107 protein-coding genes, 2 pseudogenes, 1 CRISPR repeat array and 2 other annotated features (2 of these 112 running past the window's edge) are annotated in these 115,343 nt (G+C 39.9%); of the genes and pseudogenes, 70 read left to right on the top strand and 39 right to left on the bottom strand.

What is annotated here, in order from left to right:
- Window positions 1-164, bottom strand: the start of a protein-coding gene (locus tag AC6UD2_RS01800) for a MerR family transcriptional regulator (protein ID WP_500697832.1). It extends 667 nt beyond the left edge of the window; the window shows 164 of its 831 coding nt (coding positions 1-164); it begins with the start codon at window positions 162-164; its stop codon lies beyond the left edge, outside the window.
- A 172-nt stretch (window positions 165-336) separates the two neighbouring features.
- On the opposite strand from AC6UD2_RS01800, the gene AC6UD2_RS01795 reads away from it, so the two are divergent.
- The 5 genes from AC6UD2_RS01795 to AC6UD2_RS01775 all read left to right on the top strand — a co-directional run bounded on the left by AC6UD2_RS01795 (window position 337) and on the right by AC6UD2_RS01775 (window position 5,908).
- Window positions 337-2,874, top strand: coding sequence for an AAA family ATPase (locus AC6UD2_RS01795; RefSeq protein ID WP_500697831.1), 2,538 nt, complete (start codon window positions 337-339; stop codon window positions 2,872-2,874).
- 17 nt (window positions 2,875-2,891) lie between these two features.
- Complete coding sequence (locus tag AC6UD2_RS01790; protein ID WP_500697830.1) at window positions 2,892-3,446, top strand: DapH/DapD/GlmU-related protein; 555 nt, start codon at window positions 2,892-2,894, stop codon at window positions 3,444-3,446.
- A 50-nt stretch (window positions 3,447-3,496) separates the two neighbouring features.
- A complete protein-coding gene (gene hdcB, locus AC6UD2_RS01785) occupies window positions 3,497-4,018 on the top strand; it encodes a histidine decarboxylase maturation protein HdcB (RefSeq protein WP_500697829.1) in 522 nt (173 codons plus the stop codon).
- Between the two features lie 10 nt (window positions 4,019-4,028).
- Window positions 4,029-4,568 (top strand): GNAT family N-acetyltransferase, encoded by a 540-nt coding sequence (locus tag AC6UD2_RS01780; RefSeq protein ID WP_500697828.1) that lies wholly within the window; start codon window positions 4,029-4,031, stop codon window positions 4,566-4,568.
- Between the two features lie 155 nt (window positions 4,569-4,723).
- Complete coding sequence (locus tag AC6UD2_RS01775; RefSeq protein ID WP_500697827.1) at window positions 4,724-5,908, top strand: aminotransferase-like domain-containing protein; 1,185 nt, start codon at window positions 4,724-4,726, stop codon at window positions 5,906-5,908.
- Between the two features lie 45 nt (window positions 5,909-5,953).
- On the opposite strand, the gene AC6UD2_RS01770 is transcribed toward AC6UD2_RS01775, so the two are convergent.
- A complete protein-coding gene (locus AC6UD2_RS01770) occupies window positions 5,954-8,008 on the bottom strand; it encodes an LTA synthase family protein (RefSeq protein WP_500697826.1) in 2,055 nt (684 codons plus the stop codon).
- Window positions 8,009-8,166: 158 nt separating this feature from the next.
- On the opposite strand from AC6UD2_RS01770, the gene AC6UD2_RS01765 reads away from it, so the two are divergent.
- Both AC6UD2_RS01765 and AC6UD2_RS01760 read left to right on the top strand, forming a co-directional pair.
- Entirely contained in the window at window positions 8,167-8,424 is a 258-nt protein-coding gene (locus tag AC6UD2_RS01765) for an AbrB/MazE/SpoVT family DNA-binding domain-containing protein (RefSeq protein WP_500697825.1), read from the top strand.
- 70 nt (window positions 8,425-8,494) lie between these two features.
- Window positions 8,495-8,854 (top strand): type II toxin-antitoxin system PemK/MazF family toxin, encoded by a 360-nt coding sequence (locus AC6UD2_RS01760; RefSeq protein WP_500697824.1) that lies wholly within the window; start codon window positions 8,495-8,497, stop codon window positions 8,852-8,854.
- An 82-nt stretch (window positions 8,855-8,936) separates the two neighbouring features.
- Here AC6UD2_RS01760 and AC6UD2_RS01755 read toward each other — a convergent pair whose 3' ends face one another.
- Window positions 8,937-9,884: an NAD(P)H-dependent flavin oxidoreductase gene (locus AC6UD2_RS01755; protein ID WP_500697823.1), complete on the bottom strand. Its 948-nt coding sequence runs from the start codon at window positions 9,882-9,884 to the stop codon at window positions 8,937-8,939.
- Between the two features lie 223 nt (window positions 9,885-10,107).
- Between AC6UD2_RS01755 and AC6UD2_RS01750 the strand changes: the two genes are divergently transcribed.
- Window positions 10,108-11,022, top strand: a complete 915-nt coding sequence (locus tag AC6UD2_RS01750) for an alpha/beta hydrolase (RefSeq protein WP_500697822.1) — start codon at window positions 10,108-10,110, stop codon at window positions 11,020-11,022.
- Between the two features lie 95 nt (window positions 11,023-11,117).
- Window positions 11,118-11,978 carry a MetQ/NlpA family ABC transporter substrate-binding protein gene (locus tag AC6UD2_RS01745; RefSeq protein ID WP_500697821.1) on the top strand — a complete coding sequence of 287 codons (861 nt, stop codon included), beginning with the start codon at window positions 11,118-11,120 and terminating at the stop codon, window positions 11,976-11,978.
- Between the two features lie 349 nt (window positions 11,979-12,327).
- Here the strand turns inward: AC6UD2_RS01745 and AC6UD2_RS01740 are convergent, their stop codons facing one another.
- From AC6UD2_RS01740 to guaB, 5 genes are all read right to left on the bottom strand, one after another.
- On the bottom strand, window positions 12,328-13,326 hold the full coding sequence (locus AC6UD2_RS01740) for a LacI family DNA-binding transcriptional regulator (RefSeq protein ID WP_500697820.1): 999 nt from the start codon (window positions 13,324-13,326) through the stop codon (window positions 12,328-12,330).
- Between the two features lie 1,104 nt (window positions 13,327-14,430).
- Window positions 14,431-16,317, bottom strand: a complete 1,887-nt coding sequence (locus AC6UD2_RS01735) for an acyltransferase family protein (protein ID WP_500697819.1) — start codon at window positions 16,315-16,317, stop codon at window positions 14,431-14,433.
- 103 nt (window positions 16,318-16,420) lie between these two features.
- The gene (locus tag AC6UD2_RS01730) at window positions 16,421-17,200 is read right to left on the bottom strand and encodes a hypothetical protein (RefSeq protein ID WP_500697818.1); all 780 of its coding nucleotides are present in this window, start codon (window positions 17,198-17,200) and stop codon (window positions 16,421-16,423) included.
- 122 nt (window positions 17,201-17,322) lie between these two features.
- Window positions 17,323-18,882 carry a glutamine-hydrolyzing GMP synthase gene (gene guaA / locus AC6UD2_RS01725; RefSeq protein WP_500697817.1) on the bottom strand — a complete coding sequence of 520 codons (1,560 nt, stop codon included), beginning with the start codon at window positions 18,880-18,882 and terminating at the stop codon, window positions 17,323-17,325.
- A 10-nt stretch (window positions 18,883-18,892) separates the two neighbouring features.
- Window positions 18,893-20,035: an IMP dehydrogenase gene (guaB, locus tag AC6UD2_RS01720; protein WP_500697816.1), complete on the bottom strand. Its 1,143-nt coding sequence runs from the start codon at window positions 20,033-20,035 to the stop codon at window positions 18,893-18,895.
- A gap of 236 nt (window positions 20,036-20,271) precedes the next feature.
- On the opposite strand from guaB, the gene hisS reads away from it, so the two are divergent.
- The 3 genes from hisS (at window position 20,272) to AC6UD2_RS01705 (ending at window position 23,792) form a co-directional block, all read left to right on the top strand.
- The gene (gene hisS / locus AC6UD2_RS01715) at window positions 20,272-21,462 is read left to right on the top strand and encodes a histidine--tRNA ligase (RefSeq protein ID WP_500697815.1); all 1,191 of its coding nucleotides are present in this window, start codon (window positions 20,272-20,274) and stop codon (window positions 21,460-21,462) included.
- 63 nt (window positions 21,463-21,525) lie between these two features.
- Window positions 21,526-22,986 carry an amino acid permease gene (locus AC6UD2_RS01710; protein ID WP_500697814.1) on the top strand — a complete coding sequence of 487 codons (1,461 nt, stop codon included), beginning with the start codon at window positions 21,526-21,528 and terminating at the stop codon, window positions 22,984-22,986.
- A 152-nt stretch (window positions 22,987-23,138) separates the two neighbouring features.
- Window positions 23,139-23,792, top strand: a complete 654-nt coding sequence (locus AC6UD2_RS01705; protein WP_500697813.1) for a VTT domain-containing protein — start codon at window positions 23,139-23,141, stop codon at window positions 23,790-23,792.
- A 50-nt stretch (window positions 23,793-23,842) separates the two neighbouring features.
- Here AC6UD2_RS01705 and xylB read toward each other — a convergent pair.
- Window positions 23,843-25,338, bottom strand: a pseudogene (gene xylB, locus AC6UD2_RS01700) (xylulokinase).
- A gap of 146 nt (window positions 25,339-25,484) precedes the next feature.
- Complete coding sequence (locus tag AC6UD2_RS01695) at window positions 25,485-27,041, bottom strand: ClC family H(+)/Cl(-) exchange transporter (protein ID WP_500697930.1); 1,557 nt, start codon at window positions 27,039-27,041, stop codon at window positions 25,485-25,487.
- 103 nt (window positions 27,042-27,144) lie between these two features.
- On the opposite strand from AC6UD2_RS01695, the gene AC6UD2_RS01690 reads away from it, so the two are divergent.
- A complete protein-coding gene (locus AC6UD2_RS01690) occupies window positions 27,145-27,618 on the top strand; it encodes a hypothetical protein (protein ID WP_500697812.1) in 474 nt (157 codons plus the stop codon).
- Window positions 27,619-27,784: 166 nt separating this feature from the next.
- Entirely contained in the window at window positions 27,785-28,702 is a 918-nt protein-coding gene (locus AC6UD2_RS01685; RefSeq protein WP_500697811.1) for an alpha/beta hydrolase, read from the top strand.
- A 296-nt stretch (window positions 28,703-28,998) separates the two neighbouring features.
- Here the strand turns inward: AC6UD2_RS01685 and AC6UD2_RS01680 are convergent, their stop codons facing one another.
- On the bottom strand, window positions 28,999-29,784 hold the full coding sequence (locus AC6UD2_RS01680; protein WP_039143757.1) for a glucose 1-dehydrogenase: 786 nt from the start codon (window positions 29,782-29,784) through the stop codon (window positions 28,999-29,001).
- Window positions 29,785-30,012: 228 nt separating this feature from the next.
- Between AC6UD2_RS01680 and AC6UD2_RS01675 the strand changes: the two genes are divergently transcribed.
- The 11 genes from AC6UD2_RS01675 (at window position 30,013) to AC6UD2_RS01625 (ending at window position 40,449) form a co-directional block, all read left to right on the top strand.
- Window positions 30,013-30,363: an iron-sulfur cluster biosynthesis family protein gene (locus AC6UD2_RS01675; protein ID WP_039143318.1), complete on the top strand. Its 351-nt coding sequence runs from the start codon at window positions 30,013-30,015 to the stop codon at window positions 30,361-30,363.
- Window positions 30,364-30,492: 129 nt separating this feature from the next.
- Window positions 30,493-30,726 (top strand) — a binding site (T-box leader).
- Between the two features lie 38 nt (window positions 30,727-30,764).
- Entirely contained in the window at window positions 30,765-31,613 is an 849-nt protein-coding gene (locus AC6UD2_RS01670) for a MetQ/NlpA family ABC transporter substrate-binding protein (RefSeq protein ID WP_500697810.1), read from the top strand.
- Window positions 31,614-31,719: 106 nt separating this feature from the next.
- Entirely contained in the window at window positions 31,720-32,700 is a 981-nt protein-coding gene (locus AC6UD2_RS01665) for a LacI family DNA-binding transcriptional regulator (protein ID WP_500697809.1), read from the top strand.
- A 171-nt stretch (window positions 32,701-32,871) separates the two neighbouring features.
- Window positions 32,872-33,618 (top strand): sugar phosphate isomerase/epimerase family protein, encoded by a 747-nt coding sequence (locus AC6UD2_RS01660; protein ID WP_500697808.1) that lies wholly within the window; start codon window positions 32,872-32,874, stop codon window positions 33,616-33,618.
- Window positions 33,619-34,905: a Na+/H+ antiporter NhaC family protein gene (locus AC6UD2_RS01655; RefSeq protein WP_500697807.1), complete on the top strand. Its 1,287-nt coding sequence runs from the start codon at window positions 33,619-33,621 to the stop codon at window positions 34,903-34,905.
- A 24-nt stretch (window positions 34,906-34,929) separates the two neighbouring features.
- Window positions 34,930-35,895 (top strand): sugar kinase, encoded by a 966-nt coding sequence (locus AC6UD2_RS01650; protein WP_500697806.1) that lies wholly within the window; start codon window positions 34,930-34,932, stop codon window positions 35,893-35,895.
- 15 nt (window positions 35,896-35,910) lie between these two features.
- Window positions 35,911-36,846, top strand: a complete 936-nt coding sequence (locus AC6UD2_RS01645; RefSeq protein WP_500697805.1) for a phosphoglycerate dehydrogenase — start codon at window positions 35,911-35,913, stop codon at window positions 36,844-36,846.
- A 134-nt stretch (window positions 36,847-36,980) separates the two neighbouring features.
- Window positions 36,981-38,384 carry an APC family permease gene (locus AC6UD2_RS01640; RefSeq protein WP_500697804.1) on the top strand — a complete coding sequence of 468 codons (1,404 nt, stop codon included), beginning with the start codon at window positions 36,981-36,983 and terminating at the stop codon, window positions 38,382-38,384.
- 107 nt (window positions 38,385-38,491) lie between these two features.
- A complete protein-coding gene (locus tag AC6UD2_RS01635; protein ID WP_010022377.1) occupies window positions 38,492-39,265 on the top strand; it encodes a (S)-acetoin forming diacetyl reductase in 774 nt (257 codons plus the stop codon).
- Between the two features lie 65 nt (window positions 39,266-39,330).
- On the top strand, window positions 39,331-39,780 hold the full coding sequence (locus AC6UD2_RS01630) for a zinc-ribbon domain-containing protein (protein ID WP_500697803.1): 450 nt from the start codon (window positions 39,331-39,333) through the stop codon (window positions 39,778-39,780).
- A 51-nt stretch (window positions 39,781-39,831) separates the two neighbouring features.
- A complete protein-coding gene (locus tag AC6UD2_RS01625; protein WP_500697802.1) occupies window positions 39,832-40,449 on the top strand; it encodes a DUF805 domain-containing protein in 618 nt (205 codons plus the stop codon).
- A gap of 45 nt (window positions 40,450-40,494) precedes the next feature.
- On the opposite strand, the gene AC6UD2_RS01620 is transcribed toward AC6UD2_RS01625, so the two are convergent.
- From AC6UD2_RS01620 to AC6UD2_RS01590, 7 genes are all read right to left on the bottom strand, one after another.
- A complete protein-coding gene (locus AC6UD2_RS01620) occupies window positions 40,495-41,172 on the bottom strand; it encodes a zinc-ribbon domain-containing protein (protein ID WP_500697801.1) in 678 nt (225 codons plus the stop codon).
- 6 nt (window positions 41,173-41,178) lie between these two features.
- Entirely contained in the window at window positions 41,179-41,568 is a 390-nt protein-coding gene (locus AC6UD2_RS01615; RefSeq protein ID WP_500697800.1) for a zinc-ribbon domain-containing protein, read from the bottom strand.
- Window positions 41,569-41,711: 143 nt separating this feature from the next.
- Window positions 41,712-42,626, bottom strand: a complete 915-nt coding sequence (locus AC6UD2_RS01610; protein ID WP_500697799.1) for an ABC transporter ATP-binding protein — start codon at window positions 42,624-42,626, stop codon at window positions 41,712-41,714.
- Window positions 42,619-43,668 carry an ABC transporter ATP-binding protein gene (locus AC6UD2_RS01605; protein WP_010022387.1) on the bottom strand — a complete coding sequence of 350 codons (1,050 nt, stop codon included), beginning with the start codon at window positions 43,666-43,668 and terminating at the stop codon, window positions 42,619-42,621. Before AC6UD2_RS01605 ends, AC6UD2_RS01610 begins: the two co-directional genes overlap by 8 nt.
- Window positions 43,669-43,682: 14 nt before the next feature.
- Window positions 43,683-44,711, bottom strand: a complete 1,029-nt coding sequence (locus AC6UD2_RS01600) for an ABC transporter permease (RefSeq protein ID WP_010022388.1) — start codon at window positions 44,709-44,711, stop codon at window positions 43,683-43,685.
- Complete coding sequence (gene opp3b / locus AC6UD2_RS01595; protein WP_010022390.1) at window positions 44,711-45,643, bottom strand: oligopeptide ABC transporter permease; 933 nt, start codon at window positions 45,641-45,643, stop codon at window positions 44,711-44,713. The genes AC6UD2_RS01600 and opp3b overlap by 1 nt, the downstream gene beginning before the upstream one ends.
- 16 nt (window positions 45,644-45,659) lie before the next feature.
- On the bottom strand, window positions 45,660-47,300 hold the full coding sequence (locus AC6UD2_RS01590) for a peptide ABC transporter substrate-binding protein (protein ID WP_500697929.1): 1,641 nt from the start codon (window positions 47,298-47,300) through the stop codon (window positions 45,660-45,662).
- 281 nt (window positions 47,301-47,581) lie between these two features.
- Here AC6UD2_RS01590 and AC6UD2_RS01585 point away from each other — a divergent pair, with 281 nt between their 5' ends.
- The 6 genes from AC6UD2_RS01585 (at window position 47,582) to AC6UD2_RS01560 (ending at window position 53,691) form a co-directional block, all read left to right on the top strand.
- Window positions 47,582-48,931 carry a C1 family peptidase gene (locus AC6UD2_RS01585; protein WP_500697798.1) on the top strand — a complete coding sequence of 450 codons (1,350 nt, stop codon included), beginning with the start codon at window positions 47,582-47,584 and terminating at the stop codon, window positions 48,929-48,931.
- A 57-nt stretch (window positions 48,932-48,988) separates the two neighbouring features.
- Window positions 48,989-49,245 (top strand) — a binding site (T-box leader).
- A 75-nt stretch (window positions 49,246-49,320) separates the two neighbouring features.
- A complete protein-coding gene (locus tag AC6UD2_RS01580) occupies window positions 49,321-50,160 on the top strand; it encodes a MetQ/NlpA family ABC transporter substrate-binding protein (protein ID WP_082619296.1) in 840 nt (279 codons plus the stop codon).
- Window positions 50,161-50,169: 9 nt separating this feature from the next.
- A complete protein-coding gene (locus tag AC6UD2_RS01575) occupies window positions 50,170-51,225 on the top strand; it encodes a methionine ABC transporter ATP-binding protein (RefSeq protein ID WP_500697797.1) in 1,056 nt (351 codons plus the stop codon).
- Entirely contained in the window at window positions 51,225-51,929 is a 705-nt protein-coding gene (locus AC6UD2_RS01570) for a methionine ABC transporter permease (RefSeq protein WP_010022396.1), read from the top strand. Before AC6UD2_RS01575 ends, AC6UD2_RS01570 begins: the two co-directional genes overlap by 1 nt.
- 31 nt (window positions 51,930-51,960) lie before the next feature.
- Entirely contained in the window at window positions 51,961-53,109 is a 1,149-nt protein-coding gene (locus tag AC6UD2_RS01565; RefSeq protein ID WP_500697796.1) for an ArgE/DapE family deacylase, read from the top strand.
- 105 nt (window positions 53,110-53,214) lie between these two features.
- Window positions 53,215-53,691 (top strand): hypothetical protein, encoded by a 477-nt coding sequence (locus AC6UD2_RS01560; protein WP_500697795.1) that lies wholly within the window; start codon window positions 53,215-53,217, stop codon window positions 53,689-53,691.
- A gap of 99 nt (window positions 53,692-53,790) precedes the next feature.
- Here the strand turns inward: AC6UD2_RS01560 and AC6UD2_RS01555 are convergent, their stop codons facing one another.
- The 7 genes from AC6UD2_RS01555 to greA all read right to left on the bottom strand — a co-directional run bounded on the left by AC6UD2_RS01555 (window position 53,791) and on the right by greA (window position 61,615).
- A complete protein-coding gene (locus tag AC6UD2_RS01555; RefSeq protein WP_500695421.1) occupies window positions 53,791-53,937 on the bottom strand; it encodes a hypothetical protein in 147 nt (48 codons plus the stop codon).
- Between the two features lie 68 nt (window positions 53,938-54,005).
- Window positions 54,006-54,674, bottom strand: a complete 669-nt coding sequence (locus tag AC6UD2_RS01550) for a type II toxin-antitoxin system death-on-curing family toxin (RefSeq protein ID WP_500697794.1) — start codon at window positions 54,672-54,674, stop codon at window positions 54,006-54,008.
- A gap of 88 nt (window positions 54,675-54,762) precedes the next feature.
- Complete coding sequence (locus tag AC6UD2_RS01545; RefSeq protein ID WP_039143288.1) at window positions 54,763-55,851, bottom strand: baeRF3 domain-containing protein; 1,089 nt, start codon at window positions 55,849-55,851, stop codon at window positions 54,763-54,765.
- Between the two features lie 81 nt (window positions 55,852-55,932).
- On the bottom strand, window positions 55,933-56,592 hold the full coding sequence (locus AC6UD2_RS01540) for a TVP38/TMEM64 family protein (protein ID WP_500697793.1): 660 nt from the start codon (window positions 56,590-56,592) through the stop codon (window positions 55,933-55,935).
- A gap of 132 nt (window positions 56,593-56,724) precedes the next feature.
- Window positions 56,725-58,641: an acyltransferase family protein gene (locus AC6UD2_RS01535; protein ID WP_500697792.1), complete on the bottom strand. Its 1,917-nt coding sequence runs from the start codon at window positions 58,639-58,641 to the stop codon at window positions 56,725-56,727.
- 176 nt (window positions 58,642-58,817) lie between these two features.
- A complete protein-coding gene (locus AC6UD2_RS01530) occupies window positions 58,818-60,959 on the bottom strand; it encodes an ATP-dependent Clp protease ATP-binding subunit (RefSeq protein WP_039143281.1) in 2,142 nt (713 codons plus the stop codon).
- 158 nt (window positions 60,960-61,117) lie between these two features.
- On the bottom strand, window positions 61,118-61,615 hold the full coding sequence (gene greA, locus AC6UD2_RS01525) for a transcription elongation factor GreA (RefSeq protein ID WP_500697928.1): 498 nt from the start codon (window positions 61,613-61,615) through the stop codon (window positions 61,118-61,120).
- A gap of 149 nt (window positions 61,616-61,764) precedes the next feature.
- On the opposite strand from greA, the gene AC6UD2_RS01520 reads away from it, so the two are divergent.
- The 18 genes from AC6UD2_RS01520 (at window position 61,765) to AC6UD2_RS01435 (ending at window position 80,491) form a co-directional block, all read left to right on the top strand.
- A complete protein-coding gene (locus AC6UD2_RS01520; RefSeq protein ID WP_156112326.1) occupies window positions 61,765-62,742 on the top strand; it encodes an LCP family protein in 978 nt (325 codons plus the stop codon).
- Window positions 62,743-62,842: 100 nt separating this feature from the next.
- Entirely contained in the window at window positions 62,843-63,517 is a 675-nt protein-coding gene (locus AC6UD2_RS01515; RefSeq protein WP_500697791.1) for a sugar transferase, read from the top strand.
- A 4-nt stretch (window positions 63,518-63,521) separates the two neighbouring features.
- Window positions 63,522-64,307: a DUF4422 domain-containing protein gene (locus AC6UD2_RS01510; RefSeq protein ID WP_500697790.1), complete on the top strand. Its 786-nt coding sequence runs from the start codon at window positions 63,522-63,524 to the stop codon at window positions 64,305-64,307.
- A 15-nt stretch (window positions 64,308-64,322) separates the two neighbouring features.
- Window positions 64,323-65,285 (top strand): glycosyltransferase family 2 protein, encoded by a 963-nt coding sequence (locus AC6UD2_RS01505; RefSeq protein ID WP_500697789.1) that lies wholly within the window; start codon window positions 64,323-64,325, stop codon window positions 65,283-65,285.
- 27 nt (window positions 65,286-65,312) lie between these two features.
- Window positions 65,313-66,134: a GT-D fold domain-containing glycosyltransferase gene (locus tag AC6UD2_RS01500; protein WP_500697788.1), complete on the top strand. Its 822-nt coding sequence runs from the start codon at window positions 65,313-65,315 to the stop codon at window positions 66,132-66,134.
- Window positions 66,135-66,178: 44 nt separating this feature from the next.
- Entirely contained in the window at window positions 66,179-67,489 is a 1,311-nt protein-coding gene (locus AC6UD2_RS01495; protein ID WP_500697787.1) for a hypothetical protein, read from the top strand.
- Between the two features lies 1 nt (window position 67,490).
- A complete protein-coding gene (gene glf / locus AC6UD2_RS01490; RefSeq protein WP_039143267.1) occupies window positions 67,491-68,609 on the top strand; it encodes a UDP-galactopyranose mutase in 1,119 nt (372 codons plus the stop codon).
- A 2-nt stretch (window positions 68,610-68,611) separates the two neighbouring features.
- Window positions 68,612-70,036 (top strand): flippase, encoded by a 1,425-nt coding sequence (locus AC6UD2_RS01485; RefSeq protein WP_500697786.1) that lies wholly within the window; start codon window positions 68,612-68,614, stop codon window positions 70,034-70,036.
- A 27-nt stretch (window positions 70,037-70,063) separates the two neighbouring features.
- The gene (locus AC6UD2_RS01480) at window positions 70,064-71,188 is read left to right on the top strand and encodes a glycosyltransferase family 4 protein (protein ID WP_500697785.1); all 1,125 of its coding nucleotides are present in this window, start codon (window positions 70,064-70,066) and stop codon (window positions 71,186-71,188) included.
- A gap of 29 nt (window positions 71,189-71,217) precedes the next feature.
- Window positions 71,218-72,249 (top strand): glycosyltransferase, encoded by a 1,032-nt coding sequence (locus AC6UD2_RS01475; RefSeq protein ID WP_500697784.1) that lies wholly within the window; start codon window positions 71,218-71,220, stop codon window positions 72,247-72,249.
- An 82-nt stretch (window positions 72,250-72,331) separates the two neighbouring features.
- Window positions 72,332-73,165, top strand: coding sequence for an SDR family oxidoreductase (locus AC6UD2_RS01470; RefSeq protein ID WP_500697783.1), 834 nt, complete (start codon window positions 72,332-72,334; stop codon window positions 73,163-73,165).
- 108 nt (window positions 73,166-73,273) lie between these two features.
- Entirely contained in the window at window positions 73,274-73,717 is a 444-nt protein-coding gene (locus AC6UD2_RS01465; protein WP_500697782.1) for an aggregation-promoting factor C-terminal-like domain-containing protein, read from the top strand.
- A gap of 111 nt (window positions 73,718-73,828) precedes the next feature.
- Window positions 73,829-74,587, top strand: a complete 759-nt coding sequence (locus AC6UD2_RS01460; RefSeq protein WP_010022420.1) for an NADP-dependent (R)-specific alcohol dehydrogenase — start codon at window positions 73,829-73,831, stop codon at window positions 74,585-74,587.
- Window positions 74,588-74,863: 276 nt separating this feature from the next.
- Window positions 74,864-75,856 (top strand): NAD(P)-dependent oxidoreductase, encoded by a 993-nt coding sequence (locus AC6UD2_RS01455; RefSeq protein ID WP_500697781.1) that lies wholly within the window; start codon window positions 74,864-74,866, stop codon window positions 75,854-75,856.
- 11 nt (window positions 75,857-75,867) lie between these two features.
- Window positions 75,868-76,857, top strand: a complete 990-nt coding sequence (locus tag AC6UD2_RS01450; protein ID WP_500697780.1) for an NAD(P)-dependent oxidoreductase — start codon at window positions 75,868-75,870, stop codon at window positions 76,855-76,857.
- Window positions 76,858-76,875: 18 nt separating this feature from the next.
- Window positions 76,876-77,481, top strand: a complete 606-nt coding sequence (locus AC6UD2_RS01445) for a nitroreductase family protein (protein ID WP_010022425.1) — start codon at window positions 76,876-76,878, stop codon at window positions 77,479-77,481.
- Between the two features lie 179 nt (window positions 77,482-77,660).
- Window positions 77,661-79,325, top strand: a complete 1,665-nt coding sequence (locus tag AC6UD2_RS01440) for a YfhO family protein (RefSeq protein WP_500697779.1) — start codon at window positions 77,661-77,663, stop codon at window positions 79,323-79,325.
- A gap of 119 nt (window positions 79,326-79,444) precedes the next feature.
- Window positions 79,445-80,491, top strand: a complete 1,047-nt coding sequence (locus AC6UD2_RS01435) for an acyltransferase (protein ID WP_500697778.1) — start codon at window positions 79,445-79,447, stop codon at window positions 80,489-80,491.
- 112 nt (window positions 80,492-80,603) lie between these two features.
- On the opposite strand, the gene AC6UD2_RS01430 is transcribed toward AC6UD2_RS01435, so the two are convergent.
- Window positions 80,604-81,731 carry a DUF3290 family protein gene (locus AC6UD2_RS01430; protein WP_500697777.1) on the bottom strand — a complete coding sequence of 376 codons (1,128 nt, stop codon included), beginning with the start codon at window positions 81,729-81,731 and terminating at the stop codon, window positions 80,604-80,606.
- A gap of 357 nt (window positions 81,732-82,088) precedes the next feature.
- Between AC6UD2_RS01430 and AC6UD2_RS01425 the strand changes: the two genes are divergently transcribed.
- Complete coding sequence (locus AC6UD2_RS01425; protein WP_010022434.1) at window positions 82,089-82,337, top strand: hypothetical protein; 249 nt, start codon at window positions 82,089-82,091, stop codon at window positions 82,335-82,337.
- Between the two features lie 104 nt (window positions 82,338-82,441).
- A complete protein-coding gene (locus tag AC6UD2_RS01420; RefSeq protein ID WP_500697776.1) occupies window positions 82,442-84,277 on the top strand; it encodes a putative glycosyltransferase family protein in 1,836 nt (611 codons plus the stop codon).
- A 53-nt stretch (window positions 84,278-84,330) separates the two neighbouring features.
- Here the strand turns inward: AC6UD2_RS01420 and AC6UD2_RS01415 are convergent, their stop codons facing one another.
- Window positions 84,331-85,377, bottom strand: a complete 1,047-nt coding sequence (locus AC6UD2_RS01415) for a zinc-binding alcohol dehydrogenase family protein (RefSeq protein WP_500697775.1) — start codon at window positions 85,375-85,377, stop codon at window positions 84,331-84,333.
- Window positions 85,378-85,518: 141 nt separating this feature from the next.
- Here AC6UD2_RS01415 and AC6UD2_RS01410 point away from each other — a divergent pair, with 141 nt between their 5' ends.
- The 14 genes and pseudogenes from AC6UD2_RS01410 to AC6UD2_RS01345 all read left to right on the top strand — a co-directional run bounded on the left by AC6UD2_RS01410 (window position 85,519) and on the right by AC6UD2_RS01345 (window position 100,572).
- Window positions 85,519-86,016 (top strand): MGMT family protein, encoded by a 498-nt coding sequence (locus tag AC6UD2_RS01410; protein WP_039143236.1) that lies wholly within the window; start codon window positions 85,519-85,521, stop codon window positions 86,014-86,016.
- 127 nt (window positions 86,017-86,143) lie between these two features.
- The gene (locus tag AC6UD2_RS01405) at window positions 86,144-86,902 is read left to right on the top strand and encodes a hypothetical protein (RefSeq protein ID WP_259739907.1); all 759 of its coding nucleotides are present in this window, start codon (window positions 86,144-86,146) and stop codon (window positions 86,900-86,902) included.
- Window positions 86,903-87,167: 265 nt separating this feature from the next.
- Entirely contained in the window at window positions 87,168-87,752 is a 585-nt protein-coding gene (locus AC6UD2_RS01400; protein WP_500697774.1) for a PBECR4 domain-containing protein, read from the top strand.
- A gap of 104 nt (window positions 87,753-87,856) precedes the next feature.
- Window positions 87,857-91,927, top strand: a pseudogene (gene cas9 / locus AC6UD2_RS01395) (type II CRISPR RNA-guided endonuclease Cas9).
- A gap of 193 nt (window positions 91,928-92,120) precedes the next feature.
- Complete coding sequence (cas1, locus tag AC6UD2_RS01390) at window positions 92,121-93,026, top strand: type II CRISPR-associated endonuclease Cas1 (protein WP_500697773.1); 906 nt, start codon at window positions 92,121-92,123, stop codon at window positions 93,024-93,026.
- The gene (cas2, locus tag AC6UD2_RS01385) at window positions 93,004-93,309 is read left to right on the top strand and encodes a CRISPR-associated endonuclease Cas2 (protein ID WP_500697772.1); all 306 of its coding nucleotides are present in this window, start codon (window positions 93,004-93,006) and stop codon (window positions 93,307-93,309) included. The genes cas1 and cas2 overlap by 23 nt, the downstream gene beginning before the upstream one ends.
- Entirely contained in the window at window positions 93,309-93,974 is a 666-nt protein-coding gene (gene csn2 / locus AC6UD2_RS01380; RefSeq protein ID WP_500697771.1) for a type II-A CRISPR-associated protein Csn2, read from the top strand. The genes cas2 and csn2 overlap by 1 nt, the downstream gene beginning before the upstream one ends.
- A 30-nt stretch (window positions 93,975-94,004) precedes the next feature.
- Window positions 94,005-94,568: a CRISPR direct-repeat array (repeat unit 36 nt; unit sequence GTTTTAGAAGTACGTCATTCTAATGAGATTAAGAAC).
- Window positions 94,569-94,586: 18 nt separating this feature from the next.
- Entirely contained in the window at window positions 94,587-95,003 is a 417-nt protein-coding gene (locus tag AC6UD2_RS01375) for a hypothetical protein (RefSeq protein WP_500697770.1), read from the top strand.
- A 50-nt stretch (window positions 95,004-95,053) separates the two neighbouring features.
- Window positions 95,054-95,236 carry a hypothetical protein gene (locus AC6UD2_RS01370; RefSeq protein ID WP_500697769.1) on the top strand — a complete coding sequence of 61 codons (183 nt, stop codon included), beginning with the start codon at window positions 95,054-95,056 and terminating at the stop codon, window positions 95,234-95,236.
- 153 nt (window positions 95,237-95,389) lie between these two features.
- Window positions 95,390-96,904: an FGGY-family carbohydrate kinase gene (locus AC6UD2_RS01365; RefSeq protein ID WP_500697768.1), complete on the top strand. Its 1,515-nt coding sequence runs from the start codon at window positions 95,390-95,392 to the stop codon at window positions 96,902-96,904.
- Between the two features lie 124 nt (window positions 96,905-97,028).
- Entirely contained in the window at window positions 97,029-98,069 is a 1,041-nt protein-coding gene (locus AC6UD2_RS01360) for a ketopantoate reductase family protein (protein ID WP_500697767.1), read from the top strand.
- Between the two features lie 177 nt (window positions 98,070-98,246).
- Entirely contained in the window at window positions 98,247-99,317 is a 1,071-nt protein-coding gene (locus tag AC6UD2_RS01355) for a ketopantoate reductase family protein (RefSeq protein ID WP_500697766.1), read from the top strand.
- A gap of 213 nt (window positions 99,318-99,530) precedes the next feature.
- The gene (locus AC6UD2_RS01350) at window positions 99,531-100,268 is read left to right on the top strand and encodes an acetoacetate decarboxylase (RefSeq protein WP_500697765.1); all 738 of its coding nucleotides are present in this window, start codon (window positions 99,531-99,533) and stop codon (window positions 100,266-100,268) included.
- A gap of 106 nt (window positions 100,269-100,374) precedes the next feature.
- Window positions 100,375-100,572: a hypothetical protein gene (locus AC6UD2_RS01345; protein ID WP_147299372.1), complete on the top strand. Its 198-nt coding sequence runs from the start codon at window positions 100,375-100,377 to the stop codon at window positions 100,570-100,572.
- Between the two features lie 69 nt (window positions 100,573-100,641).
- Here the strand turns inward: AC6UD2_RS01345 and AC6UD2_RS01340 are convergent, their stop codons facing one another.
- Window positions 100,642-101,973 carry a replication-associated recombination protein A gene (locus tag AC6UD2_RS01340; protein ID WP_500697927.1) on the bottom strand — a complete coding sequence of 444 codons (1,332 nt, stop codon included), beginning with the start codon at window positions 101,971-101,973 and terminating at the stop codon, window positions 100,642-100,644.
- A 125-nt stretch (window positions 101,974-102,098) separates the two neighbouring features.
- Entirely contained in the window at window positions 102,099-103,043 is a 945-nt protein-coding gene (locus AC6UD2_RS01335; RefSeq protein WP_500697764.1) for an NAD(P)H-binding protein, read from the bottom strand.
- Between the two features lie 146 nt (window positions 103,044-103,189).
- Between AC6UD2_RS01335 and AC6UD2_RS01330 the strand changes: the two genes are divergently transcribed.
- Window positions 103,190-103,363 (top strand): hypothetical protein, encoded by a 174-nt coding sequence (locus AC6UD2_RS01330; protein WP_156112319.1) that lies wholly within the window; start codon window positions 103,190-103,192, stop codon window positions 103,361-103,363.
- A gap of 47 nt (window positions 103,364-103,410) precedes the next feature.
- Here the strand turns inward: AC6UD2_RS01330 and AC6UD2_RS01325 are convergent, their stop codons facing one another.
- A complete protein-coding gene (locus AC6UD2_RS01325; RefSeq protein WP_500697763.1) occupies window positions 103,411-103,932 on the bottom strand; it encodes an HdeD family acid-resistance protein in 522 nt (173 codons plus the stop codon).
- Between the two features lie 318 nt (window positions 103,933-104,250).
- On the opposite strand from AC6UD2_RS01325, the gene AC6UD2_RS01320 reads away from it, so the two are divergent.
- The 4 genes from AC6UD2_RS01320 to AC6UD2_RS01305 all read left to right on the top strand — a co-directional run bounded on the left by AC6UD2_RS01320 (window position 104,251) and on the right by AC6UD2_RS01305 (window position 109,238).
- Window positions 104,251-106,911, top strand: coding sequence for a YfhO family protein (locus AC6UD2_RS01320; protein ID WP_500697762.1), 2,661 nt, complete (start codon window positions 104,251-104,253; stop codon window positions 106,909-106,911).
- 82 nt (window positions 106,912-106,993) lie between these two features.
- Entirely contained in the window at window positions 106,994-107,650 is a 657-nt protein-coding gene (locus AC6UD2_RS01315; RefSeq protein WP_010022459.1) for a histidine phosphatase family protein, read from the top strand.
- A gap of 117 nt (window positions 107,651-107,767) precedes the next feature.
- Window positions 107,768-108,883, top strand: coding sequence for a glycerol dehydrogenase (locus AC6UD2_RS01310; protein WP_500697761.1), 1,116 nt, complete (start codon window positions 107,768-107,770; stop codon window positions 108,881-108,883).
- The gene (locus tag AC6UD2_RS01305) at window positions 108,849-109,238 is read left to right on the top strand and encodes an MmcQ/YjbR family DNA-binding protein (protein ID WP_500697760.1); all 390 of its coding nucleotides are present in this window, start codon (window positions 108,849-108,851) and stop codon (window positions 109,236-109,238) included. Before AC6UD2_RS01310 ends, AC6UD2_RS01305 begins: the two co-directional genes overlap by 35 nt.
- Here the strand turns inward: AC6UD2_RS01305 and AC6UD2_RS01300 are convergent.
- The 9 genes from AC6UD2_RS01300 to AC6UD2_RS01260 all read right to left on the bottom strand — a co-directional run.
- Complete coding sequence (locus AC6UD2_RS01300; protein ID WP_500697759.1) at window positions 109,222-110,004, bottom strand: energy-coupling factor transporter transmembrane component T family protein; 783 nt, start codon at window positions 110,002-110,004, stop codon at window positions 109,222-109,224. The two genes, AC6UD2_RS01305 and AC6UD2_RS01300, sit on opposite strands and share 17 nt — an antisense overlap.
- Entirely contained in the window at window positions 109,997-110,548 is a 552-nt protein-coding gene (locus tag AC6UD2_RS01295; RefSeq protein WP_500697758.1) for a biotin transporter BioY, read from the bottom strand. Before AC6UD2_RS01295 ends, AC6UD2_RS01300 begins: the two co-directional genes overlap by 8 nt.
- Before the next feature lie 464 nt (window positions 110,549-111,012).
- Window positions 111,013-111,360, bottom strand: coding sequence for a type II toxin-antitoxin system PemK/MazF family toxin (locus tag AC6UD2_RS01290; protein WP_039143182.1), 348 nt, complete (start codon window positions 111,358-111,360; stop codon window positions 111,013-111,015).
- Entirely contained in the window at window positions 111,360-111,626 is a 267-nt protein-coding gene (locus AC6UD2_RS01285; protein WP_039143179.1) for an AbrB/MazE/SpoVT family DNA-binding domain-containing protein, read from the bottom strand. The genes AC6UD2_RS01290 and AC6UD2_RS01285 overlap by 1 nt, the downstream gene beginning before the upstream one ends.
- A gap of 67 nt (window positions 111,627-111,693) precedes the next feature.
- Window positions 111,694-112,338 carry an amino acid ABC transporter permease gene (locus AC6UD2_RS01280; RefSeq protein ID WP_010022470.1) on the bottom strand — a complete coding sequence of 215 codons (645 nt, stop codon included), beginning with the start codon at window positions 112,336-112,338 and terminating at the stop codon, window positions 111,694-111,696.
- Window positions 112,335-112,985, bottom strand: a complete 651-nt coding sequence (locus AC6UD2_RS01275; protein ID WP_039143175.1) for an amino acid ABC transporter permease — start codon at window positions 112,983-112,985, stop codon at window positions 112,335-112,337. The genes AC6UD2_RS01280 and AC6UD2_RS01275 overlap by 4 nt, the downstream gene beginning before the upstream one ends.
- Window positions 112,982-113,845 (bottom strand): transporter substrate-binding domain-containing protein, encoded by an 864-nt coding sequence (locus tag AC6UD2_RS01270; RefSeq protein ID WP_039143173.1) that lies wholly within the window; start codon window positions 113,843-113,845, stop codon window positions 112,982-112,984. The genes AC6UD2_RS01275 and AC6UD2_RS01270 overlap by 4 nt, the downstream gene beginning before the upstream one ends.
- 17 nt (window positions 113,846-113,862) lie before the next feature.
- Complete coding sequence (locus AC6UD2_RS01265) at window positions 113,863-114,603, bottom strand: amino acid ABC transporter ATP-binding protein (protein WP_039143170.1); 741 nt, start codon at window positions 114,601-114,603, stop codon at window positions 113,863-113,865.
- 200 nt (window positions 114,604-114,803) lie between these two features.
- Window positions 114,804-115,343: the 3' portion of a DUF2075 domain-containing protein gene (locus tag AC6UD2_RS01260; RefSeq protein WP_500697757.1), read on the bottom strand. The gene runs 684 nt beyond the window's last position; the window shows 540 of its 1,224 coding nt (coding positions 685-1,224); the start codon falls outside the window, past its right edge — the gene reads right to left on this strand; the stop codon is at window positions 114,804-114,806.

Below are 115,343 nucleotides of genomic sequence, written 5' to 3'. Positions count from 1 at the left end.
CGGAGTCCCAGAATCAGCAGGAGGTCATATAGTTGCTGGTAATCGTAGTAACGATATCCAGCTTTCGTGCGATGGGCTGGTTTGAAAACGTCTTGTTGATCGTAGAAAATTAAGGTGCGACGGGTTGTGTTGGCTAGATCAGCCATCTTGCTTATTTTTAACATTAGAATTCCTCCCATTGATGAGCGATGTGTTCTTAATGTCATCATACAATTAATTATCAAGTAAAAAAATGTTTGATTAATTATGATGCAGAAACATCGCCGTTTAATTTATCATTGACTGTAACGTTTCGTTACAGTTTAGAATAACGACAGAGGATCGGAGGTAATTATAATGAAAACAAATAATGAGCAAGTTAATCACATTGAGGTTCGTGGTGGTAATGTACATAATTTAAAGAATATTGACGTTGATATTCCGTTAAACCAATTCGTGGTCATTTCAGGCCCTTCAGGATCAGGGAAAAGTTCTCTTGCAATGGGGATTCTGTACGCCGAAGGATCACGACGCTACTTAGAAGCATTGTCGACCTATACCAGACGGAGGATTAGTCAAAGTAAAAGATCGAACGTACGGGAAGTGCGGCACATTCCATCTGCCATTGCCCTACGTCAACGACCAAACGTACCCTCAGAAAGGTCAACTGTAGGCTCAATGAGTGAGATTTTTAACGTTGTAAGGTTGATTTTTTCCCGTTTAGGATCAACTGTGTGTCCTAACGGTCATCGCGTTCAACCCAGTCTTAAAATCGCACAATCCATGGATTTGCCGGGTGGACCTGACAGCAAGATGGGAATGATTACTTGTCCAACCTGCGGAGTGCAATTCATGGCAAAGTCAGCTGAGGATTTTGCGTTTAATGCTGGCGGTGCATGTAAGAGGTGTCACGGAACTGGACAAGTACGAGAACTGGATGAGACCAAGCTAATTGGGGATGAAAATCTCAGTCTAAAAGACGGGGCGGTTGCATCTTGGCATCTTCCTGGTAGGAATTTCATGCCAACGGTGGCAGCTAGTTTGGGCGTTCGGACCGATGTTCCCTACAAAGATTTAACTGATCACGAAAAAGACATTGTTTTGCATGGGAAGAAAAAACAATATCCAGTTGATTTTAGAACTTCAACAGGACGAGTCTTTCATACTGACAATACCCTTTATGAGAATGCGTATGAAGCTGTTTATGATTCATTAAAAAAATCCAAAAGTGATCGAGCAATGAATAAAATCAACGAATTTTTTCATTTTTCGGTTTGCCCAGTCTGTCATGGGACTCGTTTGGATCCTAGTTTGTTGACGCAAATTGTCGGCGATTTAAACATTGCTCAGGTGTCAGATCTTTCACTTGGAAAATTATCTGATTGGGAGAAGCAAACGAAACAGGAGTTACCTGATGAGATGCAGAACATGGCGAATGTCTTGTTTAAGAATTTAGCTGATACCTTACAACCATTGTTAGAACTAGGTCTCGATTACTTAACCCTAGCTCGAAACGGGAATAGCTTATCAACTGGTGAATTACAGCGTATTCAGTTAGCGAAGACCCTCAGGACCGAAACAACGGGGGTGTTGTATGTCTTGGATGAACCGTCCATTGGACTACATCCAGCTAACATCAAGGGCTTAATTAACGTGTTTAAAAAATTGATTAAACAAGGCAATTCATTAGTGGTGGTTGACCACGAAGTTGATATTATTGAAGCAGCTGACTGGGTCATTGAAGTGGGACCTGGATCTGGTGACGCTGGAGGAAGAATCATTACCGAAGGGACGCCACACGACCTGATTGATGATCCTAAATCATTGATTGGTCCCTTTATGGCGGGTAAAGCTGACATAATGCATGAGAAGGTGCCAACCATGAAATCTTCTGATGAACTTACCACTCATTTGAAAGTTGGAAGATATTTTAACCTTCACGATGTTGATGTCACGATTCCAGGAAATGAAATTACGGCAGTTACTGGGTTCTCAGGTGCTGGGAAGACAAGTTTGATTTTAGACAGTCTCGTACCAGCAATTAGTGCTCATAATCATCACCAAGAATTACCTCGTCAGATTGAAGAATTAGACACTAATTTGACAAATGTAGTTAGTGTGGACGCCAAACCAGTTGGGAAAAATTCTCGGTCTAGTTTAGCTACCTATACTTCGATTATGGATAATTTAAGACGAATGTTTGCGCACCTACCGGAATCCAAGAAGCGGGGATATGGGATGGCGTACTTCTCTTACAATAATAAGCAGGGAACCTGCGAACACTGTGGTGGAGTGGGAATGATTTCACTCGACATTCAATATTTACCTGAGATGGAAGAAGTTTGTCCCTACTGTCATGGTTCCCGCTATAACCAAGCGATTCAACAGATTCATTGGCATGGCTACAGTATTGTGGACATCTTAAACATGTCAGTGAAAGAAGCCCTAGAGGTGTTTAAGGGAGTTCCTAAGATTGAAAAACAGTTGCGACTACTTGATGAGATCGGTTTGAACTATCTGAAGTTAGGGGAAAGTACCCCCAGCTTATCTGGTGGGGAAGCTCAGCGTTTAAAGTTAGTTAATCATCTCAATAAATCGCAAGACAAGACCCTGTTTGTCTTTGATGAACCATCCGTTGGGTTACATCCCCAAGATATTCAAACACTGCTGGGTGTTATTAATAAATTAAAGAAGAGTGGGGCCACCATAATTATTATTACCCATGATTTGGATCTGATGACAAATGCGGACTATTTGATTGATTTGGGGCCAAAGGGTGGTACAAATGGTGGTCAATTGATGGCTAGTGGAGCACCTAAAAAGCTAATTCAAAATCCAGTTAGTTCCACGCTTAAGTACTTGCAAAATCACTTTGTGAAATTTGGGTTAGCTTAGTTGATAGGAGAAAATTAATGGATATTTTAGAAAGATTGTTAAAGGGTGCTCACGTATCTGCTGCTGATCCTGGATTTGAGAAGGTTTCAGCTATTATTGATAAGAATTCATTGCTGGAACAAGATTTAAATTGTAATCGGCATACACATGCTGAACAGCATCAGTTGTTAGAAAAGATTATGCAACAAAAGATTGATCCGACTACTCAAGTTTCACTGCCGTTCCATACGGATTTTGGTCCTCATATTTTTTTGGGAAAGAATTGTTTTATTAATAAAAACTCGATGTTTGTTGACCTTGGTGGCGTTTATTTTGGTAATCATATTTTAGTTGGACCGAACGTTACCTTTACGTCTTTGAACCATACCCTTGATCCAACGCACCGTTGGGACGTTAACAGTGCATCCGTTCACATTGAAGATAATGTCTGGATTGGCGCCGATGTGACCATTTTGCCGGGAGTAACGGTCTGTAAAAATGCTGTTATTGGTGCTGGTTCTGTTGTGACTAAGGACGTAAAAGCGAACACGGTCGTGGTAGGAAGCCCAGCTCATTTCTTAAAAGCGATATAATGGATTTGATGATAAAATCACGTTTGATCTAGAAAGAAAGGTAAAGGAAAATGCACGCCAAATTAAGTAAATTTCATGGACTGCAAAAGACACTTGGATCTCAATTCAATCAGTATCTTACGACTAACCTCCCAAAGGAAAAAGTAAGGGGATTATTGGTTGATAAGAATGGAACCAAGACATCCGTTTTAATCATTACGAAGACCGAGTTGCTTATTTTTCAAGATGGGAATCAAACTTTTTCTCACCGGTCCTACCCACGTAACATGATTGAGACCATGACTTTTGTGAGTGGGGTTCCCAACGGCGCCCTTAAATTTCAGATTAGAAATCAAAAGTTTAATTACCAAAACATTGTGTACGGTCGGGTCTATGACTTTACCCAGTCCGTTTTAAAGCGTGGACTTACTGCTGCTAAATATGACAACACGATTCGTGGCGAAAGCAATTATCTCACTAACGCCGACCATGGTAAGGAAGTGGATCGGTTGCGAGTGGCCATGCAAAATGGAAAACTGAGTCGTTATGAGTATGACGACCTAAACGGTTCCATTTCTAAGGCTGGTAAGTAGAAGTAGATTGATGTTTCCATATCAAGTTGATCAAGAAATTTCATTACGGCTTCCGGATCAAGCGGGAGATGCCCAACACCTGTATCAGTTGGTTAATAATTCCCGTACTACGATCGCAAGGTGGTTGCCGTGGGCTAATTCGATGAGATCAGTAAAGTCCGAGCAGCAGTTTTTGACACAAGCCTTGGCACATTATCGTGCTGGAGATTCGGTTAACTTATTGATAATTTATCGGGATCATATTGCTGGGATGATTAGTTTTAATTCGTTTGATGTTAACCAAAAGCAGGGTGAAATGGGATACTGGCTTGGCAATCAGTACACTGGAAATGGGATTGTGCATCGAGCCGTCCTTTCCATGTGTCAAATTGGATTTTATAACTATCATTTGAATCAAATTCATATCAAAGCTGTGGTTGACAACGATCGTAGTAATCAGGTTGCCAAACGAGCTGGTTTTCATCTAAATCAGGTAATTCAAAATGGCATTTTAATCAACGGTGTGGGTTATCAAACCAATGATTGGATCATGAAAAAAAGTGAATTATAAAGTAAGCTCATCAGTCTATCAGGTCTGATGGGCTTTTTGACGTCTTAAAAACGGACTCAGGAAAACGGAAGTATTATAATTGGACTAATGTAATGCTTTAATTACAGTGAAAATTAAATTAATGATGATGTTATTAACAAAGTGAGGTGCTTCAAATGAAATTTAGATACGCAAACGGGGTTCCTGAACACGTCAGCACGGTCACATCGAATCTTTTTAAAGCTGGTTCGGATCCTAAGGTGATTTCTTTTGGCGGTGGGATGCCCGCTCCAGAACTATTTCCAGTTGATGAAATTAGGGCCGCTGCCAACAAGGTTTTCGATCAGTATGGACAAGTGGTTTTACAGTACTCCCAGTCGCTTGGATACGAAAAATTAAGAAAACAGATCGTGGACATCATGAAGGAGCGCCACGTTGATACGGCGGTTAGTAACGTGGGAATTGTGACAGGGTCGGAACAGGCCATTGACATTGTTTCACGGATGTTGATTAACCCTGGCAATGTGGTTCTGACTGAGGATCCCACCTATCTCTCAGCGATTGATGTTTTTAAGTCGTATGGGGCTAAAATAGTTGGCATTCCCATGGACGAAGACGGGATGAAAACGGATGAGTTAGAAAAATTAATTCAAAAATATCCGACCGCCAAGTTTATTTATACGATTCCCAACTTTCAAAACCCAACTGGAAGAACCATGAGTGAAGTACGACGTAAAAAATTGGTCCAGATTGGGGAAAAGGCCGGAATTCCTATTTTGGAAGACGATCCGTATGGGGCCATCCGTTACGCTGGTGAGTATTTGCCGCCACTCAAGCACTTTGATCACGATGGTGGCGTTATTTATCTGAGTTCATTTTCTAAGATTCTGGCGCCGGGATTACGGCTAGGTTGGTTAGTGGCAGCACAAAATTTCATGGATAAATTTATCCTGTTTAAGCAAAATGCCGATCTTCACACCGATAATCTGACGCAGTACATCGTCTCCCAGTATCTGAGTGACGTTGACATTCACGAGCACATTAAAAAGATTACTGATACCTATGAACACCGGGCTAACCTAATGATGCAACAAATTGATAAGTATTTTCCTAAAAACGTTCGCCACAGTAAGCCTGAAGGTGGCATGTTTATCTGGGTGGAAGTTCCAGGAGTAAATACGGAAGAATTATATCAGACGTGTCTCAACAATAACGTGGTTTTTGTTCCCGGATCCGCTTTTTATGCTGATGATGCCCAACCGGGGACGTTCCGACTTAATTTCTCAAACATGAATGATGAAGAGATTAGAGAAGGGATCAAACGAATGGGAAAGGCTATTTCCGAAGTCGTTGGTCAATAAAACTAAAATAGCACCTAACTCATGCGAGTTAGATGCTATTTTTATTTATCTTTTATCCAATGAAGCTAAACTCGTGGATTTCTGTCCTAACTGCTTCTCGAGTTGTTTTTCCTTGTTAAATTCGTTGTTGTAATTGTAATCTTTAGGATTAACCGGCTTAAACCCTTTCGGATGATAGAAGCGCAGGAGATTTTCCTTGTTCAGTTTATCCGACAGTTCTAGTTCGGTGTTAACCTGCTTTTGGTTTTTGTTGATCTGTTCCTGTTGTGGTTTGGTGGGATGAAGCGGACGCTTGGTTCTATTATCGTAGACCGTTCCGTTAGCTGACGTGTACTGCGGTGAAACCCAGTCACGGTTTCTAAAGGCCACGACCTGATCGTGTTGTTTTGAGAAGAGATCGGTTCCAAACTGAACGTACGGTTTGGAGTTAACACCCAAGAGGTGCAAGATCGTTGGCAAAACGTCGATTTCACCGCCATACGTGTGATGGATCTTCCCACCGGTCGTTCCCGGCATGTTGATCATGAAAGGAACCCTTTGAATCTGGCTATGATAGTAAGAGTTCCAGTCGTTTGGCTTTACCCCTAACAGTGGTGCCAAGCTCCGTTCGTCCTGATCCATTAGGCCGTAGTGGTCACCGTAAATCACGATCATCGAGTTCTTATCGAGTCCCGTTTGGTGGAGATAGTCATAGAATTCTTTGACGGACTGATCGAGGTAGTGGGCGGTCACAAAGTAGTTGTTGACCTCTGGATTATCGGTGTTGGCGGTCTTAAACCGCATCTGTTTCTGATCCTTTTCGTCCAGAACGTACGGTAAGTGATTGGTAACAGTCAGATACTTGGCGTAGAACGGTTGTTGGAGATTTTCCAAGTATTTGTTGGAATCTTGAAAGAGGAGTTTGTCCTTTAATCCCATGCCTTCGGTTCGATCACCCTTTAAGCTGTAGTCCTTAGAACTAAAGAAGTACTGGAAACCAAGACGCTTGTACGTATTATTGCGGTTATAGAAGTTGGCGTCGTTACCGTGGAAAACGGCGGAGGTGTAGTTTTGCTGCTGCTTCAGGATGGCAGGAGCAGCTTGAAACGTGTTGGAATTTCCGTACTGTGAGAAGAGCGAGCCTTCCGGCAGACCGTACGTACTAGTTTCCAGCATGTTTTCTGCGTCAGCCGTTCTTCCTTGTCCGACCTGATGATAGAAGTTATCAAATGAATTGGTCGATTGACTGTGGTAAATCTTGTTTAGAAATGGCGTAACTTCTTTGCCATTGATCTTCTTGTCGATCAAAAACTGTTGGAAGCTTTCCAGATGAATGATAATCACGTTTTTACCACGAGCTGAACCGTACATTGCTGGATTGGGAGCGGCATAGTGACTATTAGTAAACTTGAGGATGTCATTAAGATCAGATTTCTTAGCGGTAGACCGAGCAATGTTGGTCTGAATCGATTTGGTCCAGTCATAGACAGTGTAGTTATCGATCCCGATATATTTGACGATGTCATTCTGCTTGCTTTGCGTACTTGATTGAGCAAACAAATTGGGATTATCAATGTGAGTTAGCACAAGATTGAGAATTAAAAAGAGAAATCCGATGCCAGTTGTAAGGAAGCTCCACCTTAGTTTTAAGGGATGCCGGTCGATTTTGATAACCCGAAACAGTAGTAATAGAATCACAATTACTAGGTCCAACCAGTAGAACGCATCCCACTTATTAATCAGGGCGGTGGCACTCGTAATTAACCCACCATTTAAGTTAGAATGGCCAGTTGTCATTGTGTCGGCGGTCATGAAGCCAAGGAAGCCTCGGAAATACACGATGTTTATGTATAGTAAGACGGTGTTTAAGAAATCAATGAAGATGATAAACGGATAAAACAGTTTCGCGGGCTTTAGGTACAGCGCCAAACTGAGGGTAATAATAATCGCGGCGAGCGGATTTATTAGTAAAATAATGTTGTGTTGCATCCGACTAGCGGGAATCAGGTAAAAGACGTGATAGTATGCGTAAACCGTTTTAAACCAGAACAGCGCGACAAGTAAGATGAAGAAGCCAATCCGAGTGTTGAAGACGTGAAGAATTTTTTTGATGATTTTCAAATTTAGACGTTCCTTTATGTATTAAAAATTATGTAAGTTATTGCACAATTAATATCTTATCATACTGAGAAGTTTTGCGACTGTTTACGTTGCTTTTGTATACACATAAGTATATACTTTAATTGCTGTAAGAATCCAATAAATGGAGGCTTGTAAATATGAATGAGACCAAGATCGTAAAATGGGGTAATTCTCAGGGAATTCGAATTCCGAAAAAAATGTTGAAAGAAATTGGCATTGATAATCCTGATAATCAAAAAGTTAAAATGGAAGTTAATAAGCAAAAGAACGAAATTTTTATTAAAAAAGAGGGGCATGAGTCCAGATTAATGAAAAAGTATGGCTACCTTATGGATCAACCTAAAGACGGTGAAGTTGATTGGGGCCACGACGTAAGAAATGAAATTATTCCGTAAAACTAGTGCCTGAGGTGGTACGTGATATCGACACCATAGGGCACTAATACTTGTGAAAGAAGGAGTTTGAGTGACCAATTCTAATGATTCAAATTTTCAGGATGGTGACGTAGTTTGGGTGAATTTTTCTCCCACTAATGGCCATGAACAACAAGGACGGCGTCCAGCTGTAGTAGTTTCAATTGGTGACTTGGAAAGGTTGGCCGGAGTAGTTTGGGTAGTTCCCATCACATCGACCAATAAAAAAAGGCTGTCAGTACCAATCAATGCGAACATCGGCAATCATGGTATCGATGGTCAGGTATTAGTGGGACAAATCAGATCGATTGATCCACTATCGCCACGTAGAGACGTTGAAAGGGTTGGTCAATGTCCACCAGATACCCTTACTGAAATTCATCAAAGTATCGATATGATCCTTCATCAGTGAGTTAGGTTATGAGAATTTTTAAGTAATACAAAAAAGACTTCAAATGACTTTTAACAAGCCAATTTGAAGTCCTTTTTATTATTTAATTTTCAAAATCTTGCATCATTTCATCCACCACTTCTTTGACACTCTTAATGTCATGGATGTCGTTGATTCCAACGTCGATGGAGATCACCCCATCATCCAGTTTGCCGTCAAGCATGGCGGGTCGAACCCCACCAGCCTCACGAGTTTGTTGATAGGTATCCTTAACACCGTTGTTAAATTCCTTGGCCCATTTATCAGCCATTGGGTTCTTGATGGAACGTTGGTTAGGTGAAACAAGGACAACGTCATCAACCGTGGAGTCGATGATCTTTTGTTTAGCGGCGTATGAAGTCCGGTTTTCGTCGGTTACGATAAACCGCGTTCCGACGTAGACACCCTGAGCACCGAGGGCAAAGGCAGCTCGCACACCACGAACGTCCATGATGCCACCAGCGCCAACAACGGGGATGGAAACGGCGTCCACAATTCGTGGAATGGTAGTGAAAGTGCCAAGTCCAGTGGTTGGGATAATGCCTCCCTCGTCGTAACCAGTGGCAATTAAGATGTCGACACCGAGGGTCTCGGCCTTCTTTGCTCCTTCAACCGACGGATTGAGTTCCCGAAAGATCAAGGTACTCCCAGAATCCTTGATTTCCTTAAATAACTTTGGATTAATGGCTCCAGATAAAATGAAGATTCGAACTCCAGCATCGAAAGCGGCCTTAAAGGTCTTGTCAGGATAAGCAAAGTCGTCTTCACTGTTTACGATCATGTTAACCGCGAACGGTTTGTCAGTGAGCTTCTTAGCCTCCGCAATCTGCTTCTTCAGCATTTCGGTGGCGTCTTGATCAGGACGTGTTTTACCAGCATTGGGGCCAAGTGTTCCCATTCCACCAGCGTTTGAGACGGCAGCTACGAACTTGGCGTCGGTCAACCAGTTTAATGAAGCTTGAATAATGGGATATTTAATTCCTAAAATTTTAGTAATTGGACTTGTTTTCAATTGAATGACTCCTTACTTATTATTAGTTAGTTACACATACATATTTTAGTAGAAAATGCATTAGAAGCAAACTAAAACGATTTGTGATTGATTGAATGACAGTTGAATTAATCTGTAACTTCCATTAAAGCTTGCAATGACCGTGGTTACGTTCCCTTCAAAAATCATTAGTCATTTGGTGAAGTGAAATCCTTATAATGAGCAGTATGTTAAAAGGGGCGAAATGATGAAAAAAGGAAAATTAAAGCGGTGGCACAAGGTTGTCATCGCACTTGTAATTATCGTTATTATCTTAATTTTTGTGGGAACCTACTTTCTATTTAACTTCGCGTTCAAGCGGGGTGGATACAGTACCCAGGTCGGCGAGAAGGTGAATACCACTTGGATCAAAAAACAAAATCCGCAGGTTTGGCACCAGACTAACAAGAGTGGGTTGAAGCTAACGGCGTACTACTTGCCCGCTAAAACAACCACCAATAAAACGATGATCGTGGTTCATGGCTACGGGAGTACGGGACACAAGATGAATAACTACATTCGGATGTTCCACGATGATGGTTACAACGTGTTGGCACCGGATGATGAATCGTTTGGTTGCAGTCAGGGAGAATACGCTGGCTATGGCTGGAAGGATCGTTCTGACATCGTGACCTGGATGAACATGATCAACCAGAAAATACCAACTGGTCGGTTGGGAATGTTTGGGATTAGCATGGGCGCCGCGGCCGTGTTGTTCACGTTGCCAAAAGCTCCCCATAATGTTGACTTTGCGATTGCCGACTGTGGCTACAATAGCATCTACGACGAGTTAAAATACGAACTCGGCACGTTGTTCCATCTGCCAACCTTCCCGATCCTGCCGATTGCTAGGATCTACGGTAACATCTTCGCCAAGTATGATTTTTACGCTGCCAATACGAAACAGACGCTAGCTCACAACAAAATTCCGCTCTTCATCATCCATGGAAATGCGGACAAGTTTGTTCCCGTAAAAGACGCGTACATTAACTACCAAAATGATCATGGTCCGAAGCGGTTGTGGATTGTGAAACATGCGACGCATGCGGATTCCTTCAACAAAGAAGGCCATGTGTACGTGAAAAAGACCAGGGCGTTTTCGGAACAGTACTTTAAGTAGGATTTGGAAATAAAAAAAATCAAAGTAATTAATTGATTTAACGCTAAGAATGTGTTTGAGTGATGATAATTAATGAAGTATAGAGGAGGTCAGGGATGAGAAAAATATGGAAATGGATCGTTGGGATTGCGGTTGTTCTGGTCGTCGTCGGACTTGGTGCATATCAGTTTGGGTACAAACCCGCTCAGTCGCCCAAAACCGTCACACTAGGCTCATATGGTCCTGATACTCAGGTATGGGAATACATTGCCAAACTACCTGAAACCAAGAAAGCCGGAATTAATTTACAGGTCAAAGACTTTTCTGATGGTGTAAGTCTAAACAAGGCTACCGTTGAGGGTCAGGTTGACGTAAATGCCTTTCAGATGGAAAGTTACTTGAAATACTTTAATCAAAATAACAAGAAGGGCAAACTAGCAGTTCTAGGGACCACTTATCTTGAACCAATGGGACTCTATTCTCACCGGTATAAGTCCGTCAATGCGATTCCCGATAAGTCGACGATTGCGATTTCTAGTAATCCGGCCAACACGGCTCGTAGTTTAAAACTCCTCCAGAGTGCTGGTTTGATTAAGTTGGGTGGAGAACCTAAGAATGGGCTTTATCAACCCAGAAACGTGACGGATAATCGCAAGGATTTGAAATTCCGTGAGGTTGATGACCACACGGGTCCACGTTTGCTGAATGATAAAACCGTTGCGGCCGTCGTCATTGGCAACACTATGGCACTTCAAAGTAACCTGAACGTGAAAAAGGATGCCATTTATCATGAACAACTGAATGAGGACACCAAGGGCAATATTAATGTGATTGCTACGAACGCTAAGAACAAGAATGATCCTAACTACAAGAAGTTAGTGAAGTTATATCACAGTAAGCCGGCACAGAAATACATTAAAGAGAAGTTTCATGGAACCAAAATTGATGTAAATAAACCAGCCAGTTATTTTAACTAGCAGGGTTAAACGGGACTAAAGAGAGGTTAAGTGCTCTTTGGTCCTTTTTTTGTGGTTAAAAAATACGAATAATTACAAGAAGTTTCGTAAACGGTTAACTAGTGATGAAATATAAGTTAAACATTGAAAATGGTGCGTTATTTTCACAAGTATGCCACAGAAGATGTGAAGAAAGGCGTATTTTCCGTGTTATTCTTTAGACACTCCAAAACATATTGCTTTCACAACGCTTTTCTTACTTCTGGAGACACATAGCTTCACACTCCCCAAAATGCCACTTAGTAATAAGTGGCATTTTTGTTTGGAAAATAAAAACCGATTAAGTGACTAACTTAATCGGTCTTAAATGTTATTCAAACGTAGCATGAACCATGTAGCGCTTTTTATTTAGATCCACTCGCTTGTTGATGATATCGTACATCAGTTGAGCGGAGTATTTTCCCATTTTGTACGCATCCGTTCGGATACATTTGGTGCGTGGGTTAATTAAATTAACGATTTTAGAACTCACAAAGCCCGTGATATTTGGAATTTTTTCTTTATCAATCACGTTGTTTCGCAGTAATCGTGGCAGGAGGTGCAGTAACCATTGTTCCGTCAGGCAGAAGATTAAACTGTTGGGCTGGCGCTTTAACTCTCTCACGATCTCATGGTAGGCCTGATTTAAGGACGTCTTGGAGTGACCCGGTTTGACAATGGTGATATCAGGTTCGGGGTACACGTATTTAATTCCCGCAATTCGTTCCCGAACTACCTTCATTTCACTTTCAGCGTTGGTAACCAGAATTAACTTCTGAATGCCTAGGTTATTTTTAAAAAAGGAGCCAGCTTTTTGGGCAATCTCAAAGTTGTTGGCAACGATGTTGTAGAAGAAGCCGTCATTAATCGATTTGTCGGCTAGGATGACCGGAAAGCGTGGCTTTAGTAGTTCGGCAATGTCCTTAATGTGTTCGTTGACAGGATGAATGATCGCGCCCCTGATCAAGCTCGTATCCAGAGAGAGAAAGAGGTCCCGCTCGTTTTTGTATTTACTGGCGGAATTGATTAGTAACGGAATGTACTTATACTTTGATAATTGGTCTTGAATCCCCTCAAACATCCGAATCGAGAAGGGATCTTCAATATCAGAGACACCTACCGCAATGATACTCCCACTGTCATTTTGGCGACTGAGTCGACGAGCCATTGAGTTCGGCACATACCCGAGATGACTAATGGATCTTTTGATCCGATTCGCCGTATTCTTGGACATCGAATTCAAATGGTTATTTAAGAACCGTGAAACGGTTGCTGTCGACACATTGGCATGCCTGGCAACGTCAGTAATGGTGACACGTTTCTTGTTCATTTTTCACTTCCTCAATTTATTTCATAAATGATTACATAAAAATATCATATCCAATAAAATTATAAAAAGCAAAATGTTATTACATAATACTTAGATTAATCATAAGAATTTGGAGAAAATTGAGTAAGCGGTTAACCACTTACGTATTTAGGTATTGGATAGTGAAAACGGCTCATTTTCATTGTTACAGGTTAAAAGTGGGACAAATGGCGGTCTAGCGCAGTTAAGAGGCATTCTTGCTTGTAGAATTTCTGAAATTTCTTATTGGTTTACAACTTGACCGCCGTGTATCGCTGAAGGTGCAATGTTAACGAGAGAAACGAGGAGGTTGACTTGTGAAATTTATATGGGATTTTAAATAATTTGGGCAAACGGTTAACTATAGGCGGAGTAGTAATTTACTGCGCAAAAAGGGTCTGATTTGTGAAAATAAATTGTAAAATGGGACCGTACTAGCGATTTCATTCTCTATAATTATAGATAAATCAACCAAGAGAAGGTGTAAGCGATGGGCAGAGGATAGCTTCATGAAACGTTAAAAGTTCCATGAATTCAGCAACGAACTAGAGAAAATAGACGGTTATTCTTATAAGAAAACCGTGAATATTCATTATGTAGCTTCCAAAAAAATAATTAAAAGATCAATACTTTAAAACAAACTAGTTCCTAAATGTGGTTACAAGTGTGAGGGATAAAACATAAATAAGTAGACAAACATATAAAAAGATCCTGGCGGTTTCTTTAATATCGAGTTAATTAATTTTAAGGGTGGGCTTTTTGGCGTTAATGCTTGTACGCATGACTAGTGAGTAAGTAAAACTCGTGATGGTTTCCTCACTGCAAGGGGATGGAGGGAAATAAAACAATTTGACGAAGATCATCATTATCAAATTGCTTCTTTAAAAGCAAATCTCATTCATAAAAACACTCCCAGAAAATTGTGAGATTTGTCAGTAAAAATTTCAAACGCATTGACAGTTTAGTTAATAACGTTGGTATGCAGAGGAGAAACAATCCGAGTACTAGTACGTAATGGTTTAAAGTATGAGAACTTAAAAGAGGGACCTTGTCATGACAAGGTCCCTCTTTTTTACTGATAATATTTTATTTAATGGCGTGTTTTAAAACGTTCTGGGCCACAAAGGTGGCATACTTTGGAGCTCCTTGATTATTTGGATGAGCTTGGTCCGAATACAACCAGCTTGGATGTTGATTGATGTAATCGTTCCAGTCAATAATGTATAGATTCTTATATTTCTTTTGCGAGTCCTTTAGCATGGCGTTTACTGAGTTTTGCCATGTTTCGGTTGGAATGTGAACGTTAATCCAGAAGACATTTCGTTTTGGTCCGGCAATATCCATGATTTGTTTCATGGTTTCTGGAGAAATATTCCCGTTCGTTCCAAGTCCGATGACGACGTTTTTCCCTAGTAATCCCTGATTAGCTAAACTCTTAATGTCAGGAACCGCTGCAGCGGGTTGACGTGAAACTTGAGCGTCAATGTAAAAACGGGGAAAAATCTTCTGTAAATCATCGTGTCCAGCTAACATAACGGAGTCACCAACTGCAGTCCCAGAGAGGTTCTGTGCCTCCTTCACCTGGGCAGCCGTTAAGCCATTCTTTTCTAATTGACTTTGATCCTTGTTTGAACTTTTAACTTTTTTGCCACTCTTAATATCTTTAGCAAGATTCTTATTGTTTTCTTTTTCAGTTTTAGCATTTTTCTGAATTCGATTAGCAAGCTCCGTATGGTTAGCTTGCTTAGGATTAACGGTCGTTGACTGGAGGATTCCCACGCCACCAATGATGGCCAAAACGCCTAGAATAATCTCACGAATCCTAGTGTGACTCATGAAACGATATAGTTCACTAAAAAGTTGTTTGTAGTCGTATTTACCGAAGGGAACTTCCACAAAGCGATACGATAATTCTGAGATTCCAACGATCAGTAAAATTTCGACAACGGCGTATAGCAACTGATGGTCAGCTACGTTTTTAAATTTATCTTCAAAAAAGATAAAGACGGGCAGTTGATAAACATAGATTTCATAGCTCCGTGATCCGATCCAGTCAAAGATTGGATTAGTCATGAGCCAGTTCCATTTTCCGATATTGGATAGGATGGCCCACATGATCAGGACCGTAAAGAGTGAAAATAGAACCATTCCACCGCGATAGAGGAATTTGGACTGAGCGCCAACGGTAAAAATGAGCCAGACCATACCAACAACACCGACCAGTCCAACAATGTCGAAGAAAATCTTTTGTCCCTGATCAGAGTTTTTAACCGTTCGACTGCTAGGCCAGATAACGGCGAGGGCAGCTCCCAATAGAATTGAGAACATCCGGGTATCAGTTCCATAATAGACACGGCTTGGATCAGTTCCAGGCTTGAATAGTACGGCCATGAGGATGGCCGACAAGATTGATAATCCAATGGCAACGAAAAAGACGCTCTTTTTGTTTAAACGACCATGTTTGTTTTTATTGAAAAGGTACAAAAGGATGACGATAATTAAGGGCCAAATTAGGTAAAATTGACCTTCAATTGCTAACGTCCACAAGTGGGTGAACGGTGATTCTGATCCTGCAAAATTCTGAAAGTATGACTGTCCGTTAGCAATTTCATACCAGTTATAGACGTACGCAAGGTTAGTAACCACGCTCTGCCATAGGTTTGCTAACAAATTTCGTTGAAATAAAGTGATGTAAGTTGCCGTTGCAAATAACATTACGATCAACGTCGGGTATAGACGTTTTAATCTTTTGTACCAAAAGTGACCGTAACGAAAGTGACCAGTTGATTGATATTCATTAATTAAATGGTCGGTAACTAAGTATCCTGATAGTGTTAAGAATACTGGAACCCCTAAATATCCACCACTGAAAATATTTTGATTAAGATGGTAGAGAATTACGCAGATAACTGCTAGGGCTCTCAGTCCTGTAAACCCAGTAATAAAACGATTCTTTGAAGTATTTGTTTCCATAATTAAAATTCCCTACTAATTAATAATTATTAAATTCCGACCAAAAAAGACTGCCAAACAACATTATTTGACAGTCTTTTCACTTATGGTTCATTAAGTTAATTTAGTGTCTAAAATGATGTGCTTTTCTTACGCGATACCAGACAAACGCACCAATGCCGACAATTAAAATGACAATTATGCCACCGATCATCCATGGGGTATGATCCCTTTTAGCTGATTTTTTTGTTCGATCGTCTTTTTTAGCTTGTTTGTCTTGCTTACTTTGCTTCTGATTGTTTTGCTGCTTTTGGGATTCTTGCTTGGCTTGATTCTTTGAGTTATCTTGCTTTTTATTTTGTTGATTAGGTTGGTTCTGATTGACTTTCTTGTCAGTAGAATCGGCTTTGCCTTGGTTAGCGTTACCCAGCTTTTCGCTATTATCATCTCCATTGGTTTTGGCTCTGTCATTTGCGTTACCAGTCTGGGGATCGGATTTGGCATTGTTTGCCGGTGTTGTGGCATTTCCGCCTTGCCAATTACCTGTCTGGCCTGCTTGATTGAGTGGTTGATAAGCAATTGTGACCGTCATTGACTGGCCACCAGCTGGGTAGGTGTTGCCACCATTATCAGCTCGGTTACTTCCAGCGACATATCCGGGGATGTTAGGAACATCATTGGATAAATCAAGCATACTGTTGGGAGCACCGTAAATGACTTTACTAGAACGGATTGGTTGTCCGGTTAGGGCGTTGACGTATTGAACAACAACACGTCCTTGAGCGGTACTCTCCGAAACGTTTGGATCAGCATGAACCGAGTTTGGATGGCTTATAAAGAATCCACCACTAAATAGAGTAGTACCAACTAAAAGTGAAAGGGCAATTTTCTTAATGTTCATCATAACCATCCTCGCTATGTATTTTGTTATAAAACCCAGAAGCCATTATACAACAAAATGGGGGGGTAACTAGAGCGAATAAAAAAAATCATTTCCAAAATAAATGGAAATGATTCTTTTGATTTTTATTGATACTCAATCGTTGCCGGTGGCTTACCCGTAATGTCGTAAAGAACCCGATTGATTCCGGGTACTTCATCGACGATTCGTGATGAGACCTTGCTTAAGACATCCCACGGAATTTCCGCAAATTCCGCAGTCATCCCGTCAACTGAGTTAACGGCACGAATATTAATAGCCTCATCGTAGGTTCGTTCGTCACCCATGACACCAACCGTCCGAATCCCAGGTAGGGCAGTGAAGTACTGCCAAACTTTCTTGTCAAGACCGGCTTTTTTAAACTCATCACGCAGGATTGCATCGGAGTCCCGCACTTTCTTTAATCGTTCAGGAGTCACATCACCGATAATTCTGATTGCAAGACCTGGACCTGGGAAGGGTTGACGCCAAACCATTTCGTCTGGCATGCCAAGCTTCTCACCAATTTCGCGAACTTCATCTTTGAACAACTTGTTTAAGGGCTCGATTAATTTGAATTTAAGGTCCTTAGGAAGGCCACCAACGTTATGGTGGGATTTGATCGTCTGGGCGGTGTCAGTTCCTGATTCAATGACATCCGTGTATAACGTTCCCTGAGCTAAGAAATCAACGTCCTTGAACTTGCGAGCTTCCTTTGAGAAGGTGTCGACAAAGTCTTTACCGATGATCTTACGTTTCTTTTCGGGATCAGTCACACCCTTTAGCTGTGATAAAAATTCGTCACTTGCATCGACAAAATCAATGTTTAAACCGAATTCATCTCCCAAAGTGTGTAAGACCTGTTGAGCTTCATTTTTACGTAACAGACCGTGATCCACGAAAACGGAGATCAATTGATCACCAATGGCACGGTGTAACAGAACGGCAACCACACTGGAATCAACTCCACCGGAGAGACCCAGCAGGACCTGCTTGTCGCCGACTTCTTCCTTAATGTTCTCAATGGCATCATCAATGAAGTCATCCATGGACCAGTTGTCCTTAGCATGAGCAATGTCAAAGACAAAGTTGTGCAGCATCTGATTGCCCTGCTTGGTTAGGTTAACTTCGGGATGAAATTGGACGGCGTAGATTCCCTTGTCGGGATCTTCCATGGCTGAAATGGCACACTGCTCACTAGTAGCGGTCACCTTAAAACCGTCTGGAACCTTGGTAACGAAGTCCCCATGGCTCATTAAAACGGTTTGATCAGCATCAAGGCCCTTGAAAGTTCCAGAATCATTACTGGTAACTTTGATTTCAGTGGGACCGTACTGACTGTCGTCGGCGGTCGTTGTTTCGCCACCCTTTAAATCGTGGGCGAGTAGTTGCATTCCGTAACAGATTCCCAGAATTGGAATTCCCATGTTCAAGATCTCAGGATCGACGTCTAGGGCATCTTTGCCGTTCACACTGTTGGGTCCACCAGAAAAGATGATTCCCTTTGGGGCGATCGCCCTTACTTCTTTGGCAGTGATGGTGTGTGGTTTTAGTTCTGAATAAACCCCCATGTCACGAATGCGACGGGTGATTAGTTGGTTGTATTGACTACCAAAGTCGAGAACTAAAATCTCATCATAATCACGTTTTTTTGTACCAGTTGCCATCAAATTCCTCCTACTTATCGATTGAATAGTTTGGTGCGGATTTGGTGATTTGCACATCGTGTGGATGTGATTCGCGTAGTCCTGCATTAGTAATTCTAACAAATTGAGCGTTATTAATTAAGTCGGAAATAGTGTGGGAACCGGTGTAGCCCATTCCAGAACGTAATCCTCCAGCAATCTGGAAGAGGACGGTTGAGACGTCCCCTTTATAAGGAGTTTGCCCCTCAATTCCTTCTGGAACGAGTTTCTTTTCTTCTTTAACCTTACCTTGGAAGTAACGGTCAGATGAGCCATTTTCCATGGCTGCAAGAGATCCCATACCACGATAGGCTTTGTACTTTTTACCGTCGGCACCCGTGTAAACGTCACCAGGGGCTTCGGTAGTCCCCGCTAGCATACTGCCAAGCATGACGGCACTACCACCAGCGGCGAGCGCTTTGACGATGTCACCGGTGTACTGCATTCCACCATCAACGATGATTTGTTTACCGTAATCAGCAGCGACTTGAGCAGCGTCGAAAGCAGCGGTGATTTGAGGAACCCCAACGCCAGCCACAATGCGAGTGGTACAGATTGAGCCAGGACCAATCCCGACCTTAGCAATGTCAACCCCAGCGTCAAAGAGGGCTTTAGCCCCCGCACCGGTAGCGATATTTCCAGCAATCAAGGTTTTGTCTGGGAACTTGCTTCTGATTTCAGCAATTTTATCTAGGACACCCTTGGAGTGACCGTGGGCGGTATCGATGATGACGGCATCTGCGCCAGCATCAAATAATAATTGAGTTCGATCGAAGGTATCATTGGTTACCCCAACGGCCCCCGCTACTAATAAATGACCATCGTCATCCACTGCAGCGTTGTCGCCGGTAACCTCAGCAGTTTTAACCGTTTTAACTTCGGCCGCTTGATCTTTTGCGCTCATGTTCTTGTGAACTACTCCTAGTCCACCATTTTGAGCCATCGCGATTGCCAAAGGTGCCTCTGTGACAGTATCCATACTTGCACTTAGAACGGGTAGGTTAAGCTTTAAGTTCTTGCCTAAAGTCGTTCTTAAGTCAACTTGGTTTGGTAATACGTCACTTGCTGCAGGAATTAGAAGAACATCATCAAATGTTAATCCTTGTTTCCCGAATTTATAATTCCAATCCTTCATCGTACTCCTCCTATTGTTCAGTTTTTTATAAATTATTAATAGAATACCATAAAAAACGTTGGACTATCAATGATAACTCGAACAATTTTTATTTGGTTAACGTTAATCATATGTAGTTGTCAGCTGGTTGATTTATTTGAGGGGACAAGACATGCTAATTCAATAATGGTAAAATCTACGTATATATCTTTAGCATGGTTTTAAATGAAGTAATTTAATAGAAAGATGGGAAAATTATGGACGACAAATTTAAGAAAGTTAGAGGGATGTCAGACATTTTGCCTGACGAGACCAGTATTTGGCAACGAATTGAAGACACCGCACGCGACGTCTTTTCCAGATACGACTTTCATGAGATGCGAACCCCACTAGTTGAGAAGACCCCAGTCTTTACAAGGACTTCTGGTGATAGTTCGGATATCGTGACAAAACAGATGTATAGTTTTCAGGATAAAAGTGGGCGTGATATCTCACTTCGACCTGAAGGAACCGCTGGAGTGGTACGTTCGTTTGTTGAAAACAAGCTCTTTGGACCTGAACATCCAAAGCCCGTCAAGGTTTACTATATGGGCGCCATGTTTCGTTATGAACGTCCGGGTGCTACCCACAACCGTGAGTTTCATCAGATTGGTTGTGAATCGATTGGGGCCACAAGTCCACAAATTGACGCTGAGACGATTGCGTTAGCCCTCGACATTTTCAAGGGTGTTGATATTAACGATTTAAAGGTTGAGATTAACACCCTGGGTGACGAAGTGAGCCGCAAGCGTTATCATGATGTTTTAGTTGATTATTTCTCACAGTATGAGGATCAACTTAGTGACGATTCGAAACGGCGTTTACAACAGAACCCTCTGCGAATCCTTGACAGTAAGGACAAGGGCGACCAGAAGTTGGTGGCTGATGCCCCGAAACTGGAAGACAGTCTGACCGACGAATCGAGGCAGTATTTCACTGACGTCTTGTCCGCTTTGGATGCCCTAGACATCCCGTACACCGTTGACGATCGGTTAGTTCGTGGTCTAGATTACTACACGGACACGGTCTTTGAAATCATGGCAAAGGATCCTAGTTTTGGTGATGATTACACCACCATCTGTGCCGGTGGTCGTTACAACCACATGGTGGAAGAATTCGGGGGACCCGAAAATACCGGTGGCGTTGGGTTTGCCTTTGGCGAAGAACGATTGGCAACGATCGTAAATTCTAACGACGACAGTAATGCCATTGATTACTTCATTGCGACCGACGTTAAAAATAAGGACAGTAAAGCCAAGAATCAGATCCTTGATGAGGCACTTAAGAAGGCGGAGGAGTTACGAAATGACGGCAACTCCGTTGAGGTTAATTTCCAGAGTCGCAGCATGAAGAGTCAGATTAAAGAGGCTAAAAAATTAAATAGTAAGAACATTATAAGACTTGAGTAATTAGAAACGAGGGCGAATTTGATCGCCTTTTTCTTTTAACTCCATATTGAAAGAAGTGAGGATTTGAGTAATAAAAAAGAAAAGATCGGGACGGTCGGTCTGACGGCGTTCGTATTATCCGCGATGGTTGGTGGTGGAATCTATGATCTGCCACAGAACATGGCGCTCCATGCCGGAGCAATTGCCCAAATCATCGCTTGGGCCCTGTCAGGACTGATTATCTGGTTCATCGTACGTTCGTTTATGACACTATCAGAAGTTCGGCCCCAATTTACCACTGGGCTATACCATTATGCCCACGCTGGTTTTGGGAACTTTACCGCGTTCTTTGTAAGCTGGGGTTATTGGATCTGTCAGTCGTTTGCCGTGGCAGCGTACTCGGTGCTACTGATGTCGACGTTAAACGCGTTTTGGCCCGGGACGTTTACCGGTGGAAATAACTGGATCTCTATTTTAGGTGGAACGATTGTGTTGTGGCTGATGACCTACCTGATCCTGAAAGGGATTCGGGTTACTAGTCACGTGGACGTCTTTGGGACAATCTGTATGTTGACGATTGTGGCCATCTTCATCATTACCATGATCGTGGTCTTTAATTGGCATGCTTTTACCACGAATATGTTTGCTGCTCAAACATTGCCGAAGGTCAACGATAAAGCCATGGGCGGTCTCTTTTCCCAGGTTCGAAACGCCATGATGACCACCATGTGGGTCTTCTCTGGAGTTGAGGGTGCAGTGGTTCTTTCAAGTAACGCCAAGAGTCAAAAGGACGTTCGTCAAGCCACCAAGTATGGTTTCTTGATTTGTTTGGTACTGTACGCCTTGGTATCAATCCTGCCACTTGGCTTACGGAGTTATGGTCAGATTGCGAACCTGCAGAGTCCTTCAACCGGGGCTTTGATGCAGATCGTTTTGGGACCTCTAGGACGATTAATCATCACCTTTGGGGTAATCGTGGCCGTCTTATCAAGTTGGTTAACGTGGGTCTTGGTCTTATCCGAAATGCCACGGGCGGCTTCAATGGACGGAACCTTCCCGAAGTTCTTTAGAAAGATGGGAAAGAACAACGTTCCGATTCACTCATTGTTCATGACGGTCTTAGTCATTCAGTTGATCATCATCTTTACCCACTTTGCGGGCAGAGCCTTCAACTTTACGTTGACAATCGTTGGAACGATGACGGTTCCACCATACTTGATTTCGATGATGTACCTGTTCAAGATCAGTCGAAATGAGAAGACGTTTAATCCGACTGGCAACAAGATTTCCGTCTCAAGAAAGAGTGCCTACTTCGTTTCCGCACTCGCAATCCTTGGAACCCTATTTATGGGATATGCCGCTGGGCTTGAGTACATGACAATTGCCTTTGTGATCTATGCAATTGGGATTCCGTTGTTTATGTATGCTAGAAAGCAGTACGCACCCAACCAGCCAATCTTTGGGAAGTACGAACGTTACTTTGCCATTGGAATTTTGATTGTGGCCGTTATCGGTGTGATTTTGCTGATTCAACCAAAACTATAAAACTAAATTTAAAGGACGATTGATTTAATTCAATCGTCCTTTTTCTATTCATTAATTTTAGTTTAAATGACGTACGTAAAGCCGCATATAACTATCCTTGTTTTGAACGTTTTGGTAAGATTATAAAATAACTAATTAAGTGGGGATTAAAGATGAGTTTTTTAATTGATTTCGTGCTTCACATTGACCACCACCTGGTTACCCTTGTTAACGTGTTTGGTAATTGGACTTATTTAATATTGTTTGCGGTCATTTTCATTGAGACCGGAACCGTGATTATGCCGTTCTTACCGGGCGATTCGCTTTTGTTTGCTGCAGCGGCATTAGCGGCCGCCAGTACCAATGATCTAAACATCTGGATCTTCGTGATTCTGTTTTTCCTAGCTTCGGCACTGGGCGACTCGCTTGATTTCTTTTTGGGTCGGAAAGTTGGAATGGCAATTACTGACAACAAGTATCTCAGCCGTTTTATTAAGCCGAAGGACTTCGAAAAAGCCCATCATTTCTTTGATAAATATGGATCGTGGGCAATCTTGCTGGGACGATTCATGCCAATTGTACGGACGTTTGTCCCGTTTGTAGCCGCCAGCAGTGACTATAGCTACCAAAAGTTCGTTAAATATAATGTGAGTGCCTGTTTCGCGTGGGTTGTACTTTGTTGCGGTGGCGGATATTTCTTTGGCAACATTCCATTCGTGAAAGAGCACTTCTCGGCGGTAATCCTGACGATTATCTTGATTACGTTGTTACCTGCCATCATTGGTGTCATTAAAACTCGTTTCACTAGTAAAAAGGACGAAGCCTAGGGCTTCGTCCTTTTATTTTCCAATCTAATGAGTCAGGGACTGAACTTGAATTAACGGAAATCCTGCAGTTCGTGACTAATTTTTTTGGTTTGAGGATAAATTTGTTGATAGATTTTGAAAAGTTGAGCATATTTATCAGCGTTAGCCTGGATTGGTTCGTAAGTCTTGCCGAACTTGATGAACTGATCAGCACAGGCAGGGAAACCGGTGAACCAACCGAGCCCAACGGCTGCGATCATGGCCGCTCCGATTCCAGGTCCTTGTTCGTTCTTTAGTGTTGTGACTGGCTTATCGAAGATGTCAGCTTGGATTTGCGTCCAGACCGCACTTTTAGCTCCGCCACCAATGGAAGTGACGTGGTCAATCGTGCACCCATTTCGTCATAAATGGTTAAAATGTCTTTCAGACTGAAGGTAATGCCTTCCATGACCGCACGGGTGAAGTCGCGTTGTACCTGGGTCCGATCGATGCCGACGAAGCTTCCTCGAATCTGAGAGTCAGCGTGGGGCATTCGTTCTCCGGCAATGTAGGGTGTAAACAGGAGACCGTTTGCCCCGATCGGTGAATTGCCAGCCTCATCGGTCATTTCGGTGAAGTCTTCATCTGGGACAAAGGTATTTTTGTACCAGGTAAGGGAATCGCCGGCAGCCAGCGTGACACCCATAGAGTAGTAGGTGTTTGGAATCGAGTGATCTTCCATTTGAAGGCGTCCACCGTAATCGGTAGAGAGATCAACTTCGTGATGGAGAACCACCCCAGAAGTTCCCACACTGACCAGGGCGTTATTCGGCGACATGATGCCCGCACCAACGGCTCCAGCGGAGTTGTCAGCGGCACCGCCGTAAACTTTGGTAATGGTCGACATGTCGGCTTCGTCGGCAAAGTCTGGGATGACGTTTCCAGCGTAATCAATGGACTGGATTAGTGGTGGGAGAATCTTTTCGGGAATTCCCAGGGCCTGACAGATTTCTAAACTCCATTTGTTGTCGTGGATGTCTAGAAGGGTGGTTCCGGTGGCGTCGGAGAAATCAACTGCGATGTTTCCGGTCATCTTAAAGCGCAGGTAGTCCTTTGGTAGTAAAAAGGTTTTCACTTTGGCCCAGTTCTCGGGTTCGTTTTCCTTGACCCAGAGTAGTTTGGTGATTGTAAAGCCCTCTAGTGGTTGATTACCCGTGATTTCAACGAACCGTTTGCCCAGTTTATCTTCAATTTCTTTTCGTTGTTTGGTGGTTCGGGTATCATTCCACAAAATGGCGGGACGAATGACCTGATTATTTTTATCTAATAAGACGAGGCCATGCATCTGACCCGAAAAACTAGCTCCGCTGATGGAGACCGGATCCACATTATCATCATTGACTAATTTTCTGATGGCAGCGATCGTGCCGTTAACCCAATCGTTGGGGTTTTGTTCACTCCAACCTGGTTGCGGTTGTGGATTGGGATACGACGTTGATTCTTGTCCCACAATGTCACCCAGTTTGTTGACCGCTGTGACTTTAACCGATCCCGTTCCGAGGTCGATTCCTAAAACGTTCTTTTCCATGTGTGCACCAACTTTCGTAAATGTTCTTGTAGTTGCTTCATTAATTTAAGATTAGCAGGTTATGTAATCGTTTTCAATGAATATTCATTTAATGTGAAAGAAACAAAAAAACAACCAATCGGATGATTAGTTGTTAAAAGAAATTATTATTCATCAATCTCCATCGCCATCTTTACCAGCTGTTTCTTAACTGGTCCCACGGCATCCCGATGTGCTAGGACAATCAAAGTGTCGCCGGCTTTAATCTTGGTGTTGCCATTGGGAATAATGTGCAGATTACCACGACTGATCGTGATGAGAATGGAGTTTTCTGGCCATTTTACGTTTTTGACCAGTTTATTTTCAATTGAACTAAATTCGTAGACGGGTACCTGAATCCTGTCCGTCTTGCTGTCAGCATTGAAGTACGTCTTGATAGCAGTCAGCCGTTCGGCCAAGGCTTGATAGATTGGTTGTCCACCCATCATATCGACCACGACGTAGGAAACCAAGACCACGAGCGCTAACGCCATGAAGTTCTTGGTGTTACCCACGAGTTCGGTAATCAGCATGATTGAAGTGAACGGAGCCTTACTAACGGCCGCAAAATAACCGGCCATCCCAAAAATCAGAAGATTATTAACGTATCCAGCTCCCAGCAGTCCTGATTGTGACATGAAGCCACCATATGCGGCTCCAATTAGTGATCCGACGGCAAGGACCGGCATGAAGAAGCCACCTGGAATCCCAGCACCATACGTAATCAAACCAAAGACGAATCGAATGATTAGGAAGACAAAGATGGCGGTCAATGGAACGTTATGAGTGGCCACCGTCATGATGACCCGACTACCACTTCCAATCGTGGTCGGGAAGAACATTCCAATGGGAATGACCATTAAGATCGGGATGGCACACATGAAATACCAAGGAATGATTTTAATTTTGGCGAACCATTTGGGAAGATCCAGCAGGCCTAAATTATAGACGTAACCTAGCACACCTAGAATAATTCCCAGAATGATCAGCTGCCAGTAGTTCTGGAGCTGAAAAATGTGACTATAGAAAATGGGAAGGATGGGTTTTAGCCCAAAGACTTTCAACGAAACAAAGTTCGCACAGATTGACCCAGTCAGTGACGAGAGCCAGACGGCTAGTGAAAAGTTCCGGTAGACACCTTCCATGACGAAGAACGTCCCGGCTAGTGGAGCACTAAAAGTTGCCGAAAGTCCGGCGGCAGCTCCAGTCGCAATCATGAGCCGACGTTCAGAACCGACTTCCTTGAATCCCTGAGCGACTCCTTGACCGATTGCACCACCTAATTGAACGGATGGACCCTCGCGACCGACGAAGATCCCGGTTCCAACGGTTAGAACTCCGGTAATGAACTTACGCCAAAGAACCGAGATCCAGTTGGTTTCGATGTTTCCGGCTAGTTGAGCTTCTACCTGGGGAATTCCGGAACCTTTAACGTCGGGGTCACCCTTCATGATGAGTCCCGTGACGATTGAGATCAGTAAGAAGAAAGGAATCACGAACCATAGGAGGTTAAGGTTGTGGTCAAGACCATGATAAATGAGTAGAGACCATTTGAGCGCCACTTGGATTAGGTAACGAAAGGACGCAATGACGGCTCCCGTTAGGATTCCAATGATGGTCGCAAAGAGGACGTATCTTAAATCTGAAAAATCGATGTGATGTGTGCGTTTTGCCAAACTTTTCATCTCCATTAAGCAATTACATTAATTGTATCACGATTATTTTTACCAAATGGATTCGATTTTCATGTAAAATGAAAGTATGAAGATAAATTAGATGGAGGAATTTATGAAGAAATCAGATGTTGTTCAAAAGTTAGACTTCTTGTATGTTCTAACGCTTATAATTGCGATCGTTGAAACAGTCTTGTTATTCCCAATCCTTGGTGGAATCATTATCGTAAGTATGCTTTGGGTTCCATTACTAGTCTTGCTGGGACTTTACATTACCTGTTTTATCATCAGCTCCCAGATGGTGAGTTCTTTAGATGATGGCAAGGTTCGTTCTGATATGTTAAGCATCAAGCCCAAATTCATCGTTGGGATTATCCTGTCGGTAGTAGCGGTGATTCCAATTGTAGGATGGGTTTCACATATCATCATGGCAATCATTATGTGGCAAGTCTTCACTAATATTAGTACGCTCAAGACTGATTTAATCGATAATGATGAGTCTAATGGGGAATGGAAAGACGTTACTCCTGATTCTGAGAAAGAACAGTCGGGAAATCATGGTTTGGATGATCGTAACGCAAATAAATAGATAAAATAGAGCGTTCTTATTGTTAAAATAAAGACGCTCTATTTATTTACATTAATTTTTCACTAAACATCATATTTTTTGTGTCATTGTATTTTACATACATTAAGATAGTAAGTAGACGTGACAATTTATTTTAAAAGTCTTAATTAGAGAGGGGAAAGAGCCAATGAAAAGAATACTAAAGTGGACCGGAGTGACGGCTTTTTTCTTTGTCATTTTTACAATTATCCTAGATTTGGCCTTGGGTTATCTCCTGTTCAACTTTGCCTTTGGAAAAACTGGCTTAGCTAGTTTATACAATGAAAACGCGGGAACACCTGATACCGAATGGTTTAGTGATAACAACACCCAAATCTTACACGAAAAGGCGGACGATGGTACCAATTTGGTAGCCAGGTACGTTCCATCAGAAAAGCCATCTAATAAGACAATGATCGTGGTTCATGGCTACGGTAGTAACAGTGAAGAGATGGAAGCTTTCATTAAGATTTTCCATGCGGACGGCTACAACGTCCTAGCGCCTGACAATCAGTCGTTTGGTGGAAGTGGTGGAAAATACATCGGTTATGGGGTTAAAGACGCCACTAACCTTGAGAAATGGGCCCGAGTGGTGAATTCTGACCATCCTGGTGGTGAACTAGGATTGTTTGGAACCAGTATGGGGGCTTCGGCGGTAATGTATTCACTGCCAAAGATGCCTAGTAACGTCAAGTTTGCGATTGAAGACAGTGGTTACGCTAGTGTCGAAGGCGAACTTGGTGGTCAACTAAAGCGATTATTCAACATTCCCAGTTTTCCGCTCGTTCCGACCGTCAATCTTTACGTTAAAACGTTGGCAAAGTACAACATGAATGACGGAAACACCAAGAAGACCTTGAAACACAACCAGATTCCACTGTTTATCATTCACGGGGATGCCGACAAGTTCGTGCCAGTTAAAAATGCTTATGAAAACTACCGAAATGATGCCGGGCCGAAGCAGATTTGGATCATTAGGGGTGCTGGTCACATTGAAAGCCGAAGTCAGGATCCGGATACGTATACGCAAAAAGTCACGGATTTTGCCCAACAGTATTTTAAGTAGTCAAAATTGTTGATATGATTGATAAGTTAAGCCAGTAAAACTTAGGAGATGGATTTTAATCAAAGCCAAAATCAGGTTGACATTTGCATACTTACTCGTAATTCTAGTGATCGCTGCTTATTTTATCTTTGATCAAAAGGAGCGGCTGGTTCTCTTTTTAGAGGGAACTGGCTTACTTGCTTCATGTGTCTTGTTTGGATGGCATGGAATTAATGAGTTAATTAGAAGAATTTTCAAAGTGTTTTAAGCCAATAAAAAAGGAATGTGATTTAATCACATTCCTTTTTGATTTAATTTTAACCATTACCATTTTGAAATGATGGGTATAATGTCATACCACCATCAACGTAAAGGGAAACACCGGTTACGTAGCTAGCTTGATCGGAAGCTAACCAAACTGCAGCAGCGGCAACTTCTGAAGGTTTACCAATTCGGTGCATTGGAACCATGTTAACCGTTGACTCATAAGTCTTTGGATCAGCGAATTTCTTAGCGTTGATTGGGGTGTTAATCGCACCTGGACAAATTGAGTTAACACGAATGTTTTGTTTAGCGAACTCCATTGCGGTAGTTTCGGTGAACAACTTAACGCCACCCTTGCTTGCTGCATAGCTAGCAAATGTAGGCCATGGAATTTGTTGATGAACTGATGAAGTTTGAACGATACTACCTTTTTTGTTTTTCTTTAAGAAGTAGTTCAAAGCGGCCTTAGTTCCTAAGAAAGTTCCGGTTAAATCAACGTTGACAACTGCTTCCCATTGTTCCAATGGAATTTCGTTAGTTGGAGTCTTTTTCTCCATTCCAGCGTTGTTAAACCAGACGTCTAAGTCACCAAAAGCGTCAACGGCTGCCTTTACTAATGATTCAGCACCAGCATCGTCACCAATGTCACCTTGTTTTGTGATAGCATGACCACCATTTTTTTCAACGGCTTCAACAACTTGGTTAGCTGCTTCTTCGTTTTTGTGGTAGTTAATTACCACATTCATGTGTTCTTGACCTAAACGTTCAGCAATTGCGGCACCGATTCCGGAGTCTCCTCCAGTAATAACGGCTGTCTTGCCTTCAAGATCTTTGTACATAACCATAACAATACACCTCTGCTTTTCCTAATCCTGTTGAGCGGATTAAACTTATCTTGTGATTACATAATACCCCATTAAATCACGAATATAAAGTGAAAAAGCTTATTGGCTTTTTAAAATTAAATTGTGTACATTATACTTGCACTATTGATAATTTCTGTTAGTATTGATAGTGAAGATTTGAAGAGATTCATTTCTGAACCATTTAACTAGGAGGTTATGAATATGAAATTAACAATTACTGATGACGCAATGGCCTACATGAAGAAGAGATTAGCAGGTGCTAACGCATATCTGTTGGCCGCAAATGACGGGTCAAATAACTTCTCTGAAGGTGCTGGTGGTGCTTGCACTGTTGGAGACGCATTTCAAGTTGTTGGTGTTTCAAAGGCACCAAGCGACTACGATGTAAAGCTCGAAAACAACCAAGACGCTGACGTTTTAACCAGCAAGAATGACATGACATTCTTCGGACCAGGTCTAAAGCTTGATTTCAAGAATAACTTCTTGCAGTTAAAGGATGACGGCGAAATGATTGATGGCCAAGTTACTACCAACAATCAAGTCGATAAATAATAAAACAGATTAATAAGTCATAGAATCGAAGGTCAAACTTCGGTTCTTTTTTATTACCAAACTTTCGTAAACTTATTGACAACTTCTAAGAAAAAATGTAGAGTAACGACAACCAAAAAACAATAAACTAAACAAACGGAAAAGTTGAGTAGACGGCAGAAGCTCTCAGAGAGTCTCAGGTAGGTGCGATGAGATGAGTTGACGTTGTCGAAGATGGACTTGGAGTTTTTCATCAGTGAATAATTAGCTGGTGACGGATTTACCACCGATATCAAGGTCAAGTTATTGATTGATAACTTGTAAGATAATGGTCGTGAGACGATTATGAACTAAGGTGGTACCGCGAAAGCATTCGTCCTTTGATAGGATGAATGCTTTTTTTGTTTGGTAAAATGGGAGGAATGAAAATGAGAAGATGGGTTAAATATGTAGTTTGGATCGGAATTGTCTTGTTGATTGGAGTGGCCGGGTACTTCAGCTTTTTCCACCAGTCTGAAGCCGAAGCCAACACCATCAACGTTGGGATCATGGCTGGTTCTAAGCAGGAACAGGCGATCTGGAACGAAGTAGCTAAGACCGCGAAGGATAAGTACGGACTAAACGTGAAGTTTCAGACGTTTACCGATTATTCTCAACCCAACAACGCGTTAACCAATGGTGACATTGACGTGAACGCCTACCAAAACTATCCGTTCTTGGATAACTGGAATGAGGTGCATCACACTGACATCGTGCCGGTCGGTGACACCGTCATTGAACCCATGAGAATTTATTCTAATCAGTTTAAGTCTGTTAATGACATTTCAAACGGAACTTCAATTGCCGTTCCAAATGATACCAATAACGAGTCGCGGGCACTCCACGTCCTTCAGAGTGCTGGTTTGATTAAGTTAAATCCGAAAAAGACCTTCACCACGGTCAAGGACATCACCAGTAACCCCAAGAATCTGAAGATCAAGGAAGTGGATGCTTCTCAGACTCCACGCCTGCTGAATTCAACCGGAGCCTCCGTGGTCAACGGGAACTTTGCTGAAAGTTCTAACTTGAGTCCCAAGAAGGCCATCTATACTCCACCATTTACCAAAGATTCACATAAGTGGGTTAACTTCATTGCGTCAACGAAAAAGAATAAGAACGATAAACAGATTAAGAAACTAGTTAAGGCCTACCAGACTGAGAAGACTGCCAAGTTAATTAAGAAGGAATCGGGAATTAACCAACAGGCGGCTTGGAACTTAAAATTCAAATAACAATGTGGGAATCCATCAATTGATTTGATGGGTTCTTTTTCGTCTGTGGAAACAGGAGTTCAAAGAATGGTAAAATAAAGAAAAATGATTGATTGGAGGTGTCCAGATGGTTTCAGTAGCTACAATGAGAGACGTTGCTTCAGAGGCAGGAGTGTCAACCGCAACTATTTCACGTTATTTAAACGGGAAGACGAATCACATGTCAAGTGCCACTGCCAAGCGGGTCACCGAAGCAATTAAGAAATTGAACTACGTGCCAAACGAGTCCGCCAGACAACTGATTACGAAGCAGAGTCGCTTAGTGGCCGTGGTTGCGGCAGATGTTGACGACTATTTTTCGACCGAAATCTTTAAGGGAGTTAATTCAGTTCTAAAGAAAAATAATTTCATCGCGGTTTTAATGGATTCAGATAGTGACGAACAGCGCGAACTTGGAACGCTTTCTTCACTTAATCAGCAGATGTTTGGCGGAGTGATTATTCAGCCCTTAAGTAACGACTTGAAGGCTTTTAAAAAGGTGATTCCGCAAAACATTCCGGTGGTTATGCTTGATCGCCAGGTGGAAAATAGCCCATGGCCGAGTGTGGTTACCAATAACTACACGATTAGTAAAAAAGCAGCACAATACTTTAAGGACCAGGGATTAAACCATGTTTTTGTGATCACGAACAACGTCAAGAACGTTTCAACGCGTGAGGAACGGTTAAGTGGGATCAAGGCCGTTTTTCATGAAAACGTTCAAATTATCGAGCCCGGTGATAGTGAAGATTCGTTTAACGAAGCATATGCAAAGCTTAAACGTTCGGTAGCCGCAACCCATGGTGGTTTAATCTTTGCGTTAAAGGAACGATGGTTGCTTAAATTTCTACCAAAATTAATCCGAGATGGCGTGATTCGAAAATCGGATGGAGTACATATGACGGGATTCTCTGATACATCATTAACTGACAATATTGATCCAGGAATCAAAGTTATTAATCAGGATCCTTATCAGATTGGGGTTAGTGCGGCTCAAATTCTAATCGAGGGAGTCGACAGTGCCACACAACCGATCGCCAAAAAGATTGAAATCCCGGCACAATTTTAAGGGAAGCTTACAGGCTAGCTATTTTAGCTAGCCTTTTTTATAGTGTTTTGGAAAACGATTACATATTTATTTAAAAATATCACAAAATAGTATTGACTGGATTTATGTAAGCGATTACCATAGTTATAAATATGAAAGCGTTAACAAAGAAACCAAAGGAGTGCAATACTGATGAAATTGTTTTTAAATACATGGATCTTTGTAAATGACATTGATGCTGGAATGCGTCAGAGTGAGCTGTTTGCTCGTGTTAAAGACATGGGAGCCGACGGAATTGAAGTTCGCCGTGAGTATATCAAAGATTTTCCGCAGGAACTTGATGACATTCATCAAGCTAGTAGGCAGACTGGTTTACTGGTGAACTACAGCGTCCCCGATGAGATCTTCTTAAAGGATGGGTCCATCAATCCCAAGTTAAAACAATATTTTGATGAAGGACAACGGATGGGAATTACCAAGATTAAGTTTAACGTTGGTAATTTTAGAAAGTTCGATGGCGACCTAACCCATGCGTTTGACGGATTACCACTCGATCAAATCCAATTAAACGTGGAAAACGACCAGACAGAAGTAAGTGGCAAGATTGCCAACATTAAGCATTTTTTGAATCAAGCGAAAAAGAATGATTTGCCGATTAAATATGTTTATGACCTAGGGAATTGGGCGTTTACACATCAAAGTGCTGATTACGCTGCCGATTGTTTGGGTAGTTATACCGATTACATTCATTTAAAGAACGTTAATCAGTTTGATGAGGATGACCTTCAGACGGCTGATGACCTCAACGATGGGATGTTTGATTGGAAAAACATTCTCAAAGAATTGCCACCAAAGACCGACCTAGCTTTGGAATTTCCAATGCAAGATGACGAACATGTGAAACGTCAGGTCCAGTTACTTAAGGATGAGGTGATGTAATTGATAAATACGATAATTGCGATTTTGTTGTTAATTACGTTTGCTGGTTTTATTTTTTACATTATTAAAGGTGGCGACCTTACAATCGGGTTCTTTGTCATGGCGATTCTCTGGACCGTCATTGGCCTGATTCCATATCATACCGCCATAACCGCCGTCTTCTCGACGCCAGCTTTGAAATACGGATCCACCATCATTTACATTGTCTTTGGTTCGTGGTTCGGTCGGGTCCTTGTTGAAAGTGGGATTGCTCCCTCCATTTCACAAAAGACCAATAAGGTGGGTAAATCACATCCCTTACTGGCTGCCATCCTGATCGTACTAGTGACCGCGCTCTTGTTTGTGAGTTCTTACGGAGTGGGTTCTGTAATTGCTATTGGTGTCATTTTACTGCCAATCCTGCTTTCGTTGGGGATTCCACGAGACGTTGCCTTGACGACTTTTGCCCTATCCATTGGATCGGCGATGTATGTCAACGTTGTCCTATTTAATCAGATCAAAGCTTTCTTTCCCAAGGCGCAGTATAACTTGCACTACTTTGAGTTTGGTTGGGCTGCCATGGCGGTTCAGCTGATCGCGGTCATCTTGTTCTTGGTCATGAAACGTCACACTTTCAATCCTAAGAATGCTGAAGCCAACTTAAAGGAAATCGGGGCAACCGATCCAGGCGATGTGAATAAGATTCCGTACATTGCCTATGCCATCCCAGTTGTTCCAGTTATCTTGAACATGGCACTTGGTTGGGATGCAATCCCAGCCTTGATTCTCTCAAGTATCTTGGCCATGCTAGTAACTGGGAAGATGAATGGCTACAAGAAGTTTAAAAAGTTTCTAAACACTACCATTAAACAATCCATTAATGATATTTCTGGGTTAATCATGTTCTTAATGGCGCTAGTAATGTTCGCTGGTGCTGCACAATTAAACGCTGGTCGTTTCAAGGGCATCTTCAGTGCCATCTTGCCTAACAGTCATTTACTGTTAGCACTTGGAATTGGAATCTTAGCACCATTGGCCTTGTTTAGAGGACCCTTACAGGTGTGGGGAGCTGGTGCCGCAACGGCAGCCGTCTTATCTGCCACTGGCATGTTTAACGACATGTTCCTCTTACCTCTCATGTACGTTCCAACTCTAATGGCGGTCTCAACCGACATTACCCAATCGTGGAACGTCTGGGGCCTTGATTACATGAAGGTTCGTCCTCAACAATTATTGAAACTAGGAGTTCCAATCATGTGGATCGTTTCCATTATTAATGAAATGTTAGTCTACTTATTCTTCGGATAGATGATTAAAGAAAGGTGAAATTTTATGAGTGAATTTCTAACAATTGGCGAACCAGTGGTGACGTTCGCCTCAACCGATCCTGATGCCAGCCTCGCTGACTCAACCCATTACTTAAAAATCCTAGGAGGTGCCGAGTTAAACGTGGCCATTGGTGCCAAACGATTAGGACATTCCGCCCAGTACGTTTCTCAAGTTGGAACCGATCCCCTAGGACAATACGCTAAAAATGTCATCATTGGTCATGGGGTTGGAATTGATTATGTAAAAGACGACCCCGAGCACTGGACAGGTCATCAGTTAAAACAGATGGTAACGCACGGAGATCCGAAGACGTTTAACTACCGGACTGGGTCCGCTGCCTCTCATTTAGATAAAGATGTCATTGATGAAATTAATCTTGATGATGTTAAGATAGCTCACCTGACGGGGATCTTTCCGGCGCTCTCAGATGAAGCTCAAACCTCATATCGTGCATTAATGGACCGCTTGATTAATAATAAAATTAAGATAACGTTTGATCCAAATTTGCGTCCCGGACTGTGGGGTGATCATGATCGAATGATTAAAACAATTAACGAGTTGGCAAAATCGGCTGACATTGTGATGCCTGGTGTAAACGAAGGAAAGGTCCTGATGGGCAGTGATGATCCTGAACAAATTGCCGATTTTTACCTCCAAAACGGCGAACGAACCCAAGTAGTTTTAATTAAATTAGGACCCGCTGGGGCGTACGTTAAAACAAAGAATGGTGATTCGTACACCGTTGATGGTTTCAAGGTTGATCACGTTGTGGATACCGTTGGTGCCGGAGATGGCTTTGCTCTAGGAGTTATCACCGCGTTACTGGAAGATAAGGACTTAAAAAGTGCCGTGATGCGGGGAAATGCCGTTGGCGCCATGCAGGTCCAAACGCCGGGCGATAATGACGGTTACCCCACTCAAGATCAGTTAAAGGATTTTTACAGAAAAGCAAATGTTAGTGAATCATAGACAGGAGAGATAATTATGGCTAAAAAAGTTGCAGTACAAGCAAGTTTAGCTCCAGATGGGAAACAATTATTAAAGGATAATGGTTTTGAAGTCGTCGAACTGCCAGACAAGAAGATTTCGACCCTGCTTGACAAGGCCGCTGACGCTTATGGAATTCTGATTGGGACCGCACCATTTCCTAACGATACGATTGAAAAGATGCCTAATCTGAAGATTATCGCTAGAAACGGTGTGGGTTACGATAACATCGACGTTCCCTTCATGATACAACATGGGATATATGTAACAATTACACCACTCGCTAACGCTTCAACGGTGGCGGAGACTACGCTTGCGGAAATCTTCGACATTTCCAAGAACGTCACGAATGATTCCCACGAGATGCGCGAAGGCAATTGGAACTACAAGAAGGACCACAAGGGCTTTGACTTAGAGGGGAAGACCCTTGGAATTCTTGGTTATGGTCGCATTGGTAAGATGGTCGCTAAAAAGGTGAGCGGATTAGGGATGAACGTCATTTACAATTCACCTCATGCCGAAGATTCTGAGTATGGAAAAGCGGTCAATCGTGACGCCATCTTTACTGATTCGGACATCGTTACCTTACACATGCCAGTACTTCCTTCAACTAAGGGAAGTGTGGGGAAACGTGAATTTGAGATGATGCATAGCTCTTCGGTTCTCATTAATTTGGCTCGGGGTGCGCTCATTAATACGAATGATCTCATTGATGCGTTAAAGAGTGGTGAGATCAAGGCCGCTGCCCTGGATGTGTTTGATAAAGAACCACTTCCAATGGATAGTCCGCTTTATCAGTTGGATAACGTCCTCTTGACTCCCCACATTGCCTCGAACACGGTGGAATGCATGAACCGGATGGCACATGATGCTGCGAGTGAGATCGTTAAAGTTCTAAATGGTGAACAACCACAGTGGGCCGTTCAAAAATAAATTTTAAAGTGTTAGGGACTGGGATGATTTCATTCCAGTTCTTTTTTGTTTAAGGAAATCTTAAAAAAGTAATTGTCATGATCATGGTTTCACGGTACAATGCAATGCAATACAAATGAAAAGGAGTGATGCATATGCATAACATGTTCAAGAAAGAATCGGTTGAAAATTTTGTTAGAGCTGATGCCGGTTTGAAGCGGACCTTAACCGCGAAAGATTTAATTGGACTTGGTGTTGGTGCCGTGGTTGGAACTGGAATCTTTATTTTGCCAGGACACGAAGCAGCGTCACACGCCGGGCCTGCCGTGGCATTAGCGTTCTTGTTCGCTGCCATCTTAGCGGGGGTCGTGGGGATGGCCTATGCTGAGTTTTCGTCAGCCATGCCCGTTGCTGGATCTGCATACTCCTTTGGAAGCGTTGTTTACGGGGAGATTATTGGATGGATTCTCGGATGGGGTCTTATTCTTGAGTATTTCCTGGCGGTCTCTGCTGAAGCAACGGGATTCGCTTCATATTTTAATAACAATATCTTGGCGGCAATTGGGTTCAACATTCCTAAGGTGCTCCAGAACGGACCCATGCAAGGCGGAATCGTTAATATCACAGGTGTGATAATCACGCTTTTAGTTGGCCTTTTGGCGCTTATGGGAACGAACTTTTCTAAAAAGATTGAGAACTTTGCTGTTCTGGTCAAGATTGGCATTATTTTACTGTTCATCGTCGTAGGTGTTTTTTACATAAAATCGAGCAACTACGTTCCGTTTTATCCGAAACAATTTCACACCACACCATTTGGTTTAGGTGGGATTTCGACCGCAGCTGCCACCGTCTTCTTTGCCTTCATGGGATTTGACGCTTTAGCCTCAAATTCGGCGGAAACGATCAATCCGAACAAAAACATGGCTAAGGGAATTCTTGGAACCGTCCTGATCGCGGCCGTTTTGTACGTCGGTTTTTCACTGGTACTAACCGGAATGGTGCACTATTCGCTATTAAACGTTGATGATCCGGCTGCCTTGGCATTTTCCATGGTTCACTTAAACTTCATGAACAAGGCAATTACGATTGGAGCCTTATTTGGGATCTTTACCGCCATGGTAACCATGGTGATCGGGAGTTCACGGCTAGTTTACTCTTTAGGACGTGACGGTCTTATTTCTAAGAAAATGGGGAAAATCAACCATAAGACCGGGATTCCCACCTATGCCGTTTGGTTGGCCGTTATTATCCAGGCTATTTTTGCTGGAATCGTTCCATTAACCCAATTGGTTTCGTTAATTAATGCGGGAACGCTAGTGGCCTTTACCTTTATCTCGTTTGGAATCATTCCACTTCGGCATCGTAAAGACATCAAGAACACTGGTTACAAGATGCCACTCTACCCATACCTACCAATTCTGGCGGGTCTGATGAGTATTTACTTTATCGTCATGTTGCCAAACGTAACCAAGATTGCGGTAGTGGGCTGGTTAGCCCTTGGAATTGTGATTTACTTTGTTTACGGGATTCATCATTCCAGACTACAAAATGAAGAATAAATTGATGGGAAGTCCAACGGCGGGCTTCTCATTTTTTTGTGGTCAAGTTAGCTGCTGCTGTGATAAAATTAACTTATATTATCAGTAATAAGTAAGGAGAATGAATGATGGACAAAAAAGTAGCTCTAGTTACGGGTGCTGGGCAAGGAATCGGCGCTGCCATTGCTAAACGTTTAAGTAAGGACGGCTTTTCCGTGGCACTCGTTGGTCGTCACTTGGATAAAGTGGAAGAAATTGCTAAGGAGATTCAAAGTGACAACGGAGATGCCATTGCGATTAAGGCGGACGTTGCTAATCGGGATGAGGTCTTTGCTGCAGTAGAAAAAGCTGCTAAACATTTTGGTGACTTCAACGTCATTGTCAACAATGCCGGAATTGCACCAACCACACCAATTCAAACTGTTACTCCAGAAGTCTTGGAACAAGCTGAAAAGATTAACGTTGGTGGAACCATCTGGGGCATCCAAGCTGCTGCCAAGAAGTTCAAAGAATTAGGACACAGTGGTAAGATCATTAATGCATCTTCACAAGCTGGGATGACTGGAAATGAAAACTTGACGGTTTATGGTTCAACGAAATTCGCCATTAGAGGAATTACCGAAACAACTGCCAAGGAATTGGCAGACGATGGCATTACCGTTAACGCCTACTGCCCTGGAATCGTTGTGACGCCAATGATGAATGACATTGCTCAAAACGTGGCTGATGAAGCAGGTAAACCATTTGAATGGGGAATGGAACAGTTCGCTAAGGACATTGCCTTAAAGCGTCTTTCAAAACCTGAAGACGTGGCAGGCTGCGTATCATACTTGGCAGGACCTGACTCAGACTACATGACTGGCCAATCGTTGTTGATTGATGGTGGAATGGTTTTTAATTAAATAATTAACGGGAACTCTGACATTTTGTCGGAGTTCTTTTAATACATACGAGAAGGGGAAAGAAAATGGCATTAAAAACAAGATTTTGTCCCAATTGTGGAGCTGAAATTCCCGTGAACGTAAAATTCTGTACCAAGTGTGGATACAAACAACCTAGCATTGACGAACTCGAAGAAATGAATAAGGAAGAGGCGACAACTACGGTTGACGTTGAACCAAGTAAAAAGCAAGTTGATGATCAACCTGAGATTGTTATTCCTGTTTCGGCTGGTACGATTCCGGATGGATACGAATTTAAGGCGAATGAGTCCATGGCTTTAAGTGGACATTACGTTCCTGACGATGATCAAAGCTTGGATGAATTTCAACACCACGCATTTGAGAAAATCAGATCGATTGTGAAGAAAAATCATTGTGACGGAGCCTTCAACTTGGTAATTCAAACTCAAATTGACGGAGATAGTTCAAAAATGTTCATTTTTGCCTATTTTGACATGGTAAATAGTGTAAAATAATAATAGATGTTATATTAACATCTATTTAATACATATTATGGAGGTTTTTTCATGGATGAAACAAAACATTGTCCCAATTGTGGCAAGTTGCTGAAAGTGGACGTAAAGTTCTGCCCTTATTGCGGTCAAGCTCAACCTGAGATGGCTGGAGCTACTGATAGTGGCCAAGCTAATTATGAGAATCAGAATAATAATGAGCAACAGACTTATCGTCCTGATAACGATAATGAAAATGGTGATATTCGCTCAGAATATTCATCACCAAATATGATTACTTCGTTTCAAGATTATTTCGGTAATATATTTCATATTTCAGGAAGAATGAGCCGAGCTTCATATTGGTGGTCGTATTTAGATACGTGTTTAATTGGAGTGATTCTTTATGCTTTGATTGCTATATTTGGTAGCATGGATTCTTCTGCCGGATACGCTATTACAATAGTACTTAGACTTATGCTCCTAGTTTTTGGGGTTGCTTCTGGAATTGCGAATATCACTGCGACATGTCGTAGATTTCATGACATTAATTATTCTGCTGGATTTTGGTGGCTCTCAATCATTCCATTTATTGGAAGCATCATCGTTTTCATTTTCATGTTATTTAGTTCTGTGGATGAAGGAAATCGGTTTGGTGGACCAGACGTTAGCTATTTGAAAAAGTTGAATTAAAGCATGTTAAAAACACCCTTCAGTTTGAAGGGTGTTTTTGTATGATTATTTTTTGAAATGTTCCATGTAATATTTTGGAGTATAAATCGTACCGCTTTCGGCGGCTTTATCAATTCCATTCATTTCTTTTGGATAAATTAATACTTTTGAAAATGTTCTTTTATTTGAAAAGGGCTGCTTAGGTGCAAACACAGTTTCAATGTATTTGTTAGAAAGCTTATCATACATTCTTAGCATATATACTTTATGCCCATTATAATTAAACAAATATCGATTGGTATATTTGTTTTTCATGAGAACCATGTTTTTTTGATCCATAATTTTATCTGCGGCAAAGTTTTCAGCATCCTTTTTAGAATAAAATTCTTTTGCGTAATCTTCGTAATCATTTCCAACCATTACAATCATCGATAGAATATCTGTTTTGCTATTAGTATAAGCCCATTTCATTATCTCATTTGGAGAAGTTGATCCACGTGACTCATAATATTTATATCCACCAAATGAAATTCCAGCTAATAAGAGCACTATCAATACAAGACTCGTAATGATAACACTTGTAGTTGAATGACCTTTATTTTGGTTGTAATTATTTGGCTGATTTTGATGATTCGATTTTACTTCATTATTAGAACTTGGTTGCTCCGCTCCACAATACGGACAGAACTTCACGTCCTTTCCAATTTTCTTCCCACATTTGACACAAAACTTAGTATTATCCATTAGTTATCATCCCTCGAATGCTTGAGATCCCATAATCATTCCGAACACAATTCCAACGATCATTAGAACGATTGAAACAATGATTAGGATATTTCCGGCATTTTTGTGGTATTTACGTTCAAAGAATCCGAGGACAATGCCAATAATTCCGAAAACCACGGGGATAAATAGTAAAGAGAGTACCGCCGATATCCAACCGAATACTAATAAAAGGGTGCTTGCCGTTGAATTATTACCTTGTTTAGAAGATGATTCTTGATTATGTACTACTTGCTGAGAATCACTACTGTTGGATGTGGAAGTGGGTTGTTCCGCACCACAGTACTGGCAGAACTTTGTCTCTTTGGGGATTTTTTTCCCACACTTGACACAGAATTTTTCGTTATCATTATTCATTAAAAAAGCCTCCATCTTGTGATAAATGTATTTATTCACTTCAATAATATCATTTCCTTTTCTTATCCGCAATTTAACAATGAATCTAAAGAAACAAAAAATCGTCCGACTGGATTTACTTCCAATCGGACGATTTTTAACGGTTATTTATACTGTTTAGCTTCCTCATCACTGCAATACAACCAGTGACCAGGGGTAACCTCTTGAAGATACTGATCATCTTTGAAAGGTTTACTGTGATCAAACTTGATGATCTTGTGCTGTTTCTCTGAGTTTGGGTCAGGGACAGGGACCGCTGACAGTAAGCTCTGAGTGTACTTGTGAAGTGGATGGTTGTACAACTCGTCCGTGTCTGCCATTTCAACGATCTTGCCATTGTACATTACGGCAATTCGATCACTGATGTACTTTACCATTGAAAGATCATGGGCAATGAACAGGTAGGTCAGTCCTTCCTTTTCCTGGATGTCCTGCATCAGGTTTACCACCTGAGCTTGGACGGAAACATCTAGGGCGGAAATGGGTTCATCGGCAATGATGAATTTCGGTTTAACGGCAAGGGCTCTAGCAATCCCGATTCGTTGTCGTTGACCACCAGAGAACTCGTAGGGATAACGACTGGCATGTTCTTCATTCAAGTTAACCAAGTGAAGGAGTTCGTGAACCCGTTTGTCTCGTTCATCAGAGTTTTTAACCAGATGATTAATGTCGAGTCCTTCAGCGATGATGTCTTCAACCTTCATTCTGGGATTCAGTGAAGCATAGGGATCCTGAAAAATCATCTGCATCTGACTCCGAAAGTCCTTCATCTGTTTACGCTTTAACTTCGAAATGTTTTTGCCTTCAAAGTCGATTTCGCCCTCAGTGGGATCGTATAAACGAATGATATCACGGCCCGTCGTACTTTTACCGGACCCAGATTCACCAACAAGTCCTAGGGTTTCGCCAGGATAGATATCAAATGAGATGTCATCAACGGCTTTCACTTCGTCGGGCTTTCCAACGTTGAAGTATTGTTTTAAATGTTTAACTGAAACAATGGGATCTTTTTTAGTCATGGTCGGCTTCACCTCGTTTCTTAAATTCAGCCTGACGCTTTTGAATGGATTCAGGTGGAGTTACCTTTGGAGCTCGCTTGTCTAACAGCCAGGTGGCAGCGTAATGCGTGTCACTCACCTTGAAGAAGGGTGGTTGCTTTTCGTGATCGATCTTTAAGGCGTACTTGTTTCGAGCGTAGAAAGCGTCGCCCTTAGGAGGATTGATCAGGTTCGGTGGAGTCCCTGGAATGGTGTTAAGTCGATCACTGTTCATGGAAAGGGTCGGCATGGAATCCAGAAGTCCCCAGGTGTACGGGTGTTGTGGATTGTAGAAAATGTCATCGACGGTTCCATACTCCACAATCTTGCCAGCGTACATTACGGCAACTCGGTCAGCAATGTTGGCAACTACCCCTAAATCATGGGTAATGAAGATGATCGAAGTTCCAATTTTGTCCTTTAAATCCTTTAACAACTTAATGATTTGGGCCTGCACGGTAACATCCAGGGCCGTCGTTGGTTCGTCAGCAATTAAAACATCAGGATTGTCAATGATAGCCATCGCAATCACGATCCGTTGCCGTTGCCCACCAGAAAATTGGTGAGGGTAGTCGCGCATTCGTTCTCGGGCGTTAGGGATTCCAACTTCTTCGAGGACTTCGGCGGCTTGTTCTAAAGCTTTATGTTTTGACATTCCCTCATGAACTCGGAGTGGTTCAGCTACCTGGTTTCCAATGTTCATAGTGGGATCAAGTGAAGTCATGGGGTCCTGGGAAATCATGGCGATCTTGCCGCCACGGATCTTGTCCATTTCTTTCTTAGATTCTTTTAAAATATCTTTGCCTTCAAAATCAATGGTACCGTTGGTGATGGTTTCGTTATCAGCTAGGAGACGCATAATAGTTCTCACGGTGATTGACTTACCTGAACCAGATTCACCAACGAGTGCTAAGGTTTCTCCCTTATCAAGGTGAAAGCTAACATCTCGAATGGCCTTGACGGTTCCGTTTAGGGTATCAAAATCAATTGACAGGTCTTTAACGTCTAATACTTTTTGAGCCATCTTATTTGTCTCCTTTACTTAGATTTTGGATCGAACGCATCCCTTAGCCCATCACCAAGTAGGTTAGTCGTAATCATAATTACTGACAGTACGATTGCTGGAACCCACATTTGATATGGCAAGAAATGGAACGCCTTCTGACCATCATTTAGAAGGGTACCAAGTGATGCATTTGGTGCTGGAATTCCAATTCCGATGAAGCTTAGGAAAGCTTCAAAGAAGATGGCCGATGGAATAGTGAACATCGTTTGAATGATAATGGTTGAACTTAGGTTGGGAATTAGGTGCTTCATTGCAATCTTGAATGGTGATTCACCAAGGGTCCGAGCGGCTAGGACGTACTCCGATTCCTTTAGTTTAAAGGTCTGGGCTCGGACTAGTCGTGACATGGTAATCCATCCGGTAAAGGCAATGGCGATGATGATTGAAGTAATACCTGGTTTTAGGATTAATAGTAGTAGGACAACCACGATCAGGTTAGGAATTGATGAAAGAATTTCAACGATTCTCTGCATGAAGGTGTCAACGGCACCGCCGACCCAACCAGAGATTAATCCGTAAGGAACGCCGACTAGTAGGTCAACGGCCGTAGCAACCACGGCGATGAACAGTGATAAACGAGTTCCATACAGAATTCTTGAGAAGAGGTCTCGACCAAGGTAGTCGGTCCCCATGATGTAGTAGGTACCCTTTGGAACGTGTTCTGCTTGATAAGCATTAACCATGTGACCGCCGGCTTCATGAATTCCGTTTAAACCAGGGATGTTCAGTGAACCCCATTTTGGTGGCAAGTTAGCGTACAAAACGTTTTGAGCGTTTGGATCGTGTGGTGACAAGATTGGCGCGAAGATTGCGACTAGGGCAATAATTACTAAAAGAATTAAAGAAGTCATGGCAACCTTGTTTCTGATTAATCTTCGTTTAACGTCTTGAAAGTACGTTAAAGATGGGGTGTTAATTGATTCGGATTCAGTGTCCAAGTTTGAAAGATCGTCACTAGCGAATTGGAACTGATCCTCAAGTGGTGGTAGGTTTTCAGCCATTATTCTTTACCTCCGTTTCCTAGTCTGATTCGTGGATCGATGATTCCGTAGAGAATATCGACAACTAAGATAATTACAACTAATAAGAATGAATAGAAGATTGTAAGTCCCATGATGGTTGGGTAATCGTTGGTCAAAATGGATTGAACGAACTGATTCCCGATTCCTGGGATTGAGAAGATGTTTTCTACTACCAGGGAACCGGTCATGATTGAGACGGCCATTGGTCCAACGATGGTAATTACTGGAATGAGCGAGTTTCGCAGGGCGTGATGCGTAATCGTTTTGCGTTCCGAATCACCCTTAGCTTTAGCTAGTTCGATGTAGTCACTGTCTAAGACATCAACCATTTCAGTTCGCATGAATCGTGCCACGTTAGCGAGTGGAAAGGCCGCAAGTGCTAACGTCGGTAGGATACTGGAACTGAAGTTCTGCCAGAGTGCTACGGGGAACCATTGCAGTTTGTAACCGAAGTAGTACTGAAGAAGAACGGCTAAAACGAAACTTGGGATTGAGATTCCTAGAATTGAGATGAAAGTGGCACCTGAGTCAACCCAGGTGTTTTTCTTGATGGCGGCAACGGCTCCTAGGAGAATTCCCAGAACGGAACCAACGATCATGGCTTGGGTACCAATCTGCATTGAAGGTCCAATGTCATGAGCGATCAACTGGGTAACTGGTTGGTTGTTAAATTGAAATGAGGTCCCTAAGTTTCCGTGGAGTAAGTTTCCCATGTAGATTAGGTACTGATCCCAAAGTGGTTTATTTAATCCATACTTTTGGTTCATTATTGCAATTTGACTTGGCTGGAGTTTTGCCTGGTTCGAGTAAGGGGTACCGGGTAAAAATTTCATCAGGAAAAATGTCACTGAAGCAACAATGAATAAAGTGAGGATTAGGTAGAAAATTCGACGAATGATGTATTTTGTCATTTTGATTTACCTCTCTTTATTTCTTGTAGGCAGCTGCGAGATCGTAGTTCCCATTTGGTGACATGTTGTAATTCTTAACGTCATTTCTTGTAAGTGCCGCAGTGTTTAATTGATAAAGCGGAACGACTCCCTCTTGTTTGGTTAAGATCGTTTGGGCGTTTAAGAGGTTCTGCCAACGAGCCTGATAGTTCCCGGCATTTTTGTCAGAAGCTTCCTTGATTTGGTTATCAAATTCTTTGTTAGACCAGTGACCGTCATTCATGGCGCCACCAGTTTCAAAGAGGTTCAAGAAGGTAACTGGATCTGGGAAATCGGCGTTCCAAGCGGAGACAACCATGTCGAAATCACCACTCGTTGAACGTTGTAGACGGTTCTTGAATGGAACGTTAGCAAGGGTCACTTTCAATCCTGGTAATTTCTGTAGTTCGGCCTGCAAGAATTCTGATTGTTTAAGTGCAGAGTCTGTGTCATCACTTAAAAGAGTTAAATTAAGATTCTTTTGACCAGTTTCCTTTAGACCTTCCGTCCAGAGCTGTTTAGCTAGTTTAGGATTGTAGTTGTTGTAACTAGCGTCTTGTTTACTCTGAGGTTCGTTTTCAAAGTCAGTCCCGGTCTGCTTGTTCCAAGTCATCTTGGAAGGAACGACACTAGCATCCGGGGTCGCCGTCTTCCCTAAAACTTGATTAGAGAGAAGCTGGCGATTGATGGAATGACCAATAGCCTGTCTAATCTTGGTGTTTTTAAAGAACGGATCCTTCTTCTCGTTCATTTCGATGTAGTAAGTGCTTGAAGTTGGATTAGTTGAGAAGTCTTTATTATTTTTCAATTGATTAGCAGAATCACCCGATAAGTCTTGGTATCTGTCAATCACATGACTGGCATACAAGTTGAGTCCGGTATTTGGATCTTTAACAACGTAATATTTGATGTTATTTAATTTGACGTTGTCTTTGTTCCAGTACGAATTATTCTTACTTTCGGTCCAAGCGGTGTTTCCAACCTGCCATTTGTCTAGCTTGAATGGTCCGTCAAATACCATTTCTTTGCTGTTTAATCCATATTTACTTCCAGCTTTTTCAACCACCTTTTGGTTCAGTGGAAGATATGACGCACCGGTTAACAGGGAGTTAAAGTATGGAATTGGTTGCGATAGGTTAACCTGTAACTTATGCGGACCAATTGCTTTAACACCTAAGGTTTTTGGTGACGCCTTGCCGTTGGTGATTTTGTCAGCATTCTTAACTCCCTGGAAAATGTAGGAGTATTGAGAAGCCGTCTTGGGATCAACGATTCTTCTCCATGAGTAGACGAAGTCATAAGCGGTTACGGGGTCTCCATTTGACCATTTGGCGTTTCTCAGATTGAAATTATACTGAGTTCCGCCTTTAGTTGGGGTCACAATCTTGGTAGCAATTCCGGGTTCAATCTTTCGACCGCTATATCTGTATAATCCTTCCATGGTGTTGGCTAAATTTTGGGCTCCAATAGTATCAGTAACGGTACTTGAATCCATGGTGGAAATAATATCTTTGGAATTAATCGCAAGATCCTTACTTCCAGACTTAGTACTTCCAGAAGAACAACCAGTAAGCACCAGTGCAAGTGCCGCACCGATGAATGCTACTGAAAATATCTTCTTGTGGTTCAAATGAAACACCTCCATGTTTGCTTTTTGTCGAATATACTCGCGTGTTTCACAAAAGTAAATATGAATTTTTATATTTTTATTAAGAAGTTTAATAAAGCCTTAAAATGGTTGAATTAATGTAAGCGTTTGTGTTTCTGTGATACGGGCAATGAAAGCTCATTCATGATTAATGCCTTTTTTAATTAATGTCTTTCGTAATTTCATTCCTTAAATTCAGATAGAGAAATGTGAATGTAATGGCGTTACAAGTGATACAATACGAACAAGAAAAATATTAAGGAGTGATCATTTTGGATAAAAAAGCAATTAGTCCGCAAGACCTGGAATGGTATGAAAAGAGTTATGAAGACAAAGACGACAGCCTTGTCTTAGAACGTGCCGTTTCACACAACGGAATTAATAACAGTGCTGCCGACTACAAGGCCGACGAAAAGATGAAACGAGTATTCTCCGTGGAAGTTCCCGAACAACACGTTGCTGATCAGAAGCAAAGTGGTAGATGTTGGATGTTCTCCGCTTTGAACACGATGCGTTTCAAGATCGCTGAAAACTACAAGATTTCTCCTAAGTTTGAGTTGTCACAAAACTACGTTAACTTCTGGGACAAGTTTGAGAAGTCAAACTACTTCTTAGAAAACGTCATCAAGACAGCTGATCAACCACTTGGATCACGTAAGATTGATTTCTTAATGGAGACTCCTCAACAAGACGGTGGTCAATGGGACATGTTGTGCGCCATCATTGAGAAGTATGGAGTCGTTCCAAGCTCTACCATGGTTGAGACTTATAATAGTAATCGTTCCGACGAATTGAACCAGACTTTGAACCTGAAACTAAGACGCGACGCGGAAGTTTTGCGTAAAATGGTAAAGGATGGTTCCGCAGAGGAAAAATTGGAATCAACTAAGAGTGACATGTTAAATGATGTGTACCGCATCTTGGCATATTCACTTGGCCGTCCAACCAAGCGCTTTGATTTCGAGTACCGTGATACTGACAACAAGTACCACATGGACAAGGATCTGACTCCTAAAGAGTTCTTTGATAAGTACGTCAACATCAATTTAGAGGACTACGTTTCATTGATTAACTCACCAACTGATGACAAACCATTCAACGAAACTTACACCATTGAAATGCTTGGAAACGTCGTTGGTGGTCGTCAGGTAAAGCATTTGAACCTCCCCATTGATGAATTGAAGGATCTGGCCATCAAACAGTTGAAGAATGGGGAAGCCGTTTGGTTCGGTTGTGATGTTGTTCAGGATTCCGATCGTAAGAATGGAATCATGGATACCCACTTGTACCACAAGGATGCCTTGTTTAGCACTGACTTGAAGATGAGCAAGGGTGCCCGTTTGGACTACAAGGAAAGCATGATGACTCATGCCATGGTCATTACTGGAGTTGATCTAGTTGACGACCAACCAACAAAATGGAAAGTTGAAAATAGTTGGGGTGAAAAAGTCGGCGACAAGGGTTACTTCGTCATGAGTGACGACTGGTTCAACGAATTCGTCTACCAGACGGTCATCAACAAGAAGTACATGTCAGACAAACAGCTTGAAGAACAAAAGCAGGCTCCAAAGATGTTGGAACCTTGGGACCCAATGGGTTCACTAGCTAGTTTTAAAAAATAATTAAGATTTGTATTGACAGATATTTTTCTGCGGATTAATATACTTACAACAAATTAAATAAACGAGATGGAAAAGCTGAGTACCCGTTGAATTTTCTAAGAGAGTCTCTGGTTGGTGTGAAGAGACGAGATGAATTCGGGGAATATGGACTTTTCAACATTTACTGGTAAGATTTTCGAACCAGCGACGGGGTTGCTACCGATATCAACGCAAGGCTCTTCTGGTTAAGACGTCGACCAGAGTAGTCTTTGAGGCGGTTGCTTGTGAGAGCAACCGTAAACTAAGGTGGTAACACGAAAGCATTCGTCCTTTTTAATTAAAGGGGACGGGTGCTTTTTTTATTTAATTTAATGGATTAGGCAACCAAATAAAATTAGGAAGTGGACATCATGAAAAGAAGTACGAAATGGATTATTGGAATTGTCATCGTTGTTGTCATTGTTGGATTAGGATGGTTTAGCTTTGCACATCATTCTGAGCAAAGTAAAAAGACCGTGAAGGTTGGATTAATGAGTGGATCGAAAGCGGACGACAAGATTTGGGAATCCGTTGCTGAAACCGCCAAGAAGAAATACGGTGTGACCATTCAGTTTACTCACTTCACCGATTACACCCAACCCAACAAGGCGTTGACCCAACATGAAATTGATCTGAACTCGTTTCAGCACTACGCCTTCCTGGATAACTGGAACAAGCAGAATCATACCAACATCGTATCGGTTGGTAACACTTACATTGCACCGATCCGACTCTATTCAAATAAGTACAAGAATGTAAAAGACATTCCCAATGGTGGAACGATTGCTCTACCAAATGACACTTCCAATGAAAGTCGTTCACTTTACCTCCTTAAGAATGCCGGCCTCATTACTTTGAAGGACAAGAAAGGTTTCTTAGGACTCAATGACATTGAAAAGAATCCGAAGAATTTGAAGTTCAAAGAAGTGGATGCTTCCCAGACTCCACGAGTCCTAAACAGCGTGGACGGTTCAATCGTTAACAACACTTACGCTGCTCCGGCTCACCTAAGTGAGAAACAAAGTATTTACGTTGAGCCACTTAATAAGGACTCAAAGATTTGGGTTAACTTGATTGCCGCTAACAAGGATCAAAAGAATAACAAGAATTACCAAGACGTCGTTAAAGCCTTTCAGACTAAGAAGACTGAGCAGTTAGTTAAGAAGTACTATGGAAACACAGAAATTCCTGCTTGGAATCGTAAATTTTAGGAGGAACCAATGAGTAATAATATTGTTCAATTTAAGGACGTCTCAGTTACGTTCAAACAAAAAAAGAATGTAATTCACGCTGTTTCAGATGTAACGCTTGGAATTCCCAAAGGTGAGATCTTCGGGATTGCCGGATATTCTGGTGCCGGAAAGTCTACGTTAGTTCGAACCATTAACCTGTTACAAAAACCCACCGATGGTGAGGTTGATGTGTTTGGAAAGACCTTCTATAAAAAAGAGGGGGATCACGTTTCATCCATTAGTACCAAGGACCTACGTGATGAACGACGTCAGATTGGAATGATTTTCCAGCACTTTAACCTCCTGGAAGAACAAAACGTCCAACGAAACGTGGAGTTCGGACTGAAGCACAGTGGTTTAAAGGAAAAAGAACGAGAGGCCAAGGCCAAGAAAATGCTCGATATCGTTGGATTAGGGGACTATTTAAAGGCTTATCCATCTCAACTCTCCGGTGGGCAGCAGCAACGAGTTGCGATTGCTCGGGCACTTGCCAATGATCCGAAGATTTTGATTTCGGATGAAGCGACATCCGCACTTGATCCTAAGAATACCGATCAAATCTTGGACTTGCTGAAAGAATTAAATGAGAAATATGGTTTGACGATCATCCTGATTACCCATGAAATGGAAGCCATCAAGCGGATCTGTCAACAGGTTGCCATCATGAGTGAGGGGAAAGTCGTTGACGTTGGTGATTTGCTTGAAATCTTCGTTGATTCGAAGAATCCAACCACGAGAAAGATTGTTGGTAACAGTTTCAACGCCCTGGAAATCCTAAAGTCGATGAACATTGACGTGAATAAACGGAACTTGATTCAGCTGACCTACCTGTCGGCTGACATTACCGATCCCATCATCGTTAGTTTGTATGAGAAGTTCCACATTTCCGCTAGTATCATCTATAGTAATATTGAAAAACTAGGTGAACAGGTAGTTGGAACGTTGATCGTTGATTTACTCGGTAGTAAAGAGGATCAGGAAGCAGCGGTGAAGTACCTTGAGGGTCAAAACATCAAGGTCACTGAATTGAAGGAGGCAGAATAATGGGAGCTTGGTTTGCAACTCATTTTCCTAATGTGGTGTCACAGGGATTAAATGGTGAAGAAGGCTGGATCACAGCCGTTAATCAGACAATTTACATGACGTTTTGGTCGGCAATTTTTGGTGGAATTGCGGGAATTATTTTCGGAGTTTGTTTAGTAATATTTGCGGATAACGGAATTATGCCATGTCATCCACTGTTCTGGATCATTGATAAAGTCGTATCACTGTTCCGTGCCGTTCCATTTATCATCTTACTGGCCTTCATTGCGCCAGTGACCCAGAAGATCGTTGGAACTCAGATCGGAACGACCGCTGCTTTGGTTCCATTGTCAGTCGGAGTCTTTCCATTTTACGCGCGACAGGTTCAGGTTGCCCTTGAGAGTGTTGATCATGGCATCATTGAATCAGCGGAATCACTGGGGGCCACAAACTGGGATTTAATCTTCGGCGTTTACCTCAGTGAAGCTCGTTCAGAGTTGATCCGAGTTTCAACCGTGACATTGATTAGTTTAGTTGGCTTGACCGCTATGGCCGGTGCCATCGGGGCTGGTGGTCTTGGAAACATGGCCATCTCTTATGGGTACAACCGATTCGCTAATGACACGACCTTGGTCGCAACGATCTTAGTTGTGATCATGGTTCTCATTATTCAAGTTGTTGGTGATGTTTGGGCTAAGTTCGCTAATCACGCTGATCAAGGTTAATAAATGATGATTTAAGGAAAGGTGTTTAAGGATGGAAAAAGCAGAGAAAATCAAAATTTTACAGGATTTGATTCAGATTAAATCCGTGAATGGTAATGAAATTGAGATCTCAGAATACTTGTCAAAACTATTGAAAAAGCATGGAATTGACAGTAAGATTTTTCCGTTTGGCGACGGTCGCGCAAACTTAATTGCGGAACTTGGGACTGGTGAGTCAGATCAGGTGCTGGCTTTAGAAGGCCATCAAGACACGGTGGCGGTTGCTCATCCGGAAAATTGGAAACACGATCCCTTTAAGGGTGAGATTGTGGGTGACAAGATCTATGGCCGTGGGGCTGCTGACATGAAGAGTGGTCTTGCTTCTGAAGTGATTGCGTTGTGTGAGTTGGCCGATAAGGGTCAAATTCCGAACGGCAAGATTCGTTTGATTGCTACATCAGGGGAAGAGTTTGGTGCCCCAGGCGCTTATAAGATCGAACCAAAGTACATTGACGACGTGGACGCCATGATTGTTGGTGAACCATCGGACGGGGATGTAACCTACGCTCATTCTGGTAGTTTGAACTACCAGATTACGAGTACTGGGAAACCAGCCCACAGTTCCACTCCAGATCTAGGATTGAACGCAATTACTGGTCTGGTGAAATACATTCAAGCCGAGCCAGGACTATTTGATGATCTACCCGTTGATCCCGTACTTGGTAAAGTCCAGCATAGTATCACGGTGATTAACGGTGGGGAACAGGTTAACATCATCCCTGGATCCGCTAGCTTGCTGGGGAATGTTCGTCCCACACCGTCCTTTAACAACGATAACGTGATTGAATTAATCCAAACGGCCGTTGATAAAATCAACGATGAGACACCATATCATCTCGAATTCAAATTGATTCACAATTTCTATCCAATTGAAACCGATAAAAACAATTCCTTTGTGCAGGATGCTTATCAGGTTACTAAGAAAGATTACCATAATCATGATTCTGAACTGATCGTGAACAACGGTGCAACCGATGCCAGTGTTTACGTTCAGGAAAACGACCAGATGGCTGTGATCTTGTTGGGACCTGACAAGAATAATACGTCGCATCAGATTAACGAGTACACGACGCTATCGAGTTATCTTGATACGATTGATGCTTATCAGGATATTGCGAATGATTTCTTTGCAAAGAAGTAAAAATAAAGGCCTTGAACGGTGAGTTCAAGGCCTTTGTTGTTTGGTTAATATTATTTAAGGAGATATAATTAATTGTATAGGAAGTTTAAGAAGGAAAGTAATAAAATGGAAAATATTTTTAAAGACAATAAAGGATGGGAATATAGAACACACACACAGGTTATGTTTTTGCCAACAGAATTGAATGATTTGACTTTTCCCACTGAAGGAAGTATAGATATTTTTCATATCGGGAAAAAATATTCTGATGTAGATGATAGTGATTTTGATAATGTTAAAAGAGTTTTGAGTCAATATGATGGTAATATAAAAAAGATTCCCAATGGTTGGGAATTAAAGAATGAAAATGTTGGGCATTTTGATAAAGTTGACTATTTATATGAAATGAAAATTAGTGATCTTTCAAAAGAAGATCAAGAATTGTTGAAAAATGAATATCCAAATATAAATAGTAATACAGTAATAAAATTTTATGACACGACTGATGAAAATAAATATAATGCTTATAATGATGTTCGATATGATGAAATTATATTTGCATCCATAGTTGGTACTATTTTAATATCCATCTATTTTCTTTAATTTATTCTAAAAAAAAACCTCAAATGAGATTTCCATTTTTAGAATATCAATTTTTAGAATATCAATATAGATATATTTAATTTTTTGGCATGATGAATATTATATTTTAGAAAGCATCTTAAGTGCTTTTATTACCTTAGGGTTATCCGTTACTTTTTTATTAGCTTCTTCATTAATTCTTTTACGGTTTTTGGGATCCATTAATTTATCGAATAATTGATTCAGTTCTTTATCGGTTATATTCATGTTAATTTCTCCTTTCTTAAACCACTATCTATACTTTCGATATATGTTATTTTATAAATTTAGTTTTGTCAAACGTTAAGAGTAGACTTCATTAAATCTAAGTCTAAATAACAATGGGATTTGATATATTCTTTTAATTCATCTTGTGACATTTCCTTTTTAGCAATTGCAACGGAAATTTTATAGAGAGTCATGTCATCATGTATATCAAATGTGTAATAATTATTACTTAGGAAGGTAAGAGCAGCTATCATTGCTGTTCTTTTGTTACCATTCGTAAAGAATTGGTAGCTTACTATGGAATACCAAATATAAGTTGCTTTATCAATAATGGTAGGATGAAGATCTTTATTAAATAAATATTGATTAATTTGGCCCAAAATTCGTTCTAAACCTGTCTTATCCTTTAAACCGTAGATAGTTTCTTCTTTAATTAAAGTTTCCGCTTGTTTATTGATATTTTTCATTTCAGGTACACATAAATTAAATTGTGGCAAAGTTAAAACTAATCGGTCAGTTAAATGATTATGGACATTAAAGACTGATAATTTAAGTGCGTTTTTTTCATTGGTTATTGATTTGTAAAAATGAAGATTAATTTTTGTTATTTCTTTTATATTAAGTGTTTTTTTAAGCAACTTTTTATACTCATTAATCTGTTCTGTTTTACTATTTTCATAATTAGTAAATATTAAAACTTTAGGTAATTCTTGATTTAACTGATCATTTATTGACATATTTAAATTCCCTTAATATAAATACGCTAAAAATATATTAAATTTGCGCATAAAAAAAGAGCTTGTTCGCCAAGCTCTTTTTTTAAAATTACCATCTTAAGATAGCTGAAACTTTCTTGTCAGTTGGCATATCGCTAGCAGGCAATACGGTAACGTCACCATCAAGACCAAGAACAGTCAATGCTAATGAGTTTAACTCGTTAGCTGGACGTGAACCTTCGGAGTTGACTTCAACGTCTTCACCGTTGTCTTTGCTTTCAACGTAAGCATCTTGTTGGATGATTAGGTTAGCGATTCGGTCGTCGATAGCAGCCTTTAAGATTTGATCGTAGTCATCAGTGGTCTTCTTAGCACCGTCAGCTTTGTCGTAGACGTTCTTCATTGACTTCTCACCATCAGAAACGAAGTTATCGTGGATGGTTTGAGCAACTTCTTGAACGTTTTCGCCGGCATTCTTAACGGCAGCATCCATTTCAACGTGTTTGTCTTCAACCACGTATGGGTTATGAGTAGCACGGTTGAAACGACCCTCATCTTCAGCGTTTGCAACAACTACTAATGGATTGTGATCTTTGTTTGAAACATGCTTTTGAACATATTTGTCAACAAGTTCGTAGTATTCGTGAGTGTCCCACTTAGCGCCATTCTTTCTAGGATCGTCCTGAGTTTCAGTCTCAGACTTATCAGAATCGAATGGATCTGGAGTGTCAGTATCATCATCAATGACGTTTAGGTCGTTAACGTGAAATACCTTGAAATCGTCACGTTGTAAGAACAACATGTCAAAATCAGGAACAAATTGGTATTGTCTTACGATTGGTAAGATTTGCAATCTGTCTGAGAATGAGAATGCGGTTTGTGGGGCATAGTTCAATTGTGCAACTTCGATTGAATCGTTAGTTACATACATGATGATACCCTTAGCAATCGTTGACTTAGGTTGTAAAGTCTTTAAGTAGTTCTTAATTTGAAAATCGTAGGCGTTCCAAAGTTCTGGTTTGTATTGCTTTTGAAATGCTTTCTTAGCAGTGTCAACCAAACTGTTAATTTGGGTGTTATCTCTACGAGTATTGTCTTCCTTAGGATCCAAAGGAACAGTAATTGTTAAAACTGGGCCATTGTCAGATTCCAAGTCAAGCAAGTTTTTGATTTGATCTTTTTTGTCATGCTTAGCCATGGTGAAAACCTCCATTAATAAATTGTTACTATACTCTACTATATTACCATTTTTACAACCAATTGGAAACGGATACCTCAATTAGAGTTTGTCAGTGACAAGCCGTTTGACCATGAAGTACACAATTAGGGCAAAAATAACGATGATGGCCAATAGAATCATTAACTTTTTGAAGCTTCCTTGAAGGATCGTATCACCACCAAGAGAGTATATAACCGAGATTGGTACACTTCCTAAAACGGTTGCGATCTTAACGTCCTTGTTAGTGAAACGCTCCTTGTCTTGATTAGCCTGAAAGCTCACCAAGTAGGTGGGAATAATGGGAATTGAATATCCGATAATTAGACCCAATAAGGGGTGCCTGAGATTCTTAAAATGCTGGGCGTACTTATTGTCCTTATACTTTTTACTCATTCCCTTAAATGAAGAAACGATTTTAGCGGTTCCAAGGTTACCAGCCGATAGGCCGATGATGTTAATGATAATTCCAAACCATTTGCCAAAACAGATGCCGGAGATGACCCCGACTACTGCCACTGGTGCGCCAGGAATCAGTGTCAGAATGTATAAAAGGAAGATCAAGAGGACGGCATCCACTACACCATGATCACGAATTTCCTGGATGGCAGTACCACGGGTAGCTGGATTAAACATCATCTTAATCTCAGGCCAGTAGTCCATGAAAAGGATGTAGAAGAAGAGGACGGCAATGATAATCGCGAGATATTTTAGGATGTCCATGCGGTGTTCTTTAATGAATTCAATGATGATAAAAGACTCCTCCAAGTGTTATAGCTATATCTTATAAGAAAATCAGCGTTACGTCTATTCTTTCTGAAAAAAATAAACCAACCAAAATGGTTGGTTTATAAATTATTTTTCGGCGTGTTTTAAAACGTTTTGAGCGATAAACGAAGCATACTTTGGTGTTCCTTGTACGTTAGGATGCGTCTGATCCTGATAGAGGTACTGGGGATGATTCTTAGCGTAATCATACCAGTCAATGACGTACAGGTTCTTATACTTCTTTTGTGCTTTGTTTAAGAAGGAGTTGACCTGATTTTGCCATGGTTGAGTTGGAACGTACGTGTTAATCCAGAAGACGTGACGATTCTTGCCAGCAATCTCCATGTATTGCTTCATCGTCTGGTCATTAATGGCTCCGTTGGTTCCAAGTCCGATGATGACGTTTTTACCAAGCAGACCTTGTTGTTCCAGACTCTTCATGATGGCAACGCCGTCCTGAGGATGACGTGAAGTTTCGGCATCAATGTAAAGTTTCGGGAAGATCTTTTGTAAATTATCTCGACCAGACAACATGACGGAATCACCAATGGCACTCCCAGAAAGATTTTGGGCCTCTTGAAGTTGGGGCTTAGTTAAGCCGTCCTTTTCGAGTTTCTTATTAACCTTGGTGTTTTTCGTTTTCTTACCTGATTTAATCTCTTTAGCTAGTTTTTCGTTGTGTTGATCCTGTGATTTTGAATTCTTTTGGATCCGGTTAGCTAGTTGAGTGTGATTAGCCGCCTTGGGGTTTACCGTGGTGGACTGGAAAATTCCAACTGTTCCGATGGCAAGGACAATAATTGCGGCCACCTTTAAGATCAGGTGATGCTTGAAACATGAAATGATCCAGTTTTCAATCTCATCAAGACTCATCTTGCCAATGTGGAAGAGGGTCTTGAAAAAGTCGACAACATGGTGGTAATCATATTTAGCGAGTGGCACTTCAATGAAGCGATATGACAATTCTGAAATGATAATGATGATCGCAATTTCAATAATGGCATACAACCATTGATGATCGGCCACGTCCTTGAATTTGTCGGCAAAGAAGATAAAAACAGGGAACTGGTAAACATAGATTTCGTAACTCCGAGATCCAATCCAGTCAAATAACTTGTTGGTTAAAATGCGGTTCCAGTGGCTGTTGGGGTGAACGATGGCTAGCATGGCCATCACAGTGAAGATTGAGAACAAAGCCATTCCACCACGATACAAGAATGGTGATTGTGAGCCAGTCGTAAAGATGATCCAACCCATGCCAACCATTCCGACTAAACCAAAGATGTCCAGTAAAAATGATTTTTGTTGGTCATCATCCTTTTTCTGGTTGCTAGGCCAAAAGACAGCTAAAGCAGCTCCAAAAAGGATTGAGAACATACGGGTATCAGTTCCATAGTAAACTCGACTTGGATCCTTGCCTGGTTGATATAAAACAGCCATGAGGATCACTGATAGGGCTGAAAGTGCAATCGCCATGAAAAAGATCGGATGTTTATTACCGTGAAATTTTTTAAGTAAGAAGTATGAAATCAAGGGCCAGATTAAGTAAAATTGACCTTCAATTGCAAGGGTCCAAAGGTGGGTAAATGGAGACGCACTTCCTGCAAAATTCTGAAAGTACGATTGGCCATTCATAATTTCCCACCAGTTATATACGTAGGCTAGGTTAGATAAGACACTCTGCCATAGATTCGCAAGTAGATTGCGTTGAAATAATGTTATGTAGGCAGCAGTTGCAAATAACATTGTAATGAGTGTCGGGTAGAGACGTTTAAGTCGCTTTTGCCAAAAGAATCCGTAACGGAAGTGATCCGTGGCGTGATACTCACTGATAAGATGATCAGTGATAAGGTAACCTGACAGCGTCAAAAATACCGGTACTCCTAGGTATCCACCCGTAAAGACGCTAGGTGATAGATGATACAAAATGACACAGATAACGGCGAGTGCCCGTAAGCCGGTGAAGCCGGTAATAAACCGACGTTTTGGAGTTTTATTATTCATATTATTGGATCCTTGAAATTAATTTATTTATTAGTATACTTCTTCACAACATTGAAAAGTCTAGCACTCTAAAGCCGCACTGTATATGGCTTTCAGCAAATCTTAAGAAATAAATTAGCGTACAAAAAAAGACCCATCAATGATGATGGGTCTTTTTTATAATTAAACTAATTTAATTAGTCACCACTAGCAAATTTGGTTTTGTCAGTGTTCTTAGTGATTTCGATGGTGTCTTTTCTAAGGTCAGCCTTAAGATGTTTAACATCTTGGTGATCCAAGTAGTACATCGCAATCTTATCTCTTAATTGTTGTTCGATTACTCGACGTAATGGACGAGCACCCATGGCTTCATCGTAACCTTGGTCCATCAACCATTTCTTAGCATCTGGAGTTACGTAAAGTTCCATGTCTTTTTGAGCTAAGGTGTCGTTTAAGTTACCGATCATAAGATCAACAATCTTGCTTAAGTCTTCCTTAGTCAAATGTGAGAATTCAACGATTGCATTGAATCGGTTCAAGAATTCAGGTCTGAAGTATGGAGCCAAACGGTCCATAATTGACATATCCTTCTTGTTGTTCTTGCTCATTGAATCGTTACCGAATCCGGCATTTGAAGTAGCAATGATAACAGTGTTCTTAAAGTCAACCACGTTACCTTGACCATCAGTCAAACGACCGTCATCCATAACTTGAAGTAATAGGGTGATTACTTGTGGGTTAGCTTTTTCAATTTCATCAAGCAATACGATTGAGTATGGGTTTCTTCTTACTTGTTCAGTAAGGGTATTACCATTGTCACCGTAACCAACGTAACCAGCTGAAGTACCAATTAACTTAGATACAGCAGTTACATCTTGGTATTCTGACATATCAAGTCTGATGATTGAGTTTTCATCGTTGAACATGTCTTTAGCTAATTGCTTAACTAATTCGGTCTTACCAACACCAGTAGGTCCAACGAATAAGAATGAACCAATTGGACGGTTACCTTCGTCAAAACCAGCACGATTTCTACGAATAGCGTTAACAACTAAGTCAACAGCTTGGTCTTGTCCAATAACACGACCCTTAAGTCTAGTATCCATGCCTTTCAATCTTTCAAGATCGTTAGCACTCATTTGTGAAACTGGAATACCAGTTAATCGTTCAACTGAGGCAGCAATGTCAGATACTTTGGCAACTGGACGTTCAGTGTTAGTGTCGTCACTCTTAAGTTTCTTTTGGATGTCTTCGATCTTAGTCTTAGCTTTGGCAGCATCTTCATACTTTTCAGCCTTAGCAGCATCCTCTTTTTCTTTCTTAGCAGCCTTTAATTCACTTTCAAGGGTAACCTTGTCAGTAACAGGGTGTTTTGCAGCTAAGTGAGCAGCTGTCATATCGATCAAGTCAATTGCCTTGTCAGGTAATGAACGTTGAGGGATGTATTGAACAGAGTAGTCAACAGCAGCTTTTAGAACATCGTCAGGTAATGTAACTTGGTGATGGTCTTCGTAAGCCTTCTTGATACCCTTTAAGATTTCAAGTGTTGTTGCTTTGCTTGGAGCGTTAACAGTAACATCATTGAAACGACGTGCAAGAGCAGAGTCTTTCATGATGGTGTTTCTGTATTCGTCTTGAGTAGTAGCACCGATAACTGAGATCTCACCACGACTCAAAGCTGGTTTGATCATGTCGGCTAAACCTTTGCTTCCAGATTCGTCACCTGAAGCACCGGCACCAACAATTTGATGAATTTCATCAAAGAATAGGATAACGTTTTTACGTTCTTCAACTTCTTTGATTAATTTTTGAATGTTCTCTTCGTATGCACCACGGTATTGAGTGCCAGCTTCAAGAGAAGATAAGTCGATTGAGATAATCTGCTTGTCTTTGATAGCACCAGGAACGTCACCCTTAACGATCTTTTGAGCTAAACCTTCAACGATGGCAGTTTTACCAACACCAGCGTCACCTACTAAGATCGGGTTATTCTTGATACGACGACTCAAAATTTCAGCTGTTTCTTGAATTTCTTTGTCACGTCCAATAACTGGGTCAAGTAAACCTTGTTTAGCTTCATCAGTTAGGTTACGACCAACTTTGTCCAAGTAGCTTTCAGCTTTCTTTTGTTGCTTGGCGTTGCCGCCACCGTTTTGACCGCCACGGCCAGGAATTTGACCTGATTTTCTCATTGCTTCAACTTCTTCAGGTGTCAGTTCGTGACCGTTAACAACGTAACGAGCATTAGGGTTATTTTGACCCATGCCACCACCTAATAGACTATTAAATAAATCGTCCATTCCGTTTCCGAATGGATCATTTCCAAAATTGTCTGCCATATGCAATTCCTTCTTTCCCTATTTTCACCACTTGGTGATTTTATGACTATTTAAGATAACAGGAACTTATCTCTAGTTCCAATTTCAATTATACCAGTTATGGGTCGGATGCATAGTATTTTGCTCATGTTTGGTGAAATTAGTCAGGATTGGTCAGACTACTTTCTATAAGTAGTGCTAATTTCCAAGATTTTTAATTTATAATTTACTTCTGGGGCTTTGACTGAAATGGTCTCGCCAACCTGATGATGTAAAAGTGATTTGCCAAGCGGGGAATCATAAAAGATTTTATTTTCTTCAAGTTTAGAGAACTCCGCTTCTTGTTTTCCAACAATAATGAAGGAATCGGAATCGCCGTCTTCTAAAAACTTAACTTTAACCTTACTTCCAATGCCAACTTGATCACTTTTTGGGCTTGAAACCACTTCCGCATACTGTTCCTGCTTACGAAAGTATCGTAATCGATTTTCGAGCTGGTGAAGTTCTCTTTTGGACGTGCTGTACTCAGCATTTTCAGAACGGTCACCTAACGCAGCAGCGTCGTGAAGTGCTTGGATTTTCCCTGGCCGATTTTTTTCAAGCGTTTTGATTTCATCTTGAATTTGTTGATAGCCGTGCTTTGTCATTTTATTAAAATACGTAGCCAACTTGATCACCTCCGTCTTTTTTTCGTCCAAATTTTACCATAATTATGGTAGTAAAAAGCCCACATTTCCCATTTAAAGTTTGATTAGTAGCGCTCTTATGATATTATTACACTATGATTAATTCCAAATTGATTTCATTTTAACTAAGGAGAAATAATATGAGAAGCCGTCACATGGAGAAGAAATCTCATAAGACTCGTAACATCATTATTCTAGTAGTGATTGTGGTTGTTGCCATTGTTTTGGCATTTCTAGGATATGGTGCTTACAAGTACAAATCTGCTTCAAATCAAATTAATAAAGCTTATAAGAGTGCTGGCATCAAGAAAACAAGGGATACTGATGCCTTATTAAATCACAGAAAACCAGTCTCAATTCTGTTACTTGGAACCGATACTGGAGCCCTTGATCGAAATTATAAGGGTCGAACCGATACCATTATGGTTGCTACCCTTAATCCTGAAACCAAGAAGATGACGTTAACTAGTATTCCTCGTGATACTGCCGTTAATATTCCTGGATATCCACAGGATTCACCATCTAAGATTAATGCAGCTTATACTTATGGAAGTGCTGGAACTGCAATTAAGACGGTTGAAAAGTTATTAAACGTGCCAATTGACTTCTATGCCCTCATTAATATGGGTGGTTTAAAGGAGATTGTGGACCAAGTTGGTGGAGTAACCATTACTCCAACACTGTCATTTAGTTACGAAGGCTATACCTTTAAGAAGGGCCAACCAACTAAGATGGACGGAAAAGAAGCACTATCGTATTCTCGGATGAGATATGACGATCCTGCCGGTGACTATGGTAGAACCATGCGTCAACGTCAGATTCTACAAGCCATTGCAGGTAAGGGTGCTTCGGTATCACAATTGATGAACAACGACTTCATTAGTTCCATTGCCAAATCCAGTCAAACAGACTTAAGTTCAAGTGATTTGACGAAACTTGCAGCAGGGTACCGTGAACACGGTGACTTTGTTGATAATCATTTACAGGGTGAGAACCAGATGATTGCGAACTCAGCAATGCAAGTTCCAACGGAAAGTCAACTGCAGCAGACGACTAACTTCATTCGAAAGAATCTTGGTTTACCTGCTGCAAAGACGGGAAGCGCAGCTTATCATTAAATTTAAATAGAAACGCGATGTTCTCCTGAGTGTATGAGGAGAACATTTTGGCGTAAAAGGGTAATTAGAACCTAAATATTTGTTTTCAGGAGAGTGTATCGTGGAAAGTACAACAAACAATAATGGGCTCAAAGATAAAGAATATAGTCCTAAAAATACTTTATTTTATCGTTGTGTAAAACGCATATTTGATGTTTGTGTTTCAAGTTTAGCGTTAATTTTTGTAGGAATTATTTCAATAATCTTTTTGCCATTATATTTATTTGGTGCTAATCGCGGACCAATGTTTTATAAACAAGAAAGGATTGGATTACACGGGCAACCCTTTTATATATATAAATACCGATCAATGGTTGTAAATGCAGATGAGATTCTTAGATCTAATAAAGAATTGTATGCTGAATATGTGAAAGATGGATATAAGCTCCCTTACGGAAGGGATCCAAGAATTACAAAATTTGGTAATTTTTTGAGACGAACATCATTAGATGAATTACCACAATTTTTCAATGTTTTCATTGGGAATATGTCATTAGTTGGTCCTCGTCCTGTAGTAAAAAAAGAGTTAGTTGAATATGGAAATAAAGTTAATGAGTTTTTGTCAGCAAAACCTGGTGCAATGGGATATTGGCAGGAAATGGGAAGAAGCAACATTACCTATCCGAAGCGGTGCCAGGTTGAGCTTTACTATGTTGAACACGCGTCACTTATGTTTGATACTAAAATTATGTTAAAGAGTGTCAAAAGTATTTTTGTACGTGAAGGAGCCTATTAATACGATGAATATAAAAATATTAGTTGCTTCACATAAAGACGCACCTATGCCAGCAGATAAAAAAGTATATTTGCCCATTTTGGTAGGGGCAGACAGAAATTATAATGGTCAACATGGATTTCAATTAGATAACCAAGGTAAGAATATTTCAGCCAAAAATCCTAATTATAATGAATTAACTGCAATTTATTGGGCATGGAAAAATTTACAGGACGCAGATGTAATTGGTTTAGTTCATTACCGTCGTTTCTTTAGTATGTATCATAAACGTTCTATTGAAGATATTTTGACAAAAAAGCAAGTTGAGCAATTACTACGAAAAGCTCCGGTTGTTTTACCTCGTAAACGAGATTATATTGTTGAATCTAACCAATCTCATTATGAACATGCACATCATAAAGAACCATTAATTAAAACCCGAGAAATTATTTCTCAAGATTATCCAAAGTACCTAAAAGCTTTTGATGAACAAATGGATAGCAGAAAAGCTCATATGTTTAATATGTTTATCATGAAACAAAGTTATTTTGATAGTTATTGTGAGTTTGTATTTGGAGTACTTGAAAATGTAGAAAAACAAATAAATATTTCTGACTATTCAGTTCAGGAGGCAAGAGTTTTTGGATATCTTGCTGAGATATTGATGGATGTATGGATCAAGACAAACAACGTTCAATATACTGAATGTAACTGGATTCAGATCGGTGACCGTCACCTCGTTAAAAAGGCGTGGGGATTTGTGAAACGAAAGTTCTTCAGTAACGTTGGAAAAGACAAGACACACTACTAGAAAGAGGATTCATTAATGACTAACTATGACATTAGTATTATCATGCCAAGCTTTAATTCGGAAAAATCAATTGGCAAAGCAATTGATTCCATTTTTAATCAGGAAACTGATTTTAGTTTTGAATTATTGATTATTGATGATGGATCTTCTGATGACACTGTAAATATTATCAAGTCACGGATGCTACATAACAAGGGCATTCAACTTTTTTATACAGATCATAAGTACCAGGCCGAGGCCAGAAATAAGGGTATCAGGCATGCCTCTGGAAAATACATCATGTTCTCCGACGATGATGATGAGTACTTGCCGGGATACATCCAGGCCATGGGAGAGAAAATTAAAGATATGCAGCTAGTGATTGCGGGAATTGAGAAGCAGTTCCCCAATGGCCGAGTTGAGGTTGAGGATCAGTCAGTTATGGAATCTGCTACTAGTGACGATCAATTACTTGGTGATTATCTTACTAAAAATCAAGAAATGGATGTTGGCTTGTGGAATAAGATTTTTGTTAAAAAGATCATTGATGATAATCACCTTCTGATGAGTAACAAGAACTTTTTTGAGGATAGTCTGTTTGTCCTTCAATATCTGTTAGCGATTAATTGGGAACAGATTGGCTACGTTAATCAGCCAATGTACCTTTTAAATAAGCATGAGGGATCAACGACTAATACATACGATCCTAAGTTGTTGGACAAGTGCAATGAGTATATTAATAAGGTAAGTAAGTTAATTGCCAATCGACCTGAGTTAGAGAAGTATTTTAGAAGCTTCAAAGCGCGGATCGACTTGTTTTATGTTCACCGTAATATTTTGAATAATCCGAAGTGGGATGTACAAGATCAGCGCTTAATCCTGCGTCCCTTGATTAATTCATCATATCTGAAGGAGCTCAGCAAAAAGTATGTAATTGCGATTATGCTGGCGTTCATGATGCCTAAAACTTACATTAAGTTGTATTCAAAACGAAAGTGAGGATCAGATTTGAATCTAAAATCCTTTATGTACAAGGCATTTAACGATGCAGTCTACATCCCAATTTATCAAATTAAATATAAACGACAGTTTCAGACTTTAAAAATTAAATCAATTGAACAAACTATTGATGCGATTACGAAGGATCACATTTCTCTTAGTCGTTTTGGTGACGGTGAGTTCAAGTGGATCAACATGACTGGGCAAAAGTCTTTTGAGCATGATTCAAAAGAACTGAGTCAACGACTTTTAGAAGTTCTTCGTTCTAATTTGAAGCGACATGGAATTGGATTACCACAGGCCTTTAAAAATCCTGATATCATGAACGCCAACAAGTATTGGGAACGTGAAATGGGGAAGTACGGTAAACAATGGCTTTCTGATTTAGATTTTTCTGAAATGTACTTCAACACTAGTGTGACGCGTCCCTACATGGATTTGAAGGACAAGAAAATTGCTAAGTACGTTTTTGATGAATTTAAAAAGTACGTTTCAAATAAAAGTATCTTAGTAATCGAAGGTGATCAGACCCATTTTGGTGAGGGAAATGATCTGTTAAGTAGTGCCGGTAGTGTAATGAGATTAGAATGTCCTAGTCACAATGCCTTTGAGCAGTATGAAACAATTTTGGGTCAGGCTAAGCATGCCATCTTAAATGAAGATCCAGATTTAGTTCTGGCTGCGTTAGGACCAACCGCCACCATTCTCTCGTATGATTTAACTAAGACTTTAAACAAACAGGTACTTGATATTGGTCACCTTGATATAGAGTATACTTGGTTTTTAAATGGAGATAAAAAAAGAACTAAAATTAATGGTAAGGCTGTTAATGAAGTAAAAAATCATTAAATTGATCAATTTATCGTACCAGCAAACTGTAGGAGTAGATGTTAATGAGCAAAATTAATAACCAGCAATGGTTTAAAATTGTAAATTATGTGTTTATATTTTTCTTAGTGTTGAGTTGTAAGAGTGTGTTTTGGGTCTCAACTTTTCCAGCTTTTAAAATTGTTAAAGTTGGGGCATTCTTTTTACCCTTGTTAATCGTTTTGGGATATGCTTTTTATTATCGTGACACCGTTGTAGAACAATTAAAAAAAATTATGATGCCCTTAATTATTTTCATTGTGTTCATGAGTGTCTTTTTAATATTCAATTTCTTGATTTATCATTACTCATTGCCTAAAATTGGATTCTTTTGTTTATATTTACCAATTATTCTTTATTTATATAGTTGTATTGTGATTCATAAAAAACAGGATGTAATTGTTTATTTTATCAATATTGTTTCCTTCTTATCAGTAATTTCATTATTCTTTTGGTTGCTTTCTGAGTTTAATATACCCACCAATACCGAATTTGTTGCTCAATGGGGGCATGACATTAAAGTTCCTGGTTACTTTATCTTTCAATTTATACCACAGGGTGCTGTCCCGTTTTTAGGAATCAATCTAGTGCGAAACACAGGGTTATTCATTGAAGCTCCTATGTTCTCATTTGTTCTATCAAGTGCAATTATATTTAGTCTATTTTTATGCCCAGACCTTAAGCATAGAAAATCGAAGTTATTAATTCTTTATGTAACAATTATTACTACTACTTCTACAACTGGAATTATAATTTCATTATTGTCATTAGTTATTTATATTTTTGCGGTAGAATGGAAAAAGATTATCAAAAATATGTCAAGACTTTATCGGTATGCTATTGGATTAGTTTTAATTGCTTTTGCTGGTTGTTTTGCTGGATTTGCGATTTCTAGTAAGATGCAATCAATGAAGGGATCCACTACCGTTAGAAGTAATGATATTATGGCTGGTTTTCATGCTTTTATGCTTCATCCTATTATCGGAAATGGGATCGGGAACTTTGATATACTGAAGAAATTCATGCTTGCATCTCGATTAAAGCAAGGCGGAAATGATGGCTTTTCTGCTGGATTGATGCAAGTACTTGCTTATGGTGGAATTGCCTTGTTGCTTGTATATCTAGTTCCACTGATTTTTTCTATTATCAAAAGAGACTTAAATACAACAATTGTATCTTCATTATTGCTTGTACTATTATTCTTTACTATTGTTAATGAAGTAGAACTATACTTCTTTTTATCAATTTACCTAGTGAGTTATTTATACCTTACAGGTGGTAAACAAAACAATTTAAGTGGGGCACGCCCCAATAAACTATTACATTTCGGAGGATAATATGACTGATTATTTAGTGGTTGGTTCAGGATTATTTGGATCAACGTTTGCGTACGAAGCTGCCAAACGTGGTAATCACGTTGAGGTAATTGAAAAACGAGACCACGTTGGTGGTAACATCTATACAAAAGAAGTAGAGGGGATCCAGGTCCATGAATATGGGGCCCACATTTTCCATACTAAGATGAAGGACATCTGGGATTATGTGCACCAGTTTGCCGACTTTAACAACTACGTTAATAGCCCAATTGCCAACTATCATGGTGAGATCTACAACATGCCGTTCAACATGAACACCTTCAATAAGTTGTGGGGTGTCAGGACTCCAGCAGAAGCTAAGGCTAAGATTGAAGAACAAAAACGGGATGCTAACATCCCAGATAAACCAACTAATCTTGAAGAACAAGCTATCTCGTTGGTTGGACCTGATTTATATGAAAAATTAGTTAAAGGTTACACCGAAAAGCAGTGGGGAAGAAAGGCAACTGATCTTCCAGCTTTCATCATTAGAAGAATTCCCGTTCGTTTCATTTATGACAATAACTACTTCAGTGATCCATACCAGGGAATCCCAATCGGTGGATACACCCAAATCATTGAAAAAATGCTTGCTAGTGACTTAATCGACGTTAAAACCAATACTGATTTCTTCGATAAGAAGGATGAATATTTAAAATCTGGTAAACGGATTATCTTTACTGGAATGATCGATCAGTTCTTTGACTATCAACTAGGGGCCCTTGAGTACCGAAGCTTGAAGTTTGATACTGAAGTTAAAGACGTTGATAATTATCAGGGGAATGCTGTTGTCAATTACACGGACGCTGAAACTCCTTACACCAGAGTGATTGAACACAAACACTTTGAGTTTGGTAAGGGTAACAAACATAAGACGGTTATAACTCATGAATATCCAAAGACTTGGCATCGTGGGGATGAGCCTTATTACCCAATCGATGACAAGAAGAACCGTTCTTTATACAAGAAATATGCAGAATTAGCTGCAAAAGATGTGCCTAATGTATTTTTCGGTGGCCGTTTAGGTCAGTACCGATACTACAACATGGATCAGGCCATCATGTCAGCTTTGAGATTAGTTAAAAACGAATTTGGTGAATAAATTTGGGTAAAGTAATTAAGAACTATTTGTATAATGCGTCCTATCAATTATTCGTGTTGATAGTTCCTTTAATAACGACACCTTACTTAGCTCGTGTGCTAGGACCACAAGGGGTCGGAATTAATGCTTATACGAATTCAATTATTCAATATTTCATTATTTTTGGAAGTGTTGGGGTTGCTCTATACGGAAATCGTCAGATTGCGTACGTGCGCAACAATAAGCAGAAACTGACTAACACTTTTTATGAAATCTTCTTTATGCGAATGGTAACAATCGGTGTCGCGTACATTGCCTTCTTTATTTTTCTGGCATTTGCACATCGATTTCATAGTTATTACATTGCTCAATCTTTCTCACTACTCGCTGCGGCTTTTGATATTTCTTGGTTCTTTCAAGGAGTCGAGAACTTTGGCGTGACCGTTTTAAGAAATTTTATTGTTAAAATCATTACGCTTTTCAGTATTTTTGCGTTCGTCAAGTCATACAATGACTTGTGGTTATACATATTTATACTGTCCATGTCGCTTTTAATCGGTAATTTAACCCTGTTTCCAAGTCTGAGAAGATATTTGGGAAAAGTGGATTGGAAAAACTTTCACTGGTTTAGGCACTTTTGGCCGTCGATGGTGCTTTTTGTTCCGGAGATTGCTACTCAGATTTATCTGGTTGTTAATAAGACCATGCTGGGTGCCATGACATCCGTTACTGCGGCAGGATATTTTGATCAGTCTGATAAGATCGTAAAATTGTCGCTGGCGGTTGTTACCGCAACCGGAACCGTGATGCTTCCCCATGTGGCAAATGCCTTTATGCAAGGGAAACACGAGAAGGTTAAGGACTACTTGTATCAAAGTTTTGAGTTCGTTACTGCTTTGTCAATTCCAATTGCGTTTGGGATTGCGGCAGTTTCCCCCAGCTTTGTGCCATTGTTCTTTGGTACCAAGTTTATGGCTGTTGTACCGTTAATGATGATTGAGTCAATCGTGGTAGTTATGATTGCATGGAGTAATGCGATTGGGGTCCAGTATTTGGTTCCTACCAATCAAAACAAGGCCTACAATTATTCCGTTATTATTGGTGCCATTATTAACATTGTAGCCAATGTTCCCTTGATTTTACTGTGGGGAGCAGTTGGAACTGCCGTTGCGACGGTTCTTTCTGAGGCTTCGGTGACTGGAATTCAGCTATATGCCGTTAAGGACGAGATTGATTTTAGAAGGTTGTATCATGGATTCTTTAAGTACTTCGTTGCGGGTCTTTTGATGTTTGCCATCGTATTTGTACTCGATGCCACTTTAAGAGTTAAGTGGATTGATTTGATCATCGAGGTATTCCTTGGAATCATTGTGTATACGGTGTTGATTTTCGTTCTGAAGACTAAAGTGTCTAAAGATGTAATTACTATTATCAAAAAGAAGTTTTAATTTAAAATATTAAGAGGTTATGAGTCAATGAAAATTGCGTTTGTCAGTGAGGATAAACTAAATGATGTTTCCGTTTGGTCTGGGACTACCAGTAATATTTACGATGTCATTGCCAAACGAAATGAAGTTGTTTCGGTGCGCCCATCTGGCATTAAGCTGTTTTTTGGAAAAGTAATTCGTAAGTTTACAAAATGGTTTAGATTACCCGATCTGGAGGCATTTTCTGATGAATGGATTGCCAAAGTTGAAGGTAAATCATTAAGCCAAAAATTAAAAAGCCATTCAGACATTGATTTTATTTTTGTGGCCGCTGAAGATAATTTAATCGAATTTCTTCATACTGACATTCCAATTGTTTTTTTAAATGATGCAACTTTTAATGAGATGATTAACTACTATTGGTTCCATTTGACGAAAAAACAGATCAGTATTCATACCCGAATGGATCAAACGACTCTTGATAAGTCATCATTGATTTTGATGGCGAGTGAATGGGCTAAACATGACGCGGTGCAAACCTATGGCATTAACGAAAGCAAGGTTAAGGTCTTGCCATTTGGCGCTAATTTACCCGATAAATTTGTTCCTCATCAACTAGAGGCTGATGATAAGGTGAAGTTATTATTTGTTGGAGTTGAGTGGGAACGAAAGGGGATGGACGTCATCTGTTCCATGATGGATAAATTAAATGAGAAGTATCCTCATCAATTTGAAATTAATGTTATTGGACTAAACGGTCTGGATGATCAGAGATTTCCCGACAACATTAAGTTTCATGGATTCGTTTCTAAACACACTGACGCTGGTTTAGACAAGATGATTAAGCTTTATAATGAAAGTGATATCTTTGTACTGCCCACTAAAGCAGAGTGTGCGGGAATTGCATTTGCTGAAGCAGCCGAATATGGTCTGCCGTCCATCACGTACGATACCGGTGGAATTGGGACTTACGTAATTAATGATTACAGTGGCTATCGGTTAAATAGATCGGCAACAGCCATGGATTTTGCTGACACAGTTAGTGATTTGGCGAATGATCATGAGAAATTGGTTAAGATGTCAAAAAATGCGCGTAAATTGTATAAAACTAAGTTAAATTGGGATGCCTGGGAACATGGCTTTAATAAATTGACCCATAAATTTGATAATTAGGTGGAATTTAAAGGAGTTTAGTGGAACTGATGAAAAAATTGATTATTGATGTGGTCCGTTCGAAGGCTAACGATGGAATTGGTAAGCCCAAAGAGGACATTAATGAAGTCCTTGAAAACGATTATGGTTTTCAGATGGCTTACTTAAAACAATTCAAATATGGCAAGTTTGATCGCCATTTTTTGATCAATTATCGGATCAACAAACTTGATAAATATCACTTAAAATCAACTGATGTAATTGTCATTCAATACCCCATTTACTCTGGGAAACAGTTTGAAGAGACCCTTTTAAGATATCTCAATGATCGACGAGTTAAGACGGTGGCTGTCATTCACGACATCGATTCGTTACGTTTTCCTAATAGTACTTTCAAAACGGTCAAAGATGAGGCCGAGTTTTTAAATAACTTTACAGCGGTAATTTCACCCAATAGCACCATGTCAGATACATTGAGGGAAAATGGCTTAAACGTTCCGTGTGTTGACCTTGAAATTTTTGATTACTTTTCTGATGTTCATAGTAAAAAGAATGGGATTAAGTACAAGGATGAGATCACCTTCGCTGGAAATTTGAATAAATCGGTTTTCTTAAAATATTTAGAGGTTCCTGAGGACATTCAATTTGAGGTCTTTGGTAATATTGATGATCCAGAAACGTTAAATTCTTCCTTGAAGTACATGGGAAGCGTCTCTCCAGACGTGTTATCAAAAAAGTTAGGCCATGGTTATGGACTAGTATGGGATGGTAACAGTGTGGATAGTATGGAAGGTAAGATTGGTGACTATCTACGATACAACAATCCTTACAAGGCTTCATCATATCTGAGCGCTGGCATGCCAGTGATTGTCTGGGAGGAGTCAGCAATTGCTAAATTCGTTGAAGAACATCATGTTGGATTAGCGGTAGATTCAATCGCTGACTTGGCAATGTCTTTGAAACGAGTAACTGATGGTGAATTCAATCAAATGGTCGATAATGCTCATGCGATTTCATCAAAGTTACACGATGGTTTTTACACTAAACAGGCTTTTGATAAGGTATTTGATGAAATTAAATAAAACAAATCAAAAACGACGTGTTAATCTATTAGTTAATATTAACTAATGACTATCACGTCGTTATTTTTTTAGGAGTGATTGTATGAAAAAAGTTTTAGTGCTTGGATCGAATGGACAACTAGGTCGTGAACTATCTGATCTTTTAAACGAACAACAAATTGAATTTGAGGCCCCATCTTCAAAAGAGGTTGATGTAACTGATCAAAATGGGGTCATGAAGTACTTTAAAGATCATCAACCAGAGGTGGTTTTTGATTGTGTTGGTTACACGAACATTGCGGGTGCTGAAAAAGAGCCCGGAAAGACAATTAATCAGAACGTTAATTTTCTTGGAACCCAGTACGTTGCTTTGGCTGCAAGAGATTTGGACGCGACATTGGTCCACATCAGTACGAATCGTGTTTTTGATGGAAATGACAATTCTGAACCGCATAAGACGACGGATATCCCCAATCCAATCAGTGAATACAGTAAGCAAAAACGCATGGCGGAGCGTGCCATCGAAGAGATTAGTACAAAATACTATACAATTCGAATAGCCAATCTGTTTGGTAAATACGACACGAACTTTACGAACATGTTATTAACTCCAGCCGATGAGAATGGTCTTCGTCATGTTTCCAATGAACAGCTTAATAACGTTACGTGGACAAGGACCTTAGCTGAATTTATGCTATATGTTATTGAAAATGAACTTCCATTCGGAATGTATCATTTATCCAACCAAGGATTAACGAATTCTTATAAGGTGTTTCAAGAAATTCAGAAAAATAGTTCAATTGAAGTTACACCAACTAATTCTAGAAATGATGCGGTCATAGAATGGCCGATTCTTGATTTGAGCAAGGTAAATAACACTGATTTTAAAAATCTAACATGGGATGAGGCCATTACTCAATTATTGAACACTTTATAATACTAAAACCCGGTTTCTGCAATCTTTTTTAACCTCCGTGTAATGTTTTCCTAATATTGCTGAAATTTTCACCCCTTAACGTATTGAATGTTGAGAGGAGGAAAAGACATGAACTGGAAACACATTATTCTAACAGTAGTCAGTGTTGCAGCTATTTTTACCACGGGCATAGCAGTCGCAAATAGTTCACGCATGGACGTTAATGCTGATTCATCGAGATACACCATCGTTAATAGACAGAAAAAAGTTCAGAAAGCAAAACGGGCGAAACAACCCGTAAAAGTAATTAAGTCAGAAAGTTCAGTAACTCAGCTAAGTAAGTCCGAAGGGGCTGCCAAGAACTGGATTGCTTATCAAGAATCACGTGGTGACTATCACGCCAAGAATCCAACTAACCCAACGGTGTACGGTAAGTATCAATTAAGTCGAGCTTACCTGCACGGCGATTATTCAAAAGAGAATCAAGAACGGACCGCCGATAACTACGTTTACGGACGTTACGGATCTTGGAAGAACGCTAAAAAACATTGGGAAAGCAATAACTGGTACTAAACTTTTAGTACATAAGGCTCATGACAAAAGTCATGAGCCTTTTTGCGTGTTAATGAAGCTTTTAATGGTAAGGTTAGGTTAAGAATAAATATGTAATTGGAGGGATATATTATGACAGACAGATTAAAGAACAAAGTTGCAATCATTACTGGTGGAACCCTTGGAATTGGCTATGCCATTGCCGAGATGTTTGTTAAAGAAGGCGCTAAAGTAGCGATTACTGGACGTAATGAAGATCGTGGCCGTGAAGCAGCTGATGCAATTAACAAAGAATACCCAAACACAGCTAAATTCATCAAACAGGATGTTTCTGATCCAGAGCGTTGGCCAGAAGTGTTTGAAGAAACTGAGAAGGATTTTGGTCAAGTTACCACATTGATTAATAATGCTGGAATTGCGATTGGCAAGTCGATCGAAGATACTACCACTGAAGAATGGAAGAAAGTCTTAAGCATTGACCTTGACGGTGTTTTCTATGGAATGCGTGAAGGAATCAAACAAATGAAAAACAAGAACATTGGTGCTTCCATCGTAAACATGTCATCAATCGAAGGTTTAGTTGGTGATCCTGATTTGGGTGCTTACAATGCCTCAAAGGGTGGCGTCCGGATGATGTCAAAGTCAGCCGCTTTGGATTGTGCGCTTAAAGACTACGGCATTCGGGTTAACTCTGTTCACCCAGGTTACATCCAAACTCCAATGGTTAAACCAGACTTTGTTAAAGCCATGTCACAAAGAAGTAAGACTCCAATGGGTCACTTAGGTAAACCAAAAGACGTTGCATACGCTGCTGTTTACTTGGCTTCTGATGAATCCGAATTCACTACTGGCAGTGAGTTAGTGGTTGATGGTGGATACACGGCTCAATAAAAATTAGTATGAAAAAAGACGACCTCACAGTCGTCTTTTTCTTTTCTAGTTTATTTTGTTAGGATGGCGTAAATGCCAGCAATGACCAAGATAATCATCACGACTGCCATTACAACGATTCGCTTCACTTGTGTTTTATGAAAATTATTAAATTTGTTTGCCATAGTATTCTCCTCTGATTGGTTATGAACATTTTAGCATTTAATAAGAGAAAAGAATTGCATTTTAACCACGGTTTAATTCATAATTGAGTTGTTAAAATAAGGAGATAGATCAATGTTTAAAATAACTATTTACCATGCTGATGCAATGCAGAAGCAATATTTTGAAGATTATAATCAAACAAGTTTTGAACTAAAGTTTGTTAAAGAGAGATTAACGATGGCCAATGTGATCCAAGCCCAGGGATCAAATGGGGTCTTGATTGATGGAATGTGCAATGCGGACGCTAAAATCATTGACCAGTTAGCTGACTATGGCGTTGAGTACTTATTCACCCGTGCGGTTGGCATTAATAATATTGATGTTAAAGAAGCTACTGCTAAGGGCATTAAAGTGGCTAATGTGCCCGACTATTCGCCACATTCAGTTGCTGGTCTTGCATTCACACTTGGAATGACACTTTTCCGTCATGTAGCTCAAGCCACTGCCAACACGCATGATGCTGACTTTCGGATCTTGCCCCTCTACTTTAGTCGTGAGATTCATGATTCTACGGTTGGAATTATTGGAGCTGGGAGAATTGGAACGGCCGAAGCTGAGATGTATGATGCGGTTGGTGCTAACGTTTTAGCGTACCAACGTCATCCAAACCCAGACAATCAAGCCGTTAAATTTGTGGAGATGGATGAACTGTTAGCTAAGTCTGACATTGTTTCCATTCATGTTCCATTAACTTCTGGAACCGAAAAATTAATCGGTAAACCAGAACTGGATCAGATGAAGAATGATGCCATTTTGGTTAACACGGCTCGCGGTGGGGTAGTCGATAATAACGCTGTCGCTGATGCCGTTGAGAACTTTCAAATTGGTGGTTATGGAACCGATGTTTTGCTTGATGAGGGCGAAGTCATTGGGAAAGAATTCAACAGTTTGGACGACGTTCCAAGTGCTGAAGACAAGAAGTTGATGAAGAATTATCCAAATGTCATTGTTACACCTCATATGGGAGCGTTTACCGAGGAAGCCAATAAAGACATGGTTCGGATTAGTTTTGAGAACTTCAAACAAGTGCTTGCAACTGGTAAACCATTGCATCCAGTAAACTAAGGAGAGATAGAATGGCAAAGATTACTGCTTATGATGTAAGACCATTTGAAAAAGAATATTTTGTAGACTTAAATTCATATGATTTTGATTTGAATCTGGTTGATAAGCCATTGACCATTGACACCGTTGACGAAGCGATGGGAACTGACGCTATCTTAATTGATGGTTCGTGTACCGCTGATAAGAAGGTGTTGGATAAGGTCAAAGACCTGGGAATTAAGTATCTCTTTACTCGTTTTGTCGGGTACAACAACATTGATTTAGATGCTGCCAAGGCCGACGGCATTATGGTGGCGAACGTTCCTAGTTATTCCCCATATTCAGTTGCTGAACTGGCACTGACAATGGGGATGGATCTTTTCCGCCACGTTGCTCAGGCAACCGTAAACACCAATAATGCTGACTTTCGTGTTTTGCCGACTTATTACAGTAACGAAATTCACGATGCTACCGTTGGAATTATTGGGGTTGGTCACATGGGAAGTGCTGAGGCCAAGTTGTACCATAACTTAGGAGCCAAAGTTCTTGGCTACCAGCGTCATCCTAATGATAATCTGGACGTGACGTTCGTTAGTGAAGATGAGTTGTTAGAGAAATCTGACATTGTTTCACTGCACGTCCCATACGTCCCAGGTGAAAACGACGAAATGATCGGTGGGCCTGAACTGGCAAAAATGAAACGCAACGCTATTCTGGTTAACACGGCGCGTGGTGAGTTGGTTGATACGAATGCAATTACGATTGCTCTGTCAGGTAGTAATATTGGTGGATACGCTGCCGATGTAATTATTGATGAAAATCAAATTGACGGCAATGAGTTCAATTCATTGGATGATCTTCCAAACAAAGACGTGTTAGAATTGATGAAGCGTTATCCAAATGTTATTATTACTCCACACATTGGGTATCTAACTAAACCCGCTACGATTGACATGATCAAGGTTAGTTATGATAACTTTCATGAAGCCATGACAACTGGGAAGACCAAGAATCAAATTTAACGAAAGAAGTTTTTAAACATGGAATTAAAGCAACAATTCTTAGACCTAGAGAAAAACCGACGGACCATCTATGATTTAGGAAAAGACGTCCCGTTCTCTCAAGACGATCTATATACTTATATTAAGGAATTAATTAAATACACACCAAGTGCCTTTAATGGGCAAACGGTTCGTGCCGTTGTGTTATTCGACGAGAACCATGACAAGCTGTGGGACATCGTTGAAGATGCCTTAAGAGAAAAGGTGCCCGCTAACGGATTCCTTCGAACTAAGGCTAAAATCTCGACTTTTAGGGATGCTTATGCATCAATTCTGTTCTTTACTGACATGGATAAGGTTAAGGAATTGCAAGGTCAATTCAAGACGTATCAGTACGAAATGTACAACTGGTCAGAAGAAGGTCAAGGTAACGCTCAGTTTGCTGTTTGGACTGGACTTGAGGAAAATGGTTTAGGTGTTAATATTCAACACTATGATCCATTGATTAATGCTCAAGTTGCCTCTACCTTTGACATTCCAGATAACTGGCAGTTACGTGCTGAGATGAACTTTGGTTCTGTTAACACTCCAGCTGGTAAGAAGGACTTTATGGACGATAGCAAGCGATTTAAAGAATTTAAATAAAATATACGTAAAAAGAGCATGAAGATTTTATCTTCATGCTCTTTTTTGTTGGATAAAATTATGTTTCGTGTTTTGAATAATTCTGATATGATTATATATGTATTTAATATTTTTGCTCAAGAGGTGCTGTTATCGCAAAATTTAAAAGATTTGTTAAAAAACATCCCAATTTATTGGTAATGCTGTTATTTGGGTTGTTGAGTATTTTGATTGTTTTACCATATCGTTCTACCCCAATTGTTTCATGGGACTTGCCTTTTCATTTATCTCCATTAAATGAGGCTTTTGGTTATATAAAAAATGGAGACTTAGCACGTTTATTTCCAGATATTTTAACTAGGAATAGTGTAGCAAGTGGATATCCCTTAAATTTATTTTATCCTCAATTAACACTATTACCTGGATTATTTTTCAGAATGGTAGGATTTGGTGCCTATAACTCTTTTCTAATATTTTTATTTTTAGTTACTTTATTAACTTTTATTTCTATGTACTTTGTTTCTTATAGAGTTAGTGGAAGTAAACTTGCTGGATTAATAAGTTCACTTTTATATGGATTTTCTCAATATAGAACTTTTGACATGTTCTTAAGACAAGATATTTCAGAAGTTATGGTATTTATCTTTTTGCCGATTTGTTTTTATGGATTATACCAAATATTGTGTATGGATTATAAAAAATGGTGGATCCTTTCAATTGGAATGATTTTAGTACTTCTTACCCATATTCTTTCTGCTATTATTATCAGTGTTTTTATTTTTCTTTCACTAGGAATATTATTTTTAAATCATACTCAATTGCAAGATAAAATAAGACGTTTACTTTATTTATTCCTTTCTGCTATAACATCAGTTCTTGGAGCGGCAATATTTCTTTTGCCATTAATTTGGAATCATCATCTATATTCCCCACTTATAATAGAAAGTCAGGAAACTCATTTACTTAGAGATTCTTTAAACATTAGTACCATAGTTTTTGGTGGACTTTCAGCATATGATTTAGGAATTGGAATTATCTTGCTTGTTACGTTTATTTTTTCTGCTTTTTGGTTTAGAAAAATGAACAATCTGTTTAAATATTTATTTATTGAAGCTATTGTATTTATTTTATTAATTTCTAATTTATTTCCATGGAATGCCTTCCAATCGATTTTTAAGATGATTCAATTTCCAAATCGATTTTATCTTATTGTGGTTTTTCTAATTTCTTTAATTGGTGGGAAGTGCATTAATGATCTTTTGCTCAGATCTAAATTAGATAATTTAGTTAAAAATAAGAGTATTTTTCTTATTTTATTCATATTGCTTTGTCTATGTATTTCACTTTCTTCTTCAGAAAAAATCAAATCAAATCCAAGCGAATTAACAGGTTTGTCCATAGTTACTTCAAAAGATGGATTTGAACAAGAAACATCGAATTTTCATAATGTTTATGATTATTTCCCAGCCGAATCTAAAAATACAATTCCTTCACTTCTAAAGCAGTCAGTTCCTGACATGAATGGTAAAAAGTCTAATATTAAACAAATAAGGCGAACAACATCATATAACCAAATTAATTATGTTTTAGTAAGTAAGAATAATACTGATTGGATCAAGGTCCCTAATATTTATTACAATGGCTTTCATGTTTATAACAATGGCAAAGAAGTTCCGATTAAGGTTAGTCCTGAAAAGGTGATCCAAGTTAAATTACACAAGGGACGTAATAATCTTAAAGTTATGTACAAGAAAACCACTTTACAAATTATTTCAATTTGGATCAGTTTAATTACATGGCTTTTCCTTTTGATTTTACTTGTTAGGAATTTTTTAATTAATCGACGAAAAAAATCAAATAAATAACTTTAAAAGAGTGAAGAATTATTTCTTCACTCTTTATTTGACTCAAATTGTGTTTTTTGTTAGTTAAAAGTCTGATATCATTATGTTTGTGTTAAATTTTACATAATTTAGGAGAAAATATGAAAAAGAGATTAACTTATATTGACGTAATCAACATCATTGCTATTATATTTGTTTTATTTATCCATTCATCATGGAATTATAGTAATAATGCATTAGGAATATTTGATTCGATTATCAGAACAATTGCTGTTCCAGCAGTATTTCTATTCCTGATGAATTCTGGAGCAACCCTACTTGGGTATCGAGATAAATATGATACCAAGGTATTTTTCAAGAAGCGTTTTTTTAGAGTAATGATTCCACTAATCGTGTGGAGTATTATTTATTACTTAGTAGATGCAGTAGTTAAAACACCACTTCCGGATGTGAATTTTATGCATCATGATCCTAGTGTTGGAAATTTCTTTACTAGTTTCTTCTCTGGAAGTATTAATGGAGCATTTTGGTTCTTTTATTGCATTATTGCCCTGTATTTTATTACGCCAGTCTTATCGGTTTTAGCTAGGAATCACAAGAGCGTTTTGTTCTATCTTGTGGTATTAGATTTCTTAGTTAATTACATTTTTATTTATTTAAACACTAACTGGTTCCACATGAATCTGTCACCATACATTTTTCCAATTGCTTCAACTAGTTATGTTGGCTTCTTTATTATGGGTTACCTAATTAGAGTAGGGTACTTTGACCAAAAATGGTTGAAGATCACTAAGTGGGTTGCTTTGGCAGCTTTAGTGATTTCTTTAGTCATTTCGTTGCTTGTTTTTAAGGACTTACCTACTTCTATTATGAATCTTAAGGAAAATGGCGGTCCATTATTATTCTTATATGTAATTGGGCTTTATCTTTGGATTAAAGATTTTGTCGAATCACATAAAGTATTCGTTAAGCCAAAGTTTCAGAATTTGCTAGCTAAAATGGCATCAGTTAGTTTAGGAATTTATATTTTACATCCATTTTTCTTGAAACTATTTATGGTAGTAACTAAGACCACTTTCGACAGTTGGCTTGATATTCTGGTTATGCCATTGTTTACTTATTTAGTTTGTGGGGTAGTGGTTTACGTAATTAAGAAAGTTCCATTTGTGAAAGATATTTTGCCTTAGATTTTTTTGAACTGAAATTATATAGTTTTGATGATATTTGAAGGATACTTGTAAGTTAGAGAGTCTATTAGTAAATAAATAAGCCCAATCCATGTGGATTGGGCTTATTTATTTACTTTCTCTTCTTAAACACTTTTCTCTTCTTCGGATACAACACCAGATCAAGGTTGCCCTTAGGTCCAAACTGACCTAAGTAGACATCTTGAATGGTGCATCCTTGTTTCTCACATAGTTGTTCAACTTGATTAGCATCTAAGCCGCGATGGCTGGCAACATTTTCGTTTAGTTGGCCATCAGTGATGATTGGGTAGTTCATAGTAGGCTCATCGTTAAGAGTTACGGTCAACTGACCGTTTTCTTCAAGGGTGGCGTTTTTAACGTCCTTGAAATCATTAACTCCGTGGGTTCTAAGCTTGAAAGCAAGCTGATTAGCAGTTAAACCGTTCCGCAATGCACGGTTGACGTTTACGACACCATTTAAGATCAGTATCTGCGGACTTCCGTTGATCATCTTGTTCAGTGTATTACTCGTCCCGGTTAAGAACTTACTTGCGAAGACGATAACTGACCAAATCAATAGAATGATGATGAATTGGATTGGAGTAATGTCTTGGTTGTAGATAACACCACCGATAATTCCACCAAGAATATAGTTCTGGAGTTGATCGACGGCATTTGATGGAGCCAAGTTCCCTTTACCAGAAAGGTTAATCTGCAAGACAATCATGATGAATCCAATTAGGAACTTCAAGAAGATGGTTCCGTATTGTGAGTCACTACTACTCCAGGTGAAGCCACCAGAATTAACGTGTTGTGGCTGTGACACAAGCTTAGTTGGGGTAACAGTGTAATTCGTCATGTCAGTATTAAAATGCACAACGTAGGCGTCTTTTCCCGCCTGAATCGTCATTCCATCAACCAGATTGTTACTACTGGAATACATCTGATCAAGCGGCACCTTCTTTTGCTTACTAATGTTCCTCATGATTTGGACGGTCTGAGTGGTTTGACTATCAGCGTTCTTTTGCTGAAAGACTCGGCCCGTCTGCATCGCGATAATCAGAGCACCAAGCATGGTTACTAAGATAAACAGGCTTCGAAATCGCAAATTGCTTCTATTGCGATAATAGAAGATCCCAGTTCCAATGATGACCAACGCAATTACTATAATCAAAGCAATAAAAATGTAGTTGGTAAAATGGAAGTTGTGGGCAATGAATGAATATGAATAAAGTTTCATAACTTTCGCTCCAATTTTGTTGTATTTATGTAACAATTATACTCAATTTGGATAATTTTGGTATTAAATTTTGAACAATTTAATTTTATTGTTTTAAAATATACGAATTCTTACTAATAAAGTTAATTTTAGTGCAACGGGTACTATTGATAATATTGGTCAATCAAATGGCAATTACATTATATGAAGTAAAATTAGTCCCAACATGCTTAATCGGATCAAAAATGATAAAATAGTACAAACGAAACAACAGGGTAATTCGTGCGAGGTCGCTCAAAATTCAGCGATTTTTAATAGTTGGAATGTTGATCATCATGATCTTCTCGCCAACACGAAGTAAACAAAGGAGTCCTTTTCATGGAATCAAAAAAGACAGAGGAAGAATTAAACAAAAAGATCAAGTATCTGCATAATTTTGCCAACTGGGGATTAACGCCACTAGTTGTGATCTTCATCGTTGTTTACTTTCTGACAAAACCAACCTCGATCTGGACCATTCTTTTGGCACTCTTAGTGGTCTTTACCACCTTTATCGTCTGTGTGATGGCGTTAGTGTACATTCACCAGAAAAAGAAGTTGCAGAAACAAAATGACAATCAAAAATAATTAAGGAGGACGGTTTTTAATGACCGTCTTTTTTCATGCCATTTGATTAGTGTATAATCGATGATAATTAAGAACTTAATAATTATATTTTATAAGAGGAAATCATGAAAAAATACAAGTATCCTAAAACAATTTTGGCAGTGATTTTAATTTTGGTAGCGGCCGCTTTCCTAGTTTCAATTCAGTGTTTTTCACATAGTTTGTTGCTGGGAAACGACTCACTTTTTCATTTTAGTCGAATTTACGACATTAAAATGCAGATGCAGACGGGCCACTTTAACTACTTCATGACCAACTATGGGTTCAATCAGAGTGGTCGGATCGTCAATGCCATTTATGGACCATACATGGCGGTCATTCTGGGATTCATTTTGTTACTCACTAAAAGTTGGTTCAGCTTCCAAGTCGTAACGAGTTTTGTCCTGTATGCGATTGCTGGACTAGGAGCTTACGGACTGTTTCGACGGGTAAAAGTAAACCAGTGGTTTGCGACTGCTGGTGCCATTATTTACTTGTCACAAAACTTCATTACTGGTTGGCAGACGGACGCTCAGTTTCTAGCCTGGGGAGCAGCCATCCTGCCATTTGCAGTGATGGTCGCCCTTGATTTGATGGATGGTTCACCGAAAAAGGTTCACGTGACGTTGGCGCTGGTTGTGGCAGCCTTACTTGAAATGCACATTTTAAGTGCATTGTTTACTGTCATCATGCTGGTGCCATTTGCGCTGATCGGTCTTTGGCGATCCCGTGCTAAATGGAAGTATCTTGGGAAGATTGCGTTAAACGTTATTTTGACATTAATCTTAGCTGGTAATTACTTCGTCAGCTTTTTGAGTGTTTTCGGTAAAAATGAACTCATGCCACCATTTATGATGGAGTACATGGGTACGTATTCAGCTAGTTTTAATTTTTACAATAATTTACCGAACGGGGTGGGCATTGTACTGACCCTCATCTGCGTCTTTCAGTTAGGTTACATGATAATCGCTAAGAGAAAGAACCTAACTAACATCGTGGTGACGGTTGTTGGTGGATTGTTTTTGTTATTATCATCTGCCATTCTGCCATGGAACGCCATGGGAGAACAGTGGACCTACATGCAGAACTTCATTCAGTTCCCATACCGTTTCTTTCCGTATGCGGCAATTTTGCTGATGGTGGGTTTCCTGATTTCGATCAGTCAGATCAGTAACGAATGGTACGAAAAAATCAGTGCATCACACGGTGACATTCACTATAATTACATGAAAATTTTCATGGGGGTCGTAGTGACTGTTATGGCCGTCGCAGCACTCTGGTTTGCGGATTCTAACATTCAATACGGCGTTGACATTTGGAACAACCCCAAGAGTTCCCCAATTAAACGTAATATGATTAGGACGCTTCCGGACCCCGAAACGCCAAAGAAGTACATGGCACCATCCAAGAGTCCGTTTAAGAAAGATGTTAGCGTCAAACAGGTTCGCTCTGACTTTATGAGTAAGAACTTAGGCAAACCGTTCCGAGACATCTCTGAGTCAAATGGCGATTATCTGCCAAATGATTCTGGTGATCCTAATTTTGATGCGGTAGGATCACATTATCACGCAGATGTCATGAATAATCATGGATTTAAGAAACACGTTACGCGGAGTGGGGCACTAGTAACAAAATGGACTGCCGATTCTGGTAAGGTTAAGGACGGTTATCGGACGATTCCAGTAATCTTATATCATAATTCAACGGTGAAGTTGAATGGGGCGAAGCTGAGTCCTAACCAATATCGCGTTTCCGATATTGGAGCGGCGAAGGTTAAGGAACAACCTGGTCAGAATCAGATGACGGTCAGGTATCAGCAACCAGCTCATTTCATGACAGTAATAGCAGTGTCATTGTTGGCATGGATTGTGACGGTGGGATGTGTGATTGTTAAGGGAATGTATAAGTGGATTAAAAAATAACAGACAAAAAAGGGTTGAGCCATTAGTGGTTCAATCCCTTTTTAATTTATTATCTATTTTTCTTTTTCATCATTTGCCACAACAACCTTACCAATCATTTGCTTACTCTCAACCAACTTAGTGGCCTTCCGCAAGTTCTCAGCGTTAATTGGACCAAACTGCTTGGTCAAGGTACTTACCAAGTTACCCTCATCGAGCATAATGCTGATTTTATCTAAGATTTCATGTTGAGTAATCATGTCAGGTGTATGGAATTCAGACTTGGTGAACATGTATTCCCAAGCAAAACGTGCTCGTTTCTCCTTTAGTTTACTCATGTCGAGAGACTTACCTGATCCAGTGATGGATACGATCGTGCCAGAAGGGGCAATCAACTCACAGATTTCATCCCAGTAGGCATCCAAGTTACGCAGATCCAGAATGTAATCCACGTATTTGAATCCCTTGTCCTGAATCTGTTTGATGATGTCATCATGATAGTCAACAACGATATCGGAACCATGGTCAAGTTCCCATTGCTTCGTCTCGTCTTTTCCGGCAGTTGAAATGACCTGAAGGTTGGCACGATGAGCCAATTGAGTAGCAATCGAACCAACGCCACCAGCACCGTTAATGATCAAGATGGATTTCTTGTGGTTTTGTTCCTCACGGTCGTAAAAGTCGATGTTCATTTGTTCAAACATGGCTTCCCATGCGGTCAGGCTAGTGAGTGGCATGGCAGCGGCGTGAGCGTTATCCAAGCTGTGCGGAGCGATTCCAACAATCCGTTCGTCAACGGTTTGATATTCACTGTCACAGCCCGGACGAACGTGCGATCCAGAGTAGAAGACCCGGTCACCAACGTTGAAGCGATTGGTCTTTGATCCAACTTTTTCAACGGTTCCGACCGCATCCCATCCAATAATTTTAGGATCCTTTAGCGGTTCCCTTTGGGACTGACGGGTGAAAACGTCCACGGGGTTAACCGAAACGGCTTCAACCTTTACCAGCAAATCGTGTGGTTCTGGTTCTGGAACATCAGTGGTGAAATCGAATAAGCTTTTAGGATCATCAATCGGTAGGTATTTAGTGTAACCAACGGCGTTCATTTTTTTAGTCATAATCGTTCTCCTTTTACGTATTCTACCCTTAGGATACCACGCGTACGGTGATAATTGTTGATGTGAGTTTATTGTGGGAGTTAGGTTGCATCCTGTTTTTATGATAAAATGGTGATATGAAAGAGTGGGATGAGGTAGAAAATGCAAAGATTGTATTGGGATTCCGTTCATGTTAACGGAGATAAGATATTCTTCACGATTGACAATCATGGATTGAATTTCGTAAGCAGTCCGGGTCAGGGAGTTTCACAGCTACTTGATTTTTATACGAACGATCATTTTGAGTACGCAAAGAACAGTGAGCGTAGTTTGTTATATCGGAAAACGATTAAGAATTATTTGCGGGGTAAGTCAACTGACCTTGACCTACCAACTGATTTTATGAGCTATGGGTCCGACGAAGAACGGTTGATCTGGAACGAAATTGCCCAGATTCCATTTGGTGAGTTAGTGACAGTTTCGGATCTTGCTGATCAGTCTGGTTTAGGTCCAGACAAAGTCGAATCGGCAATCTCTAAGAGTCCCATTTGGCTGGTGTTGCCACTTCATCGTGTAACGGATCGAAATGGCCGTTACCCATATCGAACTGGTGATGCGACCCGAGATTTCTTGGTGGATCTGGAACATCCGAAAAAGTAAATATAACTAAATAGGGATTTCGTTTAAAAAATCCCTTTTATTTTCAGTAAATTTATGGTGATATGGCTTTTGTATAAGCAATTGATGTTGTATAGTCATAATCAAAATAATAAATGAGGTATTTAAAATGAAACATATTATTAAGGCAGACAACGGTAGAGTGTTTAAACGGCTAGTATCAACTGGTGTCAATGAGGATAGTAACCAGTTTGATTTCAACAAGATTCGTCCCATTCCCCAACAGATCCAGGATGTGATCGTGGATAACTTCTTATCGAACGCGGCCATTGGGGTTTACATGGTCAACGTTGATTTTAATCGGGATGACATTCCATCTACGGTTGAGGCCTTAGCGGCTGACATGAATCAAAATGGTGATGAGTTCTACGATAAGGTGGAACGTGATCAACAGAAATTCCTATCCACTTTTATGGAAGTTTATGGACAGTTTGAACAACCCATGGATGACAAGATGAAGGAAGCTACCATTGCGTCGCTGCAGCGGGGGTACATGGGTGCGAAAAAGTACTTGATTGAAGACAATATTGATTTGGAAGTCTTCAAACCATATGATCCGGAGGAAATTCTTCAACCAGATCTAAGAGACGGATTTCAAGGCATCGATCTGAACGTGCTGGCTTGGTTGTCAAAACAAGGTGAGATGTTGATCAATAACTACATTGCCTTTCAGGCTTTCAACGAAGAGGATTGGACCAACGAGAACTGGCGCATTACCGAAAATGCGTTTGACACTGAATTAGATAAAAAAGAAAATACCATTACGTTTCATACGTACGAAATCGTCGGTTTGACCGATTTGTTTGAGACATTGTTAATTAAGTCGGATTCGCAGGCGGATGATGTGAAGTATTCGTATGAGTTGTAGGATATTAGTTGAATAAGATTCAACTAATATGATAAAATTATATATGAAGAAAAGTGGTTGAACGGAATTGTATTGCTTTTCTTAATATCTTGTATTGACATAATAGGAACGTTTTATGTTGCCCGACGGAGGCGTTATATCCCATCACTAGTCGCGGTTATGGACATCTCATGACTCAGCGTTCAAAAAAGCCGTCAGATTTATCTGGCGGCTTTTCGTGTGTATAGCGTAATAATAAATAAATATGAAAAAGTAGGTAAATGATATGTCGTTAAAATCTTCAAATGTACCGCTAGGATACTTGGTAATTAGTGATGAGAATTCAATTAATTTTAAAGACATGTTGGATGATTATCGACATTATTTTTCTGGACATACAGTTGAACTTACTACTAATTATAATTTATTAAGTCAGGTTAAAATTATTTTTAATGAAAAAGATCTTCCACATTTAATGGGATGGGAAAAAGTTAGAATAAAAAATAAGGATAAAAATGCATCAAAAATAATCATTGATATTGATAATCTAACTTTTACTAAAGAATTAGCTAAAAAGAATCCAAATTGGAAAAGCATTAAAAAGAGAAATTTAAATTATAATTTGTTACATAGAATATTTTTAGACCAAGATATTAATGTATTTGTAGAGACAAGTAATATGCATCCTAATCGATTACATTTAAATATTGTTTTTGTTTATAACAAAAAAAGAGAATCAATTATTCTTGGATTTAGAAAAACAAGAACTCGTGATGTTTTTGTTCCTGTCACTTTGCATGCCACAAATATACATAATCAATATAATTGTAGAAGAAGAACAAAAGTGAAGAGTCTTAAATGGCTTGATTAGGATCGTTTTAATATGATGTGAGAGTGAACATGCTATGTTTGCTCTTTTTTTTATTTGTATTCATTATGATATACTTGTGATATCAATCATTTGGAGGTTTTTCCATGAGCAAGGAAAACGTTAAGTATAATATTGGACTGGATATTGGTACCAATTCAATCGGGTGGGCAGCAACTGATATGTCAAATAAATTAGTACACGCCAAAGGCCACAACGCAATTGGTGCACGTCTATTTAAAGAAGGTGAATCAGCGGCTGAACGTCGTGGATTTCGGACTACAAGACGACGCTTATCAAGAAGAAAGTGGCGACTTCGATTACTAAATGAGATCTTTGATGAGAACGGCATTTCGGATGTCGACCCATCATTTTTTGCCCGAATGAAGCAATCCAATGTTTCACCACGAGATGATCGAAAATCATTTAATGGAAACATTCTGTTTGATGATAAAGATTTCGATGATAAAAAATATCATAATGAATATCCCACTATTTACCATCTCCGTAAAGCTTTAATGACGGAAGATAAAAAATTTGATATTCGTTTAATTTATTTGGCAATGCATCATATTATCAAATATCGTGGACATTTCTTAAATCAGGCTAACGTGAATGATTTTAAGGGTGGTGAAATTGATCTTGCTAATTCATTTAAAGCGTTAAATGAACAGTTTAAGAATCAAGGACGTACGCTGTTACTAAAAGACAGTGACTTAGGAAATGACACCCAAACGTTACTGGATAACTCACGAAGTCGGAATGATCGCCAAAAAGAATTATCTAAGATTTTGAACATTCCAAATCAAGATGATGATAAAGATCAAGCTAAATTAAATAAAAAGGCCACTACTGAAATTATTAAAGCCATTTTGGGGATGAAAGCAAAGTTTGACATTATTTTTGGATTGGAAGTTGATGAACCCAAAGATTGGAGTCTCACTTTTAATAGTGATGATTTTGACGATAAAATTAGCGAGTTAGAACCACAAATGACTGATGAAGCCAATGAAATTTTGTTGATCTTAAAGAAACTGTACTTTTCAATTAATCTCTCTGACATTCTAAAAGATGCGGAAACAAAGAAAATGGCAGATTCTCTTTCTGATGCCATGATTGCACGATATGATGATCACGCTCGTCATCTGAAGTTGTTTAAGCAAGTAGCTGAACAAGAAAGTGGAACAGAGAAAGGCAAAGCATTAAAGCAAGCTTACGAGGAGTATATCAATGGTAAAAATGGTAAGCCAGTTACTGCTGATGATTTCTTCAAGCATGTCAAAAATAATTTAAATGATTCAGCAGAATCACAAGAAATTCAAAGTGACATTGAGCAAGGTTATTTCATGCCTAAACAACGTTCCAAAGAAAATGGAGTAATTCCGCATCAACTGCAACAACAAGAATTAGATAAAATCATTGAAAAGCAATCTAAGTATTATCCGTGGCTCAAAGAATTAAATCCAAATAAAAAACGTCAAAAAATTGCCAAGTATAAGTTAGATGAACTTGTAGCATTTAGAGTTCCATACTACGTTGGACCGTTAATTGATCCAGACAGTGCTAAGGGTGACAACGGCAAATTTGCCTGGATGATCAGAAAAGAACAAGGTGCCATTACACCTTGGAACTTTGATCAAAAGGTCGATCGAGTGGATTCTGCTAACAAGTTTATTAAGTGAATGACAGCAACTGACACTTATTTAATTGGTGAACCAGTGCTTCCTAAAAATAGTTTGTTGTATCAAAAATTCACTGTCTTAAATGAATTAAATAAATTAAAAGTTAATAAGCAACCAATCACGCGTGATCAGAAACAATATGTATATAATCATGTCTTTAAGAATCATAAGCGAGTTTCTTTGAAAATGATCGGGGATGCTCTGGTCGTAAAAAGTGATTATGTAGCACGTCCTGATGTAACTGGAACGACTGACCAACGTAATATGAATAATTCGTTGAGTTCATACTATGATTTACGCAAAATCTTTGGTGATCAAATCGATGATGCCGATAAGCAAGAAGATTTTGAAAAAATTATTGAATGGTCAACAATCTTTGAAGATAAACACATCTACGCCCTAAAGCTTGATGAACTTGATTGGTTAACGCAAGATCAGAAGGATCAATTACAGAAACTTCGTTACCAGGGATGGGGACGTTTATCTGGCAAATTATTAGCTGATCGTGGTGGAAAAGATCAGGTTAATATTGTTAATAGCGATGGTGAACGGATTATTGATGTATTGTGGAATACCAATCATAATTTCATGGAAATTATTGCTGATAAAGTCTTTAAACAAGATATTGATGATTTTAATGGTGAACATTTAGAAAAGACGGATATCAATAAAGTCATTGATGATTTATATACTTCACCACAAAACAAAAAAGCCATCAGACAAATTATTTTGGTGGTTAATGACATTATTAATGCGATGGGTGGCGTTGCTCCACAAAATATCATCATGGAGTTTGCGCGAGAGGATAGTAATGATCATCGTCTAATTCATTCTCGTTCCCGTCAATTAGAAGAAGCTTACAAGAAAATTAGTGACAGTTGGTTTGATAATCCTGATGTTAAAAATGAATTAAAGGAAAAAGTCAAAGACAAGGCGGACTTTAAAGATCGTTTGTATCTCTATTTCGTTCAAGGTGGGGTTGATATTTATGATGGTGAACCATTAAATATTGATCAACTTTCAAGTTATGATATTGATCACATTTTGCCTCAATCATTTATTTTGGATAATTCCATTGATAACCGGGTATTGACCAAAGAGAAAAATAATCGAGTTACTAAAGAAGATCAACTTCCTGGTGAATTCTTTGGCGCTAAGATGCATAATTTGTGGCAATCAATGCGTGCCAATGGACTTATGACTTGGAGAAAGTACAACAATTTGATGATGAAACCGAGCGATATCGACAAACACGATAATCGTGGGAAGTTTATCAATCGTCAATTAGTTGAAACTCGTCAAGTTATTAAGTTAGCTGCCGAAATCATGAATAATCAGTATCAAGAAAATGGAACCCGGATTGTTACTGTAAAAGCCAATTTGACTCATCATATGCGTGAGAAATTTAATTTCTATAAGAACCGAAATGTGAATGACTATCACCATGCTTTTGATGCTTATCTAACCGTGTTTGTTAGGGACTGGTTGCTTCAAACTTATCCTAAGTTGAAACCTTATTATGTCTATGGTGATTTTGAAAAAGCTGATACGAAAGACCTTAGGAATTTCAATATGTTGTACAAATTTGAGAAAAATCATCAATTAGATGGTGATGGTCAAATTAAAAATGACAATGATAATATGTTGAGGTACATGAAACGGGTTTATCACTTTAAGAAGATGCTGATTACCAAAGAATTGGAAACCAATCATGGCGCTTTGTATAAGCAAACAATGTTTCCAGCTCCAATTCATGATAAAAAGAAGCGTAAGTTAATTAGTGCAAAGAGTGATCGACCGTCAAATATTTATGGTGGATATAGTGCTCAAACTAATGGATTTATGGCACTGGTTAAGATTGCTAAGCCACATGGTGATGAGTATCGTCTGTATGGTATACCTCTAATGGAATATAACCAATTGAAAGATAATAAAGCTGGAAAGATTGATAAGCATGCGATTGATAAAATTATTGATGAACAGTTAATTAACAAAAAAGGTAAGATACCTGAACATCGCATTGTGTTATATAAGGTTGATATGAACCAGTTGGTTAAAGAAGACAAAAAGATGTTTACTTTAGGTAGTAATATTTATGAGCATAACTTCCAACAGTTAATATTGTCTGATAATTCGATGAGATATTTATCTAATAATTTAAAAAATACTACTTGTGAAAATTTAATTGATATTTTTAATGAAATTATTGATAAAGTTGATTCTTTTATGAACATGTATAATATTGTGAACTCAGAAAACGTGAAACAAAAGTTTGTGAAGATAAAAGATATTAATAATATGAAGAAAATTATTCACGATATACTTATTGGCCTTCATGCAAATTCTGTAATGTCCGATTTGACGGTTTTAGGACTTTCGAGATACTTTGGAAGATTTGTGTTAACTGCTGGATTGAAGCTTGATCCTAATGCACAAGTCATTTATCAATCTCCAACAGGTCTATTTTCACGTAAAGTTCGAATTTCGGACTTGTAAAATAAAAAAGGAAACTGTCATTTGACAGTTTCCTTTTACATATGTACGGCCCTTAAGGGCTCAGAAAACAAAACTTAGCTTTCGCATCGTTTGATTTTAACTTAGTACGTCATTCTAATGAGATTAAGTGTCAGCATTCCAACTGACAAATAAATCATATCGAAAAAAATCGATAAAGTCAAGGAGGACTTTTATGGCTTGGAGAAGTGTTGTCATTACCCAACATTCGAAAATATCATATTCAGGAAGGAGAATTATTGTTCAAACAGACTCAAATATTCATGAGATCCCAGTTGAAGACATTGAATTATTACTAATATCAACTACACAAGCAGTGGTAACCGCTCGTGCAATGGCTGAACTTTCAAGAAATGCGGTTAAAGTGATTTTTTCTGACACATTAGGAGAACCAATGTGCGAGACGGTCAATTATTTGCCTAATAATCGGACTTTATCATTGCTGAAAACCCAGTTTAATTGGAATGCCCATCGAAAAGAAATTTTATGGACTTGGATTGCCACTGCCAAGATGAAGATGCAAATTGAAGTTTTACAGAGTAAGAAAATTAATACAGAAGAATTGGATTATGAATTTAAAAAGATTGAAGTTAACGATGAAACTAATCGTGAAGCAGTTGTAGCGAGAAAGTATTTCCCAATGTTGTTTGGGACTGATTTTCAGCGACGAGATTTTAGTCCATATAATGCAGCTTTAAATTATGGATATTCTTTATTGTTATCTTTCGTAAATCGATCAATCGTTGAACAAGGTTATTTAACTCAAATAGGAATTCATCATCATAGTGACGAAAATCAATTTAATTTAGGATCAGATCTAATGGAACCATTTCGGCCCATTATTGATGGATGGGTGAGTGGACAAGATATTAAGAAATTAACACCAGAAGTTAAAATTCAGTTGGTTGATTTGTTTAATCTAGAACTAAAATTCAATGGCAAAAATACCATTCTGAGGAATGCATTGAAACAGCACGTTAATAATTGTTTGAAATATCTTAGTCAAGATCAAGATGACGTGAAGATCGAGGTGGAATTAAAAGATGAGGTATCGAGTAATGAGATTAATCGTAATGTTTGATTTACCGGTAGACACGAGTGAAGAACGACGGAATTACCGTAAATTTCGCAAAGAATTAATTAACGAAGGTTTTTTAATGATCCAGTATTCAGTTTATGCCCGTGTTTGTGTCAGTAAAGAGTCAGCTAGATTTACAGAAGCAAGGATTTCTACATATGCTCCCTTGAAGGGATTGATTCAAACCATGATGGTGACGGAGAAGCAATATAATAGTATGCATTTTCTGGCAGGAAAGAAAAAAGAAGATGTTAGAAATACCTCAAATCGAACGGTGGTGATCTAATGAAAGTGACAATATTTCCAACGGAACCGTTTGAAGTTGATAATGGAATTTTAACAGTGGTTCAAACTAGTAGTCCGAAGTTCTATACTGATTTTATTAAGGGATTATCAACCGAAAATGGGCTTACGATTAGTGAAGACGATGAAATTTTGAATTTTTCAAGTAACGTTACTTATTTGAAAGACGTAGTAACTAATCCTTATGTATTTGATACATTTAAATCTTCTCTTCAAAATCAAGTGGTTGATAATTTAAATGAAAATGATCGTCAAGAATTATTTCGCATTGATCGTAGAATCAAAGACATTTTCCTTCAATCTGCGTATATGGAAGATGTACCACTTGAAATTGATGACGATTGGAGTTTGAAGAAAATGGTTAAGTACGCTGGAATTCAAATGGTGAGCTCCACAGTTGAAACCCCTTATGATATAATTATTGGTGTTCTTAATTTATTTAAAAAATTTAATTCTAAAAAATTAATTGTTCTTAATGATCTATTTAATTATCTCAATTCCAGTCAAATCAGTGATTTGATTCAGGTAATTAAAGTATTAGATTTGAAAGTATTAATATTAAACTTTTCTGATTCATTTAAAAAAGATGATTTTAAGAAGTGCCGTAATTACTATATTGACGCCGATCTTATGAGATGGACTGACTGATTTATGGTATATGTATAAATATTACAGACGGTTTTAGAAGTACGTCATTCTAATGAGATTAAGAACCTTCAAGTTATGGTAGATGTACTTTGCAAAGTTTTAGAAGTACGTCATTCTAATGAGATTAAGAACCCTGTTCATGATATTTATTAATAAAAGCTAGTTTTAGAAGTACGTCATTCTAATGAGATTAAGAACGAATGTTTAACTATTGTTCGTAAGCAATAAGTTTTAGAAGTACGTCATTCTAATGAGATTAAGAACAGGATTAAGCGTTACTGATTTTTGGGAAATGTTTTAGAAGTACGTCATTCTAATGAGATTAAGAACTGTTTTCCTGTGTTTCTAGTCTACTTCGTAGTTTTAGAAGTACGTCATTCTAATGAGATTAAGAACTGGATTTGATGATAATGGCGACGATGTAATGTTTTAGAAGTACGTCATTCTAATGAGATTAAGAACCAACATTTGCTGGTTGAACTGTTAATGCAAGTTTTAGAAGTACGTCATTCTAATGAGATTAAGAACTATGTATCTATTTTTGATAAATCTAATGTAGTTTTAGAGGTACGTCATTCTAATGATATTAATAACTACCTTGGGAGGAAAATCATGAATAGAGTAGATACTTTTAGAAATAATGCAGAATTATATTACCACCCAGATCACTTCGTTACTGAAGTTCCTAAAAATATGTTAATACCTGACTTTATCTATACTTATGTAGATCAAGGCAAAGGTCGTGAAGTAGTTTTTAAATTAAATGACGGACACATTAATACCCCTAAAATTTTATTTAATTCAACTGATCCATTTTTTAAGAAACTTTCAACTGACAAATATGCGCATGTTTCCAATAGCCTTGAAATGGTTAACACTTGTGATAATGAGATTGTTTGGGTTTTAGTTAATGAGGTTAATAATAAAATTGGCCAACCAATTTATGGATTAATCAGAAAAGATAAAACTATTGCACCCGTTCATACTTTTTGTAGTTTTCCATTCAATGGTCCAAAAAGAGTAATATAGAACTATTGTAAAAATAAGAAAGAAGTAATTGTTATGATTACACGTGATTCTTGGAACAAAAAGAAGAAATGAAAAGACAAGAGGAACAGAACAAAGTCAAAGAGCATGATTCTAAAGTAGATAACATTTTAGCTTGGGTGTTTGCTATTATTACAATAATTTTTGGAAATGCTCAATCTGTTGCTATTCTCTTAGCTTCAACTTTCTTTGGAGAAAATCATAAAAATAATTAATATTATAATTAATTCGCTGTAATTACAGGAGGTGCCCATTCCAGCATCTCTTTTTTTATCCCATTTCATGTTCACTCATTAACAAATCTCCCTCAATAGGATAAACTTAGGTAACAAAAATACCTCATCGTATTTTCCAAAGGAGACTTTGACATGACACAATACATTATTGGAATCGACATTGGCACTTCCAGCACCAAGGCCATCTTGATGACGACCGCTGGTGACATTATTTCGCAGGGCCGTGTTTCGTATTCATTAGAAAACCCGTATCCAGAATGGGCTCAAGAAAATGCGGATGACTGGCTTAATGCGGCTACGACTCTGATTAAAGATCTGGCTGAAAAAGTTGACAGTAAAAATATTATTGGCATTGGAATTGACGGTCTCTATGGAGGATCGGGAGTTCCAGTTGATAAAGCGGGTCAACCACTTGGGCCAGCTCTGATTTGGATGGATCGACGCGCTACTGAAGAAACTGACCAGGCGTTAAAACTCGTTAGTAAAGCTGAACTAATGGACATTACCGGTAATTTGGCGGATCCATACTATGGTTACACTAAAATTATGTGGTTGAAGCAACATCGGCCAAAGCTTTATCGAGACACTTATCAATTTTTGCCACCCGAATCGTACGTCATCTATAAGTTAACGGGAAATATCAGCATTAATTATTCTGCGGCAGGCAACTTAGCGGGTGTTTTCAACATTAATGATGACGAGTGGTCACCCGAATTAGCTGATAAGCTGGGAATTGACTTGAAGAAATTACCCCAGAAAATGATTGCTAGTACCGACGTTGCGGGAAAAGTGAGTGATGAGTGGGCGCGAAAGTTAGACATTAATCCTGGCACACCGATCTTTAACACGGGTGTTGACGTGGGTCCGGCTACGGTTGGTACTGGTGTGCTTGGAGCCGGGCGCATGACAATCGCACTCGGAACGTCAATGAACGCGGCTTTGGTAACTGACAAACCGCTGAAAGATGATAATTTGATCATCTGGCCTTATGCTTATAAGCCTAAAGAATACTACTATAATTTTGCCGGGGCGAACACTGCTGGTGCCGTGATTGCGTGGTTTACCCGTGAATTTGCGCAGGAAGTCGATAACAATAATGGTACAAGAATGTTGGATGAAGAAAGTGAAGCAGTTCCAGCTGGTAGCAACGGTTTAATTGTCCTGCCATACTTCATGGGTGAGCGCAGTCCGATTTGGGATTCCAACGTACGTGGAACCATCTTTGGAATTTCGATGACGACGAAACGTTATGAAATGTTCAACGCCTTTCAGGAAGCCATTGCGTACTCTGTGCGTCAAAGCATTGAACAGTTTGGTGATTACATCGGTGATTCGTTTACCTTAGTTGGTGGCGTCAGTAATTCGAAGAAAATGGTGCAGATTATTGCGGACGTGACGGGTAAAATCGTCAAAACGACTGATTCTGGTGGTGAAGCCGACCTTGGAAGTGCCATTTTGGCAGGAATTGGATTGGATCAAATCCATCCTGAGGATGCTGAGAAGTGGATTAAGATTAATGAAAAGGTTGAACCCGATCTTGTAAAACACGAGAAATACAATAAGTATTACGAGTTGTATCGTTTGGCATATACGGATACTAAGGGATTTTATGAGAAGTATTCGGACCTGCTTAATGATCAGAATTAAATTAAGTGCTAAACCAGTTGATGGTTTGGCACTTTTTTTATTTCACTGAAAGCTTACATTTTTGACTTTCCATTCTCACAGCCACATACTTCTTTTAGATTAAAAAGAAAGAAGTATGATAAAAATGAAAATTGCAATCTACGGCGCAGGTTCACTTGGCACCATTATTGGTGCTTATTTGACCAAGGCGTATGGCAAAGATCACGTGGATTTGATCGCTGACAATCCCCAACACATCAAAGATTTAAACGAGAAGGGAGCCACCGTTACTGGGACCGCCAATTTTACGGTTCCCGTTTCCGCTAAAACTCCCGATGAATTGAAACCGAATGAGTACGATTTGGTGCTTCTCTTGACGAAGCAAACGCATAACGACGAAGTGCTGCCCAAGGTCAAAGAAGTGTTAAAACCAGATGGCACGTTAGTTTCGCTGCAAAATGGGGTTCCAGAAATCGCTGTTTCAAAGGTGATTGATCCTAAGAACATCGTAGCTGGATCGGTTGAATTTGGTGGAACGCAGCTCAATCACAATGAATCTGAATTGACCACCGCACAACCAGCCTTTGAGAATTCGGCGTTTCAGATTGGTGAACTCGACGGTAAAGATACGGATCGAATTAAGCAGGTTCAAGCGGTGCTGAATCACGTTGGTGGCACGGCCGTTTCTGATAACTTGCTGGGAACCAAATGGTCCAAACTCTTAGTTAATTCATCATTTAGCGGATTGTCGGCGGCCAGTGATGCAACGTTTGGTCAGATTGCTGACAGTGAAATCGGTTTAAAGGCGGCACTGAACATTGTCAATGAGGGCTTGAAAGTAGGTCATGCTGACGGTGTAAAATTCGCCAAAATGGGCAACCATGATCTGAGTTCATTGTCCATGGATCACCGTAATGATGAACCGGGTCAACTGGCATATCTCAGGTCAGCCATGGCAAACAGTAAGGACCTGAAAGCTAGTATGTTGCAAGATCTCGAGAAGGGTAATAAGACTGAGGTTAATGACATTAATGGGGTAATTGCTGATACTGGTAAAAAGTACGGCATTAAGACACCCTTTAATGATTTGATAATCAAGATTGTTTCTAACGCTCAGGACACGGGTAAATTACCCCAATTTGACGATACAATGGCACAATTTCAAAAGCTTCTAGATAATAAATAGTAAAAAATATGAGAGTATTTTCAACCTTAGTTTGGAAATGCTCTTTTTTGAACTTTACACAACCTTGTAAAATCCCCAGTCTAAGCGCTTTACATTGACTTTATGTGATTTACCCCACATACTTTTTCATGAGTCCACTAATCATTGGACTCGAATAACAGATGGGGAGTGACAAGCATGAAAATTGCAATTTATGGTGCTGGTTCACTCGGCACCATTATTGGAGCTTACTTAACGAAAGCATACGGTAAAAAACACGTTGATTTAATTGCGAATAATGATAAACACATTGGCGACTTAAATAGTCAGGGAGCCCATGTCAATGGATCGGCAGAGTTTAGAGTTCCGGTCTCAGGTAAGATTCCCTGCGAATTACACGCAAATGACTATGACTTAGTACTCCTTTTAACTAAGCAGCCTGATAACGATAAGGTGTTAGATGAGATTAGAAAAGTATTGAAACCCGATGGCACGTTAGTTTCACTGCAAAATGGGGTTCCGGAAGCTACGATTGCGGAGGTAATTGATCCAGAACAAATGGTTGCTGGTTCCGTGGAATTTGGTGGTCGAATGCTTAAAAATAACGAGGCTGAGATTAACACGCTTCTACCCGCATTTGAGAAGAACGCCTTTCAGATTGGAGAGTTGAACGGGAAAGACACTCTACGGATTCGTATTATCCAACACGTTTTAAGCTTTGTTGGCGGAACGCGAATTTCGGGCAATATCCTGGGAGCCAAATGGGCTAATTTATTGATTAGTGCATCCTTTGGTGGCCTTTCAGCCGCTGGCAACGTCACCTATGGGCAAGTCGCAAACGACGCGATTGGCTTAAAGGGTGCGCTGCACCTTATCTCTGAGGGACTGCAGGTTGGAGCCACTGAAGGAATCAATTTTGCCAACATGGGTGAGTACGATCCCTACGACTTCGCTTTGAACGGTCAGTACGATGAGGACATGCAACTAAACTGCCTTAGAAGGGCGTTTACTGAAAATCGCAACCTGAAGAGCAGCATGCTCTATGATCTGAAACGGAATCGTCCGACGGAAGTTTATGACATTAATGGTTTAATCGCCAGCAAAGGACGTAAGCACTACATTGAGACGCCCTTTAATGACCTCATTATTCAAATTATTGACAAAGCTCAGGATACGAACACGATTCCAGATTTTGCCGACACGAAAGACCGTTTTGCCGACCTTATGAGCAAGGAATTTGCTAGAAAAGCCCCGCCCATGATCGTTTAAGTAATTCTATTTACAATTACGGTGAATCTCTAAGTTTATTTTAGAGATTCACTTTTTTTATATTTTCATTAACCTACTAATAATCCCAGTCTAAGCGCTTTGTTTTGACTTTCACTTACTCACGCAACATAATTTTACTGGATTCAACTTTTTTGAATTCGAAAGATACGAGAAAACGTGGGAATATACATCAATAAGAAGTAGGTAGAGATTATGAAAAAAGAGGAACTATTAAAAAAAATCACGACCCCCATTAATGATCCAGCTTTTCCAGAAACCAAAGTTTCATACATTAACCGGGAGTTTGTCTGTTTTAGGTACAAGACGGATGGGGATGCTTTAAAAAAGATTCTCCCAGAACCACTCAAGCCGAGGGGAAACCAGGTTAAGTTTGAATTTATCAAGATGCCAGACGCTACTGGACGTGGTAGTTATACGGAAGCTTGTCAGATCATTCCGTGCACCTTTAAGGGTAAGATGGGAGAATTTACTTTAGCCATGTACGTTGATAACTTTCCTTCGATTGCCTCGGGAAGAGAAACCGCTGCCTTTCCTAAGAAGTTGGGGAAACCACGGGTTTACATTGACGGTACCGAAACCCTAGCTGCAACACTGGACTACGGATCCTTACGTGTTGCTCAGGGAACCATGGGATACCGATACCAACCTATGGACCTGATGACTGCGGAAGATGAACTGACGCAACCTAATTATCGATTGAACATTATGCGCGACTACGATGGATCTCCCCGCATTGTTGAGCTGACGGAGAGCATGATTACTAATCTGAACGTGAAGGATGCTTGGACCAGTCCAGCCCGTCTGCAGCTCTTTGAGCACGTTCATGCTCCGGTGGCTGATTTACCTGTCAGAGAGATGGTGGGCGGAAGTGACATTATCGCTGACCTGACGCTTCCACAACCGAAGAAAATTTATGATTATCTCAACTAAACTGAATATGTAATATTATGAATCTCTAAAGTTACTTTTAGGGGTTCATTTTTTGTGGTTAAATATACTATATGTTAAAAATGATTATTTGAAAGAAAGGTGAAAAATGACTGTCGCGATCTCAATCTTTATTTTTCTGTTCTTGGTCTGGTTATTGTTTGAATTTATTAGTAGTACTGCCTGTGGTTGTCTCCTACTAATGTTTCTGTTAGCTGCTACCATTGGATTATTTGCGGCTAATTTCTGGATCCTTGGCATCATCATGGCGGTCTTAATCACCGTTGGAGCGTTATTTAATCATTAAGGACTTGTTTTGGGTAAATTAAAAGCTTTCAGTTCCAATTATTGGGCTGAAAGCTTTTTAAGATGGAAATTAATTTTTGGGATCATGTTCTTGATGCCATTTTTTGATTTGTTCCAAACGTTCTTTAAACCGAACCTCATGTCCTTGACTGGTCGGCTTGTAGTACACGTGACCAGCAGCTACGGATGGTGGCATCGTCTTCATGGTGGTTAATTTATCCTTATAGTTATGAGCCAGTTCGTAGCCCTTCCCATAGCCTAAGTTTTTCATCAATTTTGTTGGAGCATTTCTGATTTGAAGTGGTACCGGGTCATCGGCGGTTTCTTTGACGTCTTTGGCTGCTGCCAAGCGGGCCTTATAAAGGGCATTTGATTTGGGAGCCAGTGACAGGTACGTAACGGCTTCAACGAGGTGGACGTCACATTCGGGCATCCCCAAGAACTGACAGGCCTGAAAAACATTAATGGCAACGTTTAAGGCGTTCGTGTCAGCCAAGCCAACGTCTTCACTCGCAAAGCGGACTAGTCGACGGGCGATGTATAGCGGATCTTCTCCACCATCTAACATCCGTGAAAGCCAGTAAATGGCGGCGTCAACGTCACTGTTACGCATGGATTTATGCAATGCGGAGATGATGTTATAGTGCTCTTCACCGCTTTTGTCATACAAGACGAACTTATTACTAATTAACGGTTTTAAGTCGTTGAGGGTAATGGTGGTTACGCCATCCTTTTGTTCGCCATTTAAGACTGCCATTTCCAGGGTGTTTAAGGCCTTGCGCGCGTCTCCGTTAGCAAAATCTGCAATCTCATTGATTTCATCTTTGCCGATCTGAACGTGTTGTTTCCCAAAGCCATTCGGATTCTTAATGGCATTGTTTAAAAGTGAGACGATGTCATCAGGCTTTAAAGCGTGTAAGACGAAGACCTTACAACGTGACAACAACGCTGAATTCACCTCGAACGATGGATTCTCGGTCGTTGCTCCGATTAAGATGATGCTTCCTTGTTCAACGTAGGGAAGGAAAGCATCCTGTTGTGCCTTGTTAAAGCGATGAATTTCATCCACGAAAACAATCGTTTTCTGGCCTACTTTCTGATCTTGTTCAGCCTGACGCATGATTTTTTTAATTTTACTGATACTACTGTCGGCGGCACTAAAGCTAAAGAAATTTGATTGGGTCTTTTTGGCAATGATTTCAGCTAAAGTGGTCTTGCCAACTCCCGGTGGTCCCCAAAAGATCATGGAGGATACCTGATCGTTTTCAATTAATTCGCGTAAAATTTTGCCGTGGCCCAGTAAGTTCTGTTGGCCGACAAACTGATCCAGGTTCTTGGGACGAACCCGGCTTGCGAGTGGTTCGTTTTGATCTGGATTGGCAAATAGGGATTCCTGTCGCATTTGATCACTTCGATTCTCAGAATGAATCTGATTGGTAGTGTTAATAACATTCAAGTTAGACCACTTGACTCAATCATGCAATCGATGGGACTAAAAAAACTCCCTTTCATCGAGGGAGTTTGGTTTTAAATTTCGTATGATGGTTTATCTGACAGTAGATCTTTGACCTGCTCATCAAGAGTGGGAAGGGGTCTACCGATGACCTGAGGTAGATCGGGATCATTGTCCGTGTTGTTTTCTAAAATTTCTTGGTGAGTCATACCAAACTTCACGGCCTGCTCGTCAATGTTTTCGTCAAGGACACCAGCACGAATCATGTCCTGAACGTTGACCATGAAATCAATTGAGCCTGATTCAAAGCCCCGTTCAGCCAGTGCTTTGCGATAATTTTCGTCGTTTAACAGTTTAACTTTAAAATCCTGGCTGGTGTTAGCGATCACTGAAGCAGCTAGATCAGCGTAAGTGTGTTCATTTCCGTAGAATTCGTAGACGTCTTTCGTCTTTTCATCACTGGCCAAAACCTTGGCAGCGGCATAAGCGTAGTATTTTTCTTCTGCCCAGCCAACCTTACCGTCGCCAGCTGAGAAGATGAAGTCTTCACCGTTAGCGGACCGTTTGATGAGGTCAGCATCGTTTTCTAGATACCAGTTATTGCGTAGAAAGGAATGCTTAATTCCGGTATCTGCGATTAATTTTTCGGTTTTAGCATGATCCTCAGCTAAGGGAACTTTGGCGATGTTAGCGTGGGGGAAACTGGTGTAGGCAATGAATTTGACCTTGGCTTTTACGGCAGCATTCACCACGTTTTCATGTTGAACGTAGCGGGGATGCTTGGGATCCGGTTGTGACGAGACAAAAAGGAGCTTATCAATTCCATCAAACGCCTTGTCCAGACTTTTGGTGTCGTTGTAATCACCCCTTCTGATCTCAACTCCAGCGGGATACATTTTTTTGGCCTTCTCGGTGTTTCTTGCGATCACGACGATGTCTTCAACTGGCACCAGTCGGATTAAGCCCATAATTGCACGTTCGCCGAAACGACCTGTTCCAGCGGTAACTCCATATTTCATAATGATTTCTCCTTCGTCTTCGTTACTTAAAAATTAGCATTAATCTTTTTAAAAGGCAATTAATCCATTTTATGAAATGATTATTTATGAATGCCTTCGTGATAATGATATAATAAGAACGTATAAACAGAAGAGGAGGGTTTAGTATGAGTGACAGAAGACCTAGTGAAAAACAAGAAAAAGACTTATTGCATAAATTAGAAAAAGACGATCATAAAAAGGATCGTGGCCATGAAAACCGTTCAACTAAGGGTAAAGAAATCCATAAACACATTGAACGTAGTGACCGTCCTGAAGAACCAAACAAGGACCGTAAATAATTAATGGCATAAAAAAAGATCGCGAATTCGCGATCTTTTATTTTGGCCTAGAATGAACGAACAATTAACAAAATTCCGAAGAACATGAAGTAGAATGCTACTAGGAATAATGCAACGGACATTGCCATGGCTGGTTGGAATAATAGGGCAATCCCTAAGATTAAACCAACGATTCCAAGGATAACTTCAAACCAGAAGTAACCCTTGTGGTTTCTCTCAGCAAAACGACTGTACCATAGTTCGAACAGTGAATCGACGATGAACCAGATTGATAACATCAGCCAGATGTAGATTCCACCAACGGCTGGATCTAAGAAGATTAAGATACCAATGATGATATCAAGTACACCGTTAATGATTAGCCAAACTGGTGACATTCCTAATGATCGGTCCAGTTGAGAAATTTCAGCGATCTTGAAGATACCTTCAACGATCGATAGGATAGCAATTACGAAAACCAATGCTTTAAATGAGTTCAATGGATTTTTTAAAATGAAGAGTGACAAAATCACACTCAGGATTCCAATAACCAATGAAAACGGATCAAAGCCCTTTGTTTTACTAAACATATACACACTCCTTTTTTATTTATTAGCCTAAGCTTAAATTCATTTTACCAAAATTTAAGAAATAAGCCACCCTTTGAGATTTGGCGGGGTAGAATATTAGGAAGATTAATTGAAAAAGGGAATGATTAAGTGGTGATTTGACGTATCTTAGTACCGAAGCGTTGGGAATTGGGCATGAACGGCTTGAATTGAAAAATTTAAACCATAAAAACATTTTTAAAAATAGTCACATTTGTTAGGTTGCGTCACAAAAATATAATACAATGAGATTTAGTTACATATTTTTACAAATACTTAATATAGAGGGAAATTTTATTTATGAAAAAGAAAATGCATGTTTGGAAATACTATGCGGCAGCGTTCATCATCCCAGTTATCGTTGCTTGTATCGTATTTGCCATTTATGGAATCACGCCGTTCGGTAATCATAACTTATTATTGAGTGACTTACTCACCCAATACATGCCATTTTTTAAGCTACTTCGTGATCAAATGCTGCATCATACTCTGAGTTCATACTCATTCTTGGTATCCATTGGTGACAATACGGTGCCAATCTATACCTATTACCTCATGAGTCCGTTGAACCTGCTAGTCTCGTGGTTCAGCGTGATTCACTTGCCAATTCTGATATCAATCATCATCTTGATTAAGATCGGTCTGATTGGCTGGTCAATGGCCTTCTTCTTGAAGGTAAAGTACCAAAGACAGGACATGATGCAGATCATGGCAGCCGTTGCGTACAGTTTATGTGGTTACGTGGCACTCTATTTCTACGATTTCATGTGGCTCGAAGCCTTGATGATTCTCCCACTCTTAACCCTTGGGATTGAACGTCTTTTCTATAAGGGCAAGTGGGGTGGTTATGTAGTTGCTCTGACAGCGATCATCATCATGAATTACTACATGGGATACATGTTATGTATCTACTCCGTAATCTACTTTGTTTACCTAGTCTTCTTGAATCGTCCTACTAAAACGGGCTTTTGGCACTATTTGAAGGTCCGCGGTTCCATGACGTGCAAGTACGTGATCAGTTCGATCATTGCTGCCTTATTATCTGGTTTCATGTTAATTCCATCAATTGTGGGGATGCTCTCGACTAGTAAAGGGCTCTTCAAGATTTGGGATTTTCTTCCGTACCCAAGGTTTAGTCCGGCTGTCTTCGCTAATTTAGGGGTGGGCGCCAACAACTTTATGGGACGCTTATCACATGACCCTAGTATTTTTGTGGGAACCATCTTTATCATGGGATTACTGGTATTCTGGTTCTCTAAAAAGATTTCGAAACGACAAAAACACGCTTCATTTTGGTTGGTGGGTGCCATTTTCTTAGGCATGTGGATTACTACCTTTAACACCATTTGGCACATGTTCCAAAATCCAGCGGGCTTCCCGTATCGTGAAGCCTTCATGTTTGGATTCGTAATGATTATGTTTGCCTACGAGGCCTATATTAATGGCGCGTTTAAGAATAATCGGGTTGTCATAACGGCTGGGTCGATTGTGGCTGGATTACTCGTGATTGGCTACATTTGCGCTGATATCATTATTTTCTTTAACCATATGCAACAGGTAAATAATCAGTTGATTGTTAGCAACACCCATCTGTTGATTGCCATAGTCTTTGTGGCACTGACGACCGGATTGCTAGTAGCCGCTAATCGCTATGGCAAGAAGATTTGGTACCTGATTTTCGCCGTTTTGTGTGTTGAAATGGGTGTCAACCTCTATCTTTCGCTTCAAGGCGAACTGGTTAACGGTGTCAGACAAAGTGCTTCGTTTGGTAATCAGAAGCGTTTTGAGAACGCCTATAACCAGTCAAAAGGAATTATTGATCGAAAGATTGATAATAAGAAGGACCAGACAACTTTCCATCGAAATGACGTCGACAATCAGATTTACAGTCATATTATTAATCAAGCCTATAATCAATATAATGATTCCATTATCTTTAATTTCAGAGGGGTAAGTGGTTACAGTTCTACGCTGAACATGCATACGCAGGACGTTCTCTCTAAACTTGGATTATCATCACGAAACGTTCGAAGAGTCAGTGTCATTGGTAGTTCACCCGTTACAGATCAACTGCTGGGGATTACTAATCATCTGACAATCTTGCCAAATGGGCAGGCCGTTAATAAGAAGGATAACCGATTTAGTGGTCTTGGTTATGCCGTTTCAGATCAGATCGTTAAGACGAAGCTGAAAAAGAACCACGTCTTCATTAACTTAAACAAGTTTGTCCAGCATGAAGCTGGGACTAAGAAGAAGTATATGTATCGGGCTCAAGTCACCGTGAATAGTTCCAATAAACGGCACTACAAGATGCCTACCTCTTATAACACGAAGTTAATGGACCAAATTGATGGATATGAGTATCATCTTACGATTAATCCAACCATTACCGGGAATCAGTACATGTACTTGGCTAATGCCAATTTGTATAATGATCAGATCTTCGTAAATGGTAAGCCGCTTCCTGACAGATACAAGATGCTTGGAACCGAAAATGTTTACTTGGGTCACTTTAAAAAGGGTGAAAAGTATACCGTAAAACTGGTTGTAACGGATGCAATCAAGGAGAAGAGCTTGCTTAGAAGCTTCTCTGGACTTGATAACGCTGCCTTTAATAAATTTGTTAATGAGACACAACTCTACAAGTTGCAAATTGATCATCCCGAAAACCTGAAACTTTCTGGATCTGATTTTACTGGTCACGTTAAGACCACGCCAAAACGAAACGTACTGATGTTGAGTATTCCGTACGATAAGGGATGGCATGTGACCGAAAATGGCAAGAAGGTCAAAACATTAATGGTTGGTGATGGAATGACAGGTTTGAAGTTGAAACCTGGAAAGCACACGCTTCACTTCCATTACCGAACTCCAGGACTAATTCTTGGATTAATTCTGACCCTGATTGGAATCATTGGCGCTTTCTCAGAGTGGTTCTTCTACCGCAAACGAAATAAATAAAAACTAGCATTCCCAAAACACTTTGGGAATGCTTTTTTGTTATAATTAGGTTAGTGTTAAGAAAACGAGTGAGGTAATAACAATGAAAGTAACTGCATATCTAGTACGACATGGACAAACTTATATGAACCTGTACAACAAGGTTCAGGGATGGATTGATTCACCGTTAACCAAGAAGGGTTTGGAAGACGCTGATAATGCTGGTGAGAGACTAAAGGACATTAATTTTGATGCGGCTTTTAGTAGTGATTCGGGACGTGCCATTCAGACCGCCCACCACATTCTGCAAGCTAACAATAATAACATCAACATCATTAGTTACCAGTTTCCAGAATTGCGAGAACAATTTCACGGATATTTTGAAGGAGAAAACCTGGAACAGATGTGGCAATTCGTTGGTGAACAGGTAAAGACCACGTCTGAAGCTGGGGTACTTAAGAATTTTGGTCTGGAGAAAGCTCGGGACTTGATCGCAAAGGCTGATTTGTATAATAACGCCGAAGACAACAAGACATTCTGGAAGCGGGTTGACCGTGGGATTGATCGAATTCGTGAAAATACGAAAGATGGCGACAAGATCTTGATTGTTTCTCACGGAATGACCATTCGTTCCATCGTTGACCGTTATAATCCAGCCTTGGATATCGGAGAACCAGCTAAGAATGGTAGTATTACCAAGCTGATTATTACCGATAAGGACATTAAGGTTGAGTACTTTAACAATTTAGGTAAGGTATAGAAAAAAGAAGTTGAGATAGATGTCTCAACTTCTTTTTTATTATGTAAATTTTTCAAATGGTTTACTTCATAGTTTGTGAATAATATAATTAAACCAACTTAAGAAGGAGTGATTGAGATGGTTAAATTATTTGCGAGTCCCAGTAACTATGTTCAAGGACCGGATGTCTTGATGCACAGCGCTGATCGCATTGGTAAATTTGGTAAGAAGGTACTGTTACTATCAAGTCCGTCGGTCTTAAAAATTATTGGTAATGACTTTGCAGAGTACTTAAAAAAGAACGATTTTGACGTGGAAGTGGTTAATTTTACGGGTGAATCATCAGAAAGTGAGATTGATCGGGTAACTAAGATTGGCCAAACTAACGGTGATAACGTTGTGATTGGGCTTGGTGGTGGAAAAGTCTCCGACAGTGCGAAGGCCATTGCGGATAACCTGAATACTACCGTTGTGATTGCACCAACGATTGCTTCTACCGACGCTCCGTGCTCGCGTCTTTCGGTGATTTATACGGACAATGGTCAGTTTGACCACTATCGCTTTTACAAGAAAAATCCTGACATGGTTATTTTGGATACGAAGGTCATCAGTCATGCTCCGGTGAAATTCTTGATTGCTGGAATGGCGGACGCTATGGCTACTAACGTTGAAGCAACCGACACCCGGAAGTCCGATGGGACTAACATGCTGGGTGGAAAATCGACTTTGGCTGGAGAAGCGATTGGACAAAAGTGTGAACAGACACTGTTCAAGTATGGAAGTCTAGCGGTAGCCTCAAATGTAGTGGGTTCGGCAACCCCAGAACTTGATAAGATCGTTGAAGCCAATACGCTTCTTAGTGGAATTGGGTTTGAAAGTGGCGGATTAGCTGCCGCACACGCTATTTACAATGGTTTTACGGCCTTAAGTGGGGAAATTGACCAATTATCCCATGGCCAGAAAGTTGCCTTTGGAACTCTATGTGAACTCGTCTTGACTGGTTCAGATCATCGGCGCTTCGAGAAGTATTTGAGCTTCGACTTAGAATTTGGGTTGCCAACCACGTTGGAAGACTTAAAATTGGGAACTGCCAGTGATGAAGAGTTAATGAAGGCTGCTACGCAGGCATGTGATCCAAGTGATACCATGGTTAATCTGCCAGTCTCTGTCACTCCAACCGACGTGATGAACGCCATGAAGACCGTCTCAGAATTCAATCATGAATATCAAGTCAAGAATGGACTTGGTGATTAAAATGCAGACACGTGATGATGTCATCAAATCCATTAAAAAGCAATTTGACATTGAACCAGATCATCCCTTTAAGGAATACCCACAGTACTTGGCATTTCGCCACAAGGACGACCAAAAGTGGTTTGCTCTGATTATGGACGTTCCCAAAGACCGCCTAGGATTAGATGGAACCGATGAAATTGACGTACTGGACGTGAAGGTAGATCCAGACGTTGCTGGTCTTTTGAAACAATCGAAGGGCTATTTACCGGCCTATCATATGAATAAGGAACACTGGATCACGATTGTGTTGGGTGACGTGGATTCAAAACAGGTTCAAAAGATGATAAAAGATAGCTTTAAAATGACCCAATAGTGAGGATTACTACTAAATAAATCGTGATGGCAAGTGAGAACCAACCATCTAATTTCCTAAAATGGGTTTCATGATAACGAGTGATTTTGGAATTAGTTGCGTAGCCGCGGGCGTCTAACGCGTCGGAAACCTTGTCGGCCCGATTGATAACAGTGTATAACAACGGAATGATGAGTTGAACGTGGAGTTGGATTTTCTTCGTTAGTTTTGCTGGAGAGAAGTCAACTCCACGACTGATTTGAGCGGTTTTAATGTCGTTTAATTCATTTAAAATGATGGGTACGAATTGTAGAGTGAGGGTCACCATGAGCGAAAGTTGTGCTACCGGAACATGGAAGAATCGCAGCGGACTGAGTAAGCGTTCCATTCCCTGTGCCAGTTCGGTTGAACTCGTGGTAAATGATAGGAGAGCGGCGACCAGGATCATGAGGATGATTTTGATACAAAGTTGAAGTCCATCCAACCAGCCACTGATGTTGACGTGGTTGAGACTCAAGTGGTGACTCGGAAAGATTCCATGATAAATTAAGATAAACACTAAGATGAATAAAATGGGTTTGATTGAACTGAATGCCATTCCGAGTTTGATTTGGGCCAAGTAATACAACAAAAGTAAAACTAAAACGTTCATTCCGAGTTGAAATGGGGTAGTTGTCCACATAAAAGCCATGGTTATGATGGTGATGGAAATGAGTTTAGTCCGCGGATCTAACCGATTGAGAAATGAGTGGTTGTCAACGTATGAACCGAAGATAAAGTTATTCATGTTTAATTTGCGCTATGAGACTGATTTTTTTGGTGGCGACACAGATTAGACTAACAATAACGGCTTTGATGAAATCGCCGGGGATGAACGCGAGATTTGAAATCAGGGCAGCCATGACTGACATGTGAACAATTACTGAGAGATATAAGGCACCAAAAAAGTCGATCAGAATGATTCCACCAATAATATTCACAATGAGGTATTTCCAGAAGTTAATCTTCTTCCATAACTTTTCAACTAGGTAGCCGATGACAAAGGCTGCGATGGGCCAGATGATAAAGTATCCGCCAGTGGGTCCAGTTAGAATACCTAGGCCACCTCGTCCGCCAGAAAGGACTGGCAGACCAATTAGCACAAGGATTACCACCAGCAGGGAACTGATGAAGCCATTCTTCTTGCCAAGAAAGCTGCCTTGTAGCATGACGCCCATGCTTTGAAGTGTGATTGGGACTGGGATGAATGGCAGTGTGATTGGTGGAAAGAGGCCTAAAACGATGACGATGGCCGCAAATAATGCATCATAGACGAGTTCTTTGGTTTTCATGAGTAATTATCCCCTTAATAAGTGATTGAATGTGTTTAATTAAGGATAGCGATTAGATTATCATTCTACAATCACTTTTTGGGATCATTATCTTGACATAATGTTACGTAAGAACTTTGGCTTGGTAGTGTTGTAGACACATAATTAAATATGCAACTTTAGTTCCTTTAAAAGAATTATCTGGTGGTTTAGTTATTGACAAATTTTATCCTAAATCGTAAAATTAACATGTAATAAAAAAGGAAGAGATGTCCTAGCATCTCTTCCATATTCGCAAGTTTGGTGCGGTTTTTTGGGTGAGCTAATCAGTTATGATTAGCTTTTTTTATTATAGCGTACGCTTTGGCAAAATTAATTACTCTATTAATTATTTTATCTCATATGATAAATACACTAATTATTTTTACTAAGAATCAATCTGCAAAATAAAGAGGTCACACAGTTGTGTGACCTCTTTATTTCTTCTAAAAGAACTGTTTAATGTTATTTGTAATCTTTCGCATATCACGATCATCCAACTTTGCAACCAGCTTAGTTTCACTTCTAACTTCCATGTCCACGGTTCGAACGTGCTGTAACATGGCCGTTCCGTGAATTTTCTTGTTGTTAACCTGGAAGTAAAGCGGTGATTTAACGTACTTTTTTTCTTCTAAGTACTTCTCTGATGAACTAATTGGAATCACAATCACCGTGTTCATTAAACGATTGTAGTGATTGTTACTAACCACCAAACATGGCCGCTTTTTCTTCGTTTCAGTGCCAAGTGCTGGTTCAAGATTGACGAAGTAAATTTCGCCTTGTTTACAATTCATTAATCGATAACCTCCGACCCTTGGTCAGGACCCCAGTCCGTTTCGGGACTGCTGACATTACCGTATTTCTTTTCCTGGTCCTCCACGATTTTCCAGAAGTCCTCAAAAGACTCTTTGGGTGCAATCGTGATCGAACCATCTTTTTGAATCGTAAACTCAAGCTGATCGTTCTGCTTGAGATCGAGAATGTCACGGACAGTTTTCGGAATCGTGATTTGATTCTTACTTGTCATCGTGGCAGTAATTTTAATTTTGTTTGTAAACATGCACTAACCTCCCATATGCCCTCTTTTAATGTAGCTCAAAATTAAAAGAAAGGGAAGCGATTTGTGCTTAAACCATTCTTTTGTCAAACCATTTCGCAAGTAATGAAAGACCGTAGTTGATAATGAAGTACATGATCGCGATGGTAATGAACATGGGAATCATGTAGTTGGGGTTCTGTCCGTAAATAACTTGTGATCGGAAGGTTAATTCTGGGAGCACAATGGCAGTGGCCAACGAAGTGTCCTTAACTAGTGAAATGAATTGGGAGATAAGGGGAGGAATCGATTTCTTTAGAGCCTGGGGCAAAAGAATGTGCCAGAGGGTCTGAACCTTATTCATCCCGGTTGAGAGGGCTCCCTCAGCTTGATCAGCACCAACTGAGAGAAGACCACCACGGATAATCTCACCAACCATGCTGGCTTCAAAGACCGACATGGCAACGACGGTGGCCGCAAAAGCGTTCAATTCCACTCCTAGCTTTGGTAAAGCAAAGAAAGTGAAGAAGATCAGAAGCAAGAGGGGCAGGTTTCGAATGGTATTAGAAATGAACCGAACCGTTTTGGTGAAGTAGGGGACCTTTTCAAATAGAATGATTCCAATTAAGGTTCCTAACACGAAACTGATTAGGATTGAAATTACCGAAACTACGATGGTGACAACTAGACCACCCAGTAAGTAATGCATGTTAATTAAACTAAATGCTCCACTCATTCTGTGGCACCCCCATTCACTTTACTTTCAATGATGCTCATGCACTTAGAAACGGAGACGGTGATAATCAAGTACATAATTCCAACGATGATGTAGGTGTTGAACGGATCTAGGTTTGCACCCGAAATAACGTTGGCTTGATACATTAAATCAAATCCGGCCACGAATGACAGAATCGATGAGTTTTTAACTAGATTAATGAATTGGTTTCCAAGTGATGGAATTGCCAGTTTAAAGCCTTGTGGCAAGACCACCTGAACCATGGCCTGAGTGTACGTAAGTCCGTTGGCTCGAGCCCCTTCCATCTGGCCTGGATCAACCGAGTCGACTCCACCTCGGATACATTCAGCGATGAAGGCGGAGGTATAGAGGATCAGACCGATGGTTCCGGACCAGAATCCTGAAATGTGAAAGTCAGCGGCGACCACCACGTAGAAGAAGAGGGTGATAACTAGGAGTGGGATGTTACGGAAGAATTCCACAAACGCACTCCCAATGAACTTCAGAAATTTATTGGGCGCCATCTCTAGGAGGGCGAAGATGGTTCCCAAGACTAAGGATCCTACTAGGCCAACGATTGAGGACAAGATGGTGATCCAGAAGCCGTCTAATAGGGTTTTCCAATTTTCAAGAAAGATATTTATCATTTTTCTAGACTCCTCCAATCTAATCCAGGAACGTTTGAGAACCATTTTTTAATCAATTTGTTATAGGTACCGTTGGCAATGACTTGTTCCAATGCCTTGTTCATGGCGGACTTTAATTCTGGTTGATTCTTGTTCATGGCCAACCCGTAAGGCTGGTTGGTAAATGGTTTTCCAACAACTTTGGTGGATCGATTTTGATCGGCTAAACCATATAAAATGGCGTTATCGGTGGTAACGGCAACACCTTGACCAGACTCAAGGGCACTTAGGGCCTGAGAGTTATCTGGCATTGAGATGACTTTAGCCTTGGGTGCGAACTGCTTCATGGTCTGAACTGCAGTGGTCCCAATCGTGGTGATCACGGTGTACTTCGGACTGTTTAACTGCTTAATGTCTTTGATTGGTGAATCTTTTTTAACCAAGATGGATTGTCCAGCCGGGAAATACGGTTTAGTAAAATCAATCACTTTGGCACGTTCAGGGGTGATAGTCATGGTAGCGGCGACCGCCTCTACCTGATGGTTCTTTAGTAACTGAATTTTCGAATTAGTGGTAACCGAAGTGAATTCGGGCTTAATTTTCGTTCCAGCGTTTTTAGCCATTTGGGCGGTAATGGCACGTGCCATATCAACGTCGAAGCCTTCACTTTGACCAGTTTTCGGACTGATCAGACCAAACAAACGCGTATCACCCTTTACACCCCAGCGCATCACGTGACTACTTTTAATTTTATTATAGTCGTTGCTGTCGACTGCCTGGTGCTTTTTGGCCTCAAGGCCGCCGAAGATTCCGCCGATGATCACGATGACTAAGACGATAGAGGCAATTAAACCCACTCGTTTTAACTTAAATTTACTCATGGAATCTACCTCACTTTTTATTTATGTTCAACTTGTGATAAGAATTTGCGAGCTCGTTCGGTCTTCGGGTGATCGAAAAATTCGTCGGTCTTTGAGTTCTCAAGAATCTTACCATCAGCCATAAAAATGACCCGATCGGCGACGGCTTTCGCAAAGCCCATTTCATGGGTTACAACCAGGGTAGTCATGTCCGAGGTATTAGCGATGTCTTGCATGATGTCTAAAACACTACCAACCATTTCGGGGTCGAGGGCAGAAGTGGGTTCATCAAACAACAGCACCTTTGGATCCATGGCTAGTGATCTAGCAATGGCGATTCGTTGTTGCTGACCACCAGAGAGCTGAGCTGGGTATTTCGCACCTTGGTCGGGTAAATCGACCCGTTCAAGGAGTTTTTTTGCGACTTTTTCGTTTTCAGATTGCGGTCGCTTCAAGACGATGCGCGGAGCTAGCGTAATGTTTTCTGTGATGGTCTTGTTGTTGTAGAGATTGAAATGTTGAAAGACCATTCCAACGTCGGTTCTAAGTTTATTTAGATTAGTTTTGCTACTCGAAAGATCCTTTCCATCCACAATTAATTGTCCCTGTTGAATGGTTTCGAGTCCATTGATGGTTCTAAGTAGGGTTGATTTACCGGATCCAGATGGTCCGATTAGCACGACATTTTCACCTTCGTGAATGTCAAGGTTGATATTGGTTAAAGCGTGAAATTTGTCATAGTATTTTTCTACGTTTTTGAATTGAATGATTGATCCCATTAAATTGTCCTCCTTCTTACATAAACTCCAAAAAACGTGTTTTGGGGTTAAGACTAGATTATACGCATTGAAAAGAAATTACTAGCATTGATGACACATTTTGTTACACAAAGATGAATTTTTTTAAAAGATAATGAAAAAAAGTCCCCAAATTTTTATAAATTTAGGAACTTAATTTCAAACTTATTTTTTGAATTTTACTACTTTTTTATTTGTTGAAATGACTTCATTAATGCTTTCCTGAGTTCTGGATCATGCGCAAAGATGAAGGTTCCGTAGACGCCTCGTTTCATTAAAACGTTAACGGAATTGAGGATAATCTGTTTGCGTACTTCTTTGAACTCCTCGGGATCTGTGATGTCTTTACGATGCTTCTTACTTTCAACGTCGGTTTGTTTACTTAGATCGACCTTAATTTGATGATCGCTAGGATCAAGATAGATCGGAGGACCCAGAATGATGCCCACGTAGTTCAGGTCAAACCCCTGACAGGTGTAAATGGAGCCTACCTCATCAATGGTTTGGGGAATTTCTGCCCAGGGAGTACTGGTGTAATTGTACTGATCCCACGGCATCTTAAAACCACCACGTTCTCTGATGTAATGTTTACCACCATCTAACGTTGAGGGGTAACCAGTAGTTGAAACAATTCGTGATAAGCCAACCTTGTTATTTTTCCGGACGATTTCCTGTCGCATTTGTTCGGCATCGTCAAAGATCCGAAAATCATAACCATCGTC

Source organism: Fructilactobacillus sp. X2R5C2 (assembly GCF_059901375.1).
The sequence above is the reverse complement of the archived record's forward strand: the minus strand, read 5'-3'. Positions and strand labels throughout refer to the sequence as shown.

What these genes read in the sequence shown, in the direction of transcription:
- AC6UD2_RS01315 (WP_010022459.1), top strand. Translation starts at nt 106,994, where the DNA reads ATGAAAGTAACTGCATATCTAGTACGACATGGACAAACTTATATGAAC.
- AC6UD2_RS01280 (WP_010022470.1), bottom strand. Translation starts at nt 112,338, where the DNA reads ATGAGTGGAGCATTTAGTTTAATTAACATGCATTACTTACTGGGTGGT.
- AC6UD2_RS01780 (WP_500697828.1), top strand. Translation starts at nt 4,029, where the DNA reads ATGTTTCCATATCAAGTTGATCAAGAAATTTCATTACGGCTTCCGGAT.
- AC6UD2_RS01635 (WP_010022377.1), top strand. Translation starts at nt 38,492, where the DNA reads ATGGACAAAAAAGTAGCTCTAGTTACGGGTGCTGGGCAAGGAATCGGC.
- AC6UD2_RS01460 (WP_010022420.1), top strand. Translation starts at nt 73,829, where the DNA reads ATGACAGACAGATTAAAGAACAAAGTTGCAATCATTACTGGTGGAACC.
- AC6UD2_RS01470 (WP_500697783.1), top strand. Translation starts at nt 72,332, where the DNA reads ATGAAAAAAGTTTTAGTGCTTGGATCGAATGGACAACTAGGTCGTGAA.
- AC6UD2_RS01350 (WP_500697765.1), top strand. Translation starts at nt 99,531, where the DNA reads ATGAAAAAAGAGGAACTATTAAAAAAAATCACGACCCCCATTAATGAT.
- AC6UD2_RS01535 (WP_500697792.1), bottom strand. Translation starts at nt 58,641, where the DNA reads ATGAATAATAAAACTCCAAAACGTCGGTTTATTACCGGCTTCACCGGC.
- AC6UD2_RS01295 (WP_500697758.1), bottom strand. Translation starts at nt 110,548, where the DNA reads ATGAAAACCAAAGAACTCGTCTATGATGCATTATTTGCGGCCATCGTC.
- AC6UD2_RS01575 (WP_500697797.1), top strand. Translation starts at nt 50,170, where the DNA reads ATGAGTAATAATATTGTTCAATTTAAGGACGTCTCAGTTACGTTCAAA.
- glf (WP_039143267.1), top strand. Translation starts at nt 67,491, where the DNA reads ATGACTGATTATTTAGTGGTTGGTTCAGGATTATTTGGATCAACGTTT.
- AC6UD2_RS01690 (WP_500697812.1), top strand. Translation starts at nt 27,145, where the DNA reads ATGAAGAAATCAGATGTTGTTCAAAAGTTAGACTTCTTGTATGTTCTA.
- AC6UD2_RS01680 (WP_039143757.1), bottom strand. Translation starts at nt 29,784, where the DNA reads ATGTACAAAGATCTTGAAGGCAAGACAGCCGTTATTACTGGAGGAGAC.
- AC6UD2_RS01745 (WP_500697821.1), top strand. Translation starts at nt 11,118, where the DNA reads ATGAGAAAAATATGGAAATGGATCGTTGGGATTGCGGTTGTTCTGGTC.
- AC6UD2_RS01375 (WP_500697770.1), top strand. Translation starts at nt 94,587, where the DNA reads ATGAATAGAGTAGATACTTTTAGAAATAATGCAGAATTATATTACCAC.
- AC6UD2_RS01520 (WP_156112326.1), top strand. Translation starts at nt 61,765, where the DNA reads ATGAGAAGCCGTCACATGGAGAAGAAATCTCATAAGACTCGTAACATC.
- AC6UD2_RS01765 (WP_500697825.1), top strand. Translation starts at nt 8,167, where the DNA reads ATGAATGAGACCAAGATCGTAAAATGGGGTAATTCTCAGGGAATTCGA.
- AC6UD2_RS01750 (WP_500697822.1), top strand. Translation starts at nt 10,108, where the DNA reads ATGATGAAAAAAGGAAAATTAAAGCGGTGGCACAAGGTTGTCATCGCA.
- AC6UD2_RS01285 (WP_039143179.1), bottom strand. Translation starts at nt 111,626, where the DNA reads ATGTTTACAAACAAAATTAAAATTACTGCCACGATGACAAGTAAGAAT.
- AC6UD2_RS01665 (WP_500697809.1), top strand. Translation starts at nt 31,720, where the DNA reads ATGGTTTCAGTAGCTACAATGAGAGACGTTGCTTCAGAGGCAGGAGTG.
- AC6UD2_RS01435 (WP_500697778.1), top strand. Translation starts at nt 79,445, where the DNA reads ATGAAAAAGAGATTAACTTATATTGACGTAATCAACATCATTGCTATT.
- AC6UD2_RS01620 (WP_500697801.1), bottom strand. Translation starts at nt 41,172, where the DNA reads ATGGATAATACTAAGTTTTGTGTCAAATGTGGGAAGAAAATTGGAAAG.
- AC6UD2_RS01505 (WP_500697789.1), top strand. Translation starts at nt 64,323, where the DNA reads ATGACTAACTATGACATTAGTATTATCATGCCAAGCTTTAATTCGGAA.
- AC6UD2_RS01415 (WP_500697775.1), bottom strand. Translation starts at nt 85,377, where the DNA reads ATGACTAAAAAAATGAACGCCGTTGGTTACACTAAATACCTACCGATT.
- AC6UD2_RS01790 (WP_500697830.1), top strand. Translation starts at nt 2,892, where the DNA reads ATGGATATTTTAGAAAGATTGTTAAAGGGTGCTCACGTATCTGCTGCT.
- AC6UD2_RS01425 (WP_010022434.1), top strand. Translation starts at nt 82,089, where the DNA reads ATGGAATCAAAAAAGACAGAGGAAGAATTAAACAAAAAGATCAAGTAT.
- cas2 (WP_500697772.1), top strand. Translation starts at nt 93,004, where the DNA reads ATGAGATTAATCGTAATGTTTGATTTACCGGTAGACACGAGTGAAGAA.
- AC6UD2_RS01355 (WP_500697766.1), top strand. Translation starts at nt 98,247, where the DNA reads ATGAAAATTGCAATTTATGGTGCTGGTTCACTCGGCACCATTATTGGA.
- AC6UD2_RS01455 (WP_500697781.1), top strand. Translation starts at nt 74,864, where the DNA reads ATGTTTAAAATAACTATTTACCATGCTGATGCAATGCAGAAGCAATAT.
- AC6UD2_RS01410 (WP_039143236.1), top strand. Translation starts at nt 85,519, where the DNA reads ATGCAAAGATTGTATTGGGATTCCGTTCATGTTAACGGAGATAAGATA.
- AC6UD2_RS01440 (WP_500697779.1), top strand. Translation starts at nt 77,661, where the DNA reads ATGCTGTTATTTGGGTTGTTGAGTATTTTGATTGTTTTACCATATCGT.
- AC6UD2_RS01270 (WP_039143173.1), bottom strand. Translation starts at nt 113,845, where the DNA reads ATGAGTAAATTTAAGTTAAAACGAGTGGGTTTAATTGCCTCTATCGTC.
- AC6UD2_RS01625 (WP_500697802.1), top strand. Translation starts at nt 39,832, where the DNA reads ATGGATGAAACAAAACATTGTCCCAATTGTGGCAAGTTGCTGAAAGTG.
- AC6UD2_RS01335 (WP_500697764.1), bottom strand. Translation starts at nt 103,043, where the DNA reads ATGAAATATGGAGTTACCGCTGGAACAGGTCGTTTCGGCGAACGTGCA.
- AC6UD2_RS01730 (WP_500697818.1), bottom strand. Translation starts at nt 17,200, where the DNA reads ATGATGAACATTAAGAAAATTGCCCTTTCACTTTTAGTTGGTACTACT.
- guaA (WP_500697817.1), bottom strand. Translation starts at nt 18,882, where the DNA reads ATGGCAACTGGTACAAAAAAACGTGATTATGATGAGATTTTAGTTCTC.
- AC6UD2_RS01570 (WP_010022396.1), top strand. Translation starts at nt 51,225, where the DNA reads ATGGGAGCTTGGTTTGCAACTCATTTTCCTAATGTGGTGTCACAGGGA.
- AC6UD2_RS01660 (WP_500697808.1), top strand. Translation starts at nt 32,872, where the DNA reads ATGAAATTGTTTTTAAATACATGGATCTTTGTAAATGACATTGATGCT.
- AC6UD2_RS01450 (WP_500697780.1), top strand. Translation starts at nt 75,868, where the DNA reads ATGGCAAAGATTACTGCTTATGATGTAAGACCATTTGAAAAAGAATAT.
- AC6UD2_RS01685 (WP_500697811.1), top strand. Translation starts at nt 27,785, where the DNA reads ATGAAAAGAATACTAAAGTGGACCGGAGTGACGGCTTTTTTCTTTGTC.
- AC6UD2_RS01545 (WP_039143288.1), bottom strand. Translation starts at nt 55,851, where the DNA reads ATGGCTAAGCATGACAAAAAAGATCAAATCAAAAACTTGCTTGACTTG.
- AC6UD2_RS01740 (WP_500697820.1), bottom strand. Translation starts at nt 13,326, where the DNA reads ATGAACAAGAAACGTGTCACCATTACTGACGTTGCCAGGCATGCCAAT.
- AC6UD2_RS01320 (WP_500697762.1), top strand. Translation starts at nt 104,251, where the DNA reads ATGAAAAAGAAAATGCATGTTTGGAAATACTATGCGGCAGCGTTCATC.
- AC6UD2_RS01405 (WP_259739907.1), top strand. Translation starts at nt 86,144, where the DNA reads ATGAAACATATTATTAAGGCAGACAACGGTAGAGTGTTTAAACGGCTA.
- hdcB (WP_500697829.1), top strand. Translation starts at nt 3,497, where the DNA reads ATGCACGCCAAATTAAGTAAATTTCATGGACTGCAAAAGACACTTGGA.
- AC6UD2_RS01445 (WP_010022425.1), top strand. Translation starts at nt 76,876, where the DNA reads ATGGAATTAAAGCAACAATTCTTAGACCTAGAGAAAAACCGACGGACC.
- AC6UD2_RS01275 (WP_039143175.1), bottom strand. Translation starts at nt 112,985, where the DNA reads ATGATAAATATCTTTCTTGAAAATTGGAAAACCCTATTAGACGGCTTC.
- AC6UD2_RS01510 (WP_500697790.1), top strand. Translation starts at nt 63,522, where the DNA reads ATGAATATAAAAATATTAGTTGCTTCACATAAAGACGCACCTATGCCA.
- AC6UD2_RS01615 (WP_500697800.1), bottom strand. Translation starts at nt 41,568, where the DNA reads ATGAATAATGATAACGAAAAATTCTGTGTCAAGTGTGGGAAAAAAATC.
- AC6UD2_RS01420 (WP_500697776.1), top strand. Translation starts at nt 82,442, where the DNA reads ATGAAAAAATACAAGTATCCTAAAACAATTTTGGCAGTGATTTTAATT.
- AC6UD2_RS01605 (WP_010022387.1), bottom strand. Translation starts at nt 43,668, where the DNA reads ATGGCTCAAAAAGTATTAGACGTTAAAGACCTGTCAATTGATTTTGAT.
- cas1 (WP_500697773.1), top strand. Translation starts at nt 92,121, where the DNA reads ATGGCTTGGAGAAGTGTTGTCATTACCCAACATTCGAAAATATCATAT.
- AC6UD2_RS01705 (WP_500697813.1), top strand. Translation starts at nt 23,139, where the DNA reads ATGAGTTTTTTAATTGATTTCGTGCTTCACATTGACCACCACCTGGTT.
- AC6UD2_RS01555 (WP_500695421.1), bottom strand. Translation starts at nt 53,937, where the DNA reads ATGAATATAACCGATAAAGAACTGAATCAATTATTCGATAAATTAATG.
- AC6UD2_RS01775 (WP_500697827.1), top strand. Translation starts at nt 4,724, where the DNA reads ATGAAATTTAGATACGCAAACGGGGTTCCTGAACACGTCAGCACGGTC.
- AC6UD2_RS01560 (WP_500697795.1), top strand. Translation starts at nt 53,215, where the DNA reads ATGGAAAATATTTTTAAAGACAATAAAGGATGGGAATATAGAACACAC.
- AC6UD2_RS01550 (WP_500697794.1), bottom strand. Translation starts at nt 54,674, where the DNA reads ATGTCAATAAATGATCAGTTAAATCAAGAATTACCTAAAGTTTTAATA.
- hisS (WP_500697815.1), top strand. Translation starts at nt 20,272, where the DNA reads ATGGACGACAAATTTAAGAAAGTTAGAGGGATGTCAGACATTTTGCCT.
- AC6UD2_RS01565 (WP_500697796.1), top strand. Translation starts at nt 51,961, where the DNA reads ATGGAAAAAGCAGAGAAAATCAAAATTTTACAGGATTTGATTCAGATT.
- AC6UD2_RS01430 (WP_500697777.1), bottom strand. Translation starts at nt 81,731, where the DNA reads ATGAAACTTTATTCATATTCATTCATTGCCCACAACTTCCATTTTACC.
- guaB (WP_500697816.1), bottom strand. Translation starts at nt 20,035, where the DNA reads ATGAAGGATTGGAATTATAAATTCGGGAAACAAGGATTAACATTTGAT.
- AC6UD2_RS01290 (WP_039143182.1), bottom strand. Translation starts at nt 111,360, where the DNA reads ATGAATTGTAAACAAGGCGAAATTTACTTCGTCAATCTTGAACCAGCA.
- csn2 (WP_500697771.1), top strand. Translation starts at nt 93,309, where the DNA reads ATGAAAGTGACAATATTTCCAACGGAACCGTTTGAAGTTGATAATGGA.
- AC6UD2_RS01325 (WP_500697763.1), bottom strand. Translation starts at nt 103,932, where the DNA reads ATGTTTAGTAAAACAAAGGGCTTTGATCCGTTTTCATTGGTTATTGGA.
- AC6UD2_RS01305 (WP_500697760.1), top strand. Translation starts at nt 108,849, where the DNA reads ATGAATATCAAGTCAAGAATGGACTTGGTGATTAAAATGCAGACACGT.
- AC6UD2_RS01735 (WP_500697819.1), bottom strand. Translation starts at nt 16,317, where the DNA reads ATGGAAACAAATACTTCAAAGAATCGTTTTATTACTGGGTTTACAGGA.
- AC6UD2_RS01365 (WP_500697768.1), top strand. Translation starts at nt 95,390, where the DNA reads ATGACACAATACATTATTGGAATCGACATTGGCACTTCCAGCACCAAG.
- AC6UD2_RS01360 (WP_500697767.1), top strand. Translation starts at nt 97,029, where the DNA reads ATGAAAATTGCAATCTACGGCGCAGGTTCACTTGGCACCATTATTGGT.
- opp3b (WP_010022390.1), bottom strand. Translation starts at nt 45,643, where the DNA reads ATGACAAAATACATCATTCGTCGAATTTTCTACCTAATCCTCACTTTA.
- AC6UD2_RS01675 (WP_039143318.1), top strand. Translation starts at nt 30,013, where the DNA reads ATGAAATTAACAATTACTGATGACGCAATGGCCTACATGAAGAAGAGA.
- AC6UD2_RS01300 (WP_500697759.1), bottom strand. Translation starts at nt 110,004, where the DNA reads ATGAATAACTTTATCTTCGGTTCATACGTTGACAACCACTCATTTCTC.
- AC6UD2_RS01480 (WP_500697785.1), top strand. Translation starts at nt 70,064, where the DNA reads ATGAAAATTGCGTTTGTCAGTGAGGATAAACTAAATGATGTTTCCGTT.
- AC6UD2_RS01340 (WP_500697927.1), bottom strand. Translation starts at nt 101,973, where the DNA reads ATGCGACAGGAATCCCTATTTGCCAATCCAGATCAAAACGAACCACTC.
- AC6UD2_RS01650 (WP_500697806.1), top strand. Translation starts at nt 34,930, where the DNA reads ATGAGTGAATTTCTAACAATTGGCGAACCAGTGGTGACGTTCGCCTCA.
- AC6UD2_RS01540 (WP_500697793.1), bottom strand. Translation starts at nt 56,592, where the DNA reads ATGGACATCCTAAAATATCTCGCGATTATCATTGCCGTCCTCTTCTTC.
- AC6UD2_RS01495 (WP_500697787.1), top strand. Translation starts at nt 66,179, where the DNA reads ATGAGCAAAATTAATAACCAGCAATGGTTTAAAATTGTAAATTATGTG.
- AC6UD2_RS01310 (WP_500697761.1), top strand. Translation starts at nt 107,768, where the DNA reads ATGGTTAAATTATTTGCGAGTCCCAGTAACTATGTTCAAGGACCGGAT.
- AC6UD2_RS01400 (WP_500697774.1), top strand. Translation starts at nt 87,168, where the DNA reads ATGTCGTTAAAATCTTCAAATGTACCGCTAGGATACTTGGTAATTAGT.
- AC6UD2_RS01530 (WP_039143281.1), bottom strand. Translation starts at nt 60,959, where the DNA reads ATGGCAGACAATTTTGGAAATGATCCATTCGGAAACGGAATGGACGAT.
- AC6UD2_RS01610 (WP_500697799.1), bottom strand. Translation starts at nt 42,626, where the DNA reads ATGACTAAAAAAGATCCCATTGTTTCAGTTAAACATTTAAAACAATAC.
- AC6UD2_RS01670 (WP_500697810.1), top strand. Translation starts at nt 30,765, where the DNA reads ATGAAAATGAGAAGATGGGTTAAATATGTAGTTTGGATCGGAATTGTC.
- AC6UD2_RS01465 (WP_500697782.1), top strand. Translation starts at nt 73,274, where the DNA reads ATGAACTGGAAACACATTATTCTAACAGTAGTCAGTGTTGCAGCTATT.
- AC6UD2_RS01795 (WP_500697831.1), top strand. Translation starts at nt 337, where the DNA reads ATGAAAACAAATAATGAGCAAGTTAATCACATTGAGGTTCGTGGTGGT.
- AC6UD2_RS01330 (WP_156112319.1), top strand. Translation starts at nt 103,190, where the DNA reads ATGAGTGACAGAAGACCTAGTGAAAAACAAGAAAAAGACTTATTGCAT.
- AC6UD2_RS01345 (WP_147299372.1), top strand. Translation starts at nt 100,375, where the DNA reads ATGACTGTCGCGATCTCAATCTTTATTTTTCTGTTCTTGGTCTGGTTA.
- AC6UD2_RS01475 (WP_500697784.1), top strand. Translation starts at nt 71,218, where the DNA reads ATGAAAAAATTGATTATTGATGTGGTCCGTTCGAAGGCTAACGATGGA.
- AC6UD2_RS01265 (WP_039143170.1), bottom strand. Translation starts at nt 114,603, where the DNA reads ATGGGATCAATCATTCAATTCAAAAACGTAGAAAAATACTATGACAAA.
- AC6UD2_RS01640 (WP_500697804.1), top strand. Translation starts at nt 36,981, where the DNA reads ATGCATAACATGTTCAAGAAAGAATCGGTTGAAAATTTTGTTAGAGCT.
- AC6UD2_RS01645 (WP_500697805.1), top strand. Translation starts at nt 35,911, where the DNA reads ATGGCTAAAAAAGTTGCAGTACAAGCAAGTTTAGCTCCAGATGGGAAA.
- AC6UD2_RS01630 (WP_500697803.1), top strand. Translation starts at nt 39,331, where the DNA reads ATGGCATTAAAAACAAGATTTTGTCCCAATTGTGGAGCTGAAATTCCC.
- AC6UD2_RS01580 (WP_082619296.1), top strand. Translation starts at nt 49,321, where the DNA reads ATGAAAAGAAGTACGAAATGGATTATTGGAATTGTCATCGTTGTTGTC.
- AC6UD2_RS01695 (WP_500697930.1), bottom strand. Translation starts at nt 27,041, where the DNA reads ATGAAAAGTTTGGCAAAACGCACACATCACATCGATTTTTCAGATTTA.
- AC6UD2_RS01500 (WP_500697788.1), top strand. Translation starts at nt 65,313, where the DNA reads ATGTACAAGGCATTTAACGATGCAGTCTACATCCCAATTTATCAAATT.
- AC6UD2_RS01600 (WP_010022388.1), bottom strand. Translation starts at nt 44,711, where the DNA reads ATGGCTGAAAACCTACCACCACTTGAGGATCAGTTCCAATTCGCTAGT.